The 115343-nt window shown below is 72.7% G+C and carries 96 protein-coding genes and 2 pseudogenes (2 of these 98 only partly in view); 43 read left to right on the top strand and 55 right to left on the bottom strand.

Annotated elements, in window-relative coordinates:
* Positions 1-364, bottom strand: partial view of an NAD(P)-dependent oxidoreductase gene (locus FR742_RS25450; RefSeq protein ID WP_148033267.1) — the 5' portion only. Its footprint begins 527 nt before the window's first position; 364 of the gene's 891 nt are visible here — the first part of the coding sequence; the start codon lies at positions 362-364; its stop codon lies off the left edge, out of view.
* A 146-nt stretch (positions 365-510) separates the two neighbouring features.
* Here FR742_RS25450 and FR742_RS25445 point away from each other — a divergent pair, with 146 nt between their 5' ends.
* Positions 511-1302 carry a glycerophosphodiester phosphodiesterase family protein gene (locus tag FR742_RS25445; protein ID WP_148033266.1) on the top strand — a complete coding sequence of 264 codons (792 nt, stop codon included), beginning with the start codon at positions 511-513 and terminating at the stop codon, positions 1300-1302.
* A 3-nt stretch (positions 1303-1305) separates the two neighbouring features.
* Here FR742_RS25445 and FR742_RS25440 read toward each other — a convergent pair whose 3' ends face one another.
* Positions 1306-2004, bottom strand: a complete 699-nt coding sequence (locus FR742_RS25440) for a phosphotransferase (RefSeq protein ID WP_219552138.1) — start codon at positions 2002-2004, stop codon at positions 1306-1308.
* A 327-nt stretch (positions 2005-2331) separates the two neighbouring features.
* Here FR742_RS25440 and FR742_RS25435 point away from each other — a divergent pair, with 327 nt between their 5' ends.
* Both FR742_RS25435 and FR742_RS25430 read left to right on the top strand, forming a co-directional pair.
* Positions 2332-5244: a M36 family metallopeptidase gene (locus FR742_RS25435; protein ID WP_261808738.1), complete on the top strand. Its 2913-nt coding sequence runs from the start codon at positions 2332-2334 to the stop codon at positions 5242-5244.
* A gap of 193 nt (positions 5245-5437) precedes the next feature.
* Positions 5438-8008, top strand: a complete 2571-nt coding sequence (locus tag FR742_RS25430) for a M14 family zinc carboxypeptidase (protein ID WP_261808737.1) — start codon at positions 5438-5440, stop codon at positions 8006-8008.
* A gap of 42 nt (positions 8009-8050) precedes the next feature.
* Here the strand turns inward: FR742_RS25430 and FR742_RS25425 are convergent, their stop codons facing one another.
* Positions 8051-8782: a hypothetical protein gene (locus FR742_RS25425; RefSeq protein ID WP_148033264.1), complete on the bottom strand. Its 732-nt coding sequence runs from the start codon at positions 8780-8782 to the stop codon at positions 8051-8053.
* Positions 8779-9627, bottom strand: a complete 849-nt coding sequence (locus tag FR742_RS25420; RefSeq protein ID WP_148033263.1) for a hypothetical protein — start codon at positions 9625-9627, stop codon at positions 8779-8781. Before FR742_RS25420 ends, FR742_RS25425 begins: the two co-directional genes overlap by 4 nt.
* Before the next feature lie 182 nt (positions 9628-9809).
* Between FR742_RS25420 and folP the strand changes: the two genes are divergently transcribed.
* On the top strand, positions 9810-10670 hold the full coding sequence (folP, locus tag FR742_RS25415) for a dihydropteroate synthase (RefSeq protein ID WP_148033262.1): 861 nt from the start codon (positions 9810-9812) through the stop codon (positions 10668-10670).
* Complete coding sequence (locus FR742_RS25410) at positions 10667-11485, top strand: hypothetical protein (protein ID WP_148033261.1); 819 nt, start codon at positions 10667-10669, stop codon at positions 11483-11485. The genes folP and FR742_RS25410 overlap by 4 nt, the downstream gene beginning before the upstream one ends.
* A gap of 78 nt (positions 11486-11563) precedes the next feature.
* On the opposite strand, the gene FR742_RS25405 is transcribed toward FR742_RS25410, so the two are convergent.
* The 7 genes from FR742_RS25405 to FR742_RS25375 form a co-directional block, all read right to left on the bottom strand.
* On the bottom strand, positions 11564-13177 hold the full coding sequence (locus tag FR742_RS25405) for a dipeptidase (protein ID WP_261808736.1): 1614 nt from the start codon (positions 13175-13177) through the stop codon (positions 11564-11566).
* Positions 13178-13257: 80 nt separating this feature from the next.
* The gene (locus FR742_RS25400) at positions 13258-14667 is read right to left on the bottom strand and encodes a serine hydrolase (RefSeq protein WP_148033259.1); all 1410 of its coding nucleotides are present in this window, start codon (positions 14665-14667) and stop codon (positions 13258-13260) included.
* An 89-nt stretch (positions 14668-14756) separates the two neighbouring features.
* Positions 14757-15365: a dihydrofolate reductase family protein gene (locus FR742_RS25395; protein WP_148033258.1), complete on the bottom strand. Its 609-nt coding sequence runs from the start codon at positions 15363-15365 to the stop codon at positions 14757-14759.
* Between the two features lie 150 nt (positions 15366-15515).
* Positions 15516-17534 carry an elongation factor G gene (fusA, locus tag FR742_RS25390; RefSeq protein ID WP_148033257.1) on the bottom strand — a complete coding sequence of 673 codons (2019 nt, stop codon included), beginning with the start codon at positions 17532-17534 and terminating at the stop codon, positions 15516-15518.
* Between the two features lie 315 nt (positions 17535-17849).
* Complete coding sequence (locus tag FR742_RS25385) at positions 17850-19028, bottom strand: glycosyltransferase family 4 protein (protein ID WP_148033256.1); 1179 nt, start codon at positions 19026-19028, stop codon at positions 17850-17852.
* Positions 19029-19193: 165 nt separating this feature from the next.
* A complete protein-coding gene (locus FR742_RS25380; protein ID WP_148033255.1) occupies positions 19194-19742 on the bottom strand; it encodes a TetR/AcrR family transcriptional regulator in 549 nt (182 codons plus the stop codon).
* Positions 19743-19820: 78 nt separating this feature from the next.
* Positions 19821-20600: an IclR family transcriptional regulator gene (locus tag FR742_RS25375; protein WP_261808735.1), complete on the bottom strand. Its 780-nt coding sequence runs from the start codon at positions 20598-20600 to the stop codon at positions 19821-19823.
* Between the two features lie 104 nt (positions 20601-20704).
* Here FR742_RS25375 and FR742_RS25370 point away from each other — a divergent pair, with 104 nt between their 5' ends.
* From FR742_RS25370 to FR742_RS25360, 3 genes are read left to right on the top strand one after another with little or no spacing between them, the layout of a single operon-like run.
* On the top strand, positions 20705-21580 hold the full coding sequence (locus FR742_RS25370) for a dioxygenase (RefSeq protein WP_148033254.1): 876 nt from the start codon (positions 20705-20707) through the stop codon (positions 21578-21580).
* Positions 21577-22425: a fumarylacetoacetate hydrolase family protein gene (locus FR742_RS25365; protein WP_148033253.1), complete on the top strand. Its 849-nt coding sequence runs from the start codon at positions 21577-21579 to the stop codon at positions 22423-22425. Before FR742_RS25370 ends, FR742_RS25365 begins: the two co-directional genes overlap by 4 nt.
* Positions 22422-23996 (top strand): FAD-dependent monooxygenase, encoded by a 1575-nt coding sequence (locus tag FR742_RS25360; RefSeq protein ID WP_148033252.1) that lies wholly within the window; start codon positions 22422-22424, stop codon positions 23994-23996. The genes FR742_RS25365 and FR742_RS25360 overlap by 4 nt, the downstream gene beginning before the upstream one ends.
* Here FR742_RS25360 and FR742_RS25355 read toward each other — a convergent pair.
* The 5 genes from FR742_RS25355 to FR742_RS25335 all read right to left on the bottom strand — a co-directional run bounded on the left by FR742_RS25355 (position 23983) and on the right by FR742_RS25335 (position 30806).
* Positions 23983-25890 carry a serine/threonine-protein kinase gene (locus FR742_RS25355; RefSeq protein WP_187281297.1) on the bottom strand — a complete coding sequence of 636 codons (1908 nt, stop codon included), beginning with the start codon at positions 25888-25890 and terminating at the stop codon, positions 23983-23985. The two genes, FR742_RS25360 and FR742_RS25355, sit on opposite strands and share 14 nt — an antisense overlap.
* On the bottom strand, positions 25869-27782 hold the full coding sequence (locus FR742_RS25350) for a protein kinase domain-containing protein (protein ID WP_148033250.1): 1914 nt from the start codon (positions 27780-27782) through the stop codon (positions 25869-25871). The genes FR742_RS25355 and FR742_RS25350 overlap by 22 nt, the downstream gene beginning before the upstream one ends.
* 116 nt (positions 27783-27898) lie before the next feature.
* Positions 27899-28231 carry an SdpI family protein gene (locus tag FR742_RS25345; RefSeq protein ID WP_148033249.1) on the bottom strand — a complete coding sequence of 111 codons (333 nt, stop codon included), beginning with the start codon at positions 28229-28231 and terminating at the stop codon, positions 27899-27901.
* Between the two features lie 26 nt (positions 28232-28257).
* Positions 28258-29385: a serine hydrolase gene (locus tag FR742_RS25340; RefSeq protein WP_148033248.1), complete on the bottom strand. Its 1128-nt coding sequence runs from the start codon at positions 29383-29385 to the stop codon at positions 28258-28260.
* Positions 29386-29492: 107 nt separating this feature from the next.
* A complete protein-coding gene (locus tag FR742_RS25335; RefSeq protein ID WP_148033247.1) occupies positions 29493-30806 on the bottom strand; it encodes an amidase in 1314 nt (437 codons plus the stop codon).
* Between the two features lie 202 nt (positions 30807-31008).
* On the opposite strand from FR742_RS25335, the gene FR742_RS25330 reads away from it, so the two are divergent.
* On the top strand, positions 31009-33462 hold the full coding sequence (locus tag FR742_RS25330) for an NPCBM/NEW2 domain-containing protein (protein WP_148033246.1): 2454 nt from the start codon (positions 31009-31011) through the stop codon (positions 33460-33462).
* Positions 33463-33568: 106 nt separating this feature from the next.
* On the opposite strand, the gene FR742_RS25325 is transcribed toward FR742_RS25330, so the two are convergent.
* On the bottom strand, positions 33569-34279 hold the full coding sequence (locus tag FR742_RS25325; RefSeq protein ID WP_148033245.1) for a SpoIIE family protein phosphatase: 711 nt from the start codon (positions 34277-34279) through the stop codon (positions 33569-33571).
* 237 nt (positions 34280-34516) lie between these two features.
* Between FR742_RS25325 and FR742_RS44700 the strand changes: the two genes are divergently transcribed.
* From FR742_RS44700 to FR742_RS25310, 3 genes are read left to right on the top strand one after another with little or no spacing between them, the layout of a single operon-like run.
* Positions 34517-35671: a sensor histidine kinase gene (locus tag FR742_RS44700; RefSeq protein WP_187281296.1), complete on the top strand. Its 1155-nt coding sequence runs from the start codon at positions 34517-34519 to the stop codon at positions 35669-35671.
* On the top strand, positions 35668-36789 hold the full coding sequence (locus tag FR742_RS25315; RefSeq protein WP_148033244.1) for a hypothetical protein: 1122 nt from the start codon (positions 35668-35670) through the stop codon (positions 36787-36789). Before FR742_RS44700 ends, FR742_RS25315 begins: the two co-directional genes overlap by 4 nt.
* Positions 36759-37448: a response regulator gene (locus FR742_RS25310; protein ID WP_148033243.1), complete on the top strand. Its 690-nt coding sequence runs from the start codon at positions 36759-36761 to the stop codon at positions 37446-37448. The genes FR742_RS25315 and FR742_RS25310 overlap by 31 nt, the downstream gene beginning before the upstream one ends.
* Here the strand turns inward: FR742_RS25310 and FR742_RS25305 are convergent.
* Together FR742_RS25305 and FR742_RS25300 are read right to left on the bottom strand one after the other, a co-directional pair.
* Positions 37415-39043, bottom strand: a complete 1629-nt coding sequence (locus FR742_RS25305; RefSeq protein WP_148033242.1) for an amidohydrolase — start codon at positions 39041-39043, stop codon at positions 37415-37417. The two genes, FR742_RS25310 and FR742_RS25305, sit on opposite strands and share 34 nt — an antisense overlap.
* 18 nt (positions 39044-39061) lie before the next feature.
* Positions 39062-40336 (bottom strand): MFS transporter, encoded by a 1275-nt coding sequence (locus tag FR742_RS25300; protein WP_261808734.1) that lies wholly within the window; start codon positions 40334-40336, stop codon positions 39062-39064.
* A gap of 125 nt (positions 40337-40461) precedes the next feature.
* Here FR742_RS25300 and FR742_RS25295 point away from each other — a divergent pair, with 125 nt between their 5' ends.
* Both FR742_RS25295 and FR742_RS25290 read left to right on the top strand, forming a co-directional pair.
* Positions 40462-41937 carry a PucR family transcriptional regulator gene (locus tag FR742_RS25295; protein ID WP_148033240.1) on the top strand — a complete coding sequence of 492 codons (1476 nt, stop codon included), beginning with the start codon at positions 40462-40464 and terminating at the stop codon, positions 41935-41937.
* Positions 41938-42073: 136 nt separating this feature from the next.
* Complete coding sequence (locus FR742_RS25290) at positions 42074-43357, top strand: PHB depolymerase family esterase (protein WP_148033239.1); 1284 nt, start codon at positions 42074-42076, stop codon at positions 43355-43357.
* A 265-nt stretch (positions 43358-43622) separates the two neighbouring features.
* On the opposite strand, the gene FR742_RS25285 is transcribed toward FR742_RS25290, so the two are convergent.
* A complete protein-coding gene (locus FR742_RS25285) occupies positions 43623-45260 on the bottom strand; it encodes a WD40 repeat domain-containing protein (protein ID WP_148033238.1) in 1638 nt (545 codons plus the stop codon).
* Between the two features lie 216 nt (positions 45261-45476).
* Complete coding sequence (locus tag FR742_RS25280) at positions 45477-46358, bottom strand: class I SAM-dependent methyltransferase (RefSeq protein WP_148033237.1); 882 nt, start codon at positions 46356-46358, stop codon at positions 45477-45479.
* Positions 46359-46470: 112 nt separating this feature from the next.
* Between FR742_RS25280 and FR742_RS25275 the strand changes: the two genes are divergently transcribed.
* Entirely contained in the window at positions 46471-47850 is a 1380-nt protein-coding gene (locus tag FR742_RS25275; RefSeq protein WP_148033236.1) for a pyridoxal-dependent decarboxylase, read from the top strand.
* On the opposite strand, the gene FR742_RS25270 is transcribed toward FR742_RS25275, so the two are convergent.
* The 6 genes from FR742_RS25270 to FR742_RS25245 form a co-directional block, all read right to left on the bottom strand.
* On the bottom strand, positions 47847-48968 hold the full coding sequence (locus FR742_RS25270; protein WP_148033235.1) for a cobalamin-independent methionine synthase II family protein: 1122 nt from the start codon (positions 48966-48968) through the stop codon (positions 47847-47849). The two genes, FR742_RS25275 and FR742_RS25270, sit on opposite strands and share 4 nt — an antisense overlap.
* Positions 48969-49572: 604 nt before the next feature.
* Positions 49573-50841 (bottom strand): cytochrome P450, encoded by a 1269-nt coding sequence (locus FR742_RS25265; RefSeq protein ID WP_148033234.1) that lies wholly within the window; start codon positions 50839-50841, stop codon positions 49573-49575.
* 1 nt (position 50842) lies between these two features.
* Positions 50843-51043, bottom strand: a complete 201-nt coding sequence (locus FR742_RS25260) for a ferredoxin (RefSeq protein ID WP_148033233.1) — start codon at positions 51041-51043, stop codon at positions 50843-50845.
* Positions 51040-51657 carry a TetR family transcriptional regulator gene (locus FR742_RS25255; RefSeq protein ID WP_148033232.1) on the bottom strand — a complete coding sequence of 206 codons (618 nt, stop codon included), beginning with the start codon at positions 51655-51657 and terminating at the stop codon, positions 51040-51042. The genes FR742_RS25260 and FR742_RS25255 overlap by 4 nt, the downstream gene beginning before the upstream one ends.
* Before the next feature lie 358 nt (positions 51658-52015).
* Positions 52016-52600, bottom strand: a complete 585-nt coding sequence (locus FR742_RS25250) for a DinB family protein (RefSeq protein ID WP_148033231.1) — start codon at positions 52598-52600, stop codon at positions 52016-52018.
* Between the two features lie 126 nt (positions 52601-52726).
* Positions 52727-53668 (bottom strand): TIGR03620 family F420-dependent LLM class oxidoreductase, encoded by a 942-nt coding sequence (locus FR742_RS25245; RefSeq protein ID WP_148033230.1) that lies wholly within the window; start codon positions 53666-53668, stop codon positions 52727-52729.
* An 86-nt stretch (positions 53669-53754) separates the two neighbouring features.
* Between FR742_RS25245 and FR742_RS25240 the strand changes: the two genes are divergently transcribed.
* Entirely contained in the window at positions 53755-54318 is a 564-nt protein-coding gene (locus FR742_RS25240) for a TetR/AcrR family transcriptional regulator (protein WP_148033229.1), read from the top strand.
* Positions 54319-54465: 147 nt separating this feature from the next.
* On the opposite strand, the gene FR742_RS25235 is transcribed toward FR742_RS25240, so the two are convergent.
* From FR742_RS25235 to FR742_RS25220, 4 genes are all read right to left on the bottom strand, one after another.
* On the bottom strand, positions 54466-55422 hold the full coding sequence (locus FR742_RS25235) for a TIGR01777 family oxidoreductase (RefSeq protein ID WP_148033228.1): 957 nt from the start codon (positions 55420-55422) through the stop codon (positions 54466-54468).
* A 385-nt stretch (positions 55423-55807) separates the two neighbouring features.
* Positions 55808-56179, bottom strand: coding sequence for a hypothetical protein (locus FR742_RS25230; protein WP_222709052.1), 372 nt, complete (start codon positions 56177-56179; stop codon positions 55808-55810).
* 196 nt (positions 56180-56375) lie between these two features.
* Positions 56376-56738, bottom strand: coding sequence for a nuclear transport factor 2 family protein (locus FR742_RS25225; protein WP_261808733.1), 363 nt, complete (start codon positions 56736-56738; stop codon positions 56376-56378).
* 353 nt (positions 56739-57091) lie between these two features.
* Positions 57092-58135 (bottom strand): winged helix-turn-helix domain-containing protein, encoded by a 1044-nt coding sequence (locus tag FR742_RS25220; RefSeq protein ID WP_261808732.1) that lies wholly within the window; start codon positions 58133-58135, stop codon positions 57092-57094.
* Positions 58136-58195: 60 nt separating this feature from the next.
* Between FR742_RS25220 and FR742_RS25215 the strand changes: the two genes are divergently transcribed.
* Positions 58196-59413 (top strand): MFS transporter, encoded by a 1218-nt coding sequence (locus FR742_RS25215; RefSeq protein ID WP_148033227.1) that lies wholly within the window; start codon positions 58196-58198, stop codon positions 59411-59413.
* 261 nt (positions 59414-59674) lie between these two features.
* Here the strand turns inward: FR742_RS25215 and FR742_RS25210 are convergent, their stop codons facing one another.
* The 6 genes and pseudogenes from FR742_RS25210 to FR742_RS25180 form a co-directional block, all read right to left on the bottom strand.
* On the bottom strand, positions 59675-60706 hold the full coding sequence (locus FR742_RS25210; RefSeq protein ID WP_261808881.1) for an aldo/keto reductase: 1032 nt from the start codon (positions 60704-60706) through the stop codon (positions 59675-59677).
* A 12-nt stretch (positions 60707-60718) separates the two neighbouring features.
* Positions 60719-61861, bottom strand: coding sequence for a serine hydrolase (locus FR742_RS25205; protein ID WP_148033225.1), 1143 nt, complete (start codon positions 61859-61861; stop codon positions 60719-60721).
* Positions 61858-62022: a hypothetical protein gene (locus tag FR742_RS25200; protein ID WP_261808880.1), complete on the bottom strand. Its 165-nt coding sequence runs from the start codon at positions 62020-62022 to the stop codon at positions 61858-61860. Before FR742_RS25200 ends, FR742_RS25205 begins: the two co-directional genes overlap by 4 nt.
* Positions 62023-62217: 195 nt before the next feature.
* A pseudogene (locus FR742_RS25190) lies at positions 62218-64550 on the bottom strand (ATP-binding cassette domain-containing protein); the annotation flags it as partial.
* A gap of 29 nt (positions 64551-64579) precedes the next feature.
* Positions 64580-65320, bottom strand: a complete 741-nt coding sequence (locus tag FR742_RS25185) for an ABC transporter ATP-binding protein (RefSeq protein WP_148033223.1) — start codon at positions 65318-65320, stop codon at positions 64580-64582.
* Positions 65317-66561 (bottom strand): ABC transporter substrate-binding protein, encoded by a 1245-nt coding sequence (locus FR742_RS25180; protein WP_148033222.1) that lies wholly within the window; start codon positions 66559-66561, stop codon positions 65317-65319. Before FR742_RS25180 ends, FR742_RS25185 begins: the two co-directional genes overlap by 4 nt.
* A 664-nt stretch (positions 66562-67225) precedes the next feature.
* On the opposite strand from FR742_RS25180, the pseudogene FR742_RS46610 reads away from it, so the two are divergent.
* Together FR742_RS46610 and FR742_RS25165 are read left to right on the top strand one after the other, a co-directional pair.
* A pseudogene (locus FR742_RS46610) lies at positions 67226-67537 on the top strand (TniQ family protein); the annotation flags it as partial.
* An 89-nt stretch (positions 67538-67626) separates the two neighbouring features.
* Positions 67627-68445, top strand: coding sequence for a TniQ family protein (locus FR742_RS25165; RefSeq protein WP_261808731.1), 819 nt, complete (start codon positions 67627-67629; stop codon positions 68443-68445).
* Between the two features lie 241 nt (positions 68446-68686).
* Here the strand turns inward: FR742_RS25165 and FR742_RS25155 are convergent, their stop codons facing one another.
* Positions 68687-69151 (bottom strand): helix-turn-helix domain-containing protein, encoded by a 465-nt coding sequence (locus FR742_RS25155; RefSeq protein WP_148033220.1) that lies wholly within the window; start codon positions 69149-69151, stop codon positions 68687-68689.
* 95 nt (positions 69152-69246) lie between these two features.
* On the opposite strand from FR742_RS25155, the gene FR742_RS25150 reads away from it, so the two are divergent.
* From FR742_RS25150 to FR742_RS25140, 3 genes are all read left to right on the top strand, one after another.
* On the top strand, positions 69247-69900 hold the full coding sequence (locus FR742_RS25150) for a DUF899 domain-containing protein (RefSeq protein WP_148033219.1): 654 nt from the start codon (positions 69247-69249) through the stop codon (positions 69898-69900).
* 37 nt (positions 69901-69937) lie between these two features.
* A complete protein-coding gene (locus FR742_RS25145; RefSeq protein ID WP_148033218.1) occupies positions 69938-70456 on the top strand; it encodes a pyridoxamine 5'-phosphate oxidase family protein in 519 nt (172 codons plus the stop codon).
* Between the two features lie 240 nt (positions 70457-70696).
* Positions 70697-71266: a hypothetical protein gene (locus FR742_RS25140; protein WP_148033217.1), complete on the top strand. Its 570-nt coding sequence runs from the start codon at positions 70697-70699 to the stop codon at positions 71264-71266.
* Between the two features lie 50 nt (positions 71267-71316).
* Here FR742_RS25140 and FR742_RS25135 read toward each other — a convergent pair whose 3' ends face one another.
* Positions 71317-71517 (bottom strand): hypothetical protein, encoded by a 201-nt coding sequence (locus FR742_RS25135; protein ID WP_148033216.1) that lies wholly within the window; start codon positions 71515-71517, stop codon positions 71317-71319.
* Between FR742_RS25135 and FR742_RS25130 the strand changes: the two genes are divergently transcribed.
* The 7 genes from FR742_RS25130 to FR742_RS25100 all read left to right on the top strand — a co-directional run bounded on the left by FR742_RS25130 (position 71495) and on the right by FR742_RS25100 (position 77804).
* The gene (locus tag FR742_RS25130) at positions 71495-72022 is read left to right on the top strand and encodes a sensor histidine kinase (protein ID WP_148033215.1); all 528 of its coding nucleotides are present in this window, start codon (positions 71495-71497) and stop codon (positions 72020-72022) included. The genes FR742_RS25135 and FR742_RS25130 overlap by 23 nt on opposite strands.
* Positions 72019-72699: a response regulator transcription factor gene (locus FR742_RS25125; RefSeq protein WP_222709051.1), complete on the top strand. Its 681-nt coding sequence runs from the start codon at positions 72019-72021 to the stop codon at positions 72697-72699. Before FR742_RS25130 ends, FR742_RS25125 begins: the two co-directional genes overlap by 4 nt.
* Positions 72700-73086: 387 nt before the next feature.
* Positions 73087-73806 carry an ABC transporter ATP-binding protein gene (locus FR742_RS25120; RefSeq protein ID WP_148033214.1) on the top strand — a complete coding sequence of 240 codons (720 nt, stop codon included), beginning with the start codon at positions 73087-73089 and terminating at the stop codon, positions 73804-73806.
* Entirely contained in the window at positions 73803-74528 is a 726-nt protein-coding gene (locus FR742_RS25115) for an ABC transporter permease (protein ID WP_148033213.1), read from the top strand. The genes FR742_RS25120 and FR742_RS25115 overlap by 4 nt, the downstream gene beginning before the upstream one ends.
* Complete coding sequence (locus FR742_RS25110; RefSeq protein WP_148033212.1) at positions 74522-75736, top strand: sensor histidine kinase; 1215 nt, start codon at positions 74522-74524, stop codon at positions 75734-75736. The genes FR742_RS25115 and FR742_RS25110 overlap by 7 nt, the downstream gene beginning before the upstream one ends.
* Positions 75737-75740: 4 nt before the next feature.
* Positions 75741-76385, top strand: coding sequence for a response regulator transcription factor (locus FR742_RS25105; protein ID WP_148033211.1), 645 nt, complete (start codon positions 75741-75743; stop codon positions 76383-76385).
* Between the two features lie 54 nt (positions 76386-76439).
* Entirely contained in the window at positions 76440-77804 is a 1365-nt protein-coding gene (locus FR742_RS25100; RefSeq protein ID WP_222709050.1) for a N,N-dimethylformamidase beta subunit family domain-containing protein, read from the top strand.
* 12 nt (positions 77805-77816) lie between these two features.
* Here FR742_RS25100 and FR742_RS25095 read toward each other — a convergent pair whose 3' ends face one another.
* Complete coding sequence (locus FR742_RS25095; protein WP_148033210.1) at positions 77817-78224, bottom strand: PPOX class F420-dependent oxidoreductase; 408 nt, start codon at positions 78222-78224, stop codon at positions 77817-77819.
* Between the two features lie 52 nt (positions 78225-78276).
* On the opposite strand from FR742_RS25095, the gene FR742_RS25090 reads away from it, so the two are divergent.
* Positions 78277-80661 carry a glycosyl hydrolase family 95 catalytic domain-containing protein gene (locus FR742_RS25090; protein WP_148033209.1) on the top strand — a complete coding sequence of 795 codons (2385 nt, stop codon included), beginning with the start codon at positions 78277-78279 and terminating at the stop codon, positions 80659-80661.
* Here FR742_RS25090 and FR742_RS25085 read toward each other — a convergent pair.
* Positions 80648-81814 (bottom strand): cytochrome P450, encoded by a 1167-nt coding sequence (locus FR742_RS25085; RefSeq protein ID WP_148034801.1) that lies wholly within the window; start codon positions 81812-81814, stop codon positions 80648-80650. The genes FR742_RS25090 and FR742_RS25085 overlap by 14 nt on opposite strands.
* A 102-nt stretch (positions 81815-81916) precedes the next feature.
* Positions 81917-82963, bottom strand: coding sequence for an NAD(P)-dependent alcohol dehydrogenase (locus FR742_RS25080; protein ID WP_148033208.1), 1047 nt, complete (start codon positions 82961-82963; stop codon positions 81917-81919).
* Positions 82964-83276: 313 nt separating this feature from the next.
* Between FR742_RS25080 and FR742_RS25075 the strand changes: the two genes are divergently transcribed.
* Positions 83277-84269 (top strand): LacI family DNA-binding transcriptional regulator, encoded by a 993-nt coding sequence (locus FR742_RS25075; protein WP_148033207.1) that lies wholly within the window; start codon positions 83277-83279, stop codon positions 84267-84269.
* Here the strand turns inward: FR742_RS25075 and FR742_RS45955 are convergent, their stop codons facing one another.
* Positions 84270-85256, bottom strand: a complete 987-nt coding sequence (locus FR742_RS45955) for an SDR family NAD(P)-dependent oxidoreductase (RefSeq protein ID WP_261808730.1) — start codon at positions 85254-85256, stop codon at positions 84270-84272.
* Between the two features lie 65 nt (positions 85257-85321).
* Between FR742_RS45955 and FR742_RS25060 the strand changes: the two genes are divergently transcribed.
* Positions 85322-85879, top strand: a complete 558-nt coding sequence (locus FR742_RS25060) for a TetR/AcrR family transcriptional regulator (RefSeq protein WP_148033206.1) — start codon at positions 85322-85324, stop codon at positions 85877-85879.
* A gap of 3 nt (positions 85880-85882) precedes the next feature.
* Here FR742_RS25060 and FR742_RS25055 read toward each other — a convergent pair whose 3' ends face one another.
* Entirely contained in the window at positions 85883-87511 is a 1629-nt protein-coding gene (locus FR742_RS25055; protein WP_148033205.1) for an FAD-dependent oxidoreductase, read from the bottom strand.
* Between the two features lie 138 nt (positions 87512-87649).
* Here FR742_RS25055 and FR742_RS25050 point away from each other — a divergent pair, with 138 nt between their 5' ends.
* Positions 87650-88798, top strand: coding sequence for an SGNH/GDSL hydrolase family protein (locus FR742_RS25050; RefSeq protein ID WP_261808729.1), 1149 nt, complete (start codon positions 87650-87652; stop codon positions 88796-88798).
* Between the two features lie 180 nt (positions 88799-88978).
* Positions 88979-90247, top strand: coding sequence for an aKG-HExxH-type peptide beta-hydroxylase (locus FR742_RS25045; RefSeq protein WP_187281294.1), 1269 nt, complete (start codon positions 88979-88981; stop codon positions 90245-90247).
* Between the two features lie 9 nt (positions 90248-90256).
* On the opposite strand, the gene fxsT is transcribed toward FR742_RS25045, so the two are convergent.
* Positions 90257-92761, bottom strand: a complete 2505-nt coding sequence (gene fxsT / locus FR742_RS25040) for an FxSxx-COOH system tetratricopeptide repeat protein (RefSeq protein WP_148033203.1) — start codon at positions 92759-92761, stop codon at positions 90257-90259.
* Between the two features lie 135 nt (positions 92762-92896).
* On the opposite strand from fxsT, the gene FR742_RS25035 reads away from it, so the two are divergent.
* Together FR742_RS25035 and FR742_RS25030 are read left to right on the top strand one after the other, a co-directional pair.
* A complete protein-coding gene (locus tag FR742_RS25035) occupies positions 92897-93085 on the top strand; it encodes a hypothetical protein (RefSeq protein ID WP_148033202.1) in 189 nt (62 codons plus the stop codon).
* 114 nt (positions 93086-93199) lie between these two features.
* A complete protein-coding gene (locus FR742_RS25030) occupies positions 93200-94864 on the top strand; it encodes a tetratricopeptide repeat protein (protein ID WP_148033201.1) in 1665 nt (554 codons plus the stop codon).
* A gap of 167 nt (positions 94865-95031) precedes the next feature.
* Here the strand turns inward: FR742_RS25030 and FR742_RS25025 are convergent, their stop codons facing one another.
* Together FR742_RS25025 and FR742_RS25020 are read right to left on the bottom strand one after the other, a co-directional pair.
* Positions 95032-96372 carry a pentapeptide repeat-containing protein gene (locus tag FR742_RS25025; protein WP_148033200.1) on the bottom strand — a complete coding sequence of 447 codons (1341 nt, stop codon included), beginning with the start codon at positions 96370-96372 and terminating at the stop codon, positions 95032-95034.
* A 55-nt stretch (positions 96373-96427) separates the two neighbouring features.
* On the bottom strand, positions 96428-97276 hold the full coding sequence (locus FR742_RS25020) for an aldo/keto reductase (RefSeq protein ID WP_148033199.1): 849 nt from the start codon (positions 97274-97276) through the stop codon (positions 96428-96430).
* 127 nt (positions 97277-97403) lie between these two features.
* Between FR742_RS25020 and FR742_RS25015 the strand changes: the two genes are divergently transcribed.
* The gene (locus tag FR742_RS25015) at positions 97404-98471 is read left to right on the top strand and encodes a C45 family peptidase (protein WP_148033198.1); all 1068 of its coding nucleotides are present in this window, start codon (positions 97404-97406) and stop codon (positions 98469-98471) included.
* 6 nt (positions 98472-98477) lie between these two features.
* Here the strand turns inward: FR742_RS25015 and FR742_RS25010 are convergent, their stop codons facing one another.
* Positions 98478-99641, bottom strand: a complete 1164-nt coding sequence (locus FR742_RS25010) for an acyl-CoA dehydrogenase family protein (protein ID WP_148033197.1) — start codon at positions 99639-99641, stop codon at positions 98478-98480.
* Between the two features lie 121 nt (positions 99642-99762).
* Here FR742_RS25010 and FR742_RS25005 point away from each other — a divergent pair, with 121 nt between their 5' ends.
* The 5 genes from FR742_RS25005 (at position 99763) to FR742_RS24985 (ending at position 106745) form a co-directional block, all read left to right on the top strand.
* Positions 99763-100890, top strand: coding sequence for a CaiB/BaiF CoA-transferase family protein (locus tag FR742_RS25005; protein WP_261808728.1), 1128 nt, complete (start codon positions 99763-99765; stop codon positions 100888-100890).
* Entirely contained in the window at positions 100887-101546 is a 660-nt protein-coding gene (locus FR742_RS25000; protein WP_148033195.1) for a GntR family transcriptional regulator, read from the top strand. Before FR742_RS25005 ends, FR742_RS25000 begins: the two co-directional genes overlap by 4 nt.
* Positions 101547-101625: 79 nt before the next feature.
* Positions 101626-103251 (top strand): serine/threonine-protein kinase, encoded by a 1626-nt coding sequence (locus FR742_RS24995; protein ID WP_148033194.1) that lies wholly within the window; start codon positions 101626-101628, stop codon positions 103249-103251.
* A 112-nt stretch (positions 103252-103363) separates the two neighbouring features.
* Positions 103364-104071, top strand: a complete 708-nt coding sequence (locus tag FR742_RS24990) for a thermonuclease family protein (protein ID WP_148034798.1) — start codon at positions 103364-103366, stop codon at positions 104069-104071.
* 64 nt (positions 104072-104135) lie between these two features.
* Positions 104136-106745, top strand: a complete 2610-nt coding sequence (locus FR742_RS24985) for a hypothetical protein (protein ID WP_148033193.1) — start codon at positions 104136-104138, stop codon at positions 106743-106745.
* Positions 106746-106844: 99 nt separating this feature from the next.
* On the opposite strand, the gene FR742_RS24980 is transcribed toward FR742_RS24985, so the two are convergent.
* The 5 genes from FR742_RS24980 to FR742_RS24960 all read right to left on the bottom strand — a co-directional run bounded on the left by FR742_RS24980 (position 106845) and on the right by FR742_RS24960 (position 112180).
* Positions 106845-108029, bottom strand: a complete 1185-nt coding sequence (locus FR742_RS24980) for a PAS domain-containing sensor histidine kinase (RefSeq protein ID WP_148033192.1) — start codon at positions 108027-108029, stop codon at positions 106845-106847.
* 64 nt (positions 108030-108093) lie between these two features.
* Complete coding sequence (locus FR742_RS24975; RefSeq protein WP_261808727.1) at positions 108094-109290, bottom strand: cytochrome P450; 1197 nt, start codon at positions 109288-109290, stop codon at positions 108094-108096.
* Positions 109291-109456: 166 nt separating this feature from the next.
* On the bottom strand, positions 109457-109654 hold the full coding sequence (locus FR742_RS24970) for a ferredoxin (RefSeq protein ID WP_148033191.1): 198 nt from the start codon (positions 109652-109654) through the stop codon (positions 109457-109459).
* 24 nt (positions 109655-109678) lie between these two features.
* Positions 109679-110884 (bottom strand): cytochrome P450, encoded by a 1206-nt coding sequence (locus tag FR742_RS24965; protein ID WP_148033190.1) that lies wholly within the window; start codon positions 110882-110884, stop codon positions 109679-109681.
* A gap of 45 nt (positions 110885-110929) precedes the next feature.
* On the bottom strand, positions 110930-112180 hold the full coding sequence (locus FR742_RS24960) for an NAD(P)/FAD-dependent oxidoreductase (protein WP_148033189.1): 1251 nt from the start codon (positions 112178-112180) through the stop codon (positions 110930-110932).
* A gap of 95 nt (positions 112181-112275) precedes the next feature.
* Between FR742_RS24960 and FR742_RS24955 the strand changes: the two genes are divergently transcribed.
* Positions 112276-112959, top strand: coding sequence for a TetR/AcrR family transcriptional regulator (locus FR742_RS24955; RefSeq protein ID WP_261808726.1), 684 nt, complete (start codon positions 112276-112278; stop codon positions 112957-112959).
* On the opposite strand, the gene FR742_RS24950 is transcribed toward FR742_RS24955, so the two are convergent.
* Complete coding sequence (locus FR742_RS24950; RefSeq protein ID WP_148033187.1) at positions 112926-115004, bottom strand: iron ABC transporter permease; 2079 nt, start codon at positions 115002-115004, stop codon at positions 112926-112928. The genes FR742_RS24955 and FR742_RS24950 overlap by 34 nt on opposite strands.
* Positions 115001-115343, bottom strand: partial view of an iron-siderophore ABC transporter substrate-binding protein gene (locus FR742_RS24945; RefSeq protein ID WP_148033186.1) — the final stretch only. It continues 635 nt past the right edge of the window; the window shows 343 of its 978 coding nt (coding positions 636-978); its start codon lies beyond the right edge, outside the window — the gene reads right to left on this strand; its stop codon occupies positions 115001-115003. The genes FR742_RS24950 and FR742_RS24945 overlap by 4 nt, the downstream gene beginning before the upstream one ends.

Below are 115343 nucleotides of genomic sequence, written 5' to 3'. Positions count from 1 at the left end.
CGGAGACGGGGGACTCCACGTATCCGCCCCCGGCGGCCAGGACGTCGGCCTCCAGCCCCGCCGAGTAGCCGGGCGAGGTGGTGCCCATGTGCACGATGACGCGCCCGGCCACGTTCCCGGCGAACCGCGGCGTGCCGCGCCCCAGCACCGTGTCCATGGCGGACTCGTCGGCCAGCATGAGGATCGACACCCGCGCCCGCCGCAGCACCTCGTCGGGGCTCGCGCCCACCTCCGCCCCCGCCGCGCGGACCGGGTCACAGCGTCCGGGGGTGCGGTTCCACACCACGAGGGGGATCCCGGCGCGTGCCAGGTTCACTGCCATGGGCTGCCCCATCAGGCCGAGCCCGAGGAAACCGACGTTCATGGGGCTTGTTGTAGCCGGAACGGCCGGTCCGGGTCTTGTACGGTTGTGACACCTCGCCACGCCGTGTCCGGCGGTGCCTTGATCGTACGGATGCGTGCATCTAGCCTCGTTCTGGGTGTTCAAACCTGTTCGGCTAGGGGGGCCACATGGCAAGAACGCGCAAAATCACTGTGGCGACGGCGGCGGTCGTACTCACCACATCCGCTCTGACCACGCCGGCGGCGGCCGCGAAACCGCCCCGCTGCCCGCTGATCTTCGGCCACGGGGGCTATCCCGACAACCCCGGCGCCAGCCTCAAGGACCGCATCCGCCAGGCCAACAACCCCAGCGCCGTGCGCCACATGCGGCGCTCCGGCGCCCAGGGCGTCGAGGCCGACGTCCAGCTCACCAAGCACGGCACCAAGGCCGTCATGTGGCACAACACCACCACCAACGGCCTGACCGGTCCCCGGCGGGCGATCACCGACCTGTGGTGGAGCACCGGCGACGGCAATCTCAGGTCCCGCCGGATCTCCCGCGGCCCCTACAAGGGCGAGAAGGTCTACACGCTGCGCGCCTGGCTGCAGCATGTCGCGTCGGTCCGCATGATCGCCCTCCTGGAGGTCAAGCCGGAGGCCAAGCGCGTCCTGGCCAGCAAGGCTCACTCCGCCGCCGCGTGGCGGGAGCTCTCCTACCCGCTCCTGGAGCGGCAGGACCTCCAGCCGATCATGGTCTACTCGACCGACCCGTGGATCCAGAACCAGCTGGCCAAGCGCCACCCGTCGCTGCTCAAGGGCGAGCACGCGCGCTGGACCGACAGCGTCGTCTGGGACGAGCCGCCGCCCGGCTGGAAGGGCAACACCCACCGCTGGCAGAGCATTCTCAAGCTCCGCCCGATCAGCATCATGACCAACTACCCGCTGGAGTACCGCCGCTGGCTGGAGGGCCGGTGCGACTGACGGCTACCTGGCCGCGCTGAAGTCGTTCAGCTCGCGTACGGCACGGTCCATGTCGTCGGCGGTGCCGAGGCGCAGCAGCTTGGTGTAGAGGATGTCGCCGGCGGCGGCGCCGCGGCGGATCGCCAGCGCGCGGGCGGTCATCCGCGCCTGGATCTCGTTGACGATCACCTGCGGGTCGCCGCCCCAGCCGTACGCCGACAGGAACTGCCGCAGCCGCTTGGGCCTGGCCTCGAACGCGGTGAAGCCCTCAGCGGCGGCCACGTGCCGGGAGTGCAGCGGCACCCAGCTCAGCGCCATCCACGCCACGTCGGACTCCACCGAGACCGGGCCGGCGAAGTCCCAGTCGAAGAAGCCGGTCAGGCGGCCGTCGTGCCAGGCGGCGTTGAACGGGCTGGCGTCGTTGTGCGCGATGATCAGGCCGGGCCGCCAGCGCCCGCCGCCGCGCCAGGCCGCGTCCGGCGGCGGCACGAACCCCGCCACGGCCTTGTGGTAGTCACGCAGCCACCAGGCCACCTGCCGCAGCGCGTCCTCGGTGCGGGTCCACTCGGGCCACACCTGGCGGGTGCCCAGCGTCTCGCCTTCGAGGAAGGTCAGGACCTCCCGCCCCTGGCTGTCGACGCCGACCACGCGCGGCGCCCCGGCGAAGCCGACGCGCTCCAGGTGTCTCAGCAGCTCGTGGACGGCCGGGGTCCACGAGCGCACGGTCCTCCTCACTGTCGCGCCCAAGCGGGTCGCGCCCCCGTCGTTGCCTCCATCGAGGCGAGTCTCCAACTCTCACCCACCTGCCTCTGGGCTCGCAGGAACGCCTCAACCCAGGCTCTCAACAGGCAGGGCAATCTCCAAGATGGAGAACTGCCAAGGAACAAGCTTTGTCCACATTTGGACATACAAAAAAGCCAGCTAAACGGGTGTATCTGCTTATACGCCGATTTTTCGTGCTTGACAAGATCTTGTCAGGCCATCCGGCCGGTGCTACCTCTTGCGGATGCGGGTGAAACCGCGCGTCCCGGGCACCACTGGAGGGAAAACGTGCCGACCATACCCTGGTTACGCAGCACCGTTGTCGTCGCCGCCACCGCGGCGTTAGTCCTGCCCCTCGCCACGCCGGCCCTGAGCGAGCAGACCCGAACCGCCGGCAACGACCCGATCGTCCACGACTTCCAAGCAGAGGAACACGGCAAACCCGACGTCGACAACCGGCAGGGAACGGTCCCGCCGCCGATCGGGGCCAACGCGCGCACCGCCGCGCCCGAGGCGACCGTCCGATGGAACGCTCTCGGCACCCCCGCCGTCGTCACCGCCGCCCAGCCGCTCGCCGAGGGCCTCGGGTCAGACCCCGAGCAGGCCGCGCGCGCGTACCTCAAGAACAACGAGCGGCTGTTCGGCCTGTCCGCCGAGGCGGTCGACGCGCTGGAGAAGGTCGCCGTCAACCCGATCGGCGACGGCCACGCCGTGCTGCTGCGCCAGCGCTTCGGCGACCTGCCCGCCGGGGTGGACGGCATGGTCGCCGTCGGCGTCCATGACGGGACCGTACGGCACGTCACCTCGACGCTGTCACGCGAGAGCGCCGCGCCGCCGGCGGCCACGCTCAGCGAGCAGCAGGCGCTGGAGATCGCGGCGAGGGACGGCGAGATCGACCTGGCCACCGCCGTCACCAAGCGGGTCACCAAGGTCGCGGTGCCCGCGCCCGACGGCGTGCACAGCGCGTACGAGGTCGTCCTGATCGGCGGCGCCGACGGCGAGGCCGCCGCGTACACCACGCACGTGGACGCGGTGAGCGGCCGGATCCTGATCCGCGAGAACCTCGTCGACCACCACCACGACGCGGACAACCCGAAGTGGGACGTCTTCCCCGCCAACCCGCCGGCGAACTACTCCTCCCGCGACACCCGCGAGACCTGGTGCCACGAGGGCGAGCGCGGCTGTGACTACGTGCCCGGCGGCGACCCGGCGACCGGCAAGGCGTGGGACGTGGACCACGCCACGGACCAGCCCACCGGCACCAGCCTCGGCAACGCCGCGCGCACGTACGAGAACCGCGCCAGCGGCGACCCGTTCACCGTCGGCACCCGCAGCAACGTGCTCACGCCGAGCCGGAACTACCAGTACCCGTGGCGCAACACCTGGTTCGAGGCCAAGTGCAACCCGGCCGTGTTCGACCAGGAGGGCGAGGCCGACCTGGAGGCCGCGATCGCCAACCTGCACGTGATGCACAACCGCATGCACGACTGGTCCTACCGGCTCGGCTTCACCGAGACCGCGTGGAACATGCAGCAGGACAACGGCGAGCGCGGCGGGCTCGGCGGCGACCCCGAGCAGGGCAACGCGCAGGCCGGCGCCCGCGACCTGACCGTGCGCGACAACGCCAACCAGATCACCGGCCCCGACGGGGTCGCGCCGATCACCAACATGTACCTGTGGCAGCCCATCGCCGGCGCCTTCTACGCGCCGTGCGTGGACGGCGACTACGACATGTCCGTGATCGGGCACGAGTACAGCCACGCGATCTCCGGCCGCATGATCGGCGGCCCGAACGCCGGCTGGAGCGGCGCCCAGGCCGGCGCCATGAACGAGAGCACCTCCGACCTGATCTCGATGGAGTACCTGTTCGAGTACGGGTTCCGCCCCGCGGGCAAGACCCCGTACGTGACCGGCGGGTACGTCACCGGTGACCCGGAGCGCGGCATCCGCAACTACGACATGTCCAAGTCGCCGCTGAACTACAGCGACATCGCCTACGACCTGGTGGGCCAGCAGGTCCACGCCGACGGCGAGATCTGGACGGCGACCCAGTTCGACGTGCGCGAGGCGTTCGTCAAGAGGTACGGCAAGGGCACCGCCAAGCAGCAGCGGGAGTGCGCGGACGGCAAGAGGCCGGTGGACAAGTGCCCGGGCAACCGGCGCTGGGCGCAGATCTCGTTCGACGCGCTGCTGCTCATGGCCTCCGGCGCGGTCAGCTACGTCGACCACCGCGACGCGCTGCTCGCCGCCGACACCATCCGGTTCGGCGGCAGGAACCACGACATCATGTGGCGCGCGTTCGCCGCTCGGGGCCTGGGCGCGGCCGCGGCCAGCAACGGCTCCGGCGACCCGGACCCGACGCCGAGCTTCGTCGACCCCGAAGGCCGCAACGGCTCGCTCAAGCTCAAGCCGCTGGGCGAGGCCAAGGGCGCGGCGCTGCGGCTGTACGTGGGCGACTACGAGGGCCGCGCGGTGCCGGTCGCCGACACCGACCCGGCCACCGAGCTGGGCGACACCGTCGAGATGACGCCCGGCGTGTACGACTTCGTGGTCACCGGAGCCGGCTTCGGGCACACCAGGATCAAGGGCGCTGTGGTGCCCGGTGTCACGCTGCCGCTCCCGCTGGCCCTGACCCGCAACCACGCCTCCGGCTCGGCCGGCGCCACGGCCGCGGGCGACGGCGTCAACCACGGCAGGCTCATCGACGAGACCGAGGCCACGAACTGGGCCTCGCTCACCGGCGCCCCGGCCGGCAAGTCGGTCACCGTGGACCTGGCGGGCGACAAGCCCGTCAAGATCCGCCGCGTCCAGGTGAGCGCCATGCTGCGGCCCAACGTCAACGACCCGGCCGACCCGGGCGGCCAGAACCGGTTCTCGGCCCTGCGCTCGTTCGAGGTGCTGGCCTGCGCCAAGGACTGCGCCGATCCGGCGAAGTTCAGGAAGATCTACACCAGCCGGGCGGACGCCTTCGACACGGCGCTGCCCCGGCCCCGCGGAGCCGACCTGCTCATCAAGTCGTTCCGCGTGCCCGCCACCGACGCCACCCACCTCATGATCCGCGCGCTGACCACCCAGTGCACGGGCAACCCGCTGTACGCCGGAGAGCAGGACGAGGACCCCAACTCGGCGACCGACTGCGGAACGGCCAGCCCGGCCCGCGACCAGGTCAGGGCCGCCGAGTTCCAGGCGTTCTCGCACTGACCGCCGGCCCTGCGGCCCGCGCTGTGCGCGGGCCGCAGGGCCCAAGCATGCGAAACTTGCGCATTTCTGGGGCCACTTGGGCGATCGGTGACGGTTTGGCATGGATTATGCGTCGCTATGATCACGCAGTCTTGTGGTGAGGGGATCTCGGACCGTTGTCTACGCGCAGTCGCACTACATCCGTGGAGGCCCCGTGCGCTTACCCGTCGCCATAGCGGCCGTCGCCGTATCCGCCGCGCTCCTCACCTCAGGAGTGGCCGTCGCCGAACCCGTCCAGCAACCCGCACCGCCGTCCCGGGACTTCGGCAACGGGCCGGACCGCAACGAGGAGGCCGCCGGCCTCGGCGAGCGGGCCTCCGCCCTGCGCGCCGCCCCCGGCGAGGACTTCCGCCGCCGTCCCGGCCATGACCAGGGCTACCCCCGGCGGAACACGCTGCCCGTCCCCGCCGAGAACCCCGCCGACGCCGCCATCAAGCTCGGCCTCGTCCCGTACCACGGCATCGCCGCCAAGCTGAACGACCTGCAGCGGCGCAGCGACCGGGTGAGCGCCGAGATCACCGGCCGCAGCCACAACGGCCACGACCTCTACCTGGTGACCGTCACCGCGCCCGAGAGCCGCGGCGAGGCGCGCGAGCAGGACCGGATCCGCGAGCGCATCGAGAACGACCCCGCCGGGGCGGCCCGCGACCGGAAGCTCGTCAAGAAGTACAAGGCGCCGGTCTTCTTCAACGGCAACATCCACGGCAACGAGTGGGAGGGCACCGACGCCGTCCTGCGCGTGATCGAGGAGCTCGCCACCAGCACCGACCCCAGGACCGCCGCCCTGCTGGGGCGGACCAGGCTGTACTTCAACGTGACCGCCAACCCCGACGGCCGGATCGCCGGGACCCGGCAGAACGGCGCCGGGTTCGACCTGAACCGCGACTTCATCACGGCCTCCCAGCCCGAGGTCAGGGCGATGCGCCAGATCATGATCGACACGCAGCCGGTGGCCATGCTCGACCTGCACGGGTACGTCAACGGCACGCTCGTCGAGCCCACCACGCCGCCGCACGGCGCGAACTACGAGTACGACCTGTTCATCACCAACGCCTACCCCAACGGCCTGGGCATCGAGGCGGCCATCCTGGCGCTCGGCTACACGCCGGAGGCGGACGGGGTGTTCCCGCCGCAGATCCCGTTCCGGGACTCCGCCGAGGGCTGGGACGACTGGCCGCCGATCTTCACCCCGCAGTACGCGCCGTTCCAGGGGGCGGTCGCCTCGCACACGATCGAGTTCCCGATGCGGGTGAACGGCTCCGACTACACCAACCGGCCCGTCGAGGAGCTGCGCCGCCGCTCGGCCATCAACGTCGACATCGCCGCCGCGGCCGTCCGGGCCACGTACGCGTTCGTGGACTCCCGGCACGACCGGATCATCGCCGACCAGATCGAGGTGTTCAGGCGCGGCGCGGCGGGAGAGCCGGCCAAGGAGGTGCCGCTGGGCATCGTGCCCGGGTTCGGGCCCGAGGACGTCTACACCACCACCTACCCGCGCGCGTACGTCATCCCGGCGGGCAACGCGCAGCGCTCGGCCACCGCGGCGGCCCGCCTGGTGGACCACCTGGTCGCCAACGACGTCCGGGTGGAGCGGGCGAAGCTGCCGTTCCGGGCCGGCGGGAAGACCTATCCGGCGGGCTCGTACGTGGTCGACATGCGCCAGCCCAAGCGAGGGCTGGCGAACGTGATGCTGGAGCCGGGGCAGGACATCTCCCCACGGGTCGACGCCATGTACGACATCTCCGGCTGGAGCCACGCCCTGCTCTGGGGCGCCACGGTGGACACTGTCGCCTCCGGCTCGCTCCACGTGGTCGGCGTGCCGGTGAGCGCGGCCGCGCCGACCGGGTCCGTGCCGGACGGGCGCGGGCCGCTGGCGCTGGCCGTGCGTGACGCCAAGGAGGTGCGGGCCGTGAACGACCTGCTCTCCCAGGGGGTCGAGGCGGTCTGGGCGGACGGCGCCGTGGTCGTCCCCGCCGGGGCCCGCGGCGCCGCCGAAGCCGTGGCCGACCGCTACGGCGTGGCCTTCACCAGGGCGCGCTCGGGCGACGGCGTCCCGCTGACGCCGGTCCGCGTCGCCGCGGCGGTCTCCGCCGACGAGCTGTTTACGCTGCGCGAGCTGGGCTTCGCCGTCACCCCGGTCTCCACCGCCGTGCTGAACGCCGGCTTCGACTGGAGCGGCGCGGACGTGCTCGTCGTCTCCAGCGGGCTCAGCTACGCCGCGCTCGACCCGCAGGCCAGGGCGGCGCTCGACGCGTTCCTCGCGAGCGGCGGCGTGGTCACGCGCGGCGGCACCGGCGCGGCCTTCAACGCCGCCGCGGGGCTGCTCACCGCGACCTCCGTGGCGGGCCGGGGCGATGCCAACGGCGTCGTCAGGGTGACGAACGGCGACGGGCAGGTGGCCGGTGACGCGCCCGCCCACGCGTTCGTCTACTCGCCGCGCTGGTTCACCGGCCTCGGGCCCGAGGTGACGGTCGAGCAGTCGTACGCGGCCGGCGACCCGCTCGTCTCCGGCCACTGGCGTCCGAACCCGGACGGCACCGGCGGCCAGGACGCGGCGGCTGGTCAGGCGGCCGTGGTGAGCGGGCGGGACGAGCGGGGCGCGGCGGTGGTGCTCTTCGGCACCGAGCCGCTGTTCCGCAACCACCCGAAGGGCCTGTTCCCGCAGGTCGCCCGGGCGCTCTACTGGTCCGCCGCCGTCACCGGCAGCCCCGTGACCACCCGATAGCCGGCGTGGCCGGCGGCCCCGCGCGGGCCGCCGGCCCGTCCGTCAGTCCGGCGCCGGGACCAGGGGCAGGAACTGGTCGTAGAAGTCCGTCTTGATCCGCAGGACCCGCTGCTCGGTCTCGCGGAAGCCCGCCGCGGACTCCTCCCCGGTGACCAGCTCGGCCAGCCGGGCGCCGAGCTGGTCGGAGTGCGTCGCGGACGGGAGGGACTCCGCGCCGAGGGGGTGCGCCTTGGCGTCGTGGACGAGATGGGGATGGTAGAACCTCGACCGGTTCACGCCGTCGCCGGTCAGCGCCTGGGCCATCCTCGGCCAGAGCCGCCCGTACTCGGCCGCCACCAGGATCTCGCCCCAGAACCGCAGGATCGTCACGAGCCTCAGGTCGGCGTCGGGCCCGCGGCCCGCCTCGGCGATCAGCCGGAAGATCGCGGTGGTCGCCTCCACCGTGACGGCGGTCGGCGCGGTCTCCACCAGCGCCTTCCTGGACACGCCCAGCCGGAGCATGTCCGCCTTCATGTCCTCCCGGTGCGAGGGCACGCGGCCGTCGCCGCCGGGGTACTCCTCGCGCAGGATGACGCGCGCGATCCGGCGGCTGGACTCGTCCTCCAGCAGGTCGATGGCCAGGTCGTAGGCGGGGGTGAAGGCGAGCGACAGGAACCGCCGCTGGAGCAGCACGGCGGCGAAGCCGTCGGCGGAGAGCAGGGCCGCGCCGGCCAGCACCGGGTGCCGCTCGAACCGCGCGACGAGGTCGTCCTCGAACGCGTCCAGCTCCTTCATGTGGGCCTCCTGGGCGGGATGTCCTTGAGTGATGTGCGCCAGTCGGAGAGGTCGACGTCGTGGCCGACGGCCCAGAGCATGTCCAGCTCGCCCTGGATCTCCGCGCCCATCGGGGTGTCGGCGCCGTCGATCTCCAACTGCGTCGAGTCGACGGCCAGCTTGCCGTGCAGGAACGAGCTGACGAAGTAGCGGTCGTCGGCCCGGTAGACGGCTATCGACGGCAGGGAGTCGTAGATGCGGACGCCGAGCAGGTGCTTGTTCGCCCCGGCCTTCTTGTGCACCGAGGCGAGGACGGACAGGCACCGCTCCACGTTCGCCGGCACGTCCTCTTCGAGCGCCGGGTCGCGCACCACCCGAAGCGCCTCCTCCCGGAGCTTGGCCACGGCCGACCGGGGATGCAGGAGCAGGACGCGCACCCGGACGCCGCGGTGCAGGGCCTCCTCCAGCGCGTCCTCCAGCCGGTGCAGGTGAGGTATCCACGTCTGCAGGATCGCGGCCTCGCGCCTGGCCGTGACCAGGTGGTCGATGAACACGTCCTCGGCGAAGCGGCGGTGGATCCGGATGACGCCGCCGTAGTGGGAGACCTTGCGGTCGCGGGCGATGGCCTCGACGTCGAGGGTGACGATCAGGTCCTTGATCTTCTCGATCGCCCTGAGCCGGTCCAGCTCCAGGAGCAGGAAGAGCGTCACCGTGCTCAGGATGAGCAGCGTGATCTTCGGAATGGCCGCGCCGAGCATGCCCGGGTCGAACCAGCCGAACAGGGCGGCGGCCGAGACCACCGCGCCCAGGCCCACCGTGAGGGTGAGGGTGACGCGCTCCGCTATGTGACGTATTCCGCTGGCCATGGCAGATCCCGGGGGGTTGCGCGCTGCGATTGACTGCGACGATAACCGCGGATCGGCCGCCGCGCTGCGGGAGTGGTGAAGTGCGGTGTTTCGTCCCCGCGCAGGGCGGTCCCCGGGGCGCTGGCGTAGGATGGAGCGATGTTCTGCCGCGTCAGGGACGGCGTCGTGCCGGAGAGGGACGGATGAGGCTCACGCTCGGCTCCCGGACGTTCGGAGAGACGCCGCTGCTGATGGCGATCGTCAACCGCACCCCCGACTCCTTCTACGACCGCGGCGCCACGTTCGCCCGCGAGGAGGCGCTGCGCCGGGTCGACCAGGTGGTGGCCGAGGGGGCCGACATCGTCGACATCGGCGGAGTGAAGGCGGCGCCCGGCGGCGACGTCGACGTGCGCGAGGAGATCGAGCGCACCGCCCCGTTCGTGGCCGAGGTGCGCGAGCGCCACCCCGACCTGGTGATCAGCGTCGACACCTGGCGTCACGAGGTGGGCCGCGAGGTCTGCCAGGCCGGGGCCGACCTGCTCAACGACGCCTGGGGCGGGGCCGATCCCAAGCTGGCCGAGGTGGCCGCCGAGTTCGGTGCGGGGCTGGTGTGCGCCCACACCGGCGGGGTCGAGCCGCGCACCCGGCCGCACCGGGTGGAGTACGACGACGTGGTGGCCGACGTGATCGAGCGGACCGTCGCGCTGGCCGAGCGGGCGGTGGCGGCCGGGGTGCCGCGCGAGCGCGTGATCATCGACCCGGCTCACGACTTCGGCAAGAACACCTGGCACTCCCTGGAGGTGACCCGGCGCGTCGACGAGCTGGTGGCCACCGGCTGGCCGGTGCTGGTGTCACTGTCCAACAAGGATTTCGTGGGCGAGTCGCTCGACCTGCCCGTGGGGGAGCGGCTGATGGGCACGCTCGCCGTGACCGCGCTGTGCGCCTGGCAGGGGGCGCTGGTGTTCCGGGCGCACAACGTGCCCGAGACACGGCAGGTGCTCGACATGGTCGCGGTGACGCGCGGCGTCCGCCCGCCCGCGCGCACCGTACGGGGGCTGGCATGATCGTCGCGGCGGCGACCGTTCCCGGCGCGCCGCTGCTGCTGCCCGGCGTCACCGGCGGGCCCGTGCGGGAGGTCGCGAAGACGCGCGAGGCGATGGCCGCGGCCGTCACCGCGCTGCTCGACCAGGGGGCGGAGGAGATCGTCGTGGTGGGCGGCGCGCCCGCCACCCGCCCGTTCCCGCCCGACGCCCCCGGCCCCGAACAACGCGTGGCACCGGGCTGGCGACGGCCGCATCATGACCGCCGGTCCGCGCCCGACGAGCGGCGGGGCGACGAGGTGCTGCCCGAGGGTGCTTACTCAGAGGTGTCCGGGCCGGGTGGCGAGAGCGTGCAGGGGTCGGCTGGGCTCGGGGGGAGAGACGGCGCGGGGGAGACGGTGGAGGATCTTCTTCCCGTGTCGCTCGCCGTCGGGCGGTCCCTGCTGGGAGGGTGTCCGGTGCCGTGGACCTTGCGGGGGGTGGGTCGTCATGAGTCGCGTGACCGTTGCCTTGAGCTCGGCCGTGAGCTGAGGGAGGGCGGGCGTCCGGCCGGGCTGCTGGTCGTCGCCGACGGCAGCGCTCGGCGGAGTGAGAAGGCTCCCGGTCATCTCGACCCGTCCGCGATCGAGCTCGACGCCCGGATCGGGGCCGCGCTCACGGCGGCCGACGCCGGCGCGCTGCTGCGCCTGGATCCCGCCGCCTGCGAGCGCGCCCTGGTCGCCGGGCGGGCCGCCTGGCAGGTCATGGCCGCCGCCTGCGAGGACCGGCCATGGCAGGCCCAGGTCCTGTACGAGGAGGACCCGTTCGGCGTCGCCTACTGGGTCGTCACCTGGACCTGACGCGGACCTAGTCTCACCCGGGCTTGGACGCGAGCCGAGGAGTGCCCACCCCGGAAGGACGGGGTGGGCGGGTGTGTGTCAGCGGAGGCTTGCGTGCTGGGTGGCTGAGGCCCAGGTGCGGAGGTAGGACTCGGCGCCGGCGGCCAGGTCCTGGACGATCTCCGGGCCGGCGATGATCCGCATGTCCTCGATCCAGTCGGGCACCAGGCCGTAGTTCGCGACGCCGTCCTGGTTGACGTCCCAGACCCGCTCGCCGGTGCGCTGGCGGTCGAGGGTGACGCCGTCGAGGGAGGTGAAGGGGTACGTGACCGGGTTCGACCCGTTGCCGGCCCGGGGCGCGGGGAGGCGGCCCATGCCGTTGGCGTCCAGCCCGTACCCGTAACCCGGCACCTGGTGGGCCTGCCGGAGCGGCTCGGTGCGCCGCCACTCGTCCACGAAGTGCTCGGCGTCGTGGCCGTACTGGGTGACCATGCCGCCGAGGGCGTAGATGCGGTTCATGTAGTGCGGGTCGGTCCAGCTGTGGGAGGAGATGACGCCCGGATAACCGGCGGCTTCGAGCAGGTCGAGAGCGCTGTCGGCGGCCTTGACGCTCATGTGGTCGATCTCGATCATCATGCCGCGCCGCATCATGCCCTCGATCATGTACTGGCCGAGCGAGGTCAGGCCGCGCGTGTTGCAGTGCGGTGCCGCGGGATAGATGGGCAGCGAGACGCCCGGCGGCAGCAGGCGGGCGATCTGACCGGGCAGCACGCCCGCGGGCTCGATGGTGTTGTCGTGCTCGGCGGTGGTGCAGGTGCGCGCCTGCCAGAACCTGCCGGTGCCGAGCAGGTTGCCGATGTTCACGATCGCGCCCTGGGTGCCCGAGTCGAACCGCACCCCGCACAGCGCGTTGTCGTACTTGTGACAGGCGAACATGCTGCGCACGCCCAGCTCGTACATCTCGTCGAGGCCGCGGTCGATCTGCGCCCGCGTGCACGCGGAGATGCCGAGGACCTGCCGGCAGCCGAACGGCTCGGAGGTCTCCACCCCGAGCACCACGGCCAGTTTGCCCGCCTGGACGACCTGCCGCGCCTCGGCGGGGTCGCGGACGATCCGGAACCAGCCGCGGCCCGGCCCGCCGTGCTCGGCGTCGATGTGGGCCTGCAGTTCGCGGGCGCGCTGGGCCTGGAGCCTGATGGAGTCCATCTCGTCGCAGCCGTGGCGTCGCAGCGGGTAGATGGCGCACAGCTGGCGGTTGGCGACCAGGTGGTTGACCATCACCCGCAGCCCGCCGCGCCAGGCCCGCTCCACCCAGGTGTAATACGCCTGCTGGTGGGTCAGCGAGTCGTGCGCGGGCCAGTCGCGGAACGTCGGCCAGCCCACCGGGTCGTGGGTGCCGGTGGGCGAGCCGGTGCGGGTGAAGTTCTCGAACCAGGCCAGCTCGCCGTTGGGCAGGTGGTCGGGGCAGTCGCGCAGCGCCTTGGCGATGCCGTCGGGATCGAACGGCTTGCCGCACATCAGCATGCCGCCGAACGCCTCGTACGAGAACAGGTGGCTGTGGGCGTCGACGAGGCCGCGCACGTCGGCGGCCGAAGTCGTGGCCGAGGTGGTGGCGGAGGTGGCGACCGCTGGTACGGGGCTCTGCGCGATCAGCGAGCCGGCCAGGAGGACGAGGCCGGAGGTGATGCGGACGAGGGATCGGAGGCTCTTCACGGACACCTCACAAGTGGGGGGTGCACCCAGCATCCGCCGCCCTCCAGGACCCGGCAAGGCCCAAACATGAGCTGCTCTCATCAACTCGCGAGCCGGACCAGCCGCGTGATCGTCACCAGCACCCCGGCGGCCGCGGCCGCCAGCAGCGCGATCGACAGCGGGGCGGCGTAGTACGTGACCTGGACCCAGGTGACGGTCCGCCCGTTCATGAGGATCGAGACCAGGTCCGGGTAGGCGGCCAGCAGCGCGACCGGCAGCAGCGCGGGGACCAGGCGCACCGCGATCCGCCACCGCGGCCTGCCCGCCCGCTCGGCGGCCCAGCGCCGCGCCCGGAGCGCGCCCGTGATCCCAAGGCCCGCCGCCAGCAGCGTGACCGCGGCCAGCACCGCCTCGAACAGCTGCCGGTCGCCTCCGGGCACCTCGGGCGCCCGGCCCTCGCTCATGGCCACGAGGCCCGTCATGACCGCGTAGGTCTCGTCCGTCAGCCCGGCGCTGTCCGTCATGACCGCGAACCCGTACCCCGTCCCGGGGGAGATCGCCTGGACGGCGTTGTAGGTGAACAGGTTGCCCGAGTGCACGAGCAGGCCGGACTCGCGGTCGGGGCTCCAGCCCATCCCGTACTCGTGGATCCCGGAGGGGGCGTGCATGGTCTCCAGGCTCTGCCGCTGCACCAGGGGGCGGCCGTCGCCCGTGTGGAGCCTCAGCCACCTGCCCATGTCGGCGGCGGTGGTGATGACGCCGCCGCTGCCGCTCTCGTCCAGGAACCCGTCCAGCTCGGGACGGGGCAGCCAGAGGCCGAAGATCGAGTTACGGCCGTCGGCCGGTCTGACGACCTCGTCGCTGACCGCGCTGGACGTCATGCCCAGCGGGGTGAAGATCCGCTCGCGCAGGTAGTCGCCGAAGCGGCGGCCGCTCGCGGTCTCGACCAGCCTGGCGGCCAGGTTGTAGTTGACGTTGCAGTACTCCCAGCGGGTGCCGGGGGCGGCCGCGAGCCGGTCGTCGGCCAGCCGCGCGGTGTAGTCCGCGAGCGAGGCGGCGTCGCCCAGATCCGTGACGTCCACCGAGGTGTCGGACAGGCCGGAGGTCTGGTTGAGCAGCTGCCGCACGGTGATCCCGGCCGCCCGCGGGTCGGCCATGCGGAACCCGGGAAGCTGCGCGGCGACCGGCTCGTCGAGCCGGATCTCGCCCCGCTCGACGAGCGTCATGACCGCCGCCGCGGTGAACGACTTGCTGACCGAGGCCACCCGCATCGGGGTGCCGGCGGTGATCGGGGCGCCGCGGGAGTCGTGCCCGTACCCGGCCGCGTGCACGACCTCGCCGTCCCTGGTCACCACCAGCGACATGCCGGGCACGCCCGTCGACTCCATCGCCTGCCGGGCGTAGGCGTCGACGGCGGCGGCCGTGAGCTCGCCCGGCACGCGGGCGTCTCCGTCGAGGGCGGCGGGGGTGAGGGCCAGGAGCAGGGAGAAACCGGCCAGAAAGGACTTCATGGGCAAGCACCGTACGAAGCCCGTTACCCCTGCCGGATCCGCCGAACGTCCAGTGACACCCCTGACGAAGGTGAGGAGTCCCGCCCGGGCTAGGCGACGGAGCTGTACACGGGATCGCCCGTCCACGCGTAGGTCATGTAGACGACGCCCGCGTCGGTGGTGGTGCAGCCGGTGAGCTTGAGCCCGGCCGGGAGGGTGCCCTCGGCGAACATCCGCTTGCCCTCCCCGAGGACGACGGGGAAGACCATCAGGCGGTACTCGTCGACCAGCTCGGCCCTCTGCAGCGTGCGGATGAGGTCGCTGCTGCCCTGGGTGATGATCTCGCCGTCGGTGCGCCGCTTCAGGTCGGCGACCGTCTGCGCGGCCTCGCCCGCCAGCACCTCGGTGTTGCGCCACTCGGCCGTCATCGGCGACCTGGTGGCGACGTACTTGGGCATGCTGTTGATCTCGGCGCCGCCGTCCTCGTCGGACACGTGCGGCCAGTACGAGGAGAGGATGTCGTACGACCTGCGGCCCAGCAGCATGCCGTCCGCGCGGTCGAGCTGGTCGCCCATAATGCGGTTGAACCCCTCGTCCACGTGCGGGGCCAGCCAGCCGCCGTGCTTGAAGCCGTTGTCGTCGTCCTCGCCGGGCCCGCCCGGAGCCTGCATGACACCGTCCAGCGAAACGAAGGCGGAAACCACCAGCCTGCTCGTCATCTCGTACTCCTTCTCCCCGATGGGACCAGGCCCTTTCTCCGGGCCCGCCGTTTTCATGTCCCCAAGGCTGCCGATGCCCTCTTACGGGGTGCTTCAGGTTTCCTTCAGCGAAGGGCCGGTCCCCCTGAAAGGAGGGACCGGCCCCGGCCGTCACGGCATCCGGGCGTAGCCCGCGGCACGGGTGGTGAACGTGCCCCGGCCCTGCGTACGGCTGCGCAGATGGGTGGCGTAGCCGAACACCTCGGCCAGCGGCACCGTGGCGGTGACCACCACCGTGCCGGCCTTCGCCGCCGTGCCGCTGATCCGGCCGCGCCGGGCGGCCAGGTCGCCCAGCACGCCGCCCGCCGCCTCCTCCGGCACCGTCACCGTGACCTCGACCACCGGCTCCAGCAGCGCCATCACGCAGGACCGCAGCGCCTCGCGCAGGCCCAGCCGGCCCGCCGCGCGGAAGGCCGTCTCGGAGGAGTCCTTCACGTGCGTGGCGCCGTCGGTCAGCGTGACGCGCAGGCCGGTCACCGGGTGCCCGCCGAGCGGGCCCTCGGCCAGCGCGTCGCGGCAGCCCGCCGCCACCGCGCGCACGTACTCGCGCGGCACCCGGCCGCCGGTCACCGCCGACTCGAACGCGAACCCGGTGCCCGGCTCCACGTCGAGCACCACGTGCGCGAACTGCCCGGCCCCGCCGTCCTGCTTGACATGCCGGTAGAGAAGCCCGGACACGCCGCGCACGACCGTCTCGCGCAGCGCCACCCGGGGCCGGCCCACGGCGACCGCCATCCCGTGCTCGCGGCGCACCTTCTCCACCGCCACCTCCAGGTGCAGCTCGCCCAGGCCGGACAGCAGCGTCTGCCCGGTCTCGGGATCGGTCCGTACGGACAGGGACGGGTCCTCGTCCGTCAGCCGCGCCAGCGCCGACGTCAGCCGCCCGGCGTCGGTGCTCCGGCGCGGTTCGACGGCCACGGACACCACGGGCTCGGTCGCCGACGGCGGTTCGAGCAGCAGCGGCGCCTCCCGCGCGCACAGCGTCGCGCCGGGACGCGCCGCCTTCGGCCCGGCCACCGCGACGATGTCCCCGGCGACCGCCCGGTCCACCTCGGTGTGCCGGTCGGCCTGCACCCGCAGGATGCGGGCGACCCGTTCGGTGCGATCCGCGCCCGCGTCCAGCACCGTGTCACCCTTGCGCAGCGTCCCCGCGTACAGCCGCAGGAACGTCAGCCGGCCGGTCGCGGTGGAGCTGACCTTGAAGGCCAGCGCCGCGAGCGGCGCCTCGGGGTCGGCGGCGCGCTCCTGCTCCGCGCCGGCGTGCGTGCCGCGCACCGGCGGCACGTCCAGCGGCGAGGGCAGGTACGCGACGACGGCGTCCAGCAGCGGCTCGACGCCCCGGTTCCGGTACGCGGACCCGCACAGCACCACGACGCCGTCACCGGAGCGGGTGAGGTCGCGCAGCGCGGCCTGGAGCGTGCCGGCGGAGATCTCCGGTCCTGCGCAGAACTCCTCCAGCGCGCCCGGGTGCAGCTCGGCCACGGCCTCCTCCAGCAGTCTGCGGCGCCGCCGCGCCTCGTCCAGCAGGTCGTCCGGCACCGGGCCTTCCCTGAGCACGTCCCGGTCCCAGGTCAGGGCTCGCATGCGCGGCAGGTCGACGACGCCGGTGAAGGCGTGCTCGCGGCCGATCGGCAGCTGCGCGACCAGCGGCGTCACCCGCAGCCGGTCGCGGATCGAGGCGACGGCCGTGTCCAGGTCGGCGCCCGGCCGGTCCAGCTTGTTGACGAAGGCGACGCGCGGCACGCCGTGGCGGTCGGCCCGCCGCCACACCGACTCGCTCTGCGGCTCGACGCCCGCGACCCCGTCGAACACGGCGACGGCGCCGTCGAGCACCCGCAGCGAGCGCTCCACCTCGTCGGAGAAGTCGACGTGGCCGGGAGTGTCGATGAGGTTGATCCGGTGTCCGGCCCACTCGCAGCTCACGGCCGCGGCGAAGATCGTGATGCCGCGGTCGCGCTCCTGGGCGTCGAAGTCGGTGACGGTCGTCCCGTCGTGCACCTCGCCGCGCTTGTAGGTGGCGCCGGTGGCGTACAGGACGCGTTCGGTCAGGGTGGTCTTGCCGGCGTCGACGTGGGCGAGGATGCCCAGGTTGCGGACGGCGGCAGGCGATCGGGTGGTGTGACGGCGCACGGTCCATGACCCTTCTTGCGGGATGGAGAACAGGACGGCGCGATGTGCCGGACGAGAAGAGGGGCAGGGCAGACAGAGCAGGGCCCCGCCCCGGGAGGATCAGGGGTTCGTCACGGCGTCCGGTGGCGGGCGCGCAGCCGGCACCGGGCCGCCGGAGACACCAGGATCACCTCGTACCGCGACGGGGGGACGGCGGCCGCGGTGCTGTGGTGGCGCACGGCGGGCTCCCCTCACACGTCGGAGCGCGCCACTGCGGCGCGCGGTACGGCGGCGAGTCTAATGATCGCGAGGGTGACGCGGAACCGGTTTTTCCGGTCAGCGTGACGTCCAGCGGGGGTCGTCGAGGCGCTCGCCGTTGTGCAGCGCGGTGAACAGGTCCTCCCACAGCGGCATGACGACCTCGGGCGAGTAGCTCTGGGCGGTCCTCGCCGCGGCGGCGCCCAGCCGCCGGCGGGTGTCGATGTCGCCCATCAGGCGCGACAGCGCGGCGCCCAGCGCCTCCGGGTCACGCGGCGGCACCAGCACCCCGTCCACGTCGTGCGTCAGCACGTCCGCCGGGCCGGTCGGGCAGTCGAAGGCCACCACAGGCAGCGCGTGGCCCATCGCCTCGATCATCGCCATCGGCAGGCCCTCGATGCGGGAGCTGAGCGCGTAGATCGACGCCGCGGCCATCTCGTCGTGGATCGTCTCGGTGCGGCCCATCAGCTTGAAGCGGCCGGTCAGGCCCGCCTCCTCGATGCGCTCGCGCAGCTTCTCCTCGGACGGGCCGGTGCCGAAGACCTTCAGCTCCCACTCGGGGCGCTCGTCCGCGATCGACGCGAACGCCTTGATGAGGTAGTCGAAGCCCTTCTGCTTGACCAGCCGGCCCACCGCGATCACCACCGGTGCGGTGTGGTCGGAGTGCACGCGCCCCGCCATCGGGATCCCGTTGGGGATGCGGATGACCGGGCAGCCGGGGAGCGCCTCGCGGTATTCGGCGCGGCTGGTCTCGGTCAGCACCACGACCGCGTCGAAGCGGCTGTAGTGGCGGCTGATCTGCTCCCGCACGGGCTTCCGGTACGAGCCCAGGTTCATGTGGTCCTGGGCCACCCGGATCACGCCGGACGTGGCCCGGCGGGCGGCGATGAGGTTCAGCGCCGGGCGGGTGGTCACCAGGATGCCGTCGCTCAGCGGGCTGACGTAGTCGATGACCGCGCGCTCCACGCGCTCGGTGAAGTAGCCGGCGGCGAACTCGCCCGCGGGCACGATCTTGCCCCGCGCCCGTCGCCACACCTTGCGGGCCAGGGAGTCGGTCTCGACCGCGTTCCGCTGGTCGACCAGGGCCCACACCTTCACCCGCGGATCGATGGCGAACTGCGGCTTGGTCCGCCGGCGGACCGCGCTGACGATCTCCACGTCGTGACCCGCGGCCGCCATGGCGTTCGCCTGGTTGACCACGGTGCGGATGGTCCCGCCCATGCCGTAGGCGTGCAACAGCATGTACCGGATCTTCATCTCTTGCGTCTCCGAGGCATGTCTCAGCCGGATGGCGTCCCGGGGCCACCCGTTTCATGCGGATCGAGGCTAATGCCTCTAGCTGGGAGTTCACTGGCAACGGCCCATGGACCCGCTCAGCCAGGGTACTGGCGATCCGGAGGACAATGATCAACGGAACGGGCGTCAGGGGCGGATCGAGCGGCGCAGCAGGGCCCAGGACCGCTCGGCCGCGGCCGGCCGGGCCTCCGCCGAAGCGCTGGACAGCACCCCGGCCAGCATGGCGATGACCAGCAGCAGGTCGTCGGCCGTGACGTCGGGGCGCACGGTCCCGTCGCGCCGCGCCTGGTCGAGCTTGCCCGCCAGCAGCCGGGCCACCCGGGTGCGCACCGCGGCCATGCGCTCGTCGGCCGAGGTGACCAGGTCCAGGAACGCCACCGAGGCGACGGTCTGCTCGATGATCCGCGCGAACAGGTCGTCGAGCGTGGTCGCCCGCTCTGCGGCGAGCGATTCCAGTTCGGTCACGTTTCCGTCGAACACCGCCAGCGCCAGGCTCGCCCGGTCGGGGAAGTGGCGGTAGAGGCTGCCCTGCCCCACACCGGCCCGCCGCGCGACCGCGCTCAGCGGAGCGCCGAATCCGGCGGTCGCGAACAGCTCCCGGGCCGCTGTGACGAGCGCCGCGCGGTTCTCCGCCGCCGCGCTGGGCCCTCTGTTGGCTTTCCGTACGTGCGCCACGGCAGCAACGGTAGCCACCGGACAGTAATGTCCTGGGGCTTGCGGCGAAATGTCCAGTACGTGCCATGGCCATTCCGGTCAGGAGGCGCGAGGGGAGCCGAGGCTTCGGGAGAGGGCGCGGGCGGTGGCGCGCAGGGCGGGAGCGAGGGCACGTGGCTCGGCGCCTGAGGCGGGGACCACCACCGACAGCGCCGCCACCACCCCGTCGTCGGCGCCGCGGACGGGCGCGGCGACGGTGAGGAGCGGCCCCGGCTCCGACCGCTCGGCCACCGCCAGCCCCGTCTGGCGCACCCGCGCCAGCGTCCGCCGCAGCGCGGCCGGTGAGACGGGCAGCCCTTCGGGCTCGTGCACCAGCGGCTCCGCCAGCACCCGGTCCTGGAGCTCGGGCTCGGCGTGCGCCAGCAGCACCAGGCCGACGCCGGTCGAGTGGAGCGGCAGCCGCCCGCCGACCCGGTAGAGCACGTCGACGGCGTCCCTGGCCGACAGCCGCTCCACCAGCAGGGCCTCGTGCCCGTCGCGCACCGCCAGCAGCACGTGCTGGTGCGTGGCCTCGTACAGATCCTCCATGTACGGCAGCGCGGCCTCGCGCAGCCCGTGCCCGCGCGGCGCGAGCGAGGCGAGCTCCCACAGCCGCAGCCCGATCACGTACCGGCCGCCGCCGTCGCGTTCCAGCGCGCCCCAGTGGAGCAGGCGGCGGGCCAGCCGCAGCGCCGTGCTCGGCGGCGTGCCGGTGGCGCGGCTCAGCTCGGCCAGCGTCATCGCCCGGCGGGTCGCGGAGAAGGCGCCGAGCAGCGCGAAGGCCCGGTCGATCACGGGGGCGCCGTGCGGCGGCCGGTGTCCGCGTGGAGCGTTCGTCACCCGTGCAGTGTGCCAGTGACGCATGCCATTGAGTGAAATCCTCCCTGGTGCGCGCCGGGGCCACGCCCTAGGGTTTGCCGATCAAGACAGATGTGGAGGCGACGATGACCGCGAACCCCGGATCCGACCGGCTCGACGCCCTGCTCGCACAGGTGCTCGGCTCCGTCGGCGGCGCGGACCCGCGGGTGCGCGAGCTGGTCGGCGGCCTGGTCGCCCACCTGCACGCGTTCGTCCGCGAGACCAGGCCCACCGAGGCCGAATGGCTGCGTGCCGTCGACTTCCTGGTCCGCGTCGGGCAGACCTGCACCGAGACCCGCAACGAGTTCATCCTGCTGTCCGACATGCTGGGCGTCACCTCGGCCGTCGACGAGGTGAACCACACCGGCCCGCCCACCATGACCCCCAGCTCGGTCGAGGGCCCCTTCCACTCGCCCGCCCCGCCCCGCCCCATGGGCGCCTGGATCGCCGAAGGGCCCGAGCGGCACCGCGGCGAGCCCGCCGTCGTGCACGGCCGCGTCACCGACTGCGACGGCAACCCCCTCGCCGGCGCGGTGCTCGACGTCTGGCAGTCGAACGACACCGGCCTGTACGACAGCCAGGACGCCGAGCAGCCCGACGGGAACCTGCGCGCCCTGCTCACCACCGGCGACGACGGCGCGTACTGGTTCCGCACGGTGAAGCCGAGCAGCTACCCGGTGCCGACCGACGGTCCCGTCGGCGAGCTGCTGCGGGCGATCGGCCGCCACCCCATGCGGCCCGCGCACGTGCACATCAAGGTCCAGGCGGCCGGGCACCGGCCGCTCACCACCCACATCTTCGTCGCCGGCGACCCCTACCTCGGCTCCGACGCCGCGTTCGCGGTCAAGGACGCGCTCGTCACGGACTTCCTGCCGTCCGCCGACGCGCGCTTCGGCATGGACGGCCCGTTCCTGGCGGCGGAGTTCGACATCAGGCTGGTCGAGGAAGGAGACCCGCGGTGAAGCTCGTCGGCATGGCCGCGCGCGACAACGGACGGCACGTCACGGTCGGCGTCCTGGCGGACAGCACCGTCACGCCCCTCGCCGAGGTGACCGACTTCTACAGCGACGTCCCGTACTGGCTGGACCGGGCGCGCCAGGCGGGGCCGGGCGGGGTGCCGCTGGCGGAGGTGGAGCTCGCGCCGCCCGTGCCGCCGTCGGCGCGGGTGCTGTGCGTCGGGCTCAACTACCGCGCGCACGCGGCGGAGGGCGGCTTCGAGCCGCCCGCGCACCCGACCGTGTTCGGCCGGTGGACGGCCTCGCTCTCGGTGACCGGCACGGCCGTGCCGGTGCCCGCCGGAGAGCCGGGGCTGGACTGGGAGGGCGAGGTCGCCGCCGTCGTCGGCGCGCGGCTGGCCGACGCCGGCGAGAGCGAGGCGGGGGCGGGCGTCCTCGGGTACGCCGCGTTCAACGACATCACCGCCCGCACCGCCCAGAAGCTCACCAGCCAGTGGACGCTCGGCAAGAACGCCGACCGCAGCGGCCCGATCGGCCCGATCGTCACCGCCGACGAGACCGGGAGCCCCGCGGACGGATGGCGCGTGGTCACCCGGGTCAACGGCGAGGTGATGCAGGACGGCGACACCAGTGACATGATCTTCACCGTGCCCGCACTCCTGTCGCGCATCAGTGCCACGCTGACACTCCACCCCGGCGACGTCATCGCCACCGGCACCCCGGAAGGCGTCGGCTACGTCCGCACGCCGCCCCGGCTGCTGACGCCCGGCGACGTGGTCGAGGTGGAGGTCGACCGGCTGGGCGTGATCCGGACGCCGGTCACCGGCCCGGCCGGCAGGAGGGGCGCGTGAGCCGGGTCCTCGTCGCGGGCGGCGGCCCCGCCGGGCTGGCCGCGGCCGTCGAGCTCGGCCGCCGCGGCGTCACCGTCACCGTGGTCGAGCCGCGCACCACGATCGACCAGGACCGGCCGCGCGCCAAGACCACCAGCATGCGCACCATGGAGCACCTGCGCCGGTGGGGCCTCGCCGACCGGCTGCGCGCCGCCGCGCCGCTGCCCGTCTCCTGGTCGCAGGACGTCCTGTTCTGTACGAACCTGCTCGGCGTCGAGCTCACCCGCTTCCCCCACGCCTTCGGCCTCTACCCCGAGCGCGACGAGCGGTGGGCGGAGCCCGGCCAGCAGGTGCCGCAGCCGATCGTCGAGCGGCTGCTGCGCGAGGCGGTGGCCGAGCTGCCCGCCGTCACGCTGCTGACGGGGGTCGCCGTCACCGCGATCGACCAGGACGGCGACCGGGTCCGCGCCCGGCTCTCCGACGGCTCTGCGCTCGAAGCCGACTACTTACTGGGCTGCGACGGCGCCGCCGGGGTCAGCCGCGAGGCGATCGGCGCGTCGTACGAGGGCTCGTCCGGCGAGCGGCCCAACCTGAGCGTGGTGTTCAGGGCGCCCGGCCTGGCGCAGAAGATCCCGCTCGACCCGGCCGTGCAGTACTGGGTGATCCATCCGGAGGTGTCCGGCCTGATGGGCCGGATGGACCTGGACGACAAGTGGTGGGCGATCATGGTGGGCGTCGACGTGCGCACCTCCGCCCCGGACCCGGAACGGCTGGTGCGCGTGCTCATCGGCGCCGACCTGCCGATCAGCGTCGTCAGCACCGACCCGTGGGTGGCCCGGATGCTGCTCGCCGACCGCTACCGCGCCGGCCGGGTCTTCCTGGTCGGCGACGCCGCCCACCTCAACCCGCCGTGGGGCGGCCACGGGTTCAACACCTGCGTCGGCGACGCGGTCAACGTCGCCTGGAAGCTCGCCGCCGTGCTCCAGGGCTGGGGCGGACCCGGCCTGCTCGACAGCTACGAGGCCGAGCGCCGCCCGGTGGCCGTCCAGACCGTCGCCGACAGCTCCGCCCAGGAGAAGCTGCTCGCGCCGACCTTCGCCGACCGGCCGCTCACCGGCCCGGGCCCGGAGGCCGCCCGCGCCCGCGCCGAGACGGCCGCCGCGCTGCGGGTCAAGGCCGGCGAGTTCTACAGCGAGGGGCTCGTGCTCGGCTACCACTACGCGGGCTCGCCGATCGTGGCCGACGACGGCTCGCCCGTCCCGCCGCACACCCCGCAGGACTACCACGGCTCCGGCCGGCCGGGCGCGCGGCTGCCGCACGCCTGGCTGCCCGGCGGCCGTTCCCTGTACGACACGCTGGGCGAAGGGCTCACGCTGCTGCGCCTGACACCGGAGCCCGGCCCGGCCTTCGAGGAGGCGGCGCGGGCCCTCGGGGTGCCGTTCACGGTGGTGGACCTGGCGGGCGAAGGGCTGCTCGACAGGTACGGCGCGCCGCTCGTCCTGGTCCGGCCCGACCAGCACGTGGCCTGGCGGGGCGGCGGCGGCGACCCGGCGGCGATCCTGCGCACGGTGCTCGGGTTCAGCGGGGCGTGAACCAGACGCTGATCTGGTTCAGCTGGTCGGCCGGGCCCTCGGCGAGGACCCGCACGGTCTCGCCGTCCATCCCGCCGAGCACCAGCCGGCCCTTCTCGCGGCCGATGACGGTCGCCAGGAAGTGGCTCCGGTCCAGCCAGCCGTTGAACACCATGCCCTTCGCCGGCGGGATCACCGCCTTCCGCTCGCCGGTGGCCGCGTCCCACAGGCAGACGTCGCGCGACCCCTCCCGGCAGGTGGTGGTGAAAACCCGGCCGGCCGTGGTGTCCGCGACGCCGCCCCGGATCAGCGCGCCCTTGCCGGTGAACGTGCGCAGCACCCGGCCGTCGAGCCCGACATACCGGATGGCGCCGTCGCCGCCCTGGGTGACGAGCGTCGAGCCGTCCGGCCCCCACCCGTAGCCGGCCTCGCCGCCGAAGTCCGTGCGGCGGGTCTGGACGCTCTTGGCGGCCGGGTCGACGACGACGAAGCCGACGGTGCGCTGCTCGTCCGGGCCCGCCCTGAGCGTCAGGAGCAGGCGGCCGCCGTCGGCGGTCCAGGCCGGGTCCAGCGTGAGCCCTGGCTTGCCGGCGGTCCGCAGCGTGACGTCCTCGCCGGTGCCGCGGTCCACCAGCCGCAGCGTGTTGTGGTCGGTCACGTCGAGGTTGGAGACCGGGAGCGCGGCCACGTACCGGCCGCCGGGGGAGACGACCGGGATCTGGAAGCTGCCGAACCGCTGGAACGTCCCGGTCCGGGGATCGCGGACGTAGGCGGGGAAGTCCGCCTCCGCGAAGCCGCCGTAGTAGGAGCTGGCCCAGATCGGGTCGGCGGGGTTCTCGTGCAGCTCGACCCCGGTGCCGGGGAGCGTCGAGGTGGTGGTGGAGCCGGTGCTCATCGGACCGGAGGAGACGCGCTGCGGCGCCGGCGGGATCGGGTCGTCCGGCGTGCTCCGGAGGCCGAGCACGGCGGCCGTCGCCGCGCCCGCCAGCACCACGGCGGCGGCGCCCGCGACGAGCACCCGCCGCCGCGGCCCGCGCGGGGCGGGCTCGGGGGCCGCGCTCCTGGTGCCCTCGGCGAGCAGGCGCTCCGGCTCCACCCGGTGACCGAGCAGCCGCAGCAGCGCGGTGCGCGCGGTCGGCCGGGCCGCCGGGTCCTTGGCCAGGCAACTGCTCACCACCTCGCGCAGGTCGCCGCGGAGATCGCCCAGGTCCGGCTCGGCGCGCAGGATACGGTTCACCAGCGCGGGCACGTCGCCGGAGCCGAACGGCGGCGAGCCGGTCGCCGCGCACACCACCGTGGCCGCCCACGCGAACAGGTCGGCGGGCGCGCCCGCCCCGCGCCCGAACTGTTCGGGGGCCATGAACGGCGGCGTCCCCGTCAGGTGGTCGCCGTCCGGTTCCGCGGCGTCGAGCGTCCTGGAGATGCCGAAGTCGATCACCCGCGGCCCGTCCCTGCCGAGCAGCACGTTGCCCGGCTTGAAGTCGCGGTGCACCACCCCCGCCTGGTGGATGGCCGCCAGCGCGGTCACGCTGCCGATCGCCAGCCGCCGCAGCTCGGCCCCGCCCAGCGGCCCCCGCTCGGCGAGCACCCGGGCGAGCGACGGCCCGTCGACGAACTCGCTGATCACGTACGGGACGCCGTCGAGCTCACCGCTGGCCAGCACGCTCGCCGTGCAGAATGCCTTGACCCGCCGCGCCAGCTCCACCTCCTTGGCGAAGTCGGCCCTGGCCTCCTCGTCCAGCGCGTGCGCCAGCAGCTTGATCGCCACCCGCTCGCCGGTGGCCGACTCGCCCAGGTAGACGACGCCCTGCCCGCCCTCGCCCAGCCGGCCCGCGACGCGGTACGACCCCACCCGCGCGGGGTCCTCGGCCAGCAGCGGCCTCGGCTCCACGGTCACCGCCGGATCGCCGCCCACTGGCGGTTGCTGCCGCGCTCGTCCAGGTCCGCGAGCACGCGCTTCGTCCTCCCGAGGAAGTCCACGACCTTCACCTGGAGGCGGCCCTTCTTCTTGCCGGGATCCTCGATCAGCAGGTGGTCGTCGTCGAACCAGCCGATCAGCCGGACGTCGTCGTCCAGGCCCTCCACCGTGGCCTTGCGGGCGCCGGTCACCGCGTCCCAGACGCACACGTCCCCGCTCTTCGGGCAGACGGTGAAGAACTGCCTGCCGTCGGGCGAGTACCAGTCGCGGTCGCGCGGCATGCCCACCCAGTGCTTGGTGGTCGTCACCTTGCCCGACATGTCGTACGTCTCGATGCCCTGCGACTTCTCACCCGAGTAGCCGCGGGCGATCGTCCCGTCCGGGAGGAACGTGAACGGCAGCGAGATCGCGTCCTTGTACTGGGTGTTGACCACCGTGGAGGTGCGCGCGGCCACGTCGACGACGACGAAGCCCGAGAACAGCTTCGCGTCCTCCGTCCTGATCGACAGAAGCAGCCGGCGGCCGTCGCGCGACCATGCGGGCACCTGCGTGGACTCCGGCTTCTTCACGGTCTGGACGGTGAAGGTCTCGCCGGTCGACAGGTCGCGGAACCGGACGTGGTCCATGTCGGAGTTCTGGTACTTGAGCCACGGGTTGAGCGCCACCCACCGGCCGTCCGGCGACACCCGGGGCTCCTCGGCCAGGCCGACCTCCTCGAACCGGCCGGACGCGTCCCTGACGAACGTCTTGAAGGGCCGGCTCACCTGGAGGTAGGCCGTCAGGCGCGCGACGTCGTCCGGGTGCTCGTGCAGCGTGGCGCCGATGTCGGGCAGCTCGACGTCCTTGTCCGCCTTCGGGGGGACGCTGGCGACCGGCGCCGTGGTCACGCTGGGGGTGATCGGCGCGCCGGAGGTGATGACCGCGCCGGGCGAGGGGGACGAAGCCGCCGAGGTGGTCACCCACGGGGGCGCCAGCGTGTACACGGCGGCGCCCGACAGCAGCGCCCCGGCGGCGAACGCCGCCACCGCGACCAGCGGCCCCCGCCCGCGCCGCGCGGGCGGCTCGTCCCTCCCGCCGGCCTGCGGGAGCAGCTTGCCGGTCAGGAACCGCGTCTCGCCGACCAGCCGCAGCAGCACGTCGCTGGAGGAGGGCCGGAGCGCCGGGTCCTTGTCCAGGCACCCCTCGACGACGCCCCGCAGGTCCCCGAGATCGGGCAGGTCGGGCGGCTCGCCGACGATCCGGTTGACCGTGCCCGCCATCGACCCGCCGTCGAACGGGGAGCGCCCCGTGGCCGCCGACACCAAGGTCGCGGCCCACGAGAACATGTCCGCCGCCGGCCCCGGCTCCGCCCCGTCGAGCCGCTCGGGCGCCGCGAACGCGGGCGTCTCCACCTGCCGGGTCGTCGTCTCGGCGGAGGCCGCCATCGCCCCCGCCACGCCCACGTTGATCAGCCGGGGGCCGTCGGGACCGAGCACCACGTTCTCCGGCCGCACGTCTCCGTGGACCGCCCCCGCCTGGTGGATCGCCACCAGCGCGGTCACCGTGCCGACCGCGAGCCGGTGCAGCGCCGCCTCCCGCAGCCGCGTCCCGCCCGCCGTCACCGCCGCCAGCGTCGGCCCGTCGATGTACTCGCTCACCACGTAAGGGCGGCCGCCCGCCGTGCCCGAATCGAGCACCTGGGCCGAGCAGAAGGCGGACACCTCGCGGATCGACTCGACCAGCCGCAGGAACCGCTCCTGGTCGACCTGCGGGCCCAGCAGCTTCACCACCACGGGCCGGCCGGCCTCCGCGCCCTCGGCCGCGTACACGCCCCTGCCGAGCCGGCCGATCAGCCGGTACGGGCCCACGTGGGTCGGGTCTTCCTCGCGTAGCGGTAAGAACTCGGGCATCCCGGTTTCTCCTCCCGGCAGGTGAGGCTGCCGCGTAGATCACCGATTATGAGTGTTCACCGGGCGGATTGACATGCCCTTGACACCCATTGTGCGCCCGGATCCGCGCGGGAGCGCTACCCCGGATCCCGGTGCGCCCGCACCGCCCCCACCAGCAGGACGACCAGCCCGAGCACGATCCCGGCGACCACCAGCGGCTCGTTCCAGCCGGTGACGAAGGGGGTGGCCGCGGTGACCGCCCAGAGGACGGCGACCGCGTACGAGAAAGGGGCGAATCTGACGTGTATCCGCCGCCAGGCCTCGTCGCTCGCCATGGACGTCCTCGTACGGACCCCGAAGAGAGGGTTGCGCGGCAGCCGCCGGGACGCGCCCAGCAGGCCCAGGGCGAGCGCGAGGAACGCCGCCCCGCCGAAGAGGACCGCGACGATGATCTGCTCGCCCGCCGTCATGATCGCCCCTCCTCGGATCGAGGCTGTCACGCGCAGAGGGCGGTGTCCAGGGCGGCTTCCAGGTTCTTGACGGCGGGCAGGTCGGACGGCAGGGAGGTGACCGCGACGGTGGCGGCGCGGCCGTCCTCGGTGACGCCGTTGCCCGTGGCGTAGCCGGGGGCGGAACCGCCGTGGGACCAGGCGAAACCGCCGCAGCTCAGCTTGAAGGTGGCGATGCCCAGCCCGTACCGGGCGCCGCCCACGGTGTCGAACTCGGGCGCGGCGACGGTCTTCTTCATCTGCTTGAGCTGCGCGGGCCTGAGCAGCTCGCCGTCCATGAGCGCGGTCATGAACGTGTTGAGATCCTTCGGGGTGGCCACGAGCGCGCCCGCCGCCCACGCCATCGACGGGTCCAGCCGGGTGACGTCCCGGTACGGGTCGCCGGGCTTCAGCGCGAGGTAGCCCTTGGGGTGCGGGCCGCGGATGTCCCGCTCGCCGACGCCGGGCCAGTACGTGTCGCGCAGGCCCAGCGGCTTGATGACGCGCCTGGTGATCTCCTCGCCGATCGGCCGGCCGGTGACCTTCTGCACGACGAGCCCGGCCAGGATGTAGTTGGTGTTGCTGTAGTCCCAGCCCTTGGCGGGGGAGTCCCGGCGCGCCAGCGCCGTGTCCACCAGCTCGCGCGGCTCGAAGTGGCGCTCCAGCACGGAGAAGAAGTCGCCGATGAGGACGTCGTCGTAGTCGCGCAGGCCGCTCGTGTGCTGGAGCAGCCGGCGGGTGGTGATCTTCCGCCCGTCGACGCCCTTGCCCCGGACCACCCCGGGCAGATACTTCTCGATGGGCGCGTCCAGGTCCAGCTTGCCCTCACCGGCCAGCTGGAGCGCGACCACGGCGGTGAACATCTTGGTGTTGCTGGCGATCCGCACCCGCCCGTCCGCCGGCATCTTCGCCTCGGTCTTCAGGTCGGCCACGCCGGACGTGTAGGTGCGGGTCCGTCCGTCGCGCCCGCGCACGGCCGCGATCGCGCCGGGGAACGACGACTCCTGGACGAGCGTGTCCAGGCGCTTCTGCACGGGGTCGGCGGGGGCGGCGTGCGCGACCGGGGCGGTCAGGCCCAGCCCGGCCAGCGTGGCGAGTGCCGACGCCGCCAGGATGCGTGCGGGGTGCTGCGACATGGGTGGCTCCCTCTGCTCGGATGGCTCGTTCTCGAACACCACCCAGCCTGTCGGCGCGCCACCTCAAGATCGATCCAGCCCGCTGGAGACCGCTGGTACAGCCTGCACTACGTCGTGGGAACGGCGGCGGCGAGCAGGTGTTCGTCGCCCGGCCGGCAGACGAGCTGCAACCCGACCGGCAGCCCGCCGGCCAGGCCCGCCGGCACGGACAGCGCCGGGAAACCGAGCACGTTCCACGGGGAGGTCAGGGCCAGCAGCGCGGCGCGGACGCCGACCGGCCGGCCGTCGAGCACCGTCTCCCGCAGGCCCAGCGGCGGGGCGGTGAGCGGCACGGTCGGCAGCGCGAGCACGTCATGGTCCTCGAACAGCTTCTCGGCCACCCCGGCGAGCCGCCGCCGCTCCGCCGTCGCGCGGACGTACTTCCAGCCCGGCACCCGCATCGCGCCCCTGAGCCGGTCGAGCACCTCGGACTGGAACAGCTCAGGCGCCTCCGCCACCCGCTCGGCGTGCACCTCGGCCGCCTCTGCGCCGCCGATCGTGACGTACACGTCCATGAACGCCTCGGCGGCCCCCGGTGGGAGCGCGACCCGCTCCTTCGCGCCCGCAGCCCCGGCGGCGACCCGCACCACCTCGGGGTCGCAGGGGTGCAGGTCGGAGGGGTCGAGCCAGGCGACGCGTGGCGTGACGGAGCCGCTCTCGACGGCGTCCCGGCCGCTGAGGAGGCGGTAGGCGAGGAAGCACTCGCCGGCGGTACGGGCGAGCACGCCCACGTGGTCCAGGCTGGGCGACAGCGGGAAGGCGCCGTCAGCCGGGATCGCGCCGTACGCGGGCTTGAGACCGGCCACCCCGCACAGCGCCGCGGGGATGCGCACCGAGCCGCCGGTGTCGGTGCCGATCGCCAGCGGCACCAGCCCCGCGGCCACGGCGGCGCCGCTGCCGCCGCTGGAGCCGCCCGACATGCGCGCGGGGTCCCACGGGTTGCGGGACGCGCCGTTGGCCGAGCAGTCGCCGGTCGGCCCGTACGCGAACTCCTGGGTCGTGGTCTTGCCCACGATGACCGCCCCGGCCTCGCGCAGCCGGGTCACGCACGCCGCGTCGGTGTCGGGGACGTACCCCTCGAAGTGCCGCGAGCCCATGGTGGCGGGCAGGCCCGCCACCAGGAGCAGGTCCTTGACCCCCACCGGCAGCCCGTGCAGCGGGCCCCGGTCGGCCCCGCCGGCCAGCTCGGCGTCGGCCTCCCTGGCCGCCGCCAGCGCGCCGTCCTGGTCGACGCTCACGAAGGCGTTCAGTACGGGATCGAGCCTGGTGATGGCGTCGAGCGCCTCCCGCGTCAGCTCCTCGGCCGTCGTGCGGCCCGCCCGCAGGTCGCGGCCGAGGTCGTCGATGGTGCGGCCGGCGAAAGGCCCGGAAGACGTCGTCATGCAGTCACTTCTACATGCTCACGCCACGCGCCCCAAATGTGCGGGTGGTTAACCGATTCAGGGTTCACGACATGACCTTAGTTGTGTTGGGCTGGCGAAACTTTCAGTCGGTTCGGTGAACCAGTTAAGAAAAGCGTTGACGGTGTGGATCAGCGTAGGTAGCGTCCCCGATCGCGTACCCCGCCATCAGCCGGAGGCGTCCATGCGGCTCACCGCCCTCGTCACCGCCCTGCTCGTCGCCGGAGCGACGCTCGTCGCGGCGCCGGTCCAGGCCGCGGCCCCCGCGCCGCCGACCGCGGGGCCCGCCCTCGCCGCCACCCCGCCGATGGGGTTCAACAACTGGAACGCGTTCGGCTGCGAGGTCAGCGAGACCCTGATCAAGGAGACGGCCGACGTCCTGGTCTCCAGCGGGCTCAGAGACCTGGGGTACGAATACGTCAACATCGACGACTGCTGGTCCCTGCGCGAGCGCGGACCCGACGGCAGGCTCGTCCCCGACCCTGACAAGTTCCCCGGCGGGATCGACGGCGTCGCGGACTACGTCCACGCCAAGGGCCTCAAACTGGGCATCTACGGCGACGCCGGCACCAGGACGTGCGCCGGTTATCCGGGCAGCCTCGGCCACGAGGAGATCGACGCCCGCACGTGGGCCGGCTGGGGTGTCGACTACCTCAAGTACGACAACTGCAACAACCAGTCCGACGGCTCGCAGGAGGACTACATCCGCCGCTACACGGCGATGCGCGACGCGCTCGCCCGAACCGGGCGGCCGATCGTCTACTCCATCTGCGAGTGGGGCACCTCCCAGCCGTGGACCTGGGCCGAGGGCGTCGGGCAGCTGTGGCGCACCACCGGCGACATCAGCGACGACTGGTCCAGCGTCCGCTCCATCATCCGCCAGAACGCCCCCCTCGCCCCGTACGCGGGACCGGGACACTGGAACGACCCCGACATGCTGGAGATCGGCAACGGCGGCATGACGGCCACCGAGTACCGCACCCACATGAGCATGTGGGCGATGATGGCCGCCCCGCTGATCATCGGCACCGACCTGCGGGCCGCCTCCGCCGAGACCCTGGAGATCCTCGGCAACCGCGAGATCATCGCCGTCGACCAGGACCGGCTGGGCGTCCAGGGCGCGGTCGTCTCCGACGAGAACGGGCTCATGGTCCTCGACAAGCCGCTGGCCGGCGGCGACCGGGCGATCGCCCTCTACAACTCCACCGACACGCTCGCCACGGTCGGCGTCGCCGCCGCCGACACCGGGCTGCGCCGGGCCGGGGCGTACCGCCTGCGCGACCTGTGGACCGGGCGGACCCTCCAGGCCCGGTCCACCATCTCCGCCGCCGTCCCCGCGCACGGCACCGTCGTCTACCGGGTGAGCCCGCTGCGCGGCCCCGGCGACGTGCCGCCGTCCGTCGTCGCCGGCGCCGCCCTCGGCACCGTCGTCCCCGCCGACGGCGGCACGCTGACCACGGCGGTCACCAACCGCGGCGCCGGAGACGTCCGCGACGTCAAGGTCACCGTGCGGACGCCCGAGGGCTGGACCGCCACCGCGACCGGCCCGTCCGGCAGCGCCCGGCTCCGGACGGACGCCGCCCTGGAGACCGCCTGGCGGATCGGCGTCCCCGCGACCGCGGCAGCCGGCCGCCACCCGATCGAGATCACCGCCGCCTACCGGTGGGGCCGCCGCTCCGCCGGCACGTCCAGCGAGATCGTCGCCGTGGTCGTGACCGCCCCCGGGGACGGCCGCCGCCACCTCAGCACCGTCGCCCCGGTCAGCACCGTCAACGCCACCGGACCCGTCGAGGCCGACCAGAGCAACGGCGGGCCGCTGGAGGACGACGGCAACCTCATCACCATCGGCGGCCGCGTGTACCAGCGCGGGCTCGGCACCACCACCGGCAGCGAGATCAGCTACTACCTCGGCGGCCGCTGCTCCCGCCTGGTCACCGACGTGGGCGTCGACGACGAGGCGGCGGCCGGCGCCCCCGCCACGTTCACCGTCCACGCCGACGCGCGCACCGCCGCGACCAGCGGCCCCATGACCTCCGGCCAGGCGCCCGCCACGCTCACCGCGGACCTCACCGGCGCCGACTGGCTGCGCCTGACCGCCGAGTCCGGCGCGGCTGCGGTCCACGCCGACTGGGCGTCACCGGTGCTCACCTGCGGCGACGTCCCCGACGACAGCCCGGTGCTGCCGGTCTCGCGCACCCTGTTCTCCTTCGAGACCGGCACCGACGGCTTCACCATCGCCAACCCCGGCGACGGCGGAACCGTCGCCCGGTCACCCCTCTTCCACACCCACGGGACCAGCGGGCTCAAGGTGTCCACCCCGGTCGCCGGCAACTGGTTCGGCAGGCCGCTGGACGAGCCGCTCGACCTCACCGGCACGAGCATGCTCAGGTTCGACGTGCGGGCCGGCGAGGTCGGCACCGTCGGCGAGATCGCCATCCAGGTCGGCGAGGACATGTCGTGGTGCCAGGGCGGCCGGTGGGGCTGGATCGGCCCGCACTCCAGCAGGACCGTCACCGAGCGGTTCGACCAGATCGCGTGCCCGCTCGGCGTCACCCTCGACCTGGCCGACGTCCGCGCCGTCTGGGTGTTCCTCAACACCGGCGGCGACGTGCACATCGACGACGTCCGCGCCGAGTAGGGCGCGCTGTGCGACGATGCGGTGCGGTCGGCGCTCGGCCCGCCGGCCCGTAGCGCGACCTACCGGGTCCGCTTCGGGTACGGCCTCTACCAGGGCAAGGAACGCGTCACGCGGTGACGAAGTCGGCGACGAGCACCGTGGCGTCCTCCTCCGGCTCCACCACCGACATCTCGTCGTACAGCTGATCCAGGCAGGACGCCGGGGACCGGCCGTCGGCGAACAGGGCGGTCATCCGCTCCGCCCCGAGCGCCGTGACCACGCCGTTGGTGACCACCACGATGCGATCGCCCTGGTGGAGCGGCACGCTGCCGACCTCGGGTTCGGCCGTCCCCACCGGGCCGTCCCCGTGCGTCGTCAGCCGCCGCGGCCGCCCGCCCTTCGCGCAGTACCAGATCGCGCCGCCGCCGACGTGGGCGTAGCGCAGGCGCGGGCGCTCGCCCGCGTCGAGCACGATCAGGTCCAGGCCGGTGGCCCGCTCCGCCAGGGAGAGCTCGTCGCGGGCCGCCCGCGCGCAGCCGCCCAGATCCTCCTCTTCCGTACCGGCCGTCTGCGGCCGTGCCGCGACCACCGCGCCCAGGGCCAGCGCGGCCGCCGTGTGACCGCGCCGGCCTCGCCCCCCTCCGTCCGCCACCGCGATCAGCCGCTCCTGGATCACGTAGACGTCGGACGGACGGCCGTTCGAGCCCTCGTACGTGCCGCCCGCTGCCGACAGCCGCGGCCGTGCCACCGGAATGCCCGGTGGCCACGGCCCCCGCCTGCCACGGACCGCCATCACCGACAGGCAGGAGATCAGGATCGAGATCGAGATGAGCGTCATTGAGGTCCCCCCTCGGCCGCAGTGATCGCGACACGGATCAGTACACGCCGCCCCGCCCGGGGTGGCATGACGGTCGATCAGCCGTCATGCCGCAGAGGGCGCGGACGGTGGAAGGTTCGAAGGTGAGACAGGCCCGAGGAAGGCTGCCATGCGATCCATGACCGCGCACCCGGCCCGCCCGCGCCCGGTGCGTTATCGTGAGTGCCGACTTGTGATCTCGTCGCGGGCGGACGGGCGATGGCTCACCTCGGTTCCACGCGCTACGACTCGGCGGCCAGGCAGCTGGAGCGCACCGCCGCGCGCACCGCTGCCGGCGCGCGCGGTGTCGTCGGCCTGGTCGCGGCCGTCGCCGCGGCGCTCGGGGCCGCCCCGCCCGTCTCCGCGGCCTGGCTGGCGCCCGCCCTGGCGGTGGAGCTCGGCTGGACCGCCCTGTTCCTGTGGCGGATGTGGCGCGGCACGCGGCTGCCCGCCTGGCTCGTGGCCGGCGACGTGGCGATCACCGTGGCGCTCTGCCTGGCGCAGCGTCACCTGGTGGCAGGGGAGGCGCTGGCCGGCGGCGCGAGCTGGGTCGCGGGGCTGGTCACGATGACGATCATCGTGCCCGCCGTCGTCTGGCGGCCCGCGGCGGCCGTGCCCACCGGCCTGGTCGTCGCGGTGGCGTACCTGGCCGGGATGCGGCTCGCCGACCCGGGGCAGGACGTGACCGTCTCGCTCGGCATCCACCTCGTCCAGGTGCTGGCCATCGCGGTGCTGATGACGCTGCTGCGCCGCTCCGCCGCCTCCGCCGACGGCTTCCTGCGGGAGAGCGCCAGGGCCGACGTCGCGCTCATGGTCGAGCGGCTGCGCCGCGAGGACGAGCTGAAGCAGGTCGGCAGCGTGCACGAGACGTCCCTGCACACCCTCACCATGGTCGGGCTGGGAACCTACGACGGGCCCTCGGCCACGCTGCGCGAACAGGCGTCCCACGACCTGTCCGCGCTCGACCGGCTGCGCGACACCCCCGGCAGGGAAGGCGTGCCCATCGCCCTGGACGCGCTGCTCGACGAGGTGGCCGGGCGCGCCACCGGGCTGCGGGTGCGCAGGCGGCTCACCCACGAGACCGTGCCGGGCGAGGTGGCCGAGAGCTTCGCCCGCGCCGTCGCCGAGGCCCTGTCCAACGTGGCGCGCCACGCCGGCGTGCGCGAGGCCGAGCTGACCTCGCGCAGGAGCGGCGGCGAGATCCGCGTGGAGGTCGCCGACCACGGCCGCGGCTTCGACCACGACCGGCTGCCGCCCGACCGGTTCGGCGTGCGCGGCTCCATCCTCGACACCATGCGCGCCCTGCCCAACGGCGGCGCCGACATCACCTCCGGCGGCGACGGCACCCGGGTCACCCTGTGGTGGCGGCCATGACCGGCGACATCGAGCAGGTCGCGCGGCGCTACGCCCGCTACACGGCGATCGGCGCCGTGGTCATCGCCGGCGTCTGGCACGTCGGCTACGACCTGACGGTCACGGTCACCGGCTGGCACGACTTCCGCTGGCCCGTGCTCGCGGCCGTCGCCTGGGTGGTCTACACCGCCGTCGGGGCCGTCGCCGCCGTGGCCCTGTTACGCGGCGCCGAGCCGTCCACCGCGGGGACGGGCCTGCTCGTGGCCGCGACGCTGGCCGTGGACGTCGCGGTCATGCTCGCCTGCCACCCGCGCGACCTGCTCGGCACCATCGACTGGGGGTGGGGCTCGGTCGGCTGGGTCGGCGTCATGCTGCTGTGGAACCGGCCGCGCTGGCGGGCCGAGCTCATCGCGTTCCTGGCGGCGAACGCCGGGCTCATGCTCGCCGCGATGGCCGTCACCGGCACGTTCGACCGCGTCTCGGTCGCCAAGTATCTGGTGGTCGTGGCCGGCAGCATCACCCTGCAGCTCGGCTACAGCGTCGGCTGCCACGCGCTGCGCGCCAGCGCCGAGGACGCGGCGCTGCTGGCGCGGCGGCTCGCCGCCGACGACGCCTGGCGGATGTCCGCCCAGCGCATCCACGCCGACCGGCTGCGCCGATACGCCGCCATCCGCGACGTGGCCGAGGACCTGCTGGAGCGGCTCGCCGACGGCGCCGACCCCGGCGACGCGCGGGTCCGCGAGGAGTGCACGGCCGGCGCCCTGCGGCTGCGCCGCCTCATCACCGAGCGCGAGGACGTGCCCGACGCGCTCGTCACCGCGCTGCGCGAGCGCATCGACGCCGCCGAGCGGCGCAAGGTGCTGGTGACGGTCCCGCCGTTCGGCGGCACGCTGCCCGACCTGGCCGACCGCGTACGCGAGGACCTGCTCAGAGTGCCGCTCCAGGCGCTGGACGGGGCCAGGTCGCGGGCCAGGGTCACCGTGTCCGCCATGTCGACCATGGTGAGCGTGGCCGTCGTGGCCGACAACGACGACCTGCCCGTCAGCCCGGCGCCGGTGCGCGAGGCGAGCGGGGTCGTCATCACCTACCAGCGGCAGGGAGGGGAGGTATGGGTCAACAGCATCTGGCAGGCCCCGTGACGGTCGCCCTGGTCGAGGACCACCAGGTGGTGGTCGACGGCGTCCGGTCCTGGTTCGGGCAGCCGGGCCCGGTGACGCTCGTCGCCCAGGGGCCCACCATCGAGTCGGTCCGCGGCGTCCACGCCGACGTGCTGCTGCTCGATCTCAACCTCAACGGCACCATGATCGTCGACCGGATCGGCGACCTGTGCGAGGGCGGGCAGCGGATCATCGTCTTCTCCGAGCACGAGGAGCCGGAGACGGTCCGCGCCGTGCTGGACGCGGGCGCCTCCGCGTTCATCGGCAAGGGGCGGGCCACCCGCGAGTCGTGCGTCGAGACCATCCTGGAGGTGGCCGCCGACCGGCCCAGCGTCACCCCGCCGATGGCGCAGGCGATCGCCACCGACGAGAGCCCGCACCGGCCCCAGCTCTCCGACCAGGAGCGGCTGGCCCTCCTCTACTGGTTCCAGTCCATGTCCAAGGCGTCCGTGGCGGCCCGGATGGGCATCAAGGAGCGCACCGTGCGCCAGTACATCGACCGGGCCAGGGTCAAGTACGCGGCGGCCGGCCGGCCCGCCCCCACCAAGGAGAAGCTGCTCATCTGCGCCATCCAGGACGGCCTGATCAGCCCGGGGGAGGTGGACGTCTACACCTCGCTGGCCGCCCGTCCCGACCGGTAGGCGATCCGGCCGCCGAGCATGGTCAGCCACGCGTCCACGCCGGACAGCTCGTCGGCCGGCAGCGACCGGACGTCCGCGTCGAGCACCACCACGTCGGCCAGCTTGCCGGGGGCGAGCGAGCCGATCACGTCCTCCATGCGCAGCGCGTACGCCGCGTCGACGGTGTGCGCCCGCAGCGCCTCCTCCAGCGTGACGGCCTGCTCGGCGCCGATCGGCCCGCCCTCGCGGGTCCGCCGCCGCACCGCGTTGGACACCGTCTCCATGGGCCGCAGCGAGGAGACGAACGAGTCGCTCGACAGCACCGGGCGCAGCCCCGCGTCCAGCTCCTCGCGCATCGGCTGCAGCCGGTGGGCCCTCCTGTCGCCGAGCCGGCGCACGAAGTCGGTGCCGCTGTCGTACAGGAAGTTCGGCTGGTTGACCGGGATGACGCCGAGTGAGGCGAACTCGCGCACCTGCGCCGGCGTGGGGTGGCCGCAGTGCTCGATCCGCGGCCTGGCGTCGTCGCCGGACACCGCGACCGCTGCCTTGAGCGCGTCGAGCGTGTAGCCCATCGCCCGGTCGCCCTGGGTGTGCACGCCGACCTGCCAGCCCGCCGACGCGGCCCGTCGCACCAGGTCGACGAGCTCCTCCGGCCGGTGGTAGAGCGTGCCGGTGAAGTCGTCCCCGTACGGCTCGTCGAACATCGCGGTGCCGCCCAGGAGCGTGCCGTCGCAGTAGAACTTCATCGCGCCGAACCGCAGCCGGTCGTCGCCGAACGGGCCCGCCAGGCCGATCGAGGTCAGCTCGTCGAGCATGTGCGACAGCGGCATGACCACCGTGCGCACCGGCAGGGTGCCCGCGTCCCAGGCGGACCGGTAGATCTCCAGCTCGCGGCGCGACACCTGCGGGTCGCACACGGTGGTGACGCCGGCCTTCAGGTACGGTTCGGCGGACATCTCCAGCCAGGAGCGCAGCTGCTCGCGCGGCAGGTCGACGTGGAAGTTCGGGCCGTGGCAGCCGATGTCGACGGCCACGGGCAGCAGCAGCTCCATGGCGGAGTCCAGCACCATCCCGGTCAGCCGGCCGCCCTCGTCCCTGACGAACGCGCCGCCCGCCGGGTCGGCCACGTCCTCGCCGATGCCGCGCCAGGCCAGCGCCGCGGAGTTCACCACGGCCTGGTGCCCGGAGACGTGGTAGACGATCACCGGGTGGTCGGTGGTGGCCTCGTCGAGCTGCCGCCGGGTGGGCCGGCCGCCGGGGAACTTCGCGTCGTCCATGCCGTACGCGCGGATCCACTGGCCGGCCGGGGTCCTGGCCGCCTCGGCGGCGATCCTGGCCACCAGGTCCCGCGCGCTGCCCACTCCCGGATAGCGGGCGTCCACCGCCACCAGCGACTCCGCCGTGGACAGCAGGTGGTTGTGCGGGTCGACGAACCCGGGCAGCACGCTGCGCCCGCCCGCGAGCACGACCTCCGCGCCCGGCCCGGCCGCGGCCAGCACCTCGGGCTCCCGCCCGACGGCCAGGACGCGGCCGTCGCGCACGGCCACGGCCTCCGCGGCGGGGTTCGCCGGGTCCATGGTGATGACCTTGCCGCCGGTGATGACGATGGTGGACACGCGACTCTCCTTACGGGATCAGTGGGTGGCCGGGGCGGCCGGGGCGGGGTCGCGGTAGCGGGGCGCCACGGCCAGGCAGATCGCGCTCAGCGCGCACATGCCGACCAGCATCGCCACGGCCGGCCAGGCCGCGCCGCCTGCCGCGCCCACGAAGGCGGTCGCGACGATCGGGGACAGGCCGCCGAAGATCGCGCCCGCGCCCTGGTAGGCCAGCGAGATGCCGGTGTAGCGCACCTGCGGCGGGAACATCTCGGACAGGATGGCCGCCATCGGCCCGTACGTCCCCGAGGTGGCCAGCCTCATCAGGCCCAGCATCGCGAAGATCAGGAACGCGTTCTGCGAGCCGAGCACCGCGAACTGCGGCACGGCCAGCGCGGCGGTGATCACCAGGAAGAAGACCACGACCTTGCGGCTGCCCAGCCGGTCGCCCACCCAGGCGATGGCCAGCGTGGCCACCAGCTCGACGAACGCGGCGAAGCTCAGACCGCTGAGAATGAGCTGCTCGGACGCGCCGACCGACTCGCCTGTCGCGTACGCCAGCAGGAAGGTGGTGAGGATGTAGTAGCCGCCGATGGCGACCGGCAGCGTGCCGATGCCGAGCAGGACCGACCGCCACGAGAGGCGGAACACTTCCTTGATCGGCGTCGCGGCCTTCTCCACCTTCTGGAAGACGGGCGACTCCTCGACGCGGAGCCGGATGAACAGGCCCACGAACACCAGCACGGCCGAGACGATGAACGGCACCCGCCAGCCCCACGTGTGCAGCACGTCGTCGCCGAGCAGCGTGATGAGGCTGAACGCGCCGGTCGCGAGCAGCGCGCCGGCCGGGTTGCCGAGCTGGGCGAACCCGCCGAAGAACGTCTTGCGGCCCTCCGGCGCGTGCTCGACCGCCATCAGCACGGCCCCGCCCCACTCGCCGCCGACGGCCAGCCCCTGCACGAAGCGGAGCACCACCAGCAGCAGCGGCGCGAGCGCGCCGATGCTCTCGTACGTGGGCAGCACGCCGACCGCGAAGGTGGCGGCGCCCATCATGACCAGCGTCACCACCAGCGCCGACTTGCGGCCCACGCGGTCGCCGAAGTGTCCGAACACGATGCCGCCGAGCGGCCGGGCGAAGAACCCGACGGCGTAGGTGGCGAACGACGCCATCAGGGCGACCGTGGGGCTCGACGCGTTCGGGAAGAAGAGATCCCCGAAGACCAGCGCGGCCGCTGTGGCGTAGATGTAGAAGTCGTACCACTCGATCGTGGTCCCGACGAAGGCGGCGCCGGCCGCTCTGTTGGCGCGTTTCATGGGGTCCTCCGGGGTCATCAGGGGGTGCGATGACGATATGCGCAGGTCACAGCACCGGCCCCCGGGGCAAATCGCACCGTTGGCGATGAATTAGAGTGCGGTATGCACCTTGCAGAGGATGCGTCATGGCCCTGACCGTCGCCCAGGCGATGACGCTGCCCGGGATGAGCATGCGCCTGCTCGCCGGACGGGCGGGGCTGGGCCGGGAGGTCCGCTGGGCGCACGTGTCGGAGCTGGCCGACCCGGTGCCGTGGCTGCGCGGCGGCGAGCTGGTCCTGACCATCGGGCTCGGCCTGCCCGGCGACGCCGAGGGGCGGCGCGCGTACGTCGAACGGCTGTCCGTCGCGGGCTGCGCGGCGCTCGCCTTCGCGCTGGACGAGGCGATGGCGGAGGTGCCACGCGACGTCCGGGACGCGGCCGATTCGTGCGGGCTGCCGGTCCTGGAGATCCTCACCCCGTTCGTCGCCGTGACCGAGGCGGTCGCCCGCTGGCACGCCGACGAGCGGGTGCGCGGCGAGCGGAAGGTCGTCGCCGCCCAGGAGGCGACGGCCAGGGCCGCGCTGACCTCGGGCACGACGGGCATCCTGCGCGCGCTGGCCGAGCACGCCGGCGGCGAGGCGCTGCTGCTCGGCCCGCACGCCGAGCCCGCCGCCGCCAGCCCGGAGGGGGAGCGGCCGTGGCACGCCCGCGCCGTGGAGGCGGCCGGCCGCGCGGCCCCGCGCAGCGCCGGCGTGCTCGACGACGGCATCCAGGCCGTCCAGGTGCAGAGCCTCGGCTTCGCCGGGCCGCCGATCGGCTGGCTGGCCGTGTGCACCGCCTCGCCGCTGGACTGGCACGTGCGGATGCTGGCCAACCAGGCCGCCTGCCTGCTCGCCCTGGAACTCCTCGGCGTGCGGGCCGGCCGGGTCAGGGAGCACGTCCAGCGCGGCCGGCTGCTGTCGGCCGCGCTCGACGGGGTGCTGCCCGCACCCGCGCTCGGCGAGCTGTGCCAGGTCGCGCCGCCCCCGTACGAGGTCGTGCTGGTACGGGAGGAGACCGCCCTTGAGACGGCCGTCGAGGCGCTCGAAGAGGTGGCGGCCGGCTCCCACGCCTTCGTCTGCGCCCGGCCCGAGGGCACGCTGTTCGTGCTGCCCGAGGACGGGCGGCGGCGCGGCGGCGACCTGTGCGGCCTGCTCGGCGCCGCGGGCGGCGGCTGCCGGGCGCACCGCCTGGACGAGCTGCCCGCCGCCGTCCGGCACGCGGCCGGGCTCGCCGCGCTCGGCGGCTACACCCACGTCGACGACCTGGAGCCGTGGGCGCTGCTGCGGGAGGCGATCGTGCCGGACGCCGCCGGCCGCTTCGCCGCCGCGGTGCTCCGCCCGCTGCGCGAGCACGAGGAGCGGCACGGCGGTGACCTGATCGCGTCCGTGCGCGCCTACCTGGAGTCGGGGGAGAACCTGGAGACCGCCGCCCGCCGCCTGGGCGTGCACCGCAACACGCTGCGCCGCCGGCTCGCCGCCGCCGAGCGCGTCTCCGGCCGCCCGCTGTCCGATCCGGACCACCGGCTGCAGATCTGGCTGGCGCTGTCGCTCGCCGACCTGGTCCCGCCGGGCCGGCCATGAAAGTTTCTCGCCGTTGCTAGATCGTCTGCGCATGTCAGAGGGCTGACCTGCTGAGGGCGGGCGCGCCGCCGGTTGCTCGACAAAAAATTTCGGCTCACCATCGAAATGTTTCGACCCCCCGATGGGAGAGGCGCGGATGAGAGCACGTCACCGTATAGCCGGAGCCGCGGTCGCCACCGCCCTCCTGGCCGTCCTCGGCCTGGTCCTCGCCGCCCCGGCCTCGTCGGCCCAGCTGGTGGAGGTCACCGGATTCGGGACCAACCCCACCAACCTGCGGATGCACCTGTACGTGCCCGACGGCGTGGGGTCGCGGCCGCCGGTGCTGCTGGCCGTGCACTACTGCACCGGCTCGGGCCCCGCCCTGCACTCCGGCACCGAGTTCGCCTCGCTGGCCGACCGGCACAAGTTCATCGTCGTCTACCCGTCGGCCACCAGGAGCGGGGCCTGCTTCGACGTCTCCTCGCCGCAGGCGCTGCGGCGCGACGGCGGCAGCGACCCCGTCGGCATCATGTCCATGGTCCGGTACGTCCATCAGCGCCACGGCGGCGACCCGGACCGCACCTTCGTCACCGGCGTCTCCTCCGGCGCGATGATGACCAACGTGCTGCTCGGCGACTATCCCGACGTGTTCAAGGCCGGCGCCGCCTACATGGGCGTCCCGTTCGGCTGCTTCGCCACCACCGACGGGTCGAGCTGGAACAGCCAGTGCGCCAACGGGCAGATCGTCAGGACGCCGCAGCAGTGGGGCGACCTCGTCCGCGCCGCCTACCCCGGCTACGCGGGCCCCCGGCCGCGCATGCAGATCTGGCACGGCACCGAGGACAGCACGCTGCGCTACCCCAACTTCCAGGAGCAGACCAAGCAGTGGACGAACGTCCACGGCCTGGGCCAGACGCCGTCCTCCACCGACACGCCGCAGGCCGGCTACACCCGCACCCGCTACGGCGGCACGGGCGGCACGGCCCCCGTCGAGGCGATCAGCCTCCAGGGCGCCGGCCACGACCTGCCCAGAGGCGGGATGGCCGCCGAGACCATCCGCTTCTTCGGCCTCGACTCCGGCGGCGGCCCCACCTCCACACCCACCATCACGCCCACCGTCTCGGGACCCTGCCAGGTCGGCTACACCATGAACACCTGGAACACCGGCTTCACGACCGCCGTCTCCATCACCAACAGGGGCACCTCGCCCGTCACCGCCTGGTCGCTGGCCTTCACCCTGCCCGCCGGCCAGACGATCACCGGCGCCTGGAACACCACGATCACGCCGTCGAGCGGCCAGGTCACGGCCACCAACGCGCCCTACAACGGCACCATCGCCCCCAACGCCACGGTCACCTTCGGCTTCCAGGCCACCCACACCGGCAACACCGCGAAACCCTCCGCCTTCACCCTGAACGGGGCCGCCTGCGCGGTCCAGTGAGTCCCCGGGACGCCAGGAGGATGACCGCCCGGCGAGGCGGCGCGCGGATCACCACCGGGGGTGACCCGCGCGCCGGCCGGACAGGCGGCAGGCGCGATCTCCGGGAGCCGTCCGGGCCCTCGACCGCCGGTGCAGCGGGCGATCGAGGGCCCGGCGGTGTGCGGCCGCCTCGGCCCGTTATCCCGCCCGGGCCGGCTTGTGGGTCTTCCGTTCGTGGTCGGGCGGCAAGGACCCCGGGAACGCCGGCTGCCCGGGTGTCCCCCGGTCACTCGTCCGGCTCGTGCACCGTGACGACCTGGCTGGACTGCGCCGCTCCGGTTCGGTTGTCGCCTGCCCATCGCACGGTATAGGTGTACTCACCGGCGTCGGGGACGTCCTCGAACGCGTACGACCCGAAACTGTTGATGGACTCCCACCACTCGACGGAATCGCCGTCGGAATTACGGGTGCGCTGGACGGTGATCCAAACCCTGTACGGCGGGGTGGTCCCCTCTGCCTGCAACTCACCGGTGAACACCAGCGTCTTGCCGGCGACCCCGCTCGTCGGCCCCGCCAGCGTCAGCGTGGTGCCATACCTCACGGCGGTGGTGACCGAGGCTTTGCTCCACCGATGCCCCGCGCCGCCCTCCCAGCGCACGGTATAGGTGATCTGCCCCCCGACCGGTGGCGTGTCCGTGATGGTGAAGGTACCGTCCGCCGTGGTCGTCACGGCGGACAGTTCCGCGCTCGTTCCGTCGGGCAGTGTGCGAGTCACGGTGAGCGGTCGCACGCCCGGTGTCGTCCCGTCGGCGAATGCCAGCTGTCCTGTCAGGTCGAGGGGTTCGCGCGCCGTCCCGCCGGGCGCGGCCGCCAATGTCAGCGTGGACGAAGGCAGCGTCACATCGTGGAGCCGCCACAGGCTCAGCTGGTTCGTGGGCGACTTCACCACACTGAAGACGTCCCGGCCCGAGAACGCGACACTGCCGCTGAGCACCTCGCCCTCAGGGATGTTCTCGGTGTGGACCTTCGCCCCTGAGGCGGTGTCGTACAGCGTCATCGCCGTGCCCCAGTCCCGTGCGCCCGCGATGTAGGCCCCGTCAGAGCTGATGCCGACGGCTGTCGGGAAGCCGTCGAACGCGGGCCCTTCGTAGCCGCGTACCTTCGTCAATGTGGTGGCATCCCACATGTCGAACGAGTACGGGACCGCGAAGGCGGAGATCACGTGCGAGCCGTCCGGAGTGACGGCCACATCCGCCAGCCTGGAGTTGCCGTGGGTGTGCCCGTCGATCTCGCCGAGCAGGAGGGGAACGGCGCCGCTCAGGTCGTAGACGAAAAGGTCGGCCGGACTGCCCACGCCCTCGCCGACAACCAACGTGTTCCCCGCCGCCGCGATGAGCGGGCTCACCGGGAGAGGATTTCCGAACGGCGACGGCTCCGGCTCTGCCACCGACATGTCGAGACCGAGGACACCGTTGTCACCGCTGCAGCCACCGTAGCCGACCCACAGCCGCTCACCGGTGAGTGCCAGGCTCGACGGGCACGGGTAATCGGCGAGGTCGATGCGTCGAGTGATCTCCCGGGTCGCGGTGTCGATCTCGGCTACCTCGTTCGAGCCCGGCAGCGCCGCGTACAGGTGGGTGCCGTCAGCCGTCATAGCCAGGCCGAACACGCCGGGGAGGCCGGTGACAACGCCCTCGATCTCGCCAGTGGTGTCCGCGATGACGATGCGATCGTCGGCGGAGACAGCGACTCTGTCGCCTCCGACCACCAGGTCGCCATAGTTACTGCTTACGCCGAGGTCGGTTATGGAGTCCTCGGCGGTGGCCGGGGGTGCCAGAGCGACGAGGAGGCCGCAGGTCATGGCCAGCAGGCCGCTGAAGACGGATGGGGCGAGTCCGCGACGGTTCGCGGGTAAGAAGCGCATGTGGATCTCCGCTCGTGACAGAAGAGGGAAAACGCAACGCCTTGATCAACCCAGAGGGCACGTCTCCAGTCAAGATCGATTTCTGGGCCCGGCCCCTGGCGTCCTCGTCTCTACGGTGGGGCCATGGACCCGCTTCTCCGCGCCATCTCCGTCACCACCATGACTCGACGTCAACGGCGGTAACGCTAGCGGACCCCCGCCGGGCCAGGAGGGTCGTCAGTCCGCCTGGAAGTGCCAGATGACCATCGAGGACAGGCCGGCGCTCGCCGCCCTGGCCGCCTCCGGGGCCAGGTCGGTCAGCACCCACGGCCACACGTCCCACGGGCCGAGCGCCTCGGCGGGGGCGGGCGGCGGGCCGTCGTCCGGCTCCGGCGTCAGCTCCTCGCAGCGGCGCGGGCGCAGGCCGGCGGCCAGGGCGGCGCGCAGGTAGTCGCCGATGCCGTGCCGGTAGGTGGTCACGCGGCCGGGGCTGCCGTCCGGCAGGCGCACGGGCGGGACCACGCCGCGCGCCACGCTGTCCGGATGGATGTCGGAGAGCACCACGTGCCCGCCCGGCCGCAGCACCCGGGCGAACTCGGCCAGCACCGGCCCGAGTGCGGGCACGTGCGTCAGCGCGAGCGAGCAGGTGACCAGGTCGACGGCGTCGTCGGCGACCGGCAGCCGGTCCAGGTCGCCGGGCAGGAACTCGCGGCCGGGCGCCTTCTTCCGTGCCAGCGCCAGCATCTCCGGCGAACTGTCCACGCCCCGCACGCGGTGGCCGTGCCCGGCGAGCAGGGCCGTGAGCCTGCCGGTGCCGCACGCCGCGTCCAGGGCCTCGCCCGCCGGGATCGCGCCGAGGATCTCGTGGAGGATCGGCTCGTCGAGGTCGAAGGCCGCGTTGGGGCCGTCGTAGGTGGCCGACCAGATGCGGTAGCCCGCGACGGGGTCCACGCGGGCGACGTCCACGGCGGCGTCGGCCAACCGCGGGTCATCCAGAAATTTCCGGATCTCGGCGATGCGCGCCTCGGTGAACTCGCGCCCGTGCGCGCCGGTGAAGGCCCGCAGCAGCGCCATGCCCTCGATGCCGAGCAGGTATCCCAGGGGACTTTCGTGAATCATCGCCCGCCACGCTAAGCCCCAGCCTCCGGAGACCGCCACGGATTATCCTTTCCGGGCCACTTGCCGGTGATTGGCCGGATACTCCCGGCGGCCCCGTCCCTACGCTGGGGCCATGGACCCGCGACTCGACGACGATCTCGTACAGCTGCCCGACCTGCTCAAGGAAACCCAGGAGCACGCCGTACGCCTCCTGGAAGGGCTGGCGGAGCGGCCGGTGGCGCCGCCGCCAGGGCGGCGCGAGCCGGTGGCGCTGCCGGAGCGCGGCGAGGGGGCGCGCGGTGCGCTGGAGGCGTTCGCGCGGCGCTGGGAGCCCGGCTTCTCGGCCAGCGCGGGCCCCCGCTACCTGGGGTTCGTCACCGGCGGCAGCACCCCCGCCGCGCTCGCGGGCGACTGGCTGACCGGTGCGCTGGACCAGAACGTGGTGGGCGACCTCGACTCGGCCGCCGCGGGCCTGGAGCGTGAGACGGTCTCGTGGCTGCGCGAGCTGCTCGGCCTGCCGGTCGCGTACGAGGGCGCGTTCGTCAGCGGCGCCACCATGTCCAACGTCACCGGACTGGCCGTCGCCCGCGAGTGGATCGGCGAGCGGCGCGGCGTCTCGGTCGCGGAGCAGGGGCTCGCCGAGCTCGGCCCGGTGCGGGTGCTGTCCGGCAGCCCGCACTCCAGCATCGGCAAGGCGCTGTCCGTGCTCGGCCTCGGCCGCTCGGCGCTGCGGCGGGTCGAGTCGCTGCCCGGCAGGGAGGCGGTCGACGTGGACCGGCTCGCCGAGGCGCTGCGCGAGCTGGACGGGGAGCCGGCGATCGTGGTGGCGAACGCCGGCACGGTCAACACCGTCGACTACGACGACCTGCGGGCCATCGCCGCGCTGCGCGAGCGGCACCCGTTCTGGCTGCACGTGGACGCCGCCTTCGGCGCCTTCGCCGCCCTCTCACCCGAGCACGCCCACCTGGTCGACGGGCTCGGCGAGGCCGACTCGATCTGCGTCGACCTGCACAAATGGCTGAACGTCCCGTACGACAGCGCCGTCCAGCTCACCCGCCGCCGCGACCTCCAGGCGCGGGTCTTCCAGAACTCCGCCGCCTACCTCGGCGCTGTCGGCGACGACCCCGACTTCGTCCACCTGACCCCGGAGAACTCGCGGCGGCTGCGGGCGCTGGCGGCCTGGTTCACGCTCGCCGCCTACGGGCGCGAGGGCCACGCGGAGATCGTCCGGCGTGACGTCGCGCTCGCCGCCCGGCTCGGCGAGCGGCTGGCCGCCATGCCCGCCTACCGGCTGCTCGCCCCGGTACGGCTCAACGTCGTCTGCTTCACCGTCGCCGCGGACCCGTCCCGCGCCGACGAGGTGGCGCGGGCGGTCGCCGCGTCCGGCGAGGCGTTCGTCACCCCCACCGTGTACGCGGGCGTGCCCGCCCTGCGCGCCGCCTTCTCCAACTGGCGTACGACCGAGGCCGACGTCGAACGGGTGGCCGAGGCGCTGGCACGGGTGGCCGGCTAACCCCACACCAGCCGGGCCGTCCGCGCGACCAGCTCCAGCTTGCGCCGCTGGTCGTCGACGGTGAGCAGGTTGCCCCTGGAGGTGGAGGCGAACCCGCACTGCGGGCTGATCGCCAGATCCTCCGGCGGCACGAACGCGGCGGCCTCGTCGATGCGGCGGCGCAGCTCGTCGGGTGACTCCAGGACCGGCACCTTGGACGAGACGAGCCCGAGCACGACCGTGGTCCCCTGGGGCACGAACCGCAGCGGCTCGAAGCCGCCGGCCCGCTCGGTGTCGTACTCCAGCAGGAACCGGTCCACCGGGACCTCGCCGAACAGTCGTTCGGCGACCGGCTCGTAGCCGCCGCTGGACATCCAGGCGCTGCGGTTGTTGCCGCGGCAGATGTGCATGCCGACCGTGACGTCCGGGTTGATCGCCTTGGTGGCGCGGACCACCTCGGCGTCCACCGCGATCGTGGCGTCCAGCAGCACCTCCGGGGGAGGGGCGGCGGCTCCGAACATCCGCATGCGGAACCCGGGGTCGATCACGAAGTTGTAGCCCAGCGAGTCGAGCTGGATCCACCGCACGCCGAGCCCGATGAGCTTCCTGATCTCCTCGATCCGCAACGCGACCAGGTCGCGCATCATCGCGCCGGGGTCGGGGTACGCGTCCGCGCTGATCTCCGGCCGCCACAGCAGGTTCCCCATGGACGAGCTCATCATAGTGATCTTGAAGGGGCCGGGCGCGTGCCGCCCCAGGAAGTCGGCCTCGGCGGCGGTGAGGTGCTTCTTCTGGGTGAGCCGGGCGTTCGCGGCCACCATGTCGAAGGAGGTCTCGTCGGGCGGCACCGGCTGACCGTCGCCCCTGAACCAGGCCGAGTTCGTCACCTCGGCCGGCACCACTCCGCCGAGCGACTCCAGCAGGCCGGCCATCCAGGTCGCCCGCCGCATCTCGCCGTCGGTGAAGACCTCGATCCCGGCCTCGCGCTGCAGGTCGATCGCGGCCAGCGCCGCGTCCTCCGTCAGCTTCGCGAGGGTCTCCTCGCTCAGCTCGCCGCGCCGGTGCGCCTCACGGGCCCGCAGCAGCTCGGGCGGCCGCAGAAGGCTTCCGACGTGCTCGGCGTGATGGGTGGTGGGCATGCGTTCCTCCCGGTCCGTCAGGTGGAGCGTCCGCCACCACTTTCCGCCCGCAGCCCCGGATCGTCCACCCGTTCCCACGAGATCGCGTCCTCATCTGCGCCTTTTCGTCAGGACGCAATGGTGTGGCCTCATCTTCACCTCCTGGCACAAGCTGTGGATCGGGGGAGATCCACTCGGGGGCTTGAGGGGGAGCTGAAACGTGGCCTTGGACGGGACCCGGGCTACCTCGCCGCGGCCGACAGCACCGGGCGTCCCGGCGCCGCCGTCGCTCCGGGAGGGTGCGAGGCGGAGGCCCGCGACCGGCTGATCCCCGTGCCCGCCGCCGAAGCGATGCGGCACGTCACCGACCTGAAGAGGTGGAGCTGGGAGCGCTCGCTGCGCGACCGCCGAGACGGCACCAATGTCAACGACCGCATCTCCTCCATCAGCGTGTCGACCAACCGCCAACCCGCGATGTCCCACACCGACTCCTACTGGCGCGGCCACGCGCACCGGATCGCGGCCCTTGGTCACGGCCGGGCCGAGAACGCCGCCTGGGACAACGCGTTCAGCCCTCCGCTACGTCATCCTCTGAGTCGTGGCGAGAACCGCGGGGCACCGGCCCTCAGCCGATGCGGACCGGCAGCGAGCGCGGCCCGCGCACCTGGCCCGAGGCCCACCGCACCGCCTCCGGGTCGGCCAGCGAGAAGGACGGGATCCGCTCCAGCCACACCTCCAGGGCCACCCGCAGCTCCATCCGGGCCAGGTGGGAGCCCACGCAGCGGTGGATCCCGAGACCGAACGCCGCGTGCCGGTTGACCTCGCGGTCGATGACGACCTCGCCCGCCCGGTCGAACTGCTCCGGATCACGGTTCGCCGACGGGAACGACAGCAGGATCCAGTCGTCCGCCTTCATGTCCACGCCCTGCCAGGTCATGTCCTCTTTGACCAGCCGCGCCATCGTGACCGGCGCGTACGCCCGCAGGAACTCCTCCATCGCCGTCGGCAGCAGCCCCGGCTCGGCCACCAGCCGCTCACGGTCGGCGGGGGTCTTCGCCAGGTGCCACAGCGACGCGCCGATCGCGCTCCACGTGGTGTCGATGCCGGCGATGAGCAGCAGCGCCATGGTGCCGGACACGTGCTCCGGCTGGAGCTTCTGCCCGTACAGCTCGGCGTCGATCAGGTACGTGGTCAGGTCGTCGCGCGGGTTGTCCAGGTGATCGCGGATCTGCGCGTACAGGTAGTCGAAGAGCTCCTGGAAGTTGGCCATGCGCTCTTCCGGCGGCAGGTTGACGCCTTCGAGCACGTTCTCGATGAACACCCGGAACCGCGGCCCGTCCTCCGGCGGGAAGCCAAGCATGTCCGAGATGACCCGGATCGGGATGTGCTGCGCGTAGTCGGCGGCGGCGTCCACCACGTCGCGGCCCTCGAACGCGTCGATGAGCGAGTGGCAGTACGCCCGCGCCGCCGCCTCCCGCCTCGACACCGCGGTCTTGGTGAACGCGGGCAGCAGCAGCTTGCGCGCGTCGTGGTGGAACGGCGGGTCGGAGGAGATCGGCGGGGTGCCGCCCACCGGCGCGAGCTCTCGCGGCGGCCGGAAGTTGCTCATGACGATCGACCGCGACGAGAAAAGCTCGGTGTCGTACGCGACGGCCGCCACGTCCTCGTACCGGGTCGGCAGCCAGCCGCCGCCGAACCGGCCGGTGTGCGCGATCGGGCAGCGCTGCCGCAGGTCGTCCAGGATCGGGTACGGGTCCGCCGCCCACTCCGGCTCCAGGTGCGAGAAGTCCGTCGCCCAGTCCTCGACGGGACCGGTGATGATCTCGCTGCGGGTGCCGAGGGCCTCGTCCTCCTCCTCGCGAAAGTCCCGGGTGAAGCGGTCGTCGACGCTCATGTCAAGCCTCCTCCGATACGGTGATCGCGTTCTCCGGGCAGTTGGAGACCGCCAGACGGGCCGTACGTTCCTCGCCCGGCGGCACGACGCCGTCGCCGATGACCGTCCCGTAACCCTCGTCGTCCTCGCCGAACAGACCGGGCGCGATGTCGTAACAACGGCCGTGACCTTGGCAGCGCTCGGGGTTGATCTGAACTTTCACGGTGTCGAATCCCTTTTTATGGTGTCTTCGGCGGGCGCGAGACCGTGGACGACGCGGGAGAGCAGCGCGGCCCACTCCGCCTCGTCCACCGCGTGCAGGTCCGGCGGGACGAGCGCGCTGCCGATCGCGAGCAGGAAACAGAAGTGGGCCAGAGCCTCCGGCGACAGCGCCGGGTCGAGCTCGCCGTCACCCTGGGCGACGCGCACCAGCCCGGCGATCCAGTCGGCGCGCTCGCCGACGTAGTCGCGCGTGGGCGTGGCCACGTCCGGGTCGCGGCGCGCGGCGACCAGCGCCTCCACGAGAAGGTAGCCGGGGGCGTCGCGGCGGCGGGGCAGCCGGCGCCCGATGGCCAGCAGCAGCTCGGTCGCCGACCGGTCCGGATCGTCGGCGAGCAGGTCGGCCAGCATCCGGCTCGCGTGCGCCCGCAGCGCCGCCACCAGCAGCTCCGCCTTGGAGCCGAAGTGGGCGTAGAGCGCGCCGTTGCTCACCCCCGCCGCGGCGGCGATGTCGGCCACCCGGGTCCCGTCGTACCCGCGCTCCGCGAACACCTCAGCGGCCGCCCGGAGCAGCCGCTCACGGGTCTCGGCGGCGGTGACACCGGCGATACGCCCCATGCACGAATTAAAAGACCGTTCATTTGATTCGTCAACGGGTGCCCGCTCGCCGGTTCCTTGTTGTCTGACGCGCTCGCAGATGGCAGACAGGCACGGGGGATGTCAGAGGACCTGACAGCAGGCCCACCGGAGATGTCCTCCCGCATCGCATGGCCCGAACGCGAACACGGCTACACCAGTGCCAACCGCCTTCTCTTCGCGACGGCACCGCGCTGACACCGAGCATGCTTCTGATCGCATGGGTTGTGAACGATCGTTGGGGGAATGAGAGTTCTGGCGTTTAAGTGATCTTGCTGGTGGGGGGCGGAGATGAACCGTGGCTCCCACCCTTGGCGGGGCCACGGTGGCGCGACTGTGGTTAAGCCTTCATTGGCGCGGCCGCCCTGGCGACCTGCTCGATCTTCGCGCGGTAGGCGGCGCGGGCTTCCTCGTCGATCTGCTTCTCGTGTTCGGGGCGCATCCCGGTCCGGCCGTCGAGGCCTTCGCGCAGGATGTCGGCGTGCCCGGCATGCCGGTTGGACTCGCCGAGGACATGGACCATGACGGCGAACAGGTTCGTGTTGGGATAAGGCTCCGGCCACCACGGCACGTGGCCGGGGGCGTCGAGGGGAAGCTCGTCGATCGTCGCGTCCGAGTGTTCCCACGTGCGCCGATAGAACCCGATGATCTGATCGCGGGTCTCGTCCTCGGTCGCCCACAGGTCGCTGCCGTCGGAGTCCTGCCACCGAGGCAGGGGTTCCGGGGATGGGCGGTCGAAGACCTCGCCGAAGTACCGGGCCTCGACGCTGGCCACGTGTTTGACCAGGCCGAGGAGGTTGGTCCCGGTCGCTGTCAGAGGTCGGCGGGCGTCGTATTCGGACAAGCCGTCGAGTTTCCAGAGCAACGCCTCGCGGTCCCGCCGCAGTCTCCCGTGCAGATTGTCTTTCGCGAAATCGTCGATCATGGCTCACGATTCTGTCAGGCTGCGCCGGTGGGCTCAGGTTGCGAGCTGCCTGGCGTCGGCTCCGTCAACCATCGCTCACGGCCACATCGCGGACACGCGTCGAAGCACCGCCTGTGGGAGTGCCTCTCAGTTGATCGGGACGGCGGCGGAACCGGCCGAGCGCCACGTGAGGTGTGCGAGCCGACGCCACTGGTCGAGTGGGAGGGTGACCGGATCGGTGGGCAGCGCCTGAAGGCACACATGGTCGGCACCTGCTGCCAGGTGAGCGCTGACCCGCGCCATGATCTCATCGTCGCCGATCGCCACCAGCGCGTTGACCAGGCGATCGCTTCCGCCATCGGCGAAGTCGGCGTCGTCGAACCCGAGCCGCTGCCAGCTCGCCCGGTACGGTGCGCCGGGAAGGTAGCCGGCGATGTGGGCGCGCGCCCTGGCCCGCGCCTCGTCGGCGCTCACTCCGGTCACCACGGCTTGTTCGACGATCAGGGCACGGTCCGGCCCCAGCACCGCGCGGGCATGGGCTGTGTGTTCCGGCGTGACCAGGTAGGAGAACGCGCCGGCAGACCGGTCCCGCGCCAGTTCGAGGGCCCGGGGGCCCAGCGCGGCGAGCACCCGGGGTGCCTGGGGCGCCGGACCGTTGTCGACCGCGGCCAGTTCGAGTAGGGGATCGGGCTCGTCCAAGTGGTCGAGGTGTTCGCGCAGCTTCGTCAGAGGCCGCTCGTAGCGCAGGCCCAGCACGCCCTCGACCAGCCGGGCGTGGGACGTGCCGAGCCCCAGCACGAACCGGCCGGGATGAGCGTCGAGCAGCGCCCGCGACTGCGACCTGATCACTCGGGGGTGGCGCCCCCAGATCACCGCGATGCCCGTTCCCACGATCAGTGAACGGGTGGCGTTCAGCAGTGTGGACGCCTCCATGAACGGGTCACGGACCAGCCCTTCGCTCAGCCACAGCGCGCGGTAGCCGAGAGTCTCGACCTCGGCGGCGACCTCGGCGGCCGCAGTCGGTGACCGTAGGTCCATGCCGGGCACCCACAGTCCCACTGCGCCGATGAACGGCAGCGTCGACTTCATGAACGAGCTCCTCGCTAGAATCCGGAGTATCGCTCCGGATAATACCGGAGCGCCACTCCGTTACAACCGGGAGAGGGAACGACGTGATGACCGGAAGCCCCCGACGCAGTGACGCGCGCCGCAACCGAGCTCGTCTGATCGAGGCGGCGACTGCGCTCTTCGACGAGGTCGGCGTCGACACGGCCGCGATGAACGACATCGCCCGCCGCGCGGGTGTGGGACCGGGCACGCTGTGGCGCCACTTTCCCGACAAGGAAGCGCTGACGGCCGAAATCGTCGGTCAAAGCCTGGACGGCCTCGCCGCGCTGGCCATCGAACTGCTCGACGAGCCGGAATCGCGAGACATCCTGCGTGAGTGGGTCTCCGCCCTCGTGCGGCACATCACCCGGTACCGCGGGATCGCCACCAGTTACGCGCGGGCAACGCGCACGGGGGAGGGCCCGCTGGGCGCCCGCTGCCTGGCCGTCGAACAGGCCGCCACCGAGTTGCTGCGCCACGCACAAGCCCGCAGCCAGGCACGAACCGACCTGACCGGCTCCGAACTCATCGAGATGGCTACGGCCGTCGCCTGGGTCAACGAGACGACCGCCCCGCCAGACACCGCCGAACGCCTCCTCGACCTGCTCTTCGAGGGCCTGCGCCCACGCTGAATCGCATCATCGACGAGGCCGCCGGGTGCAGCGGCGCGCCTGGTGACGGTTACAGCGGCTCAGCGCCAAGCCCCGGTTCGGCTCGGGAGATGATGACGCCCTGGCCCGGCGGTCGGCGGCCACGAAGTCGCTGGAGAAGCCGAAGGCTCACATGGTGGATCCAGGCCCGCCGCGCAGGCGGCGCACGAGGTCGTCGGCGGCCTCAGGCCACTGCGGGTAGTCGAAGGCGAAGCCCGCTTCGAGTAGGCGGCCGGGAACGACGCGGCGGCTCTTCAAGAGGAGTTCAGTGTCCGAGCGCAGTGCGAACGCGCCGAGTTCGGCCATCCACTTTGTTGCGGGCAGGCCTACCGGGACGCCCCGCGCGGCGCGCAGCACGCGCATGAACGTGCGTTGCGGCAAAGGAACGGGAGCGGCGAGGTTCACCGGCCCGGCGAGGTCGTCCCGGTCGATCAGGAACTCGACGGCGCGGACGAAGTCGCGGTCATGGATCCAGGACACGTACTGCGCGCCGCCGGCGACCGGGCCGCCAAGTCCGAGGCGCACGAGCCGCAGCAAGACGTCGAAGACGCCGCCACGATCGGGGCTCATCACCATGGCAGCGCGCATGCTGACCTTGCGCGTGTGCGGGGTCTCGGCTTGCTTCTGCGCGCGCTCCCACGCTTTCGCGATCTCAACGCTGTAAGCCCAGTAGCCTGGCACGCCCGGTTCGGTGCCGCCGAGCACGCCGGTCACCTCATCGTTGGGGGCGTCGAAGCGGTGGGCGTAAATGGTGGCGGTGCTCATCTGCAACCAGACTTGGGGAGGCCGTGAGGCGGCCGCGACCGCCTCACCCATCACCCGGGCGGAATGCACCCGCGAATCCATCATCGCCCGCAGATTGTCCGGTGTGTAGCGACAGTTGACACTGCGTCCAGCCAGGTTGATCACGACGTCGCTGCCGTCGAGTTCCTTCGCCCATGGGCCAAGGGTCTCGGCATCCCACCGGACGTCGCGATCGCGCACGGGCCGCCTGGTCAGGATCACCACGTCATGGCCTGCGGCGGTCAGCGCACGACTGAGAATGGTGCCTACTTGCCCGGTCCCCCCGGATGTCACGACTTTCATCCGGCTTCCCCCAAGGTGAGTGGGACGAGCCTAGCGCGGCTGGCTGAACACGTTCAATGGGGCTCATTGCCGCGACCCGGGGAACCACCGTTGCTTGTGACACACCGGGGTCTCACATCACCACGTGCCCCATCGTGAGCGCCGCCTGGTCGGCTCGTCCACGCTTCGGTCAGGCTGCAGCAGACACCATCGCCGCGTCCAGACAGCGTTTTCTGGCGGCCTTGAAGATGACAGTCCGTCACGCCATCTGGAAGTGGACATGACAGCGGGCCATCGGAGTTGAGTGGAACGGACGCCCGCCGTGGACGATGGTCGCCCGCCTGCCGCAGGTGGAGCCGCTGCCGGACGCCGGCCCCGCCGAGCCGCCGACGCTGTCCTGACCCGCTCAGCGGCCGTGGAGGAAGTATCGAGCCGGGACGAACAACTCGTGCCCGCTCATGAAGCGTACCCGTACCCCCTCCGGCGTCCACGCCGTCTCCGCGATCTCCTTGCCGGCGTCGATGACGGACGTGTGGACGTTCACCCAGTGGCCGTATCCGAAGCCGGGGTCGCGGCCGACGACCAGCAGGTGTGTCGCGTCCCCGAACAGCGTGTCCCTGCGGATCAGGCCCAGGTGGTGCGCCGAGTCGTCCTCGTACGTCACGGTGGAGGGCTGCTCGCTCCGGTACACCACCTCCGCCCTCGGCCACTGACCGGCAAGCATGATCGCGACACCGGCGAGAAGTCCAGCCAGGAGCAGGGAGAGGTTCTTGACCATGCCCTCATGATCTAACGTCGGTCGCATGGACCTCTTGCTTTGATCCTTTCGTGCACGGGCCGGAGCCGGGATACCAAGATCTAGTCCTTGATCTTGCCGGGATGGCCTGGTTTCCAGCGTCGGCCCGCCCCCGGGGCGGTCGAACCTCGCCGGCGACCATCCGGCTGGCCGGTCGTCGGACAACGTGTCGGTGATGTCAATCGGTCGTGCCGGCGTGCACGGCGATGATTCGCCAGCCGTGCGTCTCGTCGTACAGCCACGTACGGGTGTAGCGCATCCTGGCCGCGAACGGCGCACCGGAGACGGTCCCTTCGACGGTGCCGAGAAACCACGTCACCCCGGTGTGCCCATCGGCGAGCACGGTCAACTCCTCCTCGGCCACCTTCGTCATCACCTGCGTCCGAGTGCGGTGCAGCTCCAGGTCGTCCGCCTTGGTCGCGACGTTCCCACCGAAGGTGAAGATCAGCCGATCATCCAGCAGCCGATCCAGCGCCTCGACATCTCCAGCGAGCTGCGCGGCCTGGAGTCGGCGCTCGGCGTCCCGCAAGTCCTCCATCATGAGGTCCACCCTCCCAGCCGGCGCCGTATCCGCGCCGGGACGTTCACGCTCGGCTGATCTTCGCAGTCCGATCCAGGGACTCCGATCGTCGGTGAGCGGGTGTCGGGTTCGAACCCCGGCAGGACTTCACCCCTCGCCACACGGCTCGCGGGACACCCGCTCCCGGCCAGCCGCTGGAGCCGAGATGCCCCGGCTTGCACGGCCGGGGCATCAAACCTTCGACGTCAGCGACAGTCGATCTTCGGCTGGTTACTGCCTGCTTCCAGACAGTTGTCTGACGGCCTTGCAGATGTCAGTACGGCACCAGAGATGTCAGTAGGCACGTGTATCGCAGGAGGTTCGGGGCCTGGTCGTCAGTGGGCGCGGGGTGGGTCGAGGACTTCGGCGATTCCCGCCCGTTCGTACTCGTGACCGCTCGGTATGGGACTCGCGTCGCCGGCGAGTAGCGTCTCGGCGACGGCCGTACGGGCATAGAGCACATATCTCCCCGTGCGGTGCGCGCTGGCCAATCCGGCCCTGCGGAGAGCGGTGAGGTGCTGGTTCGCGCCTGGTTCCGACAGGTCGAGGCGGGCGGCCAGTTCCCTGGTCGAGGCGGGCTGGTCGAGTTCGGCCAGCAGTCGGGTGCGGGTCCGGCCGAGCACGGCGGCCAGCGCCTGTGGCGGGTCGCTCTCGCGGTGCTCCCAGAGCGTCGCGACGCCGCGCGGGGGGTAGCGGATCGTGGGCTGCCAGGGCGGGGTCGTGATGGAGAAGACACGCGGCCAGGTGAACACCGATGGCACAAGCAACAGTCCCAGGCCGCCTAGCGGGCGCACACCTTCGCAGACCGTCTTGGGCAGGCGCAGTGTCTCTCCCTCCCACGTCACGGCGGGGTCAAGGTCGCTGAGCATGCGCCGCAGGCCGCCCTCGGCCAGCAACCTGGCGCGGTAGAGCACATCGCCTTCGAGCAGGGCCCGTACGCGCGGCCAGTAGGGCGCGATGGCCGCTTGCCAGTAGCTGCGGATCTCCTCGGCCAGCCGTTCGAGGCCGCCCACGGGGTCGGCGTAGAGCTCTTGGAGTGCTCGGGTGCGCGGACCGTCCCAGACGTCGAGACCCTCCTGAACCAGGGGTGCCATCGCCGCCATCCCGGCCAGCTCGACCTCCAGGTCGGGCACGGAGGTTGAGGGCGGCGGGCAGACGAAGCCGACGATCGAGATCGTCGGCACCGGCACCAGGTCGGACAGCAACCGCCAGTCGACATCGGCGAGCCGCCGCCGCACCCGTTCGGCCCAGGGCTTCAGTACGGCATGCGCGGCCGGATCCTTCACCACCCGCACGCTGGCGACGACCTCCCACAGAGGAGAAGCCGCGAAACGGACATTGGCCGCATCCTGTGCGGTGAACGTCAGCTCAAGGCCCATCCGATTCGTCCTCTGCTTAATCAATAGCGCGCGGACTGACGATTCCATCATCTAGGTGGTATGACAACTGTTGCCGAGCCTCCGCTCCTGCATGACCCCTCCTTCAGAAATTTCTACCTGGCGTCGGCGGTCAGCCAGTTCGGCACCCAGGTCGGCTACGTGGCGATGCCCCTGCTCGCGGTGATCGCCCTCAACGCGGGGCCCGGTGAAGTGGGACTGCTCAGCGCCCTCACCACCATCACCGTGCTCGTGCTCGGCTTGCCCGCCGGAGCATGGGTGGACCGGGTCAGGCGCCGCCCGGTGATGATCGCGACGGACCTGGTTCGCGCCGTGCTTCTGGTGTCGGTAACGGTCACGTGGTGGCTGGACGCTCTCACGATGACCCAGCTGTACGGCGTCGCCATCGCGACGGGAATCGGCACGCTCTTCTTCGACGTCGCCTCGCAGAGCACGGTCCCGCACCTGGTCGGCCGCGACCGGCTCACCGCCGCGAACTCAGTGCTCGTCGGTACGAACGCGGCGATGGATGTGGGCGGCAGAAGCTCCGCCGGAGTGTTGGTGGCTCTCGCGGGCGCGCCGGTGGCGATCCTGCTCGACGCGCTCACCTACCTGTGGTCGGCCGTGTGGCTACGCCGGATCAGTAAGCCGGAACCCGCGCCCGCCCCCGTACCCGGCGAGCGACTCGGACGGCAGATCGGCGAGGGGGTGCGATTCCTCTTCGGCAACCGGGTCCTCATCGCCATCGCGACACAAGGCGGCATGACGAACCTCGCCTTCCCGCTCTGCTCGACGCTGCTGCCCGTGCTACTCGTCAACGAGCTCGGGCATCCCGCCTGGGTGCTCGGGGCTTACCTTGCCATCGGCGGGCTCGGTGTGCTGGCCGGTTCCTCGACGGCTCACCTGATCGGCCGGCGGTTCGGCCGCGGGCGTGCCGTGTGGATCGTCGGCATGACCACTGCGCCGTTCGCGCTTCTGGTGCCGTTCGTCGGCTGGAGCGTCTGGATCTCGGCGGCCGCATGGAGCATCTTGTGCTTCCGGACAGGGATGAACAACGTGCTGCTCGTCAGCTTCAGGCAGAAGGTTACACCCGACCCGATGCTCGGCCGGATGAACGCCACCATGCGCCTGATCCTCATCGGTGCGGTCGGCGTCGGTGGTCTGCTGGCGGGCCTTCTTGGCGAGGTCTGGGGCATCGGGACGGCAATGTGGACAGGCGCAGCGATCATGGCGCTTAGCTGGATACCGATCTGGTTCAGCCCACTCCGCCACGAGGTCTGATGCAGGCAGCCCACCCAAGCCATGACACTTGATCTTCGGCCGGATACTGCCGACTTCGATGACGCGAGCACTGGTAATTCGACACCATCGAAGTGCCAGTGCCCAGGTCGTAAGCAGGTCCTACTGTCATCTTCGCTGCGTCCAGACAGTTGTCGGGAGACACCCGAACCGATAGTCCGTCATTGACCGGCGTCCGCCCGTGCCCCGGAGCGGGGCACGGGCGGTCCGGCGGGCCCTCTGAAGAGCGGCTCTGAGGTCCGGTCAGACTCTGTCCGGGTGTGGCCGGAAGCGCGGGCCGCCGAGCGCTTCGTACCAACCGGCGACCTTGTCACCGGGCGGCGCGACCGCGTCGATCGCGGCCAGATCCTCGGCGGTCCACTCGATCGCCAGGGAATCCGCGCACGAGTCGAGGTCGGCCAGCCGCTCCGGCCCGCACAGCGCGCTCGTCACGCCGGGCTGCCGTGCCACCCAGGAGTAGGCCAGCTGGGCGACGGTCATGCCTTGCCGCGCCGCGATCTCCTCGAGCACGTCGAGCACGTCGAACACGGCGTCGCTGAACCGGTCACCGGCGAACCCGGCGAGCACGCCGCCCGCGCCGTACCTGCTGCCCTCGGGCGGCGGCTCGCCGCGCCGGTACTGTCCCGTGAGCACCCCTCCGCCGAGCGGCGCCCACGGGTTGACCGCGAGCCCGAACGTCGCGGCCATCGGCAGCAGCTCACGCTCGACCCGCCGGTCGAGGATGTTGTACGGCGGCGTCTCAGCCACGATCCGGTTGAGCCCGAACTCCTTGGCCACCCACAGCGACTCGACGACCTCCCACGCGGCGGACGTGCTCACTCCCAGGTAACGGACCTTGCCCGCGCGCACCAGGTCGTCCAGGGCGCGCAACGGCTCGTCGACCGGCGTGCCGGGGTCGAACCGGTGCAGCGTGAACACGTCGACGTGGTCCGTCCGCAGCCGCCGCAGGCTCTCCTCGCACTGGCGGATCAGATGGCGGCGGCTCACGCCCCGCCCGTTGGGGTCGTCGGGGTCGACCGGCATGTACGCCTTGGTGTTGATCACCACCCGGTCGCGCCGGGACGACCTGGCCAGGCTGGCCCCCACGATCGACTCACTGCGCCCGGGTGCTCCGCCGTAGTTGTTCGCCGTGTCGAAGAAGTTGACGCCGAGGTCGAGCGCCCTGTCGATGATCCGGGCCGACTCGGCCTCGTCGGCCCGGTCACCGAACATCCAGCACCCGAGGCCCAGGGCGCTCACCCGTACGCCGGTCCGCCCGAACGGCCGGTACTCCATGGCGGTCACTCCCTACTCCACGCCCGCGACCGCGCGCACGGCGTCGGCCAGGGGGACGAACGGTTCGGCGCCCGGCGCGGCACCCAGGAACATCCGGTTGTGGGTGATGACGACGGCCAGGCCGCTCGCGAGGTCGGCCCAGCCCATCGACCCGCCTATCCCGGCGTGCGCGAGCACCTGAACCGACCGGCCGAGCAGCGGGTCGGCGGGCGGAGACTCGCCGCCCAGCCAGAAGCCGCCGGTGCCGATCCAGGTCGTGCCCTGGTAGACCTCGTCGAACTCGCCGGCGCCCGGCCGCGGCCGGGTCAGGGCGAGCAGGCGGCCGGCCGAGAGGTACCGGCGGCCGCCGAGCTCACCGCGGTTGGCGAGCAGGCTGAAGAACCGCGCACCGGCGCGGGCCGTCATCACCGCGCCCGCCGCCGGGACCGACGACGACCGGAACCGGGGGTCGTTCCAGCGGTCGGCGTCCGGACGGATCTCCGGGGGCATCGACAGCAGCGGCACCCCGGTCATCGGCGCCCGCTTCGGCGGGTTCGGCCCCCAGGTCAGCCGGGCGACCCGATGCTCGTGCTCCGCCGGGAGCACGTCCCAGACGTCATCGGCGCCGATCGGCAGGCACAGCTCCTCGCGCAGGAACCGGTCGTACGGGCGGTGCTCCGGGTCGGTGCGGCGGACGACCTCGCCGAGGATGTGCCCGAAACTCATCGAGTGGTACATGGAGCGTTCGCCCGGCGGGTGCAGCGGTTCGACGCCCGCGAGCCAGGAGGTGATGGCGTCCCAGTCCGCCAGTCCGGCGGCGTCCAGGTCCGGCGGCATGTGCGGGACGCCGGCCCGGTGCGTGAGCACGTGACCGACGGTGATGCGCTCCTTGCCGCGCTGCCCGTACTCCGGCCAGTACGTCGCGACCGGCTCGTCCATGTCCACCAGCCCTCGTTCGCACTGGAGCTGGATCGCCGTCGCGAGCAACGCCTTGCTCACCGAGAAGACGGGGAACAGGGTGTCGCCGTCGACCGGCCGGCGGTGGCGCGGGTCGGCGACGCCGGTCCACGCGTCGACGATGAGCTCGTCACCGAGGTAGGCGGCGACCTGCACGCCGACCTCGCCCAGCTCGACGGCGCGGGCGAGCGCCTTCTCGATCCGATCGTCGGACCTCATTGCTCGACTTCCTCTCTCTCGCGGGCCGTCTCGTTCCGTGCTACGACGGGTTCCCGAGGTTCCGCTTCCGTCGGCTCGTCGCCGAGGTACGCCGCGATGACCCGGGGGTCACGGCGCACGTCGCCCGGTGTCCCGTCGGCGATGATCCGCCCGCGTTCCATCACGATCACCCGGTCGCACACCCGCATGACCAGCTCCATGTCGTGCTCGACGACCAGCACTCCCATGCCGCGCTCGTCGGCGAGCCGCCGCAGCAGCACGCCCAGCTCGGCCGACTCGGTCGAGCTCAGCCCGGCCGCCGGCTCGTCGAGGCAGAGGATGGACGGCTCGGCGGCCACCGCGCGGGCGATGCCGACCAGCCGGCGCCGGCCGTACGGCAGCTCGGTGGGCAGCCGGTCGAGGTCGGGACCGAGCTCGAACAGCTCGACGGCGGCGAGCGCCCCCGCGGTGAAGGCCGTCGGGCGCGGCCAGACCAGGTCGGTCAGGTAGGCGCTGCCGGACCGCGCGTCGACCGACGCCTTGAGGTTGTCGGCCACGGTCATGTCGTCGAAGAGTTCGAGACTCTGGAACGATCGGCCGATCCCCTCCTGACCCGGCGGTGCATCCTCATGGACCCGATCGGCTTGTCCCCGAGCGTGACCGTGCCGGCCTTCGGTCTGGTCGCGCCGGTGACCGCGTCGACCAGGGTCGTCTTGCCCGCGCCGTTCGGCCCGATGAGGCCGACGATCTCGCCCGGCCCGACGTCCAGCGAGGCGTCGTCGACCGCGACCACCCCGCCGAAGGCGACCGTCAGCCCCTGGCCCCGCAGCGTCCGTTCCGGCACGCGGCCGGGCGGGGCCGCGGTCGTGGCGGTCACCGGCGCCGGACGGGACCGGCGGGGCAGGTGGATATGCCGCCCGAGGCCCTCCGCGGCCCCGTCTGGCCGCGCCTGCAAGTACCAGATGGACAGGATGCCGCCCACGAGCGCGATCCACAGCGGCGTCGTCGCGCTGTCCGAGTCGAGCAGCGTGGAGATGAAACCGCCGGGATGCCCGAGCACGCCGAGGAGCGGGCCGGCGATGTAACCGATGCCGCCCAGGACGACCTGGGAGATCCCCAGGATCGAGTCGAAGGCCGCGAAGCCCCGCTCGAACACCATGGTCGGCTGCCGGAACACCACGAGGATCCCGCCCAGCGCGGCGATGGCCGCCGAGAGGGCGAACGCGTAGAGGCGGACCCGCCACGGGTTCAGCCCGACGGACTCGGCCGCCCGCTCGTTGGTGCGTACCGCGATCATGCGGCGTCCGACGCGCCCGCGCCGCACGTTGGCGACCACGAGACCGGCGAGGACGAACGCGATCAGGCACACGATCGCCCACCGCTCGGGATGGACGAGCGAGTCCACCTGCCAGCCGAACACCGTCAGCGGCCCCGGCAGGGGCGTGTAGGCGCCCGAGTACGTCGGGTTCTGCAACAGCACGCCCTGGATCGCCACGGCGGAGCCGAGCGTCGCCACCGCGAAGTTCACCCCGCGGGTGCGCAGCAGCGGCACGCCGAGCAGCGCGCCGACGACGAACGTCGCGACCAGGCTGAGCGCGATCGCCGGCAGGAACGGCATTCCGGTACGGGTCAGCAGCAGTCCGGTGATGACCGCGCCGATGCCGGCGAAACTGAACTGGCTGAGCGACAACTGCCCGGTGTAACCGGTGATGACGACGCTGGACAGCAGGATGATCCCGTACGTGCAGGTGATCGTCATCGCCGTCACGTACGAAAGGTCGAACACCAGCGTGAGCAGCAGGATCGAGCCGCCGACGAGCGTGAGGAGGATGAACGGCCGGATGTGGCCGTCGCCGACCTTCGGCCGCCGCTCGACGATGGCCGTACGGATCCCGCCGCCCGTGCCGCGCCACACCATCACGAGCACGATCAGCAGGAACGGCACCGCGTCCGCCCAGCCGGGCGTGGCAACGTAGCGGGTCACCTCGGCCTGCGTCACCCCGATGAGCAGGGCGCCCAGGTACGTGAGCGGGAACGAGCGCAGCCCGCCGATCAGCGCGGCGGCGAGCGCCGGGACGATCAGGTGGGTCAGCGTGACGATCTGCACCCCGACGATCGGGGCGAGCAGGACCCCGGCGACGCCGGCGAACACCGAGCCGATCACCCAGTTGCTGGTGGCGATCCGGACCGGGGAGATGCCCAGCGCAGCCGACGCGATCGGGTTCTCCACCTGCGCCGCGGTGGCCAGCCCGAACCGGGTGCGGCCGTAGCAGGCGGTGAGCAGGGCGACGAGCACGGTGGCGATGAAGAAGGTGATGATCCGGTCCTTACCCAGGTGGATCCCGAACAGCGACACCGGATCGGTGGGGAAGATGGGCTGGACGATGCGTTCGTCCGCGCCGTACCTCAAGGTCAGCGCCGACTGCACGACGACGAGCACGATCAGCGAGACGCTGGTGCGGCTCAGTGTCGACATGCGCGCCATGCGCTGGATCGCGAGCCGGTAGGTCAGGTAGCCGCACAGCGCGGCGGCGAGCAGCGCGCCGGGCACCGCGAGCACGGGCGAGAGCCCCTGGCCCGCGTTGAGCTCCCAGTAGGCGAACGCCGCCACGGTCCCGACGATGCCGTGGGAGAAGTTGATGATCCCGGACCCGCGATAGGCGATCACGATGCCGAGCGCGGTCAACGCCAGGAGAGATCCCGACGACATCCCGACCAGCGCGAGCTGGATGGCGCCGTTCATGACCCGTGGCCTCCGATCGTGGCGCCGGGTTCGTCGGCCGCGGCCGACAGATAGCTGGCCTCGATCTCGGCCAGCCGCGATCCCATCTCGGCCGCCGTACCCTCGATCACGATCTCTCCCCGGCGCAGCACGCAGACGCGATCGGCGATCTGGAGAGCGCGCTGGACCCGCTCCTCGACGATGAGCACGCCGACGCCCCGGTCGGCGGCGGCGCGCAGACCGGTGAGCAGCCGGGCCACGATGAGCGGGGCGAGGCCGAGGGTCAGCTCGTCGGCGAGCAGCACCTTCGGCGAGCCGGCCAGCGCGCGGGCCAGGGTGAGCATCTGCTGCTCGCCGCCCGACATCAGCCCCACCTTCCGGTCCAGCAGCGGCTCCAGCTCGGGCATCAGAGCCAGGCTCTCCTGGACGCCGCCGCGGCCGAGCCGGAGGTTCTCCCGGCAGGTGAGGCCCATGAAGACCGAGCGGTCCTCGCAGATCAGCGCCACGCCGGCGTCGGCCCTGCGATGCAGCCCCTCCGGCGCGGGCCGGCCGTCGAGCCGGACCGAGCCGGAGATCGGTGTCAGGACTCCGGACAGGGCCATGAGGGTCGTGGTCTTGCCGGCTCCGTTCGCGCCCAGCAGCGCGACGATCTCGCCGGGACGGACCGCGACCGACAGCCCTTTCAGTACGGGGAGGTGGCCGTAGCCGACCTCGAGGCCGACCGCCTCGAGGATCGGCTCCGCCCCGGTCTGGGTCACCCGTTCGCCTTGACGGCGTCGAGCACGCTGAACGGCTCGGCGGCCGGGCCGTAGGTGCCGTCCTTGACCGTGTACGTGACGACGTTGGTGTTCAGGATCCGGCTGAAGTCCTTGATGCCGATCGGCGTGGTGAGGTCGATGGCCGGTCCGACACCCGTCTCGACGGCGTCGAGTGTGCCGAGCGCCTGCTGCATCGCCTTGCCGTCGATCGGGCCCTGGATGGACTCGGCGGCCGCCTTCACCACGGCCAGGGCAGACCACACGACCACGCCCGCCGACGTCGGCTTCGCGTCCGGCTGGTACTTCTTCATGGCGTCGCGGAAGGCGACCATGCCGGCCTCGTCACTGTTCACCGGCAGGAACGAGTCGGACAGCAGCACGCCCTCGGCGGGCTTGCCCACCTGGTCGATGAGCGCCTGGGTGAGCGACGCGGCGGCGAGCCCGGCCTTCACGCCCGGCGCGCCGGCGCCCAGGGCCGTGATCGCCTTGCCGGCCTCGCCCGGCGGGAGCGCGATCACCACGCAGTCCGCGCCGTTCGACACGACCTGGGCGACCGGGGCTCCGTAGTCGGCGTTGGTGGTCGGCACCGCGATCTTCGCGTTCAGCTTCATGCCGAGCGACTTCAGCCCGGCGTCGGCGAAGTCGGCCGAGGCGATCGAGGACGGCAGCGACTGCGTGATCGCGTCCACCTTCTTGCAGCCGTAGGTCTTGACCAGCCCGATCGCGGCCCCGCTGAACGACACCGGCGTGCCGCCGGGGATCGGCCAGGAAGCCTGGCTGGTGAACTCGAGCGGGTTGATCGGGTGGCTGAGCAGCGGGATACCGGCCTGTTCGAGCACCGGCACCATGCCGCTGCCGCCGACCGACAGGCCGCCGATCACGGCGATAGCGCCCTGGGCGACCGCGTCCTGGGCGCACTTCGCGCTCACGTTGGGGTCGGCCTGGTCGTTGCAGACCGTCAGCTCGACCTTGCGGCCGGCGATGCCGCCGCTGTCGTTCACCGCGGACACGGCGGCCTCGATCGCCGCCGCCTGGTCCGGGAACCCGACAGACGGTGCGGACACGGTCAGGATGCCGACGAGCTTGAGCGAGGCCGCCTCGGAGGAAGCGGCAGCGGCGGGCGCCGCGTCGGGGGCGACGTCGTCCGAGGACGAGCACGCCGCGGTCAATGTCAGTGAAGCCGCCGCGGCGACGGCTGCGAGCCGCCGACGACGGCCGGCGAGGGAAGTTCTGTTGGTCATTACGGCGATCCCATCAGCTGGTCATGAACTCGTCCCCCGACGCGATAGGGGGCAGCGTGATCGCACTCTGTTACTGCTGGCATTACCGACCGCGGCAGCGGGATCGGTAACAAAACCCGTGCCGGGCACGGCCTCGCGACAGGGGCCGCGACCAGGTGCGCTCTTCCGCTCCTGTGGTTCGGAGGGGAGACTTCCGATGGTGGGTCATGTCAGGACGCGGCTTCACCGGCACCCTGCCGGACGGGGCGCGCCACAGCCGACACCGCTCGCCTACGTCGCTGACGAGGCCGAGTGCGACAACGGTGGGCATTGCGCCATCACGCTTCACGCCGACGGCTCAGTGTCAGTGGCAGACACCCATCGAAATAACAGTGCCCAGGTCGGGAGCAGGCCGCACTGTCATCGTCGCTGCGTCCAGATAAGTGTCTCGCGGCCTTGAAGGCGACAGTCGGTCGCGACAACTGGAAGCGCACGGTCGAAGTTGGCAGTAGCGGCATGTACGGCAGGAGGTTCGGCCCGGGGAGATGGCGGCGATCTGGTCTCGACGGCTGGCGTTGGTGGTGGCAGCCGGCGTACAGCGAGTCGTTCGCGTCGTGGGTGGATCGGATGGCCCTGCGGAACGGATGTCCGCCGTGGGCGATGGTCGAGGCGTTGGGGCTTCGATGTGCGCACGTCAGGTGACGTCCGTTCACTGGCGTACGGCATCGTCACAACGCCGGAAACGTGTTGGGCGATCGAGGCTGCCACAGGCGTGAGCTCCGAGGTCGTGCGTGGGATGCACCTGGAGATGTTCGACGGCTCGATCCTGGATCTGGCCAGCGTCCGCGTGGGCGATCAGGAGTCCGTCCGCCGCGCTGAGGGCCGTGAGTGGGTGCAGTTCTTCGGCAGCCGAGTATGCCCAACGTGTCTGGCGGCTTCGGGCGGAGCGTGGCTGGTTTGGTGGAAGCTGGGCTGGGCCGCGGTTTGTCCCGAGCATCAGAAGCTGCTGGTGGATCTCTGCCCGAGGTGCCGCGTTTCCGTGCGCCGGGGTCCGGCTGGCCGGCTGCTCGTCTGTCTCGCTCACGGATGCCGGCTCCGTTGCGGTGCGGTGCGCTTCTCAGCGGGCTCGAGGAACGGCAACCGGACCGGCCGCCGCCGCGCCGGCTGGCCCTGGTGCCGCCGCCGGCAGACGGCGAGGCCTTCCACTCCTGGTTCTTCCGCCTGGTCGAAGCGCAGCACAGCCACCGCGACACCATCGCGTCCCTGCTCGGCCTGCCTCCCTACACCCCGCAGCGCTACACCCTGGGCGAGGACTTTCTCACCATCGTCGACGGTGAGTACGTCTTCGAGAACCTTCGCGACGCCACCGGGCTGCGCGCCCGCGCCATGATGCGGATGGCGCTGTTCGGTCAGGGCGGTCAGTTCATCACCTACAGCTGGACCGGCAACACCAGCACCCGGCCCTGGCCCTGGCGCCTGGAGACCGCCGCCGTCTGCCCCCGCTGCCTGGCCGGGCCCGACCCGATCTGGCGCATCGTCGGCGCCCGCAACTGCCGACAGCAACTCGCCCAGCTCCCCTGCCAGCCGGTCGGAAGCGAGAGATCGCTGCGCATCCAGCAGGACCTCCTGGCGCGGATACGCCGCCCACGCGATGGCCCCATCGAACCCATAAAGGCGTTATGGGACCTCTATGAGCTGCTGTTCCGCCTGGCGATCTATTTCGGCACCCCGGAGATGCTCCCCACCGGCACCGACGTCCACCTCTGGTGGACCTTCCACGAGTTCTGCCACCTGCGCGACCAACTCGCCCTCACCGCCGGACCCGCCGCCCGCGAACGCTGCGGCGACCTGCTCTCCTGGACGGTTATGACCAGCACGCGCTGCGTCATGGAGGTCTCGGTCTGAGCGGCTGGCGGGAGTGGCTGGTGGCGCGGCGGGGCCGGGACTGCAACCACGGCTGGCATGGGCAGGTGCGCCATATCGCTCTCCCCGGCGGGTGGGAGCAGTGGGGGCTGACCCGTGAAGAGGAGGGCAGGGTCATCGAGGTCCTCTTCACTGCTGGATGAGTTCCTCGCTGCCCGGGAGGTGTCGGACGCCCGCGGTACCTAGACGAGGAGAGTCGTTCCCGGTCGTGGACGTGCTTCGGTCAAGCGCTGCCTTCTTCGGCTCCGGGGCCGGGCAGCATGTCGACGTCCGTCGCGCGCATCGGCTGCCCGCAGGCCGAGCAGCGCAGTTCCACATGGCTGGTCCGGCCGCAGGCGTGGTGACGGTACAGCGTGGGCGGACCCGAGTCTCCGGACGTCCAGCGGTCGCCCCAGCGCGCCATCACCAGCAGCAGGTCGCACAGCTCCCGGCCCTTCTCGGTGAGGGTGTACTCGTGCCGGACGGGACGCTGTGAATATTCCCGGCGTTCCAGCACACCGCTTTCGACCAGCCACTTCAGCCGGCCGCTGAGCACTTTGCTGGAGATGCCGAGGTCGCGCTGGAGATCATCGAAGCGCTCGATGCCGACATAGACGTCGCGCAGGATCAGCGGAGACCACGGCTCGCCGATGATGTCCAGAGTGCGGGCGATGGAGCAGGTCATGTCGCCGAACCGGGTGCGCTGCATGAGGTCCAGCCTAGCCGACTGGCTTCCCTTAGGGAATCGACTCCGGTAGGGTCTGCCCCGTCACTTTCCTTAGGGAAGCAACAAAGGAGCAGCTGATGACCCAACCCCCGATCGTCTCGGAGCAGGAGTGGCGCAGCGCCCGGGACGCCCTGCTGGTCAAGGAGAAGCACCTCACCCGGGCGCAGGACGCCCTGGCCGCCGAACGGAGACGGCTGCCGATGGTCAGGGTGGACCGCGAGTACCGGTTCGACGGCCCGGACGGCACGAGAGGGCTGCCGGACCTCTTCGACGGGCGCAGCCAGCTCATCGTGTACTCCTTCATGTGGCACGGAGCCCACGAACTCTGCTCGGGCTGCGCGATGTTCACCGACAACGTTGGCCACCTGGCGCACCTGCACGCCCGTGACGTCTCCATGGCGCTGGTCTCCACCGGACCGCTGGCCGAGATCATGCCGTCCAAGCGGCGCATGGGCTGGACCATCCCGTGGTACGCGGCGCCGGACGGCGCCTTCAACCGGGACATGGACGCGGGCGACGGGTTCGCGGTGAACGTCTTCCTGCGCGACGGCGCGGACGTCTATCGCACGTACGTCACCACCGGACGAGGCGTCGAACGACTCGGCAGCAACTGGACCTTCCTCGACCTGACCCCGTACGGACGGCAGGAGACGTGGGAAGACTCGCCCGAAGGCCGGCCGCAGAGCCCGCCCTACCACTGGTGGCGGCTGCACGACGAGTACGGCTCCTGAACCGTCCCGCGATCCATCCGAAAGGGAAACCACTGCCATGTCCTACCCGAATCCCCGCGCCGAGCTCCTGTTCAGCGAGGCCGACGCGACACCGATGAGCACCGACCCCGCCTCCGTGCGACCGTGGACCCACGCGCAGGCGTGCGTGGGTGAGACGCCGAAAGCGTGGCTGTCGACGGTACGGCCCGACGGGCGCCCTCATGCCATGCCTTTGATGCCGGTCTGGGCCGACGGAGCCCCGTGTTTCACCACCCGCCCCGGCTCGCGCAAAGGCCGGAACCTGGCTCACAACGGTCACTGCGTCCTCACCGTCGCCGGGGCGGACCTCGACCTCGTGATCGAGGGCGTCGCCGCCCCTGTCCTCGACCCCGACCGGCAGCGGGAGGTGGCCGACGCGTTCGTGGCGAAGTATCAGTGGCGACTCTCCCCGCGCGACGGCCGCGTCCACGACGACAGCCTGCCCGGCTCACCGGAGTACGGTCTCTACCGGATCACCCCCGATCGCGCCTACGGCTACGGCGCCGACGGCCGGACCGCCACCCGCTGGCGCTTCTGACGCGGTCCTCCACCACGTGAGGGGACAGGCCGCCGCTTGTCCTGGTGGCGAGATGTCCGCCACATGCCCGGCTGCCGCCCTGGCCGTGCGATCTTCGGCGATGGAGGGTGAGGAGTGCGGCGTCACGCCGCTGCCAACCGGCCCCGGGCCCTCTCCGCCGACTCGGACGAAGGTCTTCGCGCAGGCCGTCCGTGGTCCCCCCTTGACGGGGGCGCTCCACGCCAGCAGAAGGAGAATGACATGCGTACTCGCCCGAAACCGCCGACGATCGCCACGGCCCGCAGGCACAGCCGCTCCATCGCCGCGCTGGCCCTGGTGGCCTGCGGCGTCGCCGCCGCCCCGGCGGCGGCGGCGTCCACCGAGAGCCCCGCCCCCACCCGCTCCTGCTCCGTCCTGCTGGAGCCGATCAAACCGGGAGAGACGTTCTCCCGGGTGGTCAAGGAGGTGTGCGCGGACACCATCGAGAAGGCGGACCAGGCCGCCCTCGGCGGGACGCGGACCGCCGCGGAGGCGACGCTGCTCCTGGAGGCCGCCGACAACATCAACCAGGGCCTTCCGAGGTACCGCTGGTGGGGCTACTCCGGCCCCTGCGACACCGCCGGGTACGGCATCCGCGACCTCGGTGTCATGTGGAACGACAGGATCTCCTCCTGGCGGCAGGGCCATTCCCGCTGCAACTACCTCAACGTGTGGGAGCACAACTCGTACCAGGGCGCGAAGAGGTACTGGCACAACTGGACCAAGGTGGACTACGTCGGCGACGCCTGGAACGACCGGATCTCCTCGATGCACATCCATTACGAGCCGTAGGGCGGCGGCGCCGGGCAAGGAAGATCGATGTCCGCCGGGGGGCCCATTCGTCATCCTCTCGGCCCGTAAGCCGACATGAGGACGTGTACGGTGACGAGGACGACGATCCAGACCACGGCGCGCCTGGTCGGCGGGGGGCCGTCGCGCAGCAGCGAGACGCCCAGGGGGATGAACGCGAGGCACAGGCCGCCCACGGCGATGAACGACTGCGGCTCGGTGCCCTTGAGCGTGCCGAGCGCCAGCGCCGACATCAGGCCGAGGGCGATCGAGCGGCCCAGCCGGGGCACGCTCGCCGAGATCCACCGGGTGCTCGGTCTCCTGCGGTCCGACGGCGACCTCGCGGAGGGCCCCGTGCCCGTTCCCGGCATAGCGGATCTGCCCGAGCTGGCCGCCCACGCCCGCGCGGCCGGGGTCGAGGTCGACCTGACCGTCCGCGAGGAGGCCCGGCTCTCACCCGCGCTCGCCGTGTCGGTCTACCGGATCGTGCAGCAGGCGCTGACCAACGTCGTCACCCACGCGGGGCCCACGCGCTGCTCGGTCACCGTGGACATCGACGAGCGGGCAGCCGCCATCGAGGTCGTCGACGACGGCCCCCGCCACGGCCGCCCGCCGCGCGCGGCCGGCGGCGGGCACGGCCTGATCGGCATGCGCGAACGGGTCAAGCTGTACGGAGGCTCGTTCAGCGCCGGATTCCGGCCGGACCGGGGCTTTCGCGTCACGGCTCGCCTGCCCTGCGAGAACGGCACCATGACGTGAGCGGCGACGTCCCCGCTCCGCCGATCCGCATCCTGCTCGCCGAGGACCAGCTCCTCGTACGCGACAGCCTGAAGGTCCTCATCGACGCCACACCGGGGCTGACCACCGTGGGCGAGGCCGGCACCGGCGCCGAAGCCGTGCGCCTGGCCCGGCTGCGGCGACCGGACGTCGTCCTCATGGACGTCAGGATGCCGGACCTGGACGGCATCGAGGCGACCAGGCGCATCTGCTCCGACCCCGCCGGCGCCGGGATCCGCGTGCTGATCCTCACCACGTTCGACCAGGACGAGTACGTGTACGCGTCCCTCAGAGCGGGAGCCAGCGGATTCCTCCTCAAGAGCGCCTCGGCGACCGACCTCCTGGCCGCCATCCGGGTCGTCGCCTCCGGCGAGGCGTTGCTCGCGCCCACCGTGACCCGCCGGCTCATAGCCGAGTTCCTGCGCGACTCCCAGCCCGCCCCGGTCGTGAGCGGTCTCAGCGACCTCACCCGGCGCGAGCGTGAGGTGCTCACCCTCGTCGGCAGGGGGATGTCCAACTCCGAGATCGCCGGGCACCTTCACCTCACGGTCGGCACGGTCAAGACCCACATCGGCCGCCTCCTGGCCAAACTGCAGGCCCGCGACCGAGCCCAGCTTGTCGTCGCCGCCTACGAGAGCGGGCTCGTCGCCCGCCGATGACCATCCGGCCCTCCCGCACCGGCTTCCGTGAAGCCGCCCGCGCGGGCTTCCGCGAGTGCGCCGGATACCACCCCTCCCCAGGGGCACACCACGGGCTTCCTGGAACAACACGACGCAGTCCGTCGTGGCGGCGCTGAGCGAGTGGCTCGTTCACACCGACCGCCGCCTGAACGGGGCCTGGAGCCGGCGGTACAGCACGGCGTCCCCGTCACCGGCCTGAACCCGATCGCCGCCGACGGCAGTTGACGCCGGGCGCGGCTGCGGTCCGTCAAGGAGCGGGCCGAACGGGGGCGTCACGTACGCCCGCCGGCCCACGACCGGTACGGCTGACCCCCATCAACCGATCGGTGGATGTCGGCGGCGGCGCCCGGCGGCGAGGCTCGAAGCATGACAGCGATCATCGAGATCAACGAGCTGAGCAAGAGCTACAAGGCGGGCAAGGCGGTCGACGGCGTCACCCTGACCGTGCGGCGCGGCGAGATCTTCGGCATCGCCGGCCCCAACGGCGCGGGCAAGACCACGCTCGTGGAGTGCGCCTCCGGGCTGCGCCAGCCGGACGGCGGCACGCTGCGCGTGCTCGGCCTGGACCCGTACGACGACCGCCGCGCGCTCCTCCAGCGCATCGGCGCCCAGTTGCAGGAGGCGGCCCTCCCCGACGCCATCAAGGTAGGCGAGGCGTTGAGGATGTACGCCTCCTTCTACGACAAGCCAGCCGACTGGCGGGCGGTCATGGACGAATGGGGGCTCGCGGACCGGAGACGGGCCCGCTTCGGGAACCTGTCCGGCGGCTGGAAGCAGCGCCTGTTCATCGCGCTGGCCCTGGTCGGCAACCCCGAGGTCGTCTTCCTCGACGAGCTCACCACCGGCCTGGACCCCGCCGCCCGCCGCACCACGTGGGGCCTCATCCGCGAGATGCGCGGGCGCGGCGTCACCGTCGTGCTGGTCACCCACTTCATGGACGAGGCGGAAGCGCTGTGCGACCGCCTCGCCATCGTCGACCGCGGCCGCGTCGTCGCCGAGGGCAGCCCGCGGGAGCTGATCGCCGAGGCGGGAGCCGACTCCCTGGAGAATGCGTACTTCGCCCTGACCGAAAGGGAAATGGCATGAAAGGCCTCGCGAACGTCGTCGCCGTCGAGCTCAAGCTGATCGTCCGTGACCCGATGTCGGCCTTCTTCGCGCTCGTCTTCCCAGCGATCATGCTCTGGGTCAAGCTGCGCGGCGGCAACAAGCCCTTGCGGGGCGGGACGCCGCTGATCGACGCCACCGTGCCGATGCTGACCGTGTTCGTCATCGGCCTGGCTGCGCTGGTCGTGCTCCCCGCCACGCTGGCCCACTACCGGGAGCGCCGGGTCCTGAAGCGGCTGCGTGCGACCCCCGCCTCCCGCGCCATGCTGTTCGGGGCACAGTGGGCGGCGCACATGCTGCTGGCGGTGCTCGGCTCGGCGCTGCTGATCGTCATCGGCGTGGTCGCGTTCGGGCTGACCGCGCCGGCGAACGTCGTGGGCGTCCTGGTGGCGTGGCTGCTGGGCGCGCTCAGCCTGGGCTCCATCGGGCTCCTGCTCGGCGCGCTCGTCCCCACCGGCCGCGCCGCGACGGTGATCGGGCTGGCCGTGTTCTTCCCGATGGTGTTCCTGTCCGGCGCCATGATCCCCCGGGAGACCATGTCCGGCTCGATGCGCGCGATCGGCGATCTCCTCCCCATGGCTCCGGCGGTCCAGGCGGTCCGCGACGGCTGGGCGGGCGGCGCCACCTCACCGCTTACGCTGGGCGTCATGGTCGCGATCTCGATCGTCGCGGGCGGCCTCGCCCTCAGGACGTTCCGATGGTGACGACCGACCCCGGCCTGACGCGCTGGGACCGGGTCCAGGCCGCGCTGCCGTACCTGCTGGTCCTGCTTCCCGCGCTCTTCGCCCTGCTGCGGGAGTGGCGGCTGGAGGTGCTGGTCCTGGCGCTGTTCGCGGTGGCCTGGCACTGGCTGATGGTGACCTCCCACCCTGGCTGGATCGCCCGCCCGGTGGTGCTGATCGCCTACTTCGCCGTCCTGCTCGCCGTCATCGGGGTCCTGGTCAGGATCGACAACGTGTTCACGGTGACGGGACTGGGAGCGTTCGTCCAGTGTTTCGCCCTGCTGCCGGGGTTGTGGGCGTACGGCGGGGTGGCCGTGACGGTCGGCGTGCTGATCGCCGCCCGCCCGCAGCTCGGGCGCACCCCGGTCGAGCTGCTCGGCTCCTTCGTCGTCGGGGTGCTGGCCGCCTCCACCGTCGGCCTGGTGATCAAGGCCATCTCCGACCAGAACGACCAGCGCAAGGTGATGATCGCGGAGTTGCGGGAGACGAGCGCCAAGCTGGTCGCGCTCGCCGACGACAACGCGAACCTCCAGGCCCAGCTGCTGACCCGGGCCCGCGAGGCCGGCGTGCTGGAGGAGCGGCAGCGGATGGCCAGGGAGATCCACGACACCGTCGCGCAGGGCCTGACCGCCATCCTCACCCAGCTGGAGGCCGTCGGCGACGTGCCGCCTCCGGCCCGTGCCCGCCTGGACACGGTTCAGGCCATGGCCAGGGAGAGCCTGACCGAGGCCCGCCGCTCGGTGCAGGCGCTGCGCCCGGCGTCGCTCCAGCACGAGGGCGAGCTGGCGGCCGTTCTGGAGAGGCTCGCGGCGACCTGGTCGCGGAACACCGGCGTGCCCGCCGCCGTGTCGATCACCGGCGACCCCCGGCCGCTGCACGCGGAGGTGGAGACGGCCCTGCTGCGGGTGGCGCAGGAGGGGCTGGCCAACGTGGCCAAGCACGCCTCGGCCGGGCGGGTCGGCCTCACGCTCTCGTACATGGACGACGTGGTGGCGCTGGACGTCCGCGACGACGGCGCCGGCTTCGCCCCGGCGGCCGCGCCCCACGGCGAGGGCTTCGGCCTCGTCGCGATGCGCCAGCGCGTCACCCGCCTGGCCGGGAGCTTCGCGATCGAGTCCGCCCCCGGCCAGGGCACCGGCGTCTCCGCCACCGTCCCGGCCATCCCCGCCGACCCCGACCCGGGACCGTGAGGCCATGCCGCCGATCCGTTTGATCATCGTGGACGACCACCCGATCGTCCGCGACGGCCTGCGCGGCATCTTCGCCGCCGACGCCGGCTTCGAGGTCGTCGGCGAGGCGGCCGACGGTCCCGAGGCCCTCGCGGTGGCCCTGCGTACGGATCCCGACGTCGTGCTCCTGGACCTGCGCATGCCGAGGATGAGCGGCGTGGAGGTCATCCGCCGGCTCCGCGAGCAGACGCCCGGCATCCACGTGCTGGTCCTGACCACGTTCGACGATGACGCCGACGTCCTGCCGGCGATCGAGCAGGGCGCCACCGGCTATCTCCTCAAGGACACGCCCCGCGCCGACCTGCGCCGTGCCGTGCTGGCGGCCTCCCGCGGCGAAACCGTGCTGTCTCCGACGGTGGCCGGTGTGCTGACGGCGAAGGACCGCGCGCCGGAGGCGCCGCGCACGCTGAGCCGCCGCGAACTCGAGGTGCTCAAGCTGATCGCCCGGGGCGCGACCAATCGCGACATCGCCGGGAAGCTCTTCATCACCGAGGCGACGGTCAAGACGCATCTGCTCCACGTCTTCGCCAAGCTCCAGGTGAAGGACCGGGCGGCGGCGGTGGCGGCGGCGTACGAGATCGGCCTGCTCAGACCGGCCGCCGACGGCTGAGGGTAAGTACTTCGCCAAAGGCGGGCGCCCGCCCGGGGGCGGGCGTGAGCATGGGTGACCGTGCGTCATGTCCTCGCCGTCCTGGTCCTGCTCACCGCCGGCTGCGCCGCCACCGCGCCGGTCGCCCCCGGGCCCGCCTCGGTGTCCGCCGGAGCCTCCGAACGCGCCGCGCCCGCGCCGTGGCGCATCACCGAACGCGGCGGCGAGCACGAGATCGAGGGCTACGCCGACCGGGTCAGCGTGCTGCCGGGGGAGCGGTTCCGGCTGCTCGTCTCCACGACCGCGCCGCGCTTCACCGCGTCGGCGTTCCGGATGGGCGCCCGGCCGGTGAGGGTCTGGCGTTCCACGCCGGTCGCCGGGACCCGGCAGCCGCCGCCGCGGACCGTCGAGGGCATGGTGACCGCCGCTCACTGGAAGCCCTCGCTCACCGTCGACACCACCGGCTGGGCCGAGGGCGCCTATTTGGTGCGGCTGGACGCCTCGACGGGCGGCCAGCGCTACGTGCCGATCACCGTGCGGTCGGCCTCGGCCGAGGGCCGGGTCGTGATCGTCAACGCCGTGACCACCTGGCAGGCGTACAACCTGTGGGGAGGACGCAGCCTCTACAGCGGCCCCGGCGGATTCGACGACCGGTCACGCAAGGTCACCTTCGATCGTCCGTACGACGGCTCGGGTGCCCGGCTCTTCCTGGACTTCGAGTGGAACGCCATCCGGCTGGCCGAGCGGAGCGGAGTGCCGCTGGCCTATCTGACCAGCCTCGACCTGCGGCCCGGCGCGTTGGGCGGCGCGCGGGCCGTGGTGTCGCTGGGGCACGACGAGTACTGGTCGCCGACGATGCGGAAGGTCGTCACGCGGGCCCGTGACGCGGGCGCGAACCTGGCCTTCCTCGGGGCCAACGCCGTCTACTGGCGGATCGGGCTGCACGGCAGGACGGTCATGTGCGACAAGGAGACCCGGTGCCCGCTCTGGCGGGGGTCGGAGCCGGAGAGCGGGCTGGTCGGGCAGATGTACGACTGTTTCCCGGCCGAGGCGACCTACCGGGTGAGCAAGCCGGGCCACTGGATCTTCGAGGGGACCCGGGGCAGGAGCTTCCCCGGGCTGGCCGGCGTGGAGACCGACAAGGTGTCGCCAGGCTCACCGGACGACATCGAGGTGCTGGCTGAGTCGCCCGTCGACTGCGGCGGCCGGGCCACGGTGAGCCACACCACCTACTACGTCGCCCCCAGCGGCGCCGGGGTGTTCGCCTCCGGCACGATGCGCTGGGTGTGCGGCATGAAGGGCGCGGCCTGCGGCCACGGCGTGACCCGGGCGGCCTCCGCCTTCACCCGCCGCGCCACGCTCAACCTGCTGACCAGGTTCGCCAAGGGGCCGGCGGGGGACTGCTCGAACCCGTCGTCCGGGTGCTCCGGCCGGGCGTGAGACGCCGGCGCGTCACGCCGCGTTCCCCACCACCCGCCGCGGCGTGATGCGGATCGTCACGCGCACCTTTTCCGGGGGCAGCCGGAGGTACTCCTCGCCGGCTCCTTCGCCCTCGTACTCCTCCGCCAGCCGCACCGCCAGCCGCCTTCCCTCGTCCTCGGTGACCGTCGCGACCCCTCGCACCTCGACGTACCTGTCGGGGTCCGCAAGGTCGAACACGCTGAGGCTGACCCGTGGGTCCCGCTCCAGGTTCACCACCTTGCGCCTGCCGGCCTGGGAGGAGATGACCACGTCGTCGCCGTCGGTGCCGACCCAGACGACCGAGGTCTGCGGACTGCCATCGGGGTTGAGGGTGGCGAGAACGCCGAGGTTGGGGGCGCTGAGGATGCTCCGGGCAGCGTCGCTGAGAGAGATGCTCATGATCGGCAGCATAGAGGGCCATATCCGGTGAGATCGCGGGACAATGGCCGCCATGCCCGACGAACTGACGCTCTGGTACGAGGAGCCCGCCGTCGACTGGGAGACCCAGGCACTGCCCATCGGCAACGGGCCGCTGGGCGCCATGGTCTTCGGCGGCGTGGTCACCGAGCGGATCCAGTTCAACGAGAAGACGCTGTGGACCGGGGGTCCCGGCCACGACGGCTACGACTTCGGCGACTGGAGGACGCCGCGTCCGGACGCCTTGGCGGAGGTCCGGCGGCGGATCGACCGGGAGGGCAGGGTGCCGGCCGAGGACGTGGCTGCCCTGCTGGGGCAGCCCAAGACCGGGTTCGGGGCGTACCAGACCTTCGGCGACCTCCACCTGGACTTCGGCGCGCCCGGCGGCGCCGGAGGTTACCGCCGTGAGCTCAGCCTCAGTGAGGCCGTGGCGCGGGTGCGCTACACCGCCGGGGGCGTCACGCACACCCGCGAGTACTTCGCCGCCAACCCCGGCAACGTGATCGCCGGGCGCGTCTCCGCCGACCGGGGTGGCGCGGTCTCGTTCACGCTGCGCCACACCTCGCCCCGGGACGACAAGACCGTCACCGCCGAGGGCGGCCGGCTCACCGTCCGGGGACGGCTCGCGGACAACGGGCTGGTCTTCGAGGCCCAGGTCCAGGTCATCGTCGCGGGCGGCACCCGTACGGACACGGGGGAGACGATCACGGTCACCGGGGCCGACAGCGCGGTCTTCGTCCTGTCGGCGGGGACCGACTACGCCGACACCTACCCGCACTACCGGGGAGAGGACCCGCACGCCCGGGTCACCGCCGCCGTGGACGCGGCCGCCGCGCTGGGCTACGACGCGCTCAGGGCCGCCCACGTGGCCGACCACCGCGCACTGTTCGACCGGGTGCGGCTCGACCTCGGGCAGTCCGCGCCGGAGAGCGGTCCCGGAAGGGGGCCCGCTGGTCCGGTGCCCACTGACCGGTTGTTGCGGGGTTACACGGGCGGCGACGGTCCGGACGATCGCGCGGTGGAGGCGCTGATGTTCGCCTACGGCCGCTATCTGCTGATCGCGTGCTCGCGGGAGAACGACATCCTCCCCGCGAACCTGCAAGGTGTGTGGAACGCGTCGACCAGCCCGCCCTGGTCGGGCGACTACCACGTCAACATCAACCTGCAGATGAACTACTGGCCCGCCGGACCGGCCAACCTGCACGAGACGGCCGTCCCGTACGACAGGTTCGTCCGGGCTCTGATGGAGCCGGGGCGCAGGACGGCGAGGGAGATGTACGGCGCCCGAGGCTGGGTGGTGGGCAACGAGACGAACCCGTTCGGCTTCACCGGGGTGCACGACTGGCCGACCGCCTTCTGGTTCCCCGAGGCGGCGGCCTGGACGGCGCGGCACCTCTACGACGGCTACCGGTTCACCGGTGACCTGGAGTATCTGCGGGAGACCGCCTATCCGGTGATCAAGGAGGCGGCCGAGTTCTGGCTGGACTTCCTGCACACCGACCCGCGCGACGGCCTGCTCGTCGTCTCGCCCAGCTACTCGCCCGAGCACGGCGACTTCTCCGCCGGCGCCGCGATGTCGCAGCAGATCGTACGAGAGGTGCTCGAAGACGCGCTGGCCGCGGCGGCGGCGCTCGGCGTGGACGAGGAGTTCAGGGCGGCGGCGGAGGCGGCGCTCGGCAGGCTCGACCCGGGGATCCGGATCGGGTCCTGGGGGCAGTTGCAGGAGTGGAAGGAGGACCTGGACTCCGGGACCGACACCCACCGGCACGTCTCCCACCTGTACGCGCTGCACCCCGGCGACCGGATCGCGGCCGGCACGCCGGAGGCGGAGGCGGCGGCGGTGTCGCTGGAGGCGCGCGGCGACGGCGGCACCGGCTGGAGCAAGGCCTGGAAGATCAGCTTCTGGGCGCGGCTGCTGGACGGCGACCGTGCCCACCGGATGCTCGCCCAGCAGCTGAGGACCTCGACGCTGGACAACCTGTGGGACACCCATCCGCCGTTCCAGATCGACGGCAACTTCGGCGCGACCGCCGGCATCGCCGAGATGCTGGTGCAGAGCCACCGCGGCGAGGTGCACGTGCTGCCCGCGCTGCCCGCCGTGTGGAAGGACGGCTCGGTGTCGGGGCTGCGCGCCCGGGGCGACGTGACCGTGGACGTCTCGTGGCGTGACGGCGTCGCCGAGACCATCACCCTGCGCCCGGGCCGCACCGGCCCCCTCACCGTCAGGACATCCATCGCGAACCACTGCCACGTCCACGAAGGTGAGGCCGCGCATCGGCTCCGCGACGACGGAGACCGGGAGACCGCGTCGCATCGGCTCCGCGACGATCGGGGCGGAGGGATCGCGCCGCGCCGCGCCGGAGACACCCTGACCTGGGAGGCTGTCGGGGGCCGGAGCTACGTGATCAGCCGGTGGTGACGGTGAGGCCGCGGATCTCGTAGCCGCCGATCTCGTCCTTGAAGCCGACCCTGGGCGCCGTCGCCATCCGGATCCCCGGCAGCGCGAAGAGCCGGGTGAGGAACATGTCGGTCTCCAGGATGGCGATGCCCGCGCCGGGACACCGGTGCGGGCCGTCACCGAAGGAGAGCACCGCCGGCCCGGCGCCCGTGTCGAGGGCCCGGCCTGGGCACGCGGACAGCGGCTCGGAGCCCACCGCCCGGGGGTCCGCGTTCACCTCGTCGACGAGCAGCTCGACCACCTCGCCCGCGGGAACGGTGACCTGCCCGGGGAGTTCGAGGTCCGCCGTGGTGCGCCGCCGCAGCCGCGCCACCGCGGGGTCGAGCCGCAGCAGCTCGTGCAGCACGGCCAGCCGCTCCGGCTCCTCGGCCTTCAGGTACCGGTCGAGCAGCGCCTCGTCGGTGAACAGCTGCCACGCGGCGACGCAGATGAACTCCCGCGTCGTCACCATCCCCGCCGCGGCGAACGTCAGGCACTCGCCGAGGATCTCGGCGTCGGTGCACCCTTCGGCGATCAGGTGGGAGATGAGGTCGTCGCGCGGCTCCCGGCGGCGCGGCCGGACCGCGGGGCGGACGTCGGCCAGGTAGATGCTGCCCCAGCTGTAGATCTGCCGCCCCATCCAGTAGATCCCGCTCAGGCTGGTGAAGCCGGGCCTGCCGAACTTCTCCGGGAAGAAGCGCTCCAGCCTGCGGCGGATGCCCGGCCGGCTCTCGGTGAGGCCGATGACCGCGCTGGCCACGCCGATCGCCATGCCGAAGCTCAGGTCGGACAGCTGTGCCGAGCCGTCCGTACGCAACCTGGCGAGCGCGCGGTCGGCCATGTCCGCCATCAGCTCGCGGTAGTGCTCGTCCACGCGGCGCGGCGTGAAGTAGCGCGCGGTCTGCCGCCGGTGCTCGCGGTGTTCGGGGCCGTCGCGGTAGAGGACGGGCCGGCGGATCCCGGCGGGGGCCTTGTCCACCGTCTCGACGCCCAGCCCGGCCTGCACGGTGGCGTCGGCGCGCAGCACGGCCCGCGCCTCGGCGTATCCGCGCACCTGCCAGGTGCCGTCGGCGGCCCGGGTGACCGGGCAGGTCCCGGAGGCGTCGGTGCGCCTGATCTTGCGGGCGTCGTCCATCACCTGACTCGGCTCCTGTCTCGGCGTCTGAGCACACGGATATCACCGCACCGGGATCGTGAGCAAGGGTCATCTCACCCACGGCGGGGCCGGCCGTGACGCTCAGGCGGGGGTGATGACGGCGCGGCCGGAGATCTCGCCGTTCTCCAGCCGGTGATACGCCTCGACGGCGCGCTCCAGCGGGAACGTGGTCACCTCCGCGGTGATCAGCCCGCGGGCCGCGAGGTCCAGCACCTCGATCAGCTCCGGCCTGGTGCCCCAGTACGTCGACTGCACCGACACCTCGTACGGCGGCGAGCCGAACGTCACCGGCAGCGCGCCCCCGGCGATGCCGACGATGGTCACATCACCGAGCATCCGCGCGACCGCGCCCGCCAGGGCCAGCGTCTCCTGCGCGCCCACGCAGTCGACGACCACGTCCGCGCCCCGGCCGCCGGTGGCCTCGCGGATCTCCGCCGCCGCCCGCTCGCCCGGCGCCACCGCCTGGTCGGCGCCGTGCCGCAGAGCGCTCGCGCGGGCCTGCTCGCGGGTGTCGACGGCGATCACCCGGGCGGCCGTCGTCGCCTTGAGTATCTGCACCGCCATGTGGCCGAGGCCGCCGACCCCGATCACCACGGCCGTGCTGCCCGGCGGCAGCTTCGGCCACGACCGGCGCACCGCGTGGTACGGCGTCAGCGCGGCGTCGGTCAGCGGGGCCGCCGCCACCGGGTCGAGCCCGTCGGGCAGCGGCACCAGGAGCCGGGCGTCGGGCACGAGCAACAGGTCGGCCATGCCGCCGTCGAGCCCGAGCCCGCCGCCGCCCCCGGGCACCGGCGCGCCCGCCGGGTTCTCGCAGTAGTTCTCGACGCCGAGCCGGCAGCGGTCGCAGACCCCGCAGCCCCACGGCCCGTAGACGGCCACCGGCAGTCCCGGCTCCACGCCGGTGACGCCCGCGCCGACCGCGTGCACCCAGCCCGCGTTCTCGTGGCCGAGAGTGAAGGGCGGCTCCCAGGGCAGGCCGCCCGTGAAGTCGCGCATCAGGTGCAGGTCGGAGTGGCAGGCGCCGGCTCCGCCCACTTTGACCACCACCTGGCCCGGCCCCGGCACGGGATCGGGCACCTCCACCAGTTCGGGCTCGGACTTCCAGGCCGGCAACCGCAACGCGCGCATCCACGCCACCTCCCGGCCCTGTCGTACCCATGACAGAGCCGGGCATCTCACCCGTATGCCATCGAAAGCGTCAGCGGCGTTCGCTGTACAGGGCGATGGTGATCTTGTCGATGATCGGGGCGTGGCGGGAGCGCAGCGGGAGTAACCCGGCCCTCATGAGGGTCGGCACAGGGGTCCTTATTTGTGTGAGCGCTGACATCTCAAGTCGGGAATCGTTCGCCGGACGACGGAAGTTTCGCGTAGATTACGTAGCCGCGCGCTGCGCGTCAATGGGTCGGCGAAAATTCGAACCGGTTCGATTATGGAGACGAGAATGGCGACGATCGGTGACGTGGCGGCCGCGGCCGGAGTCAGCCGCAGCACGGCCTCCTACGCCCTGTCCGGCAAGCGGTCCATCTCCGAAGGGGCGCGCAGGCGGGTGCTGGAGGCCGCCGAGGCGCTCGGCTACACGCCCAACGCCGGCGCCCGCGCGCTCGCCACCTCCCAGACGATGGTGCTCGGCCTGCTCGCCCGGTTCCACGCCGACGAGTTCGCGCCCGCGATGACGCAGTACATCCTCGGCGTCACCGACACCGCCCGCGACCTCGGCTACGACACCCTGCTGGTCACCGAGCCCGACGGGGCCGGGGCGCTGCGGCGGATCACCGAGTCGCGGATGGTCGACGGCGTGGTGCTGCTGAACGTCGCGCACGACGACCCCCGGCTCCCGGTCCTGCGGGCCGCGCCGCAGCCCGGCGCGCTGGTCGGGCTGCCCGGCGACTGTTCCGGCGTGGACGTGTTCGACCTGGACTTCGAGGAGGCCGGGCGGGTCATGGTCGACCGTCTGCACGGCCTCGGGCACCGCGAGCTGATCCTGGTCTCGCAGCCGGAGCACGTGGTCGAGCGCGGCGGCGCCTACGTGTGGCGGCTGCGCGACGCCGCGCTGGAGCGGGCACGCCGGCTGGGCGTCCGGCTGCACGCGGTGTACGGGGAGTCGCGCAGGCCCGCCGCGGAGCGGATGCTCGGCGCCCTGCTCGACGCCCGTCCCGGGGCGACCGGGCTGCTGCTCGACAACGAGGCGGCCGCCGCCGCGCTGCCCTCCGTCACGCGGGCGCGCGGGCTGGAGGGCCTGTCGGTCGTCGGGCGCTACTCCGCGGAGTTCGCCGAGACCTTCGCGCTGCCGTACGCGTACGTCGAGAGCGCGCCGGACCGGCTCGGCGAGATGGCGGTCCGGCAGCTGGTGCGCCGGATCGAATCCGCGCGGGCCCGGGCGGAGCCGTTCGTGGTGCGGCTCGTCCCCGCCGAGCTGACGTCGCCGGGCGCCTGATCAGCCGGCGGACCAGCCGCCGTCCACCGGCACGATCGCGCCGTTGACGAACGAGGCCGCGTCCGAGGCGAGGAAGAGCGCGGCGTCGGCCATCTGCTCCGGCCGGGCGAGCTGGTCGCCGAGCGCGAGCACGGGGCTCAGGCGGGCGGCGCCGGTCGGGTCGAAGGTGGCGCCGTCGGCGATGCCGGTCAGGGTGGCGCCGGGCAGGATGGCGTTGCAGCGGATGCCGTCCTTGGCGTACGCCCAGGCCACGCTGCGGGTCATGCCGACGACGCCGTGCTTGGACGCGGTGTAGGCGGCCCCCGCCGCGCCGCCGCGCACGCCGGCCTCCGACGCGGTGTTGACGATCGCGCCGCGGCCCGCGCGCAGCATGTGCGGCAGCACCGCGCGGGTGACCAGGAAGGTGCCGGTCAGGTTGACCCGCAGCACCCGGTCCCACAGCTCCAGTGAGATGTCGGCGGGCAGCGCCATGTCGTCGATGATCCCGGCATTGTTGAAGAGCGCGTCGATCCGCCCGTACGCGCTGATCGCGCTCTCCACGAGCGCGGCGACCGCCCTCTCGTCACCAACATCGGCCGCCACCGCCACCGCCACCGCGACCCCACCGCCGCCTCCGCCGTTCGCCCCGCCGACCGCCCCACCGTTCGGCCCGCCGACCGGCCCGCTGACCGCCCCGCCGTTCGGCTCGCCGACCCCGCCGTTCGGCCCACCGTTCGGCCCGGCGACCGCCTCGCCGACCGCCTCGCCGTTCGCCCCGTTGTCGGGTGTCGCGTCCGGTGCGCCGGTCTTTCCGGACGGGTGGTCGCCGGTTTTCGAGGGGGCGCCGCTCGCGGCGTGGATCTCCGCGGCCGTCCGGGCGGCGCGGTCCTCGTCGATGTCGCAGACGACGACGCGGCCTCCGGCGGCGGCGAAGGCCAGGGCCATCGCCCTGCCGATTCCGGAGCCCGCGCCGGTGACGAGGGCGACGCGGTCGTCGAAGGTGGTCACAGGGGTCGTCCTCTCGCCGGGCGGGCCAGACCGGACAATGTTGTCCGGTTGCTACGATAGCCGCCATGCCTGCCGAGCGTCGACCGAATCGTGGACCGAGCGCCGCGGCGGAGAACCGCGCGGCGCTCATCGCGGCGGCCCGCGAGGTCTTCGCCGGGGCCGGCTACGACGCGCCGCTGAGCATGGTCGCCCGCGCGGCCGGCGTCGGGCAGGGCAGCCTCTACCGCCACTTCCCCGACCGGGTCAGCCTCGCGCTGGCCGTGTTCGAAGACAGCGTCGCCGAGCTCGAGGCGCTCGCCGCCCGCCCCGGCGCCACGCTCGACGACCTGCTCGCCCTGATCACCGAGCAGGCCATCGCCTCCACCGCGTTCGTCGCCATGGTGACCGTGCCGCCGCAGCCCGACGAGCGCATCCTGGAGCTGCGCGAGCGCGTCGCCGAGCTGCTGGCGGCCCGGCTCCCGGCGGCGCGGGAGGCCGGCCGGGTCCGCGACGGCGTGACGGCCGGCGACCTGATCCTGGCCGTCGGCATGCTCGCCCTGCTGCTCTCCAAGGTCCCTGCGCCGGAGCGGCCCGCGACGGCCGAGCGGATGTGGGCCCTGCTGCGCCGGGGCTTCGAGCCCTGAGCGTCACCGCGTGGCGGCGTGCCGCGACGCGAGATAGCCGAAGACGACGGCAGGCCCGATGGTCGAGCCGGGCCCCGGATACGTGCGCCCCATGACCGACGCCGTCGTGTTGCCCGCCGCGTACAGGCCCGTGACGACCGAGCCGTCCTCCCGCAGCACGCGCGCGTGCTCGTCGGTGAGCAGCCCGCCCTTGGTGCCCAGGTCGCCGGGATGCACCCGGACGGCCCGGAACGGCCCCTTCTCCAGCGGCCCCAGGTTCGGGTTCGGCTTGACCCGGGGGTCGCCGTAGTAGTTGTCGTAGACGGTCCGGCCGCGCCCGAAGTCCTCGTCCACGCCGGTGCGGGCGAAGCCGTTGAACCGCTCGACGGTCGCGAGCAGCCGCTCCGGCGCCACGTCGATCTTCCTGGCCAGCGTCTCCAGCGACGCGGCTTCGAAGAGGATGTCGGCCCGCGTCCACTCCTTCTTGTGGCCGAGCAGGGAGGTGTTCAGGTAGCGCCGCGCGTGGCGGGCCTCGGTGATCAGCCACATCGGCCCCGGCACGTCGTGCCGGAGCATGTGGTGCCCCAGGTCGACGTACGACTCCGACTCGTTGGCGAAGCGGTCACCGCGCGCGTCCACCATGAGCCCGAAGGGCATGGACCGCTCGGCGACCATGAAGTGGGCGTCGCCCCCGGTGCCGAGCACGCTCGCGCCCCACCAGGCGTCGTCCATGAGCGCCAGCGCGCCGCCCGCCCGCGCGCCCGCGTCGATGGCGGTGCCCAGGTCGCCCTCCGGCGCCGAGGAGTAGCCGGGCAGGCCGTGGTGCTTCTCACGCCACTCCCGGTTCCGCGCGAAGCCGCCGCCGCCCAGCACCACGCCGCGCCGGGCGCGCACCCTGCGCCGCCGGCCGTCCTTCTCGACGACGGCGCCGGTCACCTCGCCGTCCTCCACGACCAGCTCGACGACCGGGGCCGAGAGCCAGACCGGCGTCTGCTGCGTACGGACGATGTGCATGAGCGAGCACACCAGCGCGCCGCCGAGGCCGACCGGCCGCTTACCGCTCGCGTACGCGCCGAGCGACCGGAACACGAACCGCGCGCCGCGCACGAACCCGCTGACGGTGGACCAGGCGCGCGTCAGCAGCCACACGTCGTCCGTCATGAGGGGGAGCGGGACGCCGTCCCGGGCGCGTGAGGAGGCGTACCAGTCGCCGAGCAGCCTGGTGTCGAAGGCGGCGACCTCCAGCGAGCGGCCCACCTTGCCGCCCGGCCGGTCCGGGTAGTAGTCGGGGTAGTCGGGCGACCTGCGCCAGCGGACCCCCTTGCGGCCGAGGAACCGCACCACCTCGGGGCCGGTGCGGAGGAACGCCATCCTGCGCTCCGGCGACGAGGCCGGTCCCGCGTCCCCGATGACGTCGTCCATGTACTCCAGGGCCTCCTTGGTGGAGTCCCGGACGCCGTCCCGGATCATCAGCGGGTTCGCCGGCATCCACAGCCCGCCCCCGGAAATGGACGTGGTGCCGCCCCACTTCGCGGTGCTCTCCACCACCAGCACGTCCAGGCCCTGGTCGGCGGCGGTGACGGCGGCGGTCAGCCCGGCCGCGCCCGTGCCCGCGACGAGGACGTCCACGAGGTAGTCCCACTGGTCGCTCATCCAGCTCTCCTCCGGATCCGCAATACCGGACAATACTGTCCGGTACGGGCCAGTCTGCGTGATCGCCGAGCGTGGAGTCAAACGCCTGCCGTAGGCTGAAAAATCATCATTCGGCGGGCGAAACTTTCGGGGGAGCGCGTGGGGCGCTGGGTGCACACGTGGACGTCGGCGCCGCAGCTCACCGAACCGGAGAACTTGCCGCCCGCCCCGTACGCCGGGCGCGGCCCGGTCATGGCCCGCAGCACCCTGCGGCAGACCGTGCGGGTGTCGATCGGCGGCGAGCGGCTGCGGCTGCGGTTCTCCAACGCGTTCGGCGGGACGCCGCTGCCCCTCACCCGGGTCACGGTCGCGCTGCCCGCGGGCGGGCGGGCAGGGGAGAGCGCGGTCGTGCCGGAGACAATCCGGGCGGTGACGTTCCACGGCCGGCCCTCGGCGGTGGTGCCCGCCGGTGCGCAGGTGGTGTCCGACCCGGTGGACCTCCCCCTGGTCGCGGGCGCGGTGCTGACGGTGAGCCTCCACCTCGCCGACGGCCGGGCGCCGGAGGACGTCACCTCGCATCCCGGCTCCCGTACCACCTCCCACCTGGCCGGAGGCGACCAGACCGGGAGCGCGGACCTGGCCGGCGCGACGCCGGTGGAGCACTGGTACTTCCTGAGCGGCGTCGAGGCGGAGGCGCCGGCGCCGCTGCTCGCCCTCCTCGGCGACTCGCTCACCGACGGCAGAGGGTCGACGACCGACCACAACGACCGCTGGCCCGACCAGCTCTTCGACCGGCTGGGCGGCTTCGCGATCGCCAACCAGGCAGCCGGGGGCAACCGGGTGCTCAACGACGGACTCGGCCCGAGCGCGCTGGCCCGGCTGGACCGCGACGTGCTCGCGCTGGGCGGGGTCAGGTGGCTGATCGTGTTCGAGGGGGTCAACGACCTCGGGACCGCCGACGTCGACGCCCAGGAGAGCGTCGCCGCCGAACTGGTCGCCGCCTACGAGCAGATCGCCGTGCGCGCGCACGCGCACGACATCCTCGTGTACGGCGCCACGCTCACGCCTCTGGGCGGCCATCCCTACGACGATTCGCGGGGCCGCCGCGAGGCCGCCAGGCAGGCGGTCAACGCGTGGATCCGCACCGGTGACGTGTTCGACGCGGTGATCGACTTCGACCGGGCGGTGCGCGACCCGGCCCACCCGCGCAGGCTGCTCCGGGCCTGCGACGCCGGCGACCACCTGCACCTCTCCCCGGCGGGCTACCGGACCCTGGCCCACGCCGTGCCCGCGAGCCTGCTGGCCTGAGACCCGGATCCGCGCGCGCTTTTCCCGCCACAGTCGTGACTGTTGAGATCATTGTTAGGCGTGGTTCCGATTTCCGGCGGCCGCCTCATGAATGGCGCTCTTTCCCATGGCATAGTTGTCCACGGACAGTTTCCGGGGCGATCCTTTTTCCACGCGCACGATCGAACGGGGCAGATATTCGTGAATCGTCTCGTGATTCCGCACCACATGTTCGAGGCCCTCGCCGCCGGTCACGGGGGTGCCGCGGCCGGCCGGTTTCTGGCCGACGCGGCCCGCGACCGCAATCTCGTGCTCGTCAAGGCAGTGGCCGGCGCCGAGGCGATCGGCGACGCTTTCGAAGCGCTGGCCCGCATGCACGAGACGGCTCCCCGGCAGGTCGATCGCCTTCTGCGTTACCCCGCCGTCGGCGCGTGGGCGCTGGCCGCATCACGCGCCTTACGCGACCGCGACCACATTCCGCAGCCCAGCCGGCCGGCCGTTCTGGCGGCCGTCGCGGCGCTGCGGGCGCGGGTGCCCTTCGAGACCCGCGTGACCGCGCGCCCGGGCGAGCTCATGTTCCCCTCGCTGGGCCGCGCCTCGATCGGCGGCGCGGATTGCTCGATCGAGATCACCCCGGAGGGCGGCGCGATCACCTCCGCCCGGTCCCGGGTCGAGATCCCCGCCGACCCCGCCCGCGACGGCGGGGGATGGCTCGGGCTGCGGCGCCTCACCGCGCGCCACCCGCTGGGCGACCTCCATCTCGTGCTGGACGACCTCGACCCCTACCGGTTTCCGCGGGAGGGCCGGCTGGCCGGGCGGCTCACCGCGGCCGAGGTCGCCGCCTGGTGCGAGGTGCTCCAGAAGGCCTGGGAGATCCTGCGGGCGGGCCACGCGCGGTCCGCCGACGAGATCGGCACGATGATCTCGGTCATGGCGCCGATCGCGGGAGGGGGATGGCCCGCCAGCGGCACGTCGCGCACGACCTTCGGCTGCGTCGCGCTGGCCCGTCCCTCAAGCGCGCCGAACCTCGCCGCGACACTGGTGCACGAGGTGCAGCACGCCAAGCTCACCATGCTTCTCCATCTGGTCGACCTGATCGCGGTGGATCCCGGCGCGCGCTACTACGCGCCGTGGCGTCACGACCCGCGGCCGATCAGCGGTCTGCTGCACGGCACGTACGCCCATCTCGGCGTCGCGGGCTTCTGGCGGCGGCAGCGGCAGGTGGACGACAGCCTCACCGCGCACGCCGAGTTCGCCCGGTGGCGTGCGGCCGCCGCCTCGACCGCGCGGGTGATCTACGACAGCTCGGCGCTGACCCCGGTCGGGCGCCGGTTCATGGAAGGCATGATGGCGACCCTCCGCGCCTTCGACGACGAGGAGGTGCCCGCCCGCGCCGCCGAGCTCGCGCGCCAGGCCGCCGACCGGCACCGGCGCGACTTCGGCCGGGCCGGCGGCGAGGCGCGGGTCTGACCCCGTCCGCTAGATCGGCGGCGGGTCGAAGTCGAAGTCGAGCCGTCCGCCGTTCACGACCGCCTGGTGCGCGGGGTGCCCGTCGCCCAGCCGCCGCCGGATCCCCTCCAGCGCCTCGGCGCGCATGGCTCGCGCGTCGTCGGCCCTGCCCAGGTCCGACAGGTCGAGCGCGAGGTTGGCCATGCAGCCCAGCGTCATCGGGTGGTCCGGGCCGAGCAACCGCCGCAGTTCGTCGAGCGCCCGCTCTCCGGTGTCCACGGCCCGGTCCAGCTTGCCCAGCGCCGCGCGGTCGCCGGCCAGGCCGAGCACGGCGGTCAGCGTGTAGTGGTGGGTGGGGCCGAGCAGCTCGCTCAGCCGGGTGACGATGAACTCGTGCAGGTCGTGGGCCTTGGCATGCTCGCCCGCCAGCCGCATCAGCAGCGCCAGGTTGCCCCGGCAGCCGTGGGCGTAGGGATGGTCGGTGCCGTAGACGTGCGCGTAGGCCAGCGTGGTCAGCTCGGCGATCGGCATGGCCTCGTCGATCCGCCGGGCCTCACGGTAGGCGTTGACGAGGGCCATCTCGGCGGCGAGCTTGTCGGGATGGCGGTCGCCCATGAGACGCCGGTAGCGATGGACCAGGTCCTCGGCGTAGTGCAGGACCTCGGGACTGCCCGACTCCGCCTTGCGCATGGCCACGGCGAGGTCGCTGGCGGCCCGCAGCGTCGTCGGGTGGTCGGCGCCCAGGGTGCTCACGCCCACCGCGTAGACGTCCTCGCCGAGCTCGCGCGCCTCGGCGTAGTCGCCGCGGAGCCTGATGACGCGTACGAGGTTGTTCATGACGATCTGGGCGGTCGGGTGGTTGGGCGTGCCGTAGAGGTCGCGCAGCGCGCCGTAGACATGCTTGAGCAGGCGCTCGGCCTCTTCGTATTGGCTGGTGAGCGTCAGGTCGAGGGCCAGGCTGGTGTGCATCCTGAGGGTGCGTTCGTTGTCGTCGCCGAACACGTCGCGGTGGCGCTGCGCGGCGGAGGTGGCGAGCGCGAACGACTCCGAGAAGCGCCCCATGGCGCGCAGGTCCGTGCAGTGGTTGTTGGTCAGCCGCAGCGTCTCCTCGTCGTCGGCGCCGAGGGCGGTCTCGGCGTCCTGGAGCGCCTGCGAGCCCACCCTGAAGGCCTCTTCGTACTCGCCCACGAAGCGGAGCGAGACACTCAGGTGCCGCTTCATCGTGCACAGGTCGCGCGCGTCGGACGAGGGGTCGGCCTCCCACGCCTCCAGGCACGCCTTGGCCAGGGAGAGCGCTCCGGGGGCGTTTCCCGACTGGTAGAGGTAGCGGACCATGTCGTGCATCGGCCGCCGGACGGCCGGATCGGCGGACCGGGCGATCTCCGACGGCTCCAGATGGGGCATCAGCCGCGCGAAGGTCGGCCAGGTGGCGGTGTCGTCAGGCGGGCCGGGCACCGCCGCCGCCAGGAGCCGCTGGACGTTCAGCCTGAACCGGTCGCGCTCGCTCTCGCTGACGTCCTCCCTGAGCAGCGCCTGCACCAGGCGGTGCACCAGCAGGGTCTGGTTCTCCCTGTCGATCTGCACGAGCGCGTAGCGGCCCAGCGCTCCCACGCCCCTGCTGAACCTGAGCGGGTCGTCGAGAATGCCGGACAGCGGGGGTTCGACGGTGCCGCGGCTGGTGCTGAAGACGTCTCGCGGGATCGGGTCGGAGCCGAAGAAGGCCAGCAGGTGGAGCAACTCCACCGCGTCCGGCTGCTCCTCGCGCAGGGTGGTCACCGACAGGGCCCACGTCGCCGTCAGCGGGACGTCGTACTCCATCGGCCTGCCCTCGGCGAGCAGCTTGCCGGTCTGGTCGCGCAGCAGCGTCAGGTATTCGCGCACCGGCATGCCCGTCTCGGACTGCATGGCGCCCGCCTGGTCGAGCGCGAGCGGCAGGTCGCCGAGCGCCTCGGCCAGCGCGTCCGCCTCGGTGCCGCCGATGCCGGGCACGCGCCGGTCCAGGAACCGCCGGCTCTCCTCGCGGGAGAACACGTCGACGGTGAGGGTGCTGACGACGCCGTCCCAGGCGAAGTTGCGCGAGGTGATCAGGATGCCCCCGGGCCCGTCGGGGACGTACTGCATGATCGACTCCGGCGCGTGGGCGTTGTCGAAGATGAGCAGCCACCGGTCGTAGGGCTCGCCTCTGCGCAGCGCCTCGACGACCGCCTCGGCCGACTCGGCGACGCCGATCTCGTTGGCCTTGGGCAGGTCGAGGTGGGGCGCGAGCCGGGCGATCGAGGAGGCGATCAGCATCGGCTGGTCGGACGGCACCCACCAGACGAGGTCATAGTCCGATTTATACCTATGCGCATATTCTGCGGCGATTTGCGTCTTCCCTACCCCACCGAGCCCGTGGAGCGCGGTCGGCAGCACCGCCGTGACGCTGCCGCTGACGCCCTGGCGTAGCCGCTCAAGAAGATCCTCGCGGCCGGTGAAGTCCTTGTTGCGGGGAGGAATCCGGCCCCACACCTGAGGTCTGCGCCGCATCTCGGTCATGACCGCTCCATAAAACTCAGCACACGGCCATCGTAGACATGAAAGCCAAGGTTTTTGAGCAGGGAAGAGAGTAGCCACGGCTGCGGTCGTCGGTGATGATGTTCGACGGGTCGAACGGAAGGGGAAAGGGCCGCGATGGCGCAATTTTCGCGCGACGTCGAGACCGAAATCATCGATCTGACCGATGCCAGTTTGTCCAATACCGATGCACTTGACCCTTCTTGTCTCAATCAGATGGTGGCGCGCATCCTCGCGGCGGACGCCGATCCCGCGGAGCCCCTCTTCGGAGGCGACCCTCCCCGGCCTGGGGATGAGTCACCGTGAGACGCGGAAGACGGCGGGCGCGCCTCGCGGGCGAGGCGATCACCTGGATGTGCGCGCCATGCCGATGGGGTCCTCTATCGTTGCTGCAGTGTCCCTCCTCGCAAGGCGCTGACCATGGCCGCGAATAGCGTCACGGCATTTAGCGAACTATGTCCGTTTCCTGGCATGCGTCCTTACCGGCCGGCCGAAGAGTTGCTGTTCACGGGGCGCGACCAGGAGTCGGCGCGCGTCTCCGAACTGTGGCGCAGCAGAAACTTGACAATTCTGTACGGACCAGCAGGTATAGGAAAAACTTCACTTCTCCATGGTGGAGTTATGCCCTATTTGTGGAGACTCGGGGCGAATGTCCTGCCGGTGGGTCGAGTTTCGGGTGGGCCGATTTTCCCGGAGGCCGCGGTCCCGTCGCCCAACTCGCTCGTGCGCACCCTGCTGCGCACCTGGGTGCCCGAAACCTCCCTGCCGCCGACCGGAATCCGGCGCATCCTGCGCCTCGCCGAACGCGGGCCGAAGCCCCTGCTCGTCGCCGTCGACCAGATCGAGGACATGTACCTCGGCGACCACGACGACGAGCGGCGCGAGCTCCTCGCCGCGCTGGCCGCCGCCCGCAACGTCCACCTGCTGCTGTGCGTCCGCGACGACCGGCTCGACGCGCTGCTCGACGAGGCCGGCGACGGCTTCCCCGACGTCGCCCTGTTCGGGCTCGGCGGGCTGACGCCCCGTGCGGCGGCCGAGGCGATAGGGCAGCCCGTGCGGGAGGCCACCGGCCGCGCCGTGCCCCCCGCCGTGGCCGAGGCTCTGGTGGAAGAGCTTCTCACCGTACGGATCGTCGACGACTCCGGGACCCAGCGCGCACGGGAGCGCGCCCCGGCCGTCAATCCGCTGCACCTCCAGGCCGTGTGCCGGTGGATGTGGCGGACATGGCCGGAAGGTGAGAGCTCGCTGTCCGGCGACTGGCCCGTCAGCGTGGACGAAGCACTCCGGGACGCGCTGTGGACGGCCATCGGCGAGGTGGCGGCGGCCTTCGAGCGCGACCCGGTCCGCCTGTGCTCCTGGGCCGCCACGCGGTTCGTGGCGCCCAACGGCGAGGCGCAGGTCCAGCCGCAGGGCCCGGCCGAGACGGCCGGGCTGCCGAACGCGGTGCTCAGGGCGCTGAGCGGCCGCGGCGTCCTGCGGGTGCTGCGGGCCGGCGACGGGCCGGCCTACCAGGTGGCCGACCGGCGCCTGCTCGAACCTCTCGGACAACTGGCCCATCGGGCCGGCTCGCTCACCCCTCCGGTCACCCGGCCCGCCGACCGGCTGCGGGCCGCCGCCGACGCCCTGGCGGACGGCGACCCGGCCAGGGCCGAGCGGCAGGCACGCCTGGCCGCCTCCGCGGCGGCGCATGACATCCGCGTGCAGATCGACGCGCACACCGTCCTGGGCAACATCGCCTTCGGCCGCCGCGACCTGGAGCAGGCTCAGGAGGCCTACCGGCGGGTGCTCGTCCTGCTGGAGACCCAGCAGGACGAGGCGGCCGTGGGGGTGATGCTCGCGGCCATCGGCCGGCTCTCGCTCGCGCGCGGCGACGTCGCGGCGGCTCAGGGGCTGCTGCGTGCCGCCGCCGGGCGGCTGCCGGCGGACCCGTTCATCAGGATCGAGCTGGCGCGGGCGCTGGCGGAGGCCGGCCAGCGGGCCGCGGCCGTCGCCATCCTGCGCTCGGTGATGACCGCGGCCGAGGACGACGAGGCGCGCATCCTGCACGGCCGCCTCATGGCCGAGATGAGCGGCCGCCCGGCCTGAAGCGGCGTCAGGCGAGGCGACGGTCAGGCGAGGCGACGGTCAGGCGAGGCGACGGTCAGGCGAGGCGACGGTCAGGCGAGGCGACGGTCAGGCGAGGCGACGGTCAGGCGAGGCGACGGTCAGGCGAGGCGACGGTCAGGCGAGGCGACGGTCAGGCGAGGCGACGGTCAGGCGAGGCGGCGCATCAGTCTGCCGTCCGCCTCGCGCCGCCAGCCGGACGGCAGCCGCGCTCCGTCGGACGCCAGGGCGCCGGTGAGGTCCAGCCCGACGAGCTTCACCACGGTCAGGTCCACCCCGTCCAGCCGGGCGCCGGCGAGCCGGGCTCCCGAGAGGTTGGCGTCGGTGAGCCGGCACCCGGTCAGGTCCGCCCGGCACAGGGAGGCGTCGCTGGCGACGGCGTCACTGAGAACGGCCCCCGACATGACGGCCCCGTCGGCGCGGGCCCCGGGCAGCGCCGCCCGCGCCAGCACGGCGCCCGTCAGATCGGCGTCCTCCATGACCGCGCCGCTGAGGTCGGCCCCAGAGAGATCGGCGCCGGTCAGGTCGGCTCCCGAAAGATCCGCGGCCGCCAGGCACGCCCCGCGGGCGACGGCCTGCGCGCAGCGGGTCCGGCGCAGACGAGCGCCGCCCAGGTCGGCGTCCACGAGCTCGGCGTGCGGCAGCCCGGCATCGGTGAGGTCGGCCGTACGCAGCGACGCGCGCGCCAGCTTCGCCCCGTCGAGGCGCGCTCCGCCGAGCCGGGCCCCGCCCAGGTCGGCTCCGGCCAGGTCCGCGCCCGCCAGATCGGCTCGCCGGAGGTCGGCTCCGGTGAGGGTGACGCCGGTCAGATCGGCCCCCGCCAGGTTCGCGTCCGCGAGATCCAGGCGGTCGAGCCGCGCGCCGGACAGCTTCACAGGCCCCCTGTCGGCGTCGGCTTTCCTGCGCACCAGCACCGTCACCGCCGCCTGCAGGTCCTGGGGCGGCTCGCCGGAACACGCCTGTGAGGCGCGCCGGACGAAGGCCGCCAGCGCCTCCATGACGGCCGGGTGGTCGCGGGCGGAGTCCTGGGCGATGCGCTCCAGTGAGTGGATGCCACCGAGGCGGATGTCGACGGCGTCGCTGCCGAGCTGGTCGATCGCGCGCATGAACCGATCGGTCATCTGCGCGCTCTCGCTCTGTTCGAGCGTCCGCCTGGTGGTCTCCGTCTGCTCCCGGGCCTGCAGGGTGGCCAGTTCCAGGGTGCGCCGGTTGAGCTCGCTCTGCTGCCGGGCCAGGGCGAAGTTGCGCGCGGTGTAGACGAAGCCGCCGACGGCCAGGAGGCCGAGCACGACCTGGATGATCCGGCCCCTGGCCGCGTCTCTGGCCAGGCGTAACTCCTTGGCCCGGTCCGCCTCCGCGACACCCTGCACGTCATGCTCGGCGATCATGTCGGTGAGCGGCCAGAACAGGAACACCGACACGGCGATGACGGCCGAGCACCCGAGCACGATCGCGATGCCACCCCATACGGCGCGCTTGCGATTGTCCACGATCTGTACGGTAGATGCTCGCCCCCGCGCAGTGCGGGAACAGGACGCCGCGGGTTCAGCCCAGGCGGGCCAGTTCCTCCGCGGTCAGCTCCAGCGTCGCGGCGGCGGCGGAGTCGCGGATGGACTCCGGACGGCTCGCGCCGGGGATCGGGATGACGACCGGGCTGCGGGCCAGCTCCCAGGCGAGGCAGACCCGCTGCGGGGAGACGCCGCGTGCCTCTCCGATCTCCGCGAAGGCGTCGCGCAGCTCGCCGGTGCGGCCGATGCCGCCGAGCGGGGACCAGGGCAGGAAGGCGAGGCCGAGCTCGGCGCACACGTCGATCTCCGGCTCGCTGGAGCGGAAGCGCGGCGAGTACTGGTTCTGCACGCTCGCCAGGCGGTCGCCCAGGATGGCGTGGGCGAGCCTGATCTGCTCCGGGTTCGCGTTCGAGATCCCGGCCAGCTCGATCTTGCCGGCGTCGTGCAGGTCCTTCAGCGCGCCGATCGTGTCCTCGTACGGGACCTTCGGGTCGGGCCGGTGGTGCTGGTAGAGCCCGATGCTCTCCACGCCCAGGGCCTTCAGTGACCGGTCGCAGGCCCGCTTGAGGTACTCGGGGCGGCCGTCGACGTCCCAGCCGCCGCCGGGCGTGCGCACGTGGCCGCCCTTGGTCGCCACCAGCACGTCGCCGGCGTCGCCGGACCACAGCGACAGGGCGCGGGCGACCAGCCGCTCGTTGTGGCCGGGATCGTCGTGCGAGGGCGTGTAGGCGTCGGCCGTGTCGATCAGCGTCAGCCCGGCGTCCAGCGCGGCGAGCAGCGTGCGGACCGACTGGTCCTCGTCGGGCATGTGCCCGGCCACCGACATGGGCATCGCGCCGAGCCCGATGGCGCTCACCCGGCGGTTTCCGATGGTACGTGTCTGCATGAGACCAGCTTGTCGCCTGGAGCGCGCTCCAGGTCAACCGGGGGGTGGCCCCGGGTGGTGGCCTTCCGTGCGCGGGTGCGTACGGTACAGACATGTGCAAGCCGAGCCAGGGCGCGACAGACCGGTCATGACCTTTCCCTCCTTCACCTCCACCGAGACCGAGCCGCGCGCCCGTGGCGCGGAGCTCGGCGCCCGCCTGCGCGGCGCCGTCGCCGCCAACCTCGCCGGCTACAACGCCCTGTTCGCGGCCGCCGGAGCCACCGACGAGCAGGTGCGCGCCTGGGGCGAGCGGGCGCTGGAGCGCGCCGCCGGCTGGGCGCCCCACCTGGCCGACGAGATCGGCGGCGTCGCGGCCGGCGCGGGGCTGGAGCCGTGGCAGGTCGCCGTGGTCAACGCCCGCACCGAGATCCTGGCCGCGCTCGACGTGGCGGGCCGGGGGGAGTGCTCGACCTCGGTCGTGCTGCCCGGCGACGGCCTGCCCCCGCGCACGGTGCAGACCTGGGACTGGCTCGGCCACCTGCGCGACGCGCCCGTGCTGTGGGCGTACGAGGCCCGCCCCGGGCACGGCGTGCGCACGTTCACCGAGGCGGGGGCGCTGGCCAAGATCGGGGTGAACACGGCGGGCCTGGGCGTCCACTTCAACATCCTGCGCCACGGCGCCGACGGGGCCGATCCCGGCGTGCCCGTCCACCTGATCGCCCGCCGCATCCTGGACGAGGCCGCCACCGTCGAGGAGGCCGCCGACCTCGCCCGCTCCGCCACGGTCTCGGCCTCGACCGTCATCACGGCCGTGACCGCGGGCGGGGCCGGGGCGATCGAGATCTCCCCGGCGGGCGTGGCCGTGGTGCCGCCCGGCCCCGGCGGGGTGCTGCTGCACTGCAACCACTTCCTCGACCCCGCGCTGGCGGAGGGGGAGCGGCTAGGCGCCGAGGAGCCCGGCACGTACGCCCGTCTGCGTCATTTGCGCGACCACGCCGCGGAGCTGGGCGGCGAGGACGTCACCGGGCGGGCGCTGGCCATGCTGAGCCACGCGCCCGGCGGGGCGCCCGTGTGCGCCCACCCGGACCCGGCGCTGCCGCTCGGCGAGCGGTGGGAGACGCTCGCGACCATCGGGCTGGACGTGACCGCCGGGCGGCTGCTGGTGCACCAGGGCGGGCCCTGCCAGGTCACCGGGACGACCTGGCAGGTCTTCTGACGGTTGTCAGGCGAACGCGGCGATCCCGGTGAGCGCCTTGCCCAGCACCAGCGTGTGGATCTCCGAGGTGCCCTCGTAGGTCAGCACCGACTCCAGGTTCACCGAGTGCCTGATCACCGGGTACTCCAGGGTGACGCCGCTGGCGCCGAGCAGCGTGCGGCACTTCCTGGCGATGTCGATGGCCTCGCGGACGTTGTTCAGCTTGCCGGCGCTCACCTGCTCGGGGGTCAGCGTGCCGGCCTCCTTCAGCCGCCCGAGATGCACCGCGAGGAGCAGACCCTTCCCCAGCTCCAGCGCCATGTCGGCGAGCTTCTCCTGGGTGAGCTGGAACGACGAGAGGGGCCTGGCGAACACCTCGCGTTCGGCCGCGTACCCGATCGCCGTCTCCAGGCAGTCGAGCGCCGCGCCCATCGAGCCGAAGATGATCCCGAAGCGCGCCTCGTTCAGGCAGCCGAGCGGCCCGCGCAGCCCTCTGGCCTCGGGGAGCATCGCGTCGGCGGGCAGCCGGACGCCGTCGAGCACCAGCTCGCTGGTCACGCTGGCGCGCAGCGAGATCTTGTGCTTGACGTCGTTGACCGTGAAGCCGGGCGTGCCCGCCGGGACCAGGAAGCCGCGGATGCCGTTGTCCGTCTGAGCCCAGACGACCGCCACGTCGGCGACCGAGCCGTTGGTGATCCACAGCTTGGTGCCGTTCAGCACCCAGTCGCCGCCGTCGCGCTTGGCGTTGGTGCGCATCCGCGCCGGGTCGGAGCCGAAGTCCGGCTCGGTGAGGCCGAAGCAGCCGATGAGCTCGCCGGCCGCCATGCCGGGCAGCCACCGCTGCTTCTGCTCCTCGCTGCCGTACTTCCAGATCGCGTACATGGCCAGCGAGCCCTGCACCGACACCAGGCTGCGCAGCCCGGAGTCGGCGCCCTCCAGCTCCAGACAAGCCAGCCCGTACGAGACCGCGCCCATGCCCGCGCAGCCGTAGCCGTCGAGGTGCATGCCGAGGAGGCCGGTCCCGCCGAGCGTGCGGGCCAGCTCCCTGACGGGCAGCTCCCCGGCCTCGAACCAGTCCGTGACGTGCGGCCGGATCTCCCGGTCGCACACGCGCCTGACCGTGTTCCTGATCTCGCGCTCCTCCTCGGTCAGCAGCGTGTCGAGGGCGAACAGGGCGGTGGGGGAGATCATCCTTCGAGCCTCCGTATTTTGGATCCAATATTGAAAATCCAATATGCCACAGTTAGGGTGCTTTGCCTATGGACGTTCTGAATCTCACCCGGACGGTGACGGTCTACCTGGGAGCGCCGGCGTGACCGCGCTGGACGGGCTGCTCGTCGCCGACTTCAGCCGGGTGCTGGCCGGGCCGTACGCCACCATGCTGCTCGCCGACCTCGGGGCCGAGGTGGTCAAGGTGGAACGGCCCGGCGCGGGCGACGACACCCGCCACTGGGGTCCGCCCTACGCCCCCGGCGGCGAGGCCACGTACTATCTCGCGGTCAACCGCAACAAGCGGTCGATCGCCCTCGACCTGCGCGACGAGGCGGACCTGGAGGTCGCGCGGGCGCTGGCGGCCCGCGCCGACGTGGTCGTGGACAACTTCAAGCCGGGCACCATGGAGCGGCTCGGCCTCGGCCACGAGACGCTGCGGGCGCTCAACCCCGGCCTGGTCTCCTGCTCGGTCACCGGGTTCGGGTCGGGCGAAGGGGCCGCGCTGCCCGGCTACGACCTGATCGCGCAGGCCGTCGGCGGGCTGATGAGCGTCACCGGCGAGCCCGGCGGCGAGGGCACGAAGGCGGGCGTGGCCGTGGTCGACGTGATCACCGGCCTGCACGCCGCGCTCGGCATCCTCGCGGCCCTGCGCCACCGCGACCGTACCGGCGAGGGCCAGCACGTCGAGGTCTCGCTGCTGTCCTCCGTGCTGTCGGCACTGGCCAACCACTCCTCCGCGTACGCCGCCGCCGGGGTCGTGCCGCGGGCCATGGGCAACCGGCATCCGAGCGTCGTCCCGTACGAGGTGTTCCAGGCCGCCGACCGGCCGATCGTCATCGCGGCCGGGAACGACCGGCAGTTCGTGGCGCTCTGTGAGGTGCTGGAGCGGCCCGACCTCGCCGGGGACGCCGGATACGCCACCAACGCCGGCCGGGTCGCCGCCCGCGACCGGCTCGTGGACGAGCTGAACAAGGCGCTCGCGGCGCGCACCGCCGACGAGTGGTTCGAGCTGCTGACCGCCGCCGGGGTGCCGTGCGGGCCGATCAACGACCTGGCCGCCGCGTTCGCCCTCGCCGGCGAACTCGGCCTGGAGCCCAAGGTGGAGATCGACGGCGTGGGCCAGGTCGCCAACCCCATCCGCCTAGGCGTCACCCCGCCCGCCTACCGCCTGTCGCCCCCGGCGCTCGGACAGGACGGGGATTGGGTTCGTGGGATATTGAGGGAATGAGTGCGGATGAGGCGCGGCGCAGGCCGCCGACGGCCCAGCAGTTCGTGCTGGGCGAGCTGCGCCGTGCCATCACCACCGGCCGCCTGCGCCCCGGCGCCCCGATCAGGCAGGACGCGCTGGCCGAGGAGCTCCAGGTCAGCCGCGTCCCGCTGCGCGAGGCGCTGAAGACGCTCCAGGGCGAGGGCCTGGTCCGCTACGAGGCCCACCGGGGCTACTCGGTCGAGACGCTCTCGCTCGACGACCTGCGCGAGGTCTACCGCATCCGCGAGCTGCTGGAGGAGGAGGCCGTGCGCCGCGCGGTGGCCCTGCTCGCCGACGCCGACCTCGACCGGCTGCGGGCCGCGCAGGACGACGTCGAGCGGGCCGCCGACGCGGGCGACGTGCTCGCCATGGCCACCGCCAACCGGCTCTTCCACATGACGCTGTTCGACTGCGCGGGCATGCCCCGGCTGTCCCGCCTGATCAGGACGTTGTGGGACACCACCGACGCCTACCGGTCGATGTACTACGGTGGCCCGGCCAACCGCGAGCGGGTCGTCAAGGAGCACCGCGCCACCCTCGACGCGCTCCGCCGCCGCGACGCCGACGAGGCCGTGGCCACCCTGACGGTCCACCGCGCGCACGCGGTCGCCGAGCTGGAGTCCCTGCTGTCCTGACCTGCGAAGGGACGCGCGCGCACCGTTCTTCGCTTACTGTGCATCTCGGACAGCTCGACACGGAGGATGACGTCGGTCAATGAGCACGCAGGCGCAGGAGCAACTCGGCCCGTACCGGGTGATCGAGAAGATCGGCGAGGGCGGCATGGGCGTCGTGCACCTCGGCCTCGACGGGGCGGGCCACAAGGTCGCGATCAAGGTGCTGCACCCGCACGTGGCCGCCGATCTCAAGGCCCGCGACCGGCTCTTCCGCGAGGTCGACGCGATGCGGCGGGTGCGCAGCCGGTACGTCGCCGAGGTGGTCGGCGCGGAGCTCACGAGCGGGCAGCCGTTCGTGGTGACCCGGTTCGTCCCAGGCCGCACGCTGGAGGAGACCGTGCTGACCCAGGGGCCGCTGGAGGCCCGCGAGGTCATCAGGCTCGCCCTCGGGCTGTGCCGGGCGCTGGTCGACATCCACGCGGCCGGGGTGATCCACCGCGACCTCAAGCCGTCCAACGTCATGCTGTCCGGCGGCGAGCCGCTGGTCATCGACTTCGGCATCGCGCACCTGGTGGACGCGGTCCGGCTGACCCGGACGGGCATGTTCGTCGGCACGCCCGGCTACCTGGCCCCGGAGATCATCCGCGGCACGCAGATCACCCAGGCGGCCGACGTGCACGCGCTGGCCTCGACGGTGTTCTTCGCCGCCACGGGACTGCCGCCGTTCGGGACGGGGACGTTCGAGGCGGTCTGCTACAACACGATGGAAGGGCGGGCGCAGCTCGACCGGGCCCCGGCCTGGCTGCGCGGCTGGCTGAGCCGGGCGCTGGAGATCGACCCGGTGGCCCGGCCCCGCGCGGGGGAGCTGCTGCGGATGGCCGAGGCGCTCGATCCGGCGGGCGGCACGGACCGCACCCGAGTCATGGACCCCGCCTCCGCGCCGGGCCACTCCTCTGCGGCCTCCGAGGTCCCCGCCTCCACTGCCAGGCTCGCCTCTTCGTCGGGCCCCGTCTCCTCGTCCGGCCCTGCCTCCTCGTCTGGGCCCCTCTCCTCGTCCGGCCCCGTCTCCTCGTCCGGCCCCGTCTCCTCGTCCGGCCCGGCCGCCCGGGCGGGCATCGGTCCGTACGGGAAGACCGTGTCCGATCTGCTGCCGCCTGTCGAGTACGCGGCGAGCGCGCCGGAGGAGAGCGGCCCGCGCAAATGGCCGCGTCTCCGGTCTGCGGAGCGCCGCCCGTCCCCGCCGCCGTCCCCGTCTCAGCCTTTCGAGCTCCGGAGGTTCCTGGCCGGCAGCGACTTCGTCGGCGTGCTCATCCTCGTGACGCTGGTGTCGATGACCGTCATCATGCCGGTCGCCGTGGGCCTGGCGATGGCGGCGCTCGCGCTGGCGCTGCGCGCCGGCGACCACTTCCTCGACGAGCACCGGCAGCCGCTGGTCAGGGCCGCGCTCGTGGCGCTCGGCCACACGCTCCTGGCGCTGGCGTTCGGCATGGCCGCCGCGGTCTTCCTGCACTGGGCCGGCCCGCTGAGCGCCGGCCACGTGGACTCCCTGGCCGCGGGCGCGTTCACGCTGGGCCTGTTCGTGCTGCCGGGCGCGGGCGCGGTGCGGCGGGCCGCCTCGCGGATCCTCGCCCGTCTGCTGCCCGGTCACCGCGCGACCGTGATGTCGGCGGCCGTGATGGGACCGATCGCGCTGATCTCGCTCATCGCCCTCGTGATCCCGGGGTAGCCACCGCTGACCGGCCAGGTCAATATGAGTCAAGCGCGCATTTCTGTACACCCTCCGCTTTCCATATGCGTCTATATCCCGTTCAGTCCTGCTGTTCACGGGAGACGCATCGATGCACATCCGTTCCCTGGCCGGGGCCGTCACCGCCGTGGCCGCGATCCTGTCCGTGGGCGCCGCCGCACCGGCGGCCGCCGCCGACCGGCCGTCAGGCCTGCCCAAGGGCGCCATCGCCACGAAGGTGGTCAAGATCGTCGACGGGGACACGATCGACGTCATGCGCAAGGGGAAGAAGATCCGGGTCCGGCTCCTGGAGGTCGACACCCCCGAACGGGGCCAGTGCTGGTTCCAGACGGCGACCGACCGGACCGCCGCGCTGCTGCCGCTCGGAAAGACCGCCTACCTCGTACGCGACAAGGACCCGAAGGACCGGTACGGCCGCTGGCTCTACTACGTGTGGAACGCCAAGGGCGTGCACGTCAACCGCAACCTGGTCCGCTACGGCTACGGCAAGGCGGTGCTGTACAAGCCGAACGACCGCTACATCAAAATCATGCGCGCCGAGCAGCGCAAGGCCCGGAAGCAGCGGCTGCGCATCTGGTCGGGCAAGTGCGACAAGGGCGCCGCGCCCACGTCCACGCCGGCCCCGAAGGCCACCAAGACCCCGAAGCCGACGAAGACCCCGAAGCCCGGCACCGACCCGCGCTTCCGCACCTGCGGCGACGCGAACGCCGCCGGCTACGGCCCGTACCAGCGGGGCCGCGACCCCGAGTACGCCTGGTACCAGGACCGCGACGGCGACGGCCTCGTCTGCGAGCGCTGACCCCGCGGGCGAGCCGACCCGGGGCCACCGGGTTCTGTCGGAGACGATCTCTACGGTGTGCGGCATGACGACACACCTCCCCGGCGACGGGGCGTGGCCCCGCGTGCGCAGGGCCATCACCACCGGCGACCCCGCCCTGGTCGCGGACGCCGTGCTGTCCCTCGACGAGGCCGGGCGCCGCGAGGTGGCCGACGGGCTGCCCGGCCACATCGGCGTCGCCAGGAAGGCGGTGACCGAACGCGACCGGCGCCGGGGCGTGTGGACCGACGGCGAGGAATGGATCGAGCCCATGCGGGTCGCCGGCGCGGGCGTGCTCGGCGGTGCGGCGGCCGTCGCGACCTGGCTCTACCGCCGCGACTTCACCCGCTGGCGGCGCCCGCTCGACTCCGGGCCGCTGCTGCGGGTGATCGCCGCACGGCCGCCGCGCTGGCAGGCCGATCTCGCCGCGCGGCTGGCTCTGCGGCTGCGCGGCAGCCGCGCCCAGGCTCGCGACGACAGCGTGCCGCTGGCCCTGGAGCTGCTGCGCCGCTCCGGCGCCGTGCCGCCCCACCACGACCCCCTCACGGTCGCCTGGGTGTCCCAGCCGCCGGACCTGGAGCACGACCCGCTGGCCGGCCACCTCGTGCCCCGGTTGTTCGAGGCCGAGGGCGTGGGCCGGGCGCTGCGCGAGGACAACGTCGACCCGCCCTCCTGGGATTCCAGCCGCCGCACCTGGCTCGGCGCGCTGCGCGACACGGTCGCGGCCGGCCGGCTCGACCCTGAGCCGCTGGTCGACGGCTGCTTGAGCCGGTTCCTGCGCGGCGGTGACGCCACCGACCTGCGGTTCTTCGCCCGTCTGCACGAGATGTTGGCCCCCGCGCCGAGGGGGCGGCGCGTCCCCGACTACCTGCGGCTGCTGCCCGCCTCGCCGGGCGCGGTGGCGGAGCTGGCGCTGCGGCAGCTCCGCGGCATCGGCGGGCTGAGCGGCGCGGATCTCGGCGAGGCGGTGGCGGCGCTGCTGTTCCGCCCCGAGGGCAAGTTCGTGCGCGCCGGGCTGACCCTGCTCGACCGGGCCGCCCGAGACGCGGCCGGCGACCTCGACGACCTCGCCCCCGCGCTCGCCTCGGCGTTCCTGTGCGAGTCGTACGAGGTGCGCGAGCGGGCGGTGCGCCTGGCCGTCAAGCACGCGGCGCGGTTCACGCCCGCCGGGGCCGAGGCCGTGCGCGAGGCCGCGGGCGTGCTGCCCGCGGAGCTGGCGGCGCGGCTGCCGGAGGCGTACGGCGCGGTGGCGGCCGAGCCGGAGCCGGCCGACGACTTCGAGCCCGTGCCGCTGCCGCCGTTCGAGCCGCCGGCCCGTGAGCCGTTCCCGCCGCCGCTCGGCGACCTGACCGCCGCCTACGACAAGGTCGGCGACGGCATCGTCTTCGAACGGTGGCTCGACGGCTTCGTCCGCGACCCGTCCAAGCGGCCCCGCCCCGGCCAGGGCCGGATCTACGAGCGGCCCCACTGGTGCCACTTGGCCGAGTGGACCGAGGCGCTGCTGCGCGAGGCCGCCGACCCCGGGGCGGAACCCCCGGCGCGCCCTCGCGCCGGCCACGCCGTCGAGTGCGATACGGACACCGGCTTCGACCGGCTGCCGGCCCCGGGTCACGTCTCGGCACCCCACCACGCCATGCTGATGCGCTGCGCCGAGATCCACGCGGCGCTGAAGGCCGGCACGCTGCCGCCGTACCTGCTGGCCACCCCCACCCTGACCTCCGGCCACCTCGACCCCGCCGAGCTGGTGGCCCGTGTCGAGGGGTACGAACGGGCCGGTGCCGAGGCCCTTCCCGCCGACCTGGGGCAGGCGCTCCTGCGGCTGCCGCGCGAGGTGGACCCGGAGGTGATCGACCGCGCCGGGAAGCTCACCTCGGAAGCGGGCGCGACGCTGGCGCGCCGGCTGGCCGCCCGCCCGGAGCCGGAGCTGCGCGTGGACTGGTCCCACGCCAACGGTGACTACACGCACGACCGGCAGCGGGGTGAGCACAGCCCGCGGCTGCGCCCGCGCATCCGGGTCGAGCCGACCGGGCTGGCGCTGGTCGACACGCTGCTGTCCGATCCGCGCCCCTGGACGTTCGAGGACCACGGCCGCTACATGGAGTCCTGGCGGCTGACGCTGCCCTCGGACCGGGAGGCGGTGGCCATGCACCTCCTGCCGCACCTGCTCAACATCTGGGAGCGGCCCGGCTACTTCCACCACTACGTGGCCGCGCTGTTCTCCCAGGACGGGCCGGTGGGCGAGGCGACCGCGCTGCTGATCGCCGCCCAGGTGGCCGAGCGTGGCCGGGACCTGCTGCTGAGCGCCGCCGCCGCCGGGCTCCTGCCCGCCGTGGAGTGCGGCCGGCAGCTCGGGCTGTGCCTGCGCAGGGACGTGGCCAGAATGAGCGACGTGCGCGCGATCCTGGAGGAGTGCGCCGAACGGGGCGCCCACCGGGAGGTGTGGCAGATCATGACCGGGCTGCTGGCGGTCTATCTGCCGGGGCCGGACGAGCGGCCGCACGCCTCACACACCCAGGCGCTCTCGTTCGCGATCGACGCCGCCCGCCGGGCGGGGGCGCGCGGCCCGCTCCCCGCCGCCGAGGAGGCGGCGGCGCGCAAGGGGGCGAGCCTCTTCGTACGGACCGCCCGCGCCCTGCACGCCCAACTCGGCGGATGATCGGCTCAGCCCCGGGCGCCTGGGCCAGGGGGGGCGAGGTGATCTGATCGGCTCACTCCTGGGGCTGGGCCAGGGGGGAGGCGAGGTGATCTGATCGGCTCAGCTCTGGGCTTGGGCCAGGGGGAGGCGTAGCACCAGGCGGGCGCCGCCGGGGTGGTCGGCGACGTAGAGGTCGCCGCCGTAGGCCTGGGCGATCTCGCGGCCGATCGCCAGGCCGAAGCCGGACCCGCGCGGGTCCTTCGCGCGCGCGTCGGCGCGGCGGTACATGCGGTGGAACACCTTCTCGCGATCCGCCGGCGGGATGCCGGGACCGTCGTCGATGACCTCCAGGAAGGCGGACGGCGGGTCGGCGGTCACGACGATCTCGATCTTGCTCGTGGTGTGCCGCTCGGCGTTGGCGACCAGGTTGGACAGGACCCTGGCCAGCCGGACCCGCGAGGCCCGGACCACCACGCCCGGGTCGAGCCGGGTGATCACCTCGCCGCTCGGCGGGTGCGCCTCCAGCTCCTGCACGACCAGCCGGCCCAGGTCGACGCGGTCGGTCGCGGGCGGCGTCGCCGTGTAGAGGCGGGCCAGGGCCAGCAGGTCGCCGACGATGGCGTCGAGCCGCTCGACGTCCCGGTGCAGCTTGCGCAGGGTCGGGTGCATGCCGGCGTCCGACTCGGTGAGCGCGACCTCCAGCTCGGTCATCAGCCCGGTGATCGGGTTGCGCAGGTCGTGGGTGGCGTCGAACAGGAACCGCTGCTGGTGCTCGATGGCCTCGTGCAGCGCCGACACGGTCTGCTGCTCCTGCCGGTACGCCTGTTTCAGCCGGGAGCTGAGCTCCACCAGGTCGCGGGCGCGGCGGTGGATGTGCGGCTCCAGCTCGTCGCCGTCGTCGCGGGCGTCCGGCGCGTCCCCGAGCAGGGGCGTGATGTCCTCGGCCCAGCACATGATCCAGCTCAGCCGCCTGTCCCGGTCGAAGACCGGCACGTGCAGCAGGTTCCAGTGGTGCTCCTCCAGCTCGCCGCGCCGCTCGGCCTCGACGTCGTGCCGGACCAGGGGGATGACGTCCATTTCTCCCGTGCTCGTCACCTGCTCCAGCGACGCGCGCAGGGCCTCCACGAACCCCGGAGGGCTGGCGAACGCGGTCAGGATGGACCGCCCGACGACCTCCTCCCGGGTGCGGCGGGTCGCCCTCAGGCAGGCGTCGTTGACGGCCACGATGACCAGATCCGGCGTCACCACCGTGCACGGCGTCGGAATCGCGTCGAACACCGCCGCGTAGTCGAGCTTGGCCCCCATCGCACATCCCCCTCGACCCCTCCTACCCCGAAAAGGCCGTTGAGGTGCGAAAACAGGGCAACCATCACCAGCGGACCGGCACCCGCTCCAGCCCGCCGACGATCAGGCCCTCGCGGCGCTCCAGCTCCCCGGGCGGCACGGCCAGCGCCAGCGACGGCAGCCGCTCCAGCAGCACCTTGAGCACGGTCTGCAGCTCGACGCGGGCCAGCGCCTGGCCCAGGCAGGAATGCGGGCCGACGCCGAAGGTGACGTGCGCGTTCGGCGCGCGGTCCAGCCGCATCTCGCCGGCCTGTTCGAAGCGCCGATCGTCGCGGTTGGCCGCGGCCAGGCTGCACACCACGGTGGTGCCCTTCGGCAGGGTCTCGCCCGCGACCTCGACCTCCTCGCTGAGGTAGCGCGGCATCCCGAAGCCCGGGTTGGCGTCGAAGCGCAGGACCTCCTCCACGGCCGGCGGGATCAGCGACGGGTCGGCCAGCAGCGCCTCCCAGCGGGAGCGGTCGGCCAGCAGCATCGACGCCATCTTGCCGATCATGTTGGCGGTGGTCTCGTGCCCGGCGACCAGCAGGCCCTTGGCCGTGCTCAGCATGAGCCGCTCGGTCAGGCTGCCGTCCAGCCCTTCGACCATCGCGAGCAGCTCGCTGATCAGGTAGTCGCCCGGCCCCGCCCGCTTGGCCTCGACGAGGGCGACGAGATAGGCGTCGAACTCGGCCTGGGCGGCGTCGATCTCGGCGGCGCCGTACCGGGTCATGCTGAGCAGGGTGTCGGACCAGTACGAGAACCGGTCGCGGTCGGTGTCGGGAATGCCGAGCAGGTCGCAGATCGCCCAGACCGGCAGCGGGAACCCGACGCCCGAGACGAGGTCGGCCGGCTGCCCCCGCGCGGACATCTCCTCGACCAGGTGCCCGGCCATGGCCTCGATCCTGGGCCGCATCGCGGTCACCCGCCTGGCGGTGAACGCCCGGCCGACGAGCTGCCGCCAGGCCCGGTGCTCGTCACCGGTCATGGAGCGGCCGAGCGAGCCGAACACGCCGCCGGACTCCTGGGCGGTGGCCCGGGCGGCGTCGGGGGCGTCGAGCTGCCGGGTGAAGCGCGGGTCGGACAGGACCTGCCTGACGTCGTCGTACCGGGTCAGCAGCAGCGCCCGGTCACCGCTCGCCAGCCCGATGGGCGCCACCGGGCAGCTCCGCCGCAGCTCGGCCCACTCCGGCGGCGGCTCCAGCGCGCTGGGATTGCGGAACGGGTAGGCGGGTGGCTCCTTCACGTCGATCTCCCTCGGACGACGACTCACCACCCAGGGTCTACCCCGAACACGGGTCAGCCGACGCCCAGCAGGGCGTGGTGCGGCCGTCCGAGTCGGTGGGGGGGAGCCGTGCCGGTGACCGCACTCTACAGATCACTGTGTCAACGTCAATAGTTTGTAGCCCTTTCTAGCCCTCCTCGACCTCGATCGCGGCCCCCGGGCACACGGCCGCGGCCTCGCGCACCGCGGCGTGCCGCTCCTCGCCCGGCTCGGAGTCCAGCAGGACGACGATGCCGTCCTCGTCACGCTGGTCGAACACCTCCGGCGCGAGCAGCACGCACTGACCGGCGCCGCAGCAGCTGTCCTCGTCGACGACGACCTTCATGGGATTCCTCTCTCGATTCTCGGATCACCAGCGGACCGGGACCGTGCGCAGGCCGCCGACGGCCAGCCCTTCCACCCGCTCCAGCTCCGCCGCGGGCACGGCCAGCTCCAGCGACGGCAGCTTGCGCAGCAGCACCTCCAGCACGACTTGGAGCTCGGTGCGGGCCAGCGCCTGGCCCAGGCAGGAGTGCGCGCCGGCGCCGAACGCCAGGTGCGGGTTCGGCGTGCGGCCCAGGTCCATCTCACCGGCGGCGTCGAAGGCGCTCTCGTCGCGGTTGGCCGCCGCCATGCTGCACACCACGGTGGTGCCCTTCGGCAGGTGGACGCCGCTGACCTCGGTCTCGTCGCGCAGGTAGCGCGGCAGGCCGAAGCCGGAGTTGGCGTCCATCCGCAGCGTCTCCTCCACCGCGGTACGGATCAGCGACGGGTCGGCCAGCAGCCGCTCCCACCGCGTCCGGTCGTCCAGCAGCATGGCGACCATCTTGCCGATCATGTTGGCGGTGGTCTCGTGCCCGGCGACCAGCAGCCCCATCCCGGTGACCAGCACCTGGAGATCGGTCAGCCCGCCCTCCTCCGGGCCGCCCGCCGCGAGCAGCTCGCTCAGCACGTCGTCGCCCGGCTCGGCCCGCTTCGCCGCGAGATGGTCGGACATGTACTGGAAGAACTCGCCCTGGGCGGCGTCGATCTCGGCCTTGTCGTAACGGGTCAGGTTGAGCAGCGTGTCGGACCAGTACGCGAACCGCTCCCGGTCCTCCGCGGGCACGCCCAGGATGTCGCAGATCACGTACACCGGCAGCGGGAACCCCAGCGCGGCCCGCAGGTCGCCGGGCGCGCCGTGCTTCACCATGTCGTCGATGAGCTCCTCGGCCATCGCCGCCATCGACGGCCGCAGGGCGGCCATCCGCTTGGCGGTGAACCACCGGCCGACCAGGCGCCGCCAGTGCAGGTGCTCCTCGCCGCCGTCGGGGATGATCTGCGCCAGCTCGCTGTTGAACAGCCCGCCGTCGTCGGTCGCCGACAGCCGGGCCGCGTCGGGCGCGGTGAGCAGGCGGGTGAAGCGCGGGTCGGCGAGCACCTGCTTGACGTCCGCGTACCTGGTCAGCAACATCGCCTGGTCGCCGCTGGGCAGCTTCACGTGGGCCACCGGGCACTCGCCGCGCAGCTCGGCCCACTCGGCGGGCGGCTCCAGCGCCGCCTCGCTGGGTATCGGGTAGCTCAGGTCCTGCTTCATTCGTCATCTCCTCCGTACGGATGATTCATCAGGACGAGCCGGTCGTCAGGCGAGCGCGCGCTGCCTCAGCAGACGCGCCTGCTTGGCCATGTTCCAGCCGAGCACCCCCGTGACCCGCCCGCCCTCGCGGTAGAGGGCGGCGAAGCGGCGCTCCGACGGGTCGCCTTCGGCGACGCTCAGCTCGGCCTCCGGCGACGGCAGCCCGTGCGTCTGGATCTTGACGTCGTACTGGTCCGTCCAGAAGTACGGGATCGGCGCGTACGGGCGATCGGCGCCGAGCAGGTTGGCCGCGACGACCTGGGCCTGCTCGGTGGCGTTCGTCCGGTTCTCCAGCCGCAGCCTCCTGTGGAGCCCTTCGTGCCAGAAGGAGGTCACGTCGCCCACGGCGTAGACCCCGTCGGCGGCGCGGCAGCGCGCGTCGCACGCCACCCCGTCACCCAGCACCAGCCCACTGCCCTCCAGCCACCCGGTGGCCGGCCGGCACCCGACGGCCACCACGACCGCCTCGGCGGGCAGCACCTCCCCGGTCGTCAGCCGCACCCCCGTGACCCGCCCGCCTGCCCCCGCCGCCTCGCGGCCCGCAGGCCGCGAGCCCGCCGCCTCGGCGACGGCGGATCGGACGTCCGAGGGGCCGCCGGTCGCCGGATCGTCGCTCACGAAGCCGGAGACCTCGGCGCCGAGCCGCAGGCGGACGCCGCGTTCGGCGTGCAGCCGGATGAGCATGCCGCCGACCTCGGCGCCGACCTGCTCGCCCAGCAGGGTGTGCCCCATCCCGGCGAGAGTGACGTCCAGGCCCAGGCCGCGGGCGGTGGCGGCGACCTCGGCCCCCAGCACCCCCTCGCCCACGACCACCAGCCGAGGACCTTCCGCCAGGTGCGCACGCAGGGCGACGGCGTCGTCCATGCCACGCAGCACGTGCACACCCGAGAGCCCGTCCTGGCCGGGCAGCCGGGCGGGGGCCAGGCCGGTGGCGATCACCACGGCGTCCGCGCGATGCACACGCCCGGACCCGTCGGTGACGGCCCGAGCCTCCGCGTCGAACGCGACGGCGGGCTCGCCCAGGATCAGCTCGGCGTCCAGCGCTTCCAGCTTGGCCACGTCACGCAGCTGGGCCCGGGACGGCTCCCACTCGCCGGCCAGGACCTGCTTCGACAGCGGCGGCCGGTCGTAGGGGAGCCGGGCCTCGGCGTCCAGCAGCGTCAGCCGCCCCCCGTAGCCGAGCCGCCGCAGCGCCTCCGCCGTGCTCAGCCCGGCGGCCGACGCGCCGACGATCAGGATGCTCCGGGGGGTGGTCACGGGACACACGTCCGCATATGGCGATCCTTCCGCTCGTCCTGCTTCGACGTTACCCTACACGTGTAGGAAATCGTGCACCTTGTAAAGTGATGGGCGTGGCAATACCCCTGAGCAGCGCCTCCGGCGACCGGCGCGTGCGCCGAACCCAGGCCGCCCTCGCCCGTGCCCTGATCCAGCTCGTCGCGGAGCGCGACCTGCCCCGCGTCACCGTCGCCGACGTGGCCGTGCGCGCCGGAGTGAGCCGCTCGACCTTCTACGACCATTACCGGGATGTGGACGAGCTGGCCGAGGCCGCCTGCACCGCGATGATCGACACCCTGATTGAGTCCCTGCCCAGCCCGCACCCCGGCACGGCCGACCCCGGGCCGGAGGCGATCCGGTCACTGGAGGAGTTCTTCACCAGCCTCGCCGAGCACGCCGGCCTCTACCGCGCCCTGCTCGGCCCGCAGGGCAGCGCCCGCGTCTGCGACCACATCCGCCGCCGCATCATCACGGCCATCCAGAGGCACCTCCACCCGCCCGTGCCACCGGGTGAAGACCGCACTCAAGACCGCGCCGAGCCGCGCGCCGACGGCTGGGCCGACGACCGCGTGGACGTCGCCGCGGCCTTCACCGCCGGGGCGCTCCTCGGCGTGGCCACCGAGTGGCTCCAGCGCGGCTGCCACCGCACCCCCGCCGACATGGCCGCCCTGACCTGGCCGCTGGTCGGCGCCCTCCAGCCGCTCTACGTCCCGGAGCGCGCCGATCAGGTGGAGGGCCGGGCCCGCCACAGCAGGTAGACGAAGTACGGCGTGCCGATCAACGCCGTCACCAGTCCCGCCGGCACCTGCGCCGGCGCGATCACCGTACGGCCGAGCGTGTCGGCCAGGCTGACCAGCAGCGCGCCGAGCAGCGCGGCGACCGGCAGCACCCGGTTGTGGTGCGCCCCGACCAGGGCGCGCGCCGCGTGCGGGGCGACCAGCCCGACGAAGCCGACGACCCCCACCGCCGACACGGCCGTGGACGTGAGCAGCACCGCGCAGGCGAGCGCGGTCAGCCGCACCGGCTCCAGCGGCACGCCCAGGACCCGCGGCGTGTCCTCGTCCAGCGACAGCAGGTCGAGGTCCCGGCGCAGCCAGGCCAGCAGCGGCACCGTGACCACGAGCGCCAGCGCCACCGGGATGAGCTGCGCCGGCACGCGCCCGTACGTGGAGCCGGAAAGCCAGGTCAGCGCCTTGGCCGTGTTCCACGGGTCGGACAGCACGATGATCAGGACGATGATCGACGTGCACGCGTACTGCACGCCGACCCCGATCAGCACCAGCCGGTCCGAGCTCAGCCCGCCACGCCACGACAGCCCGTAGACCACGGTGAAGGCGATCAGCGCGCCCACGCCCGCCGCCGCCGACATCGTCCAGATCCCGGCCATCGGCACCACGGTGAGCAGCGTGATCGCGCCGACCCCCGCCCCGGCCGTCACGCCCAGCACCCCGGGCTCGGCCAGCGGGTTGCGGCACACGGCCTGCACCGCGGCCCCCGCCACGGCCAGCGCGACCCCGGCCAGCGCGGCGGCCGCGACCCGGGGCCACCGCTGGTCGAGCACGAACGTCAGCGCCCGCCCGCTGCGCCCCTGCAGCCAGTTGACCACGTCGCCGGTCAGCAGCCACCGGTCACCACCGAGCAGCCCCAGCACCAGCGCCCCCACCAGGAGCACCACACCGGTCGCGACCACGGCCAGGAAGGCCCCCCGCGACCGCGCCGCGCCCGTGCGCGCCTCCGGGGGACGGCGGGTCGGCCCCGCGTCACGGTAGCGACGCGCCAGCCAGATCATCACCGCCGCGCCGAACACGGTGGTCACCACGCCCGGCGGCACCTCCACCCCCGCCTGCGCGCCCAGCACGGCCCGCAGCGCGATGTCGGACCCCAGCACGACCAGCACGCCGACCAGCCCCGCCAGCGGCAGCATCGTCCGGCTCCTGTGCAGGCCGGGGATTGACCGGGGGAGCAGCCGCACGATCACCGGCGCGCACAGCCCGACGAACCCGATCGGCCCCGCGATCGTCACCGCCGCCGCCGCCAGCAGCACCGCCAGCATGGTCAGCCACAGGCGCAGCCGCGGCACGTTCACGCCGAGCACGGTGGCGGTGTCGTCGCCCAGGCCGAGGATGTCCAGCCGCGGCCCGGCCAGCACCGCCACGACCAGCCCCACCGCGATCACCGGCCCGAGCTGCGTGACCGCGACCAGGTCGGTCTGGACGAGCGAGCCGCTGCCCCACGCGAACAGCCCGGTCGTCTCCTGCTCGAACAGGATCATGAGCAGGTTCGTCAGCGAGCTGAACGCCAGCGCGGTGGCCGTCCCGGCCAGGATCAGCCGCGTCGTCCCCGTACGTCCGCCCGACGACAGCGCCAGCACCAGCGCGGCGGCGGCCAGGCCGCCGATCAGCGCCAGCGCGCCGGAGACCGGCACCGGCAGCGCCAGCCCGAGCACGCTGCCCGCGACGACCGCCAGGTAGGCGCCCGCGCTGACGGCCAGCGTGTCCGGCGAGGCCATCGCGTTGCGCGCGATCGCCTGCAGCAGCGCGCCCGCCACGCCCAGCGCGACGCCCACGCAGACCCCGGCCAGCAGCCGGGGCAGCCGCGAGGCCAGCAGCACCCGGGCCGCCTCGTCGCTGCCGCCGAACGGCAGCGCCAGCAGGTCGAGCGCGCCGACCGAGGAGGTGCCCTGCGTCACGTGCACGGCCGCCACCAGGACGACGGCCGCCAAGGTCAGGAGAAAGACCCCGGCGGTGCCCAGCCGCCGCAGCGGCGTGTCGGGCACCGACGGGGTCAGGACTTCGGTGCTCAACCGGTGAACGCCTTGACCAGCGCGTCGGCGTACTGCTGGGCGGAGAGCGGCCCGCCGAACGTCCAGATACCGTCGGGCATCCGGGTGACCTGCTGCTTCTCCACGAACGGCAGCGACTTCCAGATGGCGTTCTCGGCCAGCCCGTCGGCGAAGACGTCCTCGCCGTCGGAGGCGTTGTAGAAGAAGCGGGTGTCGGGGTCCTTCAGCACGGTCAGGCCCTCGACGTCGGTGGTGCCCAGGCCCCACTGCTTGTCGACCTCGCCCGTCCAGGCGTTCTCCAGCCCGAGCCGGCCGCCGATCTCGGACACCAGCGAGCCCTTGCCGAACAGGCGGATCGAG

This window comes from Nonomuraea sp. C10 (assembly GCF_008017515.1).
Lineage (GTDB): Bacteria > Actinomycetota > Actinomycetes > Streptosporangiales > Streptosporangiaceae > Nonomuraea > Nonomuraea ferruginea.
The sequence above is the reverse complement of the archived record's forward strand: the minus strand, read 5'-3'. Positions and strand labels throughout refer to the sequence as shown.

What these genes read in the sequence shown, in the direction of transcription:
- FR742_RS25445 (WP_148033266.1), top strand. Translation starts at nt 511, where the DNA reads ATGGCAAGAACGCGCAAAATCACTGTGGCGACGGCGGCGGTCGTACTC.
- FR742_RS25425 (WP_148033264.1), bottom strand. Translation starts at nt 8,782, where the DNA reads ATGAAGGAGCTGGACGCGTTCGAGGACGACCTCGTCGCGCGGTTCGAG.
- FR742_RS25420 (WP_148033263.1), bottom strand. Translation starts at nt 9,627, where the DNA reads ATGGCCAGCGGAATACGTCACATAGCGGAGCGCGTCACCCTCACCCTC.
- folP (WP_148033262.1), top strand. Translation starts at nt 9,810, where the DNA reads ATGAGGCTCACGCTCGGCTCCCGGACGTTCGGAGAGACGCCGCTGCTG.
- FR742_RS25410 (WP_148033261.1), top strand. Translation starts at nt 10,667, where the DNA reads ATGATCGTCGCGGCGGCGACCGTTCCCGGCGCGCCGCTGCTGCTGCCC.
- FR742_RS25400 (WP_148033259.1), bottom strand. Translation starts at nt 14,667, where the DNA reads ATGAAGTCCTTTCTGGCCGGTTTCTCCCTGCTCCTGGCCCTCACCCCC.
- FR742_RS25395 (WP_148033258.1), bottom strand. Translation starts at nt 15,365, where the DNA reads ATGACGAGCAGGCTGGTGGTTTCCGCCTTCGTTTCGCTGGACGGTGTC.
- FR742_RS25385 (WP_148033256.1), bottom strand. Translation starts at nt 19,028, where the DNA reads ATGAAGATCCGGTACATGCTGTTGCACGCCTACGGCATGGGCGGGACC.
- FR742_RS25370 (WP_148033254.1), top strand. Translation starts at nt 20,705, where the DNA reads ATGACCGCGAACCCCGGATCCGACCGGCTCGACGCCCTGCTCGCACAG.
- FR742_RS25350 (WP_148033250.1), bottom strand. Translation starts at nt 27,782, where the DNA reads ATGCCCGAGTTCTTACCGCTACGCGAGGAAGACCCGACCCACGTGGGC.
- FR742_RS25345 (WP_148033249.1), bottom strand. Translation starts at nt 28,231, where the DNA reads ATGACGGCGGGCGAGCAGATCATCGTCGCGGTCCTCTTCGGCGGGGCG.
- FR742_RS25340 (WP_148033248.1), bottom strand. Translation starts at nt 29,385, where the DNA reads ATGTCGCAGCACCCCGCACGCATCCTGGCGGCGTCGGCACTCGCCACG.
- FR742_RS25335 (WP_148033247.1), bottom strand. Translation starts at nt 30,806, where the DNA reads ATGACGACGTCTTCCGGGCCTTTCGCCGGCCGCACCATCGACGACCTC.
- FR742_RS25330 (WP_148033246.1), top strand. Translation starts at nt 31,009, where the DNA reads ATGCGGCTCACCGCCCTCGTCACCGCCCTGCTCGTCGCCGGAGCGACG.
- FR742_RS25325 (WP_148033245.1), bottom strand. Translation starts at nt 34,279, where the DNA reads ATGACGCTCATCTCGATCTCGATCCTGATCTCCTGCCTGTCGGTGATG.
- FR742_RS44700 (WP_187281296.1), top strand. Translation starts at nt 34,517, where the DNA reads ATGGCTCACCTCGGTTCCACGCGCTACGACTCGGCGGCCAGGCAGCTG.
- FR742_RS25315 (WP_148033244.1), top strand. Translation starts at nt 35,668, where the DNA reads ATGACCGGCGACATCGAGCAGGTCGCGCGGCGCTACGCCCGCTACACG.
- FR742_RS25310 (WP_148033243.1), top strand. Translation starts at nt 36,759, where the DNA reads ATGGGTCAACAGCATCTGGCAGGCCCCGTGACGGTCGCCCTGGTCGAG.
- FR742_RS25300 (WP_261808734.1), bottom strand. Translation starts at nt 40,336, where the DNA reads ATGAAACGCGCCAACAGAGCGGCCGGCGCCGCCTTCGTCGGGACCACG.
- FR742_RS25295 (WP_148033240.1), top strand. Translation starts at nt 40,462, where the DNA reads ATGGCCCTGACCGTCGCCCAGGCGATGACGCTGCCCGGGATGAGCATG.
- FR742_RS25290 (WP_148033239.1), top strand. Translation starts at nt 42,074, where the DNA reads ATGAGAGCACGTCACCGTATAGCCGGAGCCGCGGTCGCCACCGCCCTC.
- FR742_RS25285 (WP_148033238.1), bottom strand. Translation starts at nt 45,260, where the DNA reads ATGCGCTTCTTACCCGCGAACCGTCGCGGACTCGCCCCATCCGTCTTC.
- FR742_RS25280 (WP_148033237.1), bottom strand. Translation starts at nt 46,358, where the DNA reads ATGATTCACGAAAGTCCCCTGGGATACCTGCTCGGCATCGAGGGCATG.
- FR742_RS25275 (WP_148033236.1), top strand. Translation starts at nt 46,471, where the DNA reads ATGGACCCGCGACTCGACGACGATCTCGTACAGCTGCCCGACCTGCTC.
- FR742_RS25270 (WP_148033235.1), bottom strand. Translation starts at nt 48,968, where the DNA reads ATGCCCACCACCCATCACGCCGAGCACGTCGGAAGCCTTCTGCGGCCG.
- FR742_RS25265 (WP_148033234.1), bottom strand. Translation starts at nt 50,841, where the DNA reads ATGAGCGTCGACGACCGCTTCACCCGGGACTTTCGCGAGGAGGAGGAC.
- FR742_RS25255 (WP_148033232.1), bottom strand. Translation starts at nt 51,657, where the DNA reads ATGGGGCGTATCGCCGGTGTCACCGCCGCCGAGACCCGTGAGCGGCTG.
- FR742_RS25250 (WP_148033231.1), bottom strand. Translation starts at nt 52,600, where the DNA reads ATGATCGACGATTTCGCGAAAGACAATCTGCACGGGAGACTGCGGCGG.
- FR742_RS25245 (WP_148033230.1), bottom strand. Translation starts at nt 53,668, where the DNA reads ATGAAGTCGACGCTGCCGTTCATCGGCGCAGTGGGACTGTGGGTGCCC.
- FR742_RS25240 (WP_148033229.1), top strand. Translation starts at nt 53,755, where the DNA reads ATGACCGGAAGCCCCCGACGCAGTGACGCGCGCCGCAACCGAGCTCGT.
- FR742_RS25235 (WP_148033228.1), bottom strand. Translation starts at nt 55,422, where the DNA reads ATGAAAGTCGTGACATCCGGGGGGACCGGGCAAGTAGGCACCATTCTC.
- FR742_RS25230 (WP_222709052.1), bottom strand. Translation starts at nt 56,179, where the DNA reads ATGGTCAAGAACCTCTCCCTGCTCCTGGCTGGACTTCTCGCCGGTGTC.
- FR742_RS25225 (WP_261808733.1), bottom strand. Translation starts at nt 56,738, where the DNA reads ATGATGGAGGACTTGCGGGACGCCGAGCGCCGACTCCAGGCCGCGCAG.
- FR742_RS25220 (WP_261808732.1), bottom strand. Translation starts at nt 58,135, where the DNA reads ATGGGCCTTGAGCTGACGTTCACCGCACAGGATGCGGCCAATGTCCGT.
- FR742_RS25215 (WP_148033227.1), top strand. Translation starts at nt 58,196, where the DNA reads ATGACAACTGTTGCCGAGCCTCCGCTCCTGCATGACCCCTCCTTCAGA.
- FR742_RS25210 (WP_261808881.1), bottom strand. Translation starts at nt 60,706, where the DNA reads ATGGAGTACCGGCCGTTCGGGCGGACCGGCGTACGGGTGAGCGCCCTG.
- FR742_RS25205 (WP_148033225.1), bottom strand. Translation starts at nt 61,861, where the DNA reads ATGAGGTCCGACGATCGGATCGAGAAGGCGCTCGCCCGCGCCGTCGAG.
- FR742_RS25200 (WP_261808880.1), bottom strand. Translation starts at nt 62,022, where the DNA reads ATGGAACGCGGGCGGATCATCGCCGACGGGACACCGGGCGACGTGCGC.
- FR742_RS25180 (WP_148033222.1), bottom strand. Translation starts at nt 66,561, where the DNA reads ATGACCAACAGAACTTCCCTCGCCGGCCGTCGTCGGCGGCTCGCAGCC.
- FR742_RS25165 (WP_261808731.1), top strand. Translation starts at nt 67,627, where the DNA reads ATGCCGGCTCCGTTGCGGTGCGGTGCGCTTCTCAGCGGGCTCGAGGAA.
- FR742_RS25155 (WP_148033220.1), bottom strand. Translation starts at nt 69,151, where the DNA reads ATGCAGCGCACCCGGTTCGGCGACATGACCTGCTCCATCGCCCGCACT.
- FR742_RS25150 (WP_148033219.1), top strand. Translation starts at nt 69,247, where the DNA reads ATGACCCAACCCCCGATCGTCTCGGAGCAGGAGTGGCGCAGCGCCCGG.
- FR742_RS25145 (WP_148033218.1), top strand. Translation starts at nt 69,938, where the DNA reads ATGTCCTACCCGAATCCCCGCGCCGAGCTCCTGTTCAGCGAGGCCGAC.
- FR742_RS25140 (WP_148033217.1), top strand. Translation starts at nt 70,697, where the DNA reads ATGCGTACTCGCCCGAAACCGCCGACGATCGCCACGGCCCGCAGGCAC.
- FR742_RS25135 (WP_148033216.1), bottom strand. Translation starts at nt 71,517, where the DNA reads ATGTCGGCGCTGGCGCTCGGCACGCTCAAGGGCACCGAGCCGCAGTCG.
- FR742_RS25120 (WP_148033214.1), top strand. Translation starts at nt 73,087, where the DNA reads ATGACAGCGATCATCGAGATCAACGAGCTGAGCAAGAGCTACAAGGCG.
- FR742_RS25115 (WP_148033213.1), top strand. Translation starts at nt 73,803, where the DNA reads ATGAAAGGCCTCGCGAACGTCGTCGCCGTCGAGCTCAAGCTGATCGTC.
- FR742_RS25110 (WP_148033212.1), top strand. Translation starts at nt 74,522, where the DNA reads ATGGTGACGACCGACCCCGGCCTGACGCGCTGGGACCGGGTCCAGGCC.
- FR742_RS25105 (WP_148033211.1), top strand. Translation starts at nt 75,741, where the DNA reads ATGCCGCCGATCCGTTTGATCATCGTGGACGACCACCCGATCGTCCGC.
- FR742_RS25095 (WP_148033210.1), bottom strand. Translation starts at nt 78,224, where the DNA reads ATGAGCATCTCTCTCAGCGACGCTGCCCGGAGCATCCTCAGCGCCCCC.
- FR742_RS25090 (WP_148033209.1), top strand. Translation starts at nt 78,277, where the DNA reads ATGCCCGACGAACTGACGCTCTGGTACGAGGAGCCCGCCGTCGACTGG.
- FR742_RS25085 (WP_148034801.1), bottom strand. Translation starts at nt 81,814, where the DNA reads ATGGACGACGCCCGCAAGATCAGGCGCACCGACGCCTCCGGGACCTGC.
- FR742_RS25080 (WP_148033208.1), bottom strand. Translation starts at nt 82,963, where the DNA reads ATGCGCGCGTTGCGGTTGCCGGCCTGGAAGTCCGAGCCCGAACTGGTG.
- FR742_RS25075 (WP_148033207.1), top strand. Translation starts at nt 83,277, where the DNA reads ATGGCGACGATCGGTGACGTGGCGGCCGCGGCCGGAGTCAGCCGCAGC.
- FR742_RS25060 (WP_148033206.1), top strand. Translation starts at nt 85,322, where the DNA reads ATGCCTGCCGAGCGTCGACCGAATCGTGGACCGAGCGCCGCGGCGGAG.
- FR742_RS25055 (WP_148033205.1), bottom strand. Translation starts at nt 87,511, where the DNA reads ATGAGCGACCAGTGGGACTACCTCGTGGACGTCCTCGTCGCGGGCACG.
- fxsT (WP_148033203.1), bottom strand. Translation starts at nt 92,761, where the DNA reads ATGACCGAGATGCGGCGCAGACCTCAGGTGTGGGGCCGGATTCCTCCC.
- FR742_RS25035 (WP_148033202.1), top strand. Translation starts at nt 92,897, where the DNA reads ATGGCGCAATTTTCGCGCGACGTCGAGACCGAAATCATCGATCTGACC.
- FR742_RS25030 (WP_148033201.1), top strand. Translation starts at nt 93,200, where the DNA reads ATGGCCGCGAATAGCGTCACGGCATTTAGCGAACTATGTCCGTTTCCT.
- FR742_RS25020 (WP_148033199.1), bottom strand. Translation starts at nt 97,276, where the DNA reads ATGCAGACACGTACCATCGGAAACCGCCGGGTGAGCGCCATCGGGCTC.
- FR742_RS25015 (WP_148033198.1), top strand. Translation starts at nt 97,404, where the DNA reads ATGACCTTTCCCTCCTTCACCTCCACCGAGACCGAGCCGCGCGCCCGT.
- FR742_RS25010 (WP_148033197.1), bottom strand. Translation starts at nt 99,641, where the DNA reads ATGATCTCCCCCACCGCCCTGTTCGCCCTCGACACGCTGCTGACCGAG.
- FR742_RS25000 (WP_148033195.1), top strand. Translation starts at nt 100,887, where the DNA reads ATGAGTGCGGATGAGGCGCGGCGCAGGCCGCCGACGGCCCAGCAGTTC.
- FR742_RS24995 (WP_148033194.1), top strand. Translation starts at nt 101,626, where the DNA reads ATGAGCACGCAGGCGCAGGAGCAACTCGGCCCGTACCGGGTGATCGAG.
- FR742_RS24990 (WP_148034798.1), top strand. Translation starts at nt 103,364, where the DNA reads ATGCACATCCGTTCCCTGGCCGGGGCCGTCACCGCCGTGGCCGCGATC.
- FR742_RS24985 (WP_148033193.1), top strand. Translation starts at nt 104,136, where the DNA reads ATGACGACACACCTCCCCGGCGACGGGGCGTGGCCCCGCGTGCGCAGG.
- FR742_RS24980 (WP_148033192.1), bottom strand. Translation starts at nt 108,029, where the DNA reads ATGGGGGCCAAGCTCGACTACGCGGCGGTGTTCGACGCGATTCCGACG.
- FR742_RS24970 (WP_148033191.1), bottom strand. Translation starts at nt 109,654, where the DNA reads ATGAAGGTCGTCGTCGACGAGGACAGCTGCTGCGGCGCCGGTCAGTGC.
- FR742_RS24965 (WP_148033190.1), bottom strand. Translation starts at nt 110,884, where the DNA reads ATGAAGCAGGACCTGAGCTACCCGATACCCAGCGAGGCGGCGCTGGAG.